An 83,943-nucleotide genomic window follows, 5' to 3' on the forward strand; every position below is an offset into this window, starting at 1 on the left:
CTTCCATAAGGCTTGGAAAACTGGTGCAGGAGCTGAGCGTCAAAGAATGACGGAGCCGAAAAACTTAGAAAGAGCCGTATCCATTCTTGCATTTATTGGTGTTCGATTACTGCAACTCAGAGAAGCAATCACCATACCGTATTACTTGCGTAAAAAAGGATTAATAGAAGCGGCTAATGAACTTGAGAATCAAAGCTGTGACACCGTATTTGAAGAAGATGAGTGGAAGCTGTTAATGAAGATGAAAAAGCCAAGGGGCTGGAATGGCAAAGATACTCCAAGCCTAAAGTATGCTTATCAATCGTTGGCTAAATTAGGTGGTTTTACAGACACTAAACGCACAGGTATAGCAGGTTGGGAAACGATTTGGGAAGGTTGGGATACCCTTCAATCTTATGTCGTTGGATATAGGATGGCGAAAGAAATGCTAGCTGACGGAGAAATGCACTAAGATCTGATCAAGAGACAGGTGTTATACCCTGGTAGTTTTATTGATATAGCAGAACAATCTGGGTTGATAGTACCAATAGGTGGATGGATTCTAGAGGCTGCGTGTCGCCAGTTAAATTTATGGCAACACTATAATCGAGAATTAACGATGCATGTCAATGTGTCAGCCAGACAGTTCTTTAGCGGAAATTTATTCGAGCAGGTTTGGGGGCTATTAAATCGCTACCAAATAAAGCCTAAATCTCTGATACTCGAAATCACCGAAACAGAATTAATGGAAGACATTCGTTTTGCTACGAATTTGTGCCATGAGTTATCTGAATTGGGTGTGGGCTTAGCGATTGATGACTTTGGTACTGGCTATAGCTCCATGCGTTATTTAAAACAGTTTCCAATTTCAAAATTGAAAATTGATCGATCATTTATATCAGATCTTAGCGTCAGTAAAGAAAGCCGAGAGATTGTAAGTGCAATTATAGCAATGGCGAAAGCATTAAATTTATCATTGACTGCTGAAGGTGTAGAAACGAAAGAGCAAGAACTCTTTTTAAGTGAACAAGAATGCCATCAGGCTCAAGGTTTCTTATACAGTCCCGCACTTCGTGAAGCTGAATTTAATAAATTTTTAGAAGATTCGGTGGTTCAAAAATTGGAAGATGCTTTAGAAGAGACCCTGCATTTAAGCATGTAATGACAAGGTCTTTTTAAAGTACTTTCCACAAATTTTGGCTACCTAGTTGTATAGCCACCATCAATGACTTGCAGGCTGCCTGTAATGAACTTGGCTTTATCTGAGGCTAGAAATAGCGCATATTCTGCAACTTCCTCAGGTTGACCAAGGCGATTAATAGGTTGCAAAGCTGCTTCTTCTTTATGAATTTCACCTTTGTTTGCTTTTGATTCATTACAGTATCGATCAATCGCTGAATGGTAGAGTGGGGTCTCTATTGTGCCAGGACAAATGGCGTTGGCACGAATACCAAATTGGGCATAATCCAATGCTGTGGTTTTTGCAATCGATGCGAGCGCAGTTTTAGTTAGGTTGTATGCAAAAGAATTGTTTTTGGCTACTAAAGCTTGTTCTGACGATATCAAAAGAATATTGCCATAATTTTTAGCTTTCATATTGGGCAATACGGCCTTAATGGTAGCAATTGCACCTTTTACATTTAGGGAGAACAATGCATCAAAATCAGCTTCAGAAGTACTCTCAATAGTGGCAGACATATGCTTGCCAGCATTCAAAATAACGGTATTGATATCGTATTTATTTGTTAACTGTTCAACACATTGAGTAACTTCATCAAATTTAGACATATCACAATAGTGGTAGTCGCCAAACTCACCTGGTTTTATGTCTAAGTTCAAAACTAAATAATTATTTTCTTGGAAAAGCTTACAAATGGCTTCTCCGATACCAGAGCTACCACCTGTTACTAGGCACACTTTATTCTTCGTATTCATATTTTAAGCCCCACAACATTTCTTAAATTTCTTTCCGCTATTGCATATGCATGAATCATTGCGCTTAGGGGAGGGTACTTTTAAATGCTCACCATCAGTGTAATACCATAGTCCGTCTATTTTTTGAAAATTAGACTGTTCATGAATCGCATCGAGCTGTCCATCAGCTTTGTACCAAGCGATAAACGTTACTGTACCCGTGTTTTGAGATTCTGATGAGTTAATGACATTTAAACCAATCCACTCAGGGTGAGGAGGTTTAGAAAGTTCTTCTACGCTTCTGGCTTGCCAAAAATCTTCAGCATGAGTATCCATTAGATACTGAAATTCTTTTAAGACGAAAGCGGTGTAACGGGAACGCATTAGCTGTTCAGGTGTTTGGGCTACAGCTTTCTTTAAATGAAGAGGCTGGCAGCAGTTCTGATATTTATTTGCAGAACCGCATGGGCAAAGTGTTGGCTTTGTCATTTCTTGATCAGTTTTAAAGGTTTTGTATCAGTATAAAATAACCCAGGTTTAGAATCTGCACCAAAATAAAATGTAGGTTTGGCCTTATTATTCATTTCAGTGACCCACTGCCAGTCGCCATTTTTCGTCGGTTTACTGATAACTAAAAATTTACCAGAGAACTCTGAGATCGGTTGTTCAGTATGGTCAGCTGGGATAAACCGTATTAAATAGTACCCAATATCGGTAGCTCTATCGGAAGAAATATCACGACTAATGATTCTAAAACCAACGCTCACTTTTGCATTTTTATGCTTAATGCGATTAAAGAAACGTTGATAAATTAAGTCGATATCTTCTGAGCCTATAATTAAGTCATCACTTTTTTGCTCTGGGATGTAAATCGCATTTTTGTTATATACAGGCTGAATCAAGTCTGCATTAAGCTGTTTGAATGCATTAATAAAATGGCTGTAAGTGGCATTGATCTTTTCATTTATTTCACTTTTGTCGTGAGCATAACCAATGGTTGGTATGATAAAAAGACTAATAAAAATAAGAAAAAAACGCATAGATAATCTTTGAAAATCGAAATTAGAATCACTATAAGCCAAACTGCCGCTTTGCAATAGAAATTAATATTTACAAAGTGTGTCAGACTAAAAACCCCATAAGCCCACGGAGGTGGGCTTATGGGTTTACATTACTGCCTTATTACCATCCGCATTGGTTATTTTGAGCTTTGTTTTGCTCGTCTAACCAAACTTTCAATGGTGCAAAGTAATCAAGAACGGCTTTTGCGTCCATATCTTTAGTGCCTGTTACGACTTCAAGAGCTTCTGGCCAAGGTTTACTTGAGCCCATTTCTAGCATCGTATTCAGTTTCTCACCAGCTTCTTTGCTACCGTAGATAGAACAACGGTGAACGGCACCTTCATCACCAGCAATTTCACATAATGCTTTATGGAACTGGAATTGTAAGATGTGTGCTAAGAAATAACGGGTATATGGTACGTTGCCTGGGACATGGTACTTCGCACCTGGATCGAAATCAGCTTCACTACGTGCAACAGGTGCTTGAACACCTTGATATTTTTGACGTAATTCCCACCAAGCTTTGTTGTATTCAGATGGCTTAATTTCGCCATTAAATACTTTCCAACGCCATTGGTCAATCATCAAGCCAAAAGGCATAAATGCAACTTTATCAAGAGCTTGACGAAGCAAAAGACCAATATCTTTTGACTCATCAGGCACTTCGTTTAGTAGTCCAATTTGCTTCAAATATTTAGGCGTAATTGATAATGCAATAGTGTCACCAATCGCTTCATGAAAACCATCGTTTGCACTGCCTTTGAAGATATGCGGTTGATTTTTATAGGCACGCTGATAGAAATTATGACCTAGTTCATGATGGATAACAGTGAACTCTTCAGCTGTCTTTTGGATACACATCTTGATTCGAATATCATCAAGGTTATCTAAGTCCCATGCTGAAGCGTGGCAAACTACATCACGATCTTGTGGCTGAGTGAATAAAGAACGAGTCCAAAATGTTTCTGGTAATGGTTCAAAGCCAAGAGAGGTGAAGAAACCTTCTGCCTGTTTAACCATTTTCTTTTCATCATAGGCATTATCAGCAAGAAGCTTTGTTACGTCATAACCAGGATCACCATTTTTTGGAGAAACTTCATTGTAAATATTACCCCAGCTTTGTGCCCACATATTACCAAGAAGGTGAGCAGGTATTGGCCCTGTTTTGTCTACAACATTATCGCCATATTTTTCGTTTAGCTCGCCACGAACATAACAGTGCAATAAATCGTATAAAGGTTTGACTTGTCCCCATAAGCGATCTAACTCATCAGAGAATGCTTGTGGTTCCATGTCGTATTGGCTACGCCATAATTCTGAAAGGTCTTTAAAGCCTAAATCTTGTGCACCTTCATTAGCCAGTTTGATTTCATTTTCAAACAATGGACGCATAGGTTTTGAGATTTCACGCCAACCTTTCCATACCTCAAGAAGTTTAGCTGGGTCACGTGATTCAGCCATAATTGCTGATAATTCAGGTAACGTCATGCAGTTACCATCTTGGAAGCAGTACTTACCTTTGCCGTACATACCATTCAGTTCAGCACTGATTTGAGCAAGCTCAGCATTCTTTTTGGGATCTAGAGGTGCGGGTAGTACGAGGCTTGTTCTTAACGCATTTAATTTACGCTCATCTACAGCGCCAAATGGTAGGCCTGCATATTTTGCTGATTCAGTTGCGAACTTAACCGAATTTGCTGTGTATTTTTCACCTACTGCAGCGGCTAGGGCAGCAGTATCTTCAGTAATAAAGTTACTGTAAATCCATTCAGCACGGCTCGCTTCTACAGAAAGATCGGCTAATTGTTGCTCTGCATCGTTAATAAAGGCTTTACCATCAGCTACTGTTGGCTTTGCATCTACTTTTTTAGTGTCAGCTTGGGCTGTTTGCTCATTACCACACGCACTTAAACCAAGTGCTAATGCAATAACAAGAGACAACTTTGCTGGTCTCTGGTTATAGAATTTCATCAGTTATGACTTCCTGTTTAAATTTACCATAGTAGTTTACCTAAAATTAACCAAATTTGCATCGTAGTAGCATGAGTTTAAATTTGAGCAACAAGTCACTGAGATTGATTTTATTATTGTGATCTTGATTGACTTTGGGCGATTTAAGCAGTAATTTTAAACGAGTGTTTAAAATAAAGAATGGGTCATGGAATGGCAACAAGACAAGACACAAAAATCAAAATTCTCAATGCGGCTGAAAAGCTGTTTGCAGAGCGTGGTTTTTCTGAAACTTCCTTAAGACTTATCACCAGCAAAGCAGAAGTTAACTTGGCTTCAGTCAATTATCACTTCGGTTCAAAGAAAGAGCTAATACGTGCTGTTTTAGCACGATATTTAGACTTGTTTATGCCAGCAGCTTCACGAGCAATTGGAAGCTTAGATAAACAAAACTCTACTCTTGATGATGTTTTTTCGTGCTTAGTTCAGCCTCTGCTTGATATGAATCAGTTGCATGAACAAGGTACCAGTAATTTTCTTCAGCTTTTAGGTAGAGGTTACTTTGAAAGCCAAGGACATTTACGCTGGTTCATCACGACACATTATCAAGAGCCTTTAATGAAATTTGTTCATGCTGTCCAAGCTTGTGCACCTCATATTCCTGCCGCTGAGATGTTTTGGAGACTACACTTTACGTTAGGAACTGTCGTTTTCACTATGGCATCATCGAATGCACTAGTCGAGATTGCAGAATCAGACTTTAATGAAAAGAATGACATTGAAGCCTTGATAAGAAAAATGATTCCCTACATGGCTGCTGGTGTATCAGTTCCAGTGGCTAAAACAAACTAACTGGCAAAAGGTTTTGCTATGACTATTGTAGTACTGCTAATTGTAATCATCGCCGTTATCTTCGGCGTTAGAAATTTGCGGATGAAGTTGGTCACACGACCAGCTTTCAGTTTCTTTAAGAAAGTGCTTCCACCTTTATCTGACACAGAAAAAGAAGCAATGGAAGCGGGCGATGTATGGTGGGAAGGTGAACTCTTTAGAGGTAAGCCTGATTGGAACACGTTACATAACTATGGACGCCCACAACTAAATTCAGAAGAAAAAGAATTTATAGATAATCAGGTAAAGACGGCCATTAGCATGATGGACGATTACGATATTGTTCAAAAACGTCGTGATTTGCCGCCAGAACTATGGAATTACTTCAAAAAAGAAGGCTTTTTCGCTCTCATTATACCTAAAAAATATGGGGGTAAAGAGTTTTCGGCCTATGCTAACTCCACAATCGTATCTATGTTAGCAACAAGAAGTGTAAGTGCTGCAGTTACCGTTATGGTACCTAACTCGCTTGGTCCAGGGGAGTTATTAACTCACTATGGTACTAACGAGCAACGTAACCATTGGTTACCACGCTTAGCTGAAGGGCTCGAAATTCCATGTTTTGCTCTCACAGGTCCTGAAGCTGGAAGTGACGCAGGAAGTATTCCTGATGTTGGTATCGTTTGTCGCCGTGAGTTTGAGGGCGAAGAAGTCCTCGGTTTATCTTTAACTTGGAATAAACGCTATATCACGCTCGCACCCGTCGCCACAGTTCTAGGTTTAGCTTTCCAAATGCGTGACCCTGATAATTTACTGGGTGACAAAAAAGAGTTGGGTATTACTTGTGCATTAATTCCGACAAGCCATGAGGGTGTTCAGATTGGTGATCGTCATGATCCAATGGGTCTGGCATTTATGAATGGTACGACGCATGGTAAGGATGTATTCATTCCACTGGATTGGATAATTGGTGGACCACAATACGCTGGTCGTGGTTGGAGAATGTTGGTTGAATGTTTGTCAGCAGGCCGCGGTATTTCGTTGCCAGCACTTGCAACAGCTTCAGGTCACTTAACGACTAAAACATCAACAGCCTACTGTTATGTGCGTAAGCAGTTTGGTCTAGCTATTGGCCGCTTTGAAGGGGTGCAAGAAGCGTTAGCTAAAATCATCGCAAACACTTACCAACTCGAAGCAGCAAGACGGTTAACGACTACGGGTATTGATCTAAAGGTTAAACCATCGGTGGTAACGGCGATTGCTAAGTATCATATGACTGAACTTGGCCGTAAAGTTGTAAATGATGCTATGGACATTCAATCAGGTAAGAGTATTCAGCTTGGACCCAAAAACTATCTGGGTCATGGATATATGGGGCTGCCTATCTCCATTACGGTCGAAGGCGCAAACATTCTTACTCGTTCGTTGATGATTTTTGGTCAAGGTGCAACGCGTTGTCATCCATATGTCATTCCAGAAATGGAAACGGCGATTATGGAAGATAAGTCTGCTGCATTAGATCGTTTCGATAAATTATTGATGGGTCATATTGGCTACGCACTTCGAAATGCGGGCTCCTCCTTTGGTCATGCGTTGACTGGGAGTCGATTAGCTTCCAGCCCTGTAGCGGGTGAAACACAGCAGTATTATAAGGATATGACGCGTATGTCAGCGGCTTTAGCTTTTGTTACTGACGTTGCGATGCTGATTCTGGGTGGAGATTTAAAGCGCAAGGAAATGCTGTCTGCACGTCTTGGTGATGTGTTAAGTCAATTATATTTAGGCTCTGCCACGCTTAAAATGTTCGAAGATAATGGTCATCAACAAGATGATTTACCGATTGTGCATTATGTGATGCAAGAACGATTGCACTTGGCTGCTAAAGCGATGCAAGATGCGATTCGTAATTTCCCTAATAAGCCAATTTCTTGGGCATTAAGAGCGGTGATTTTCCCGTTCGGAAATCGCTTTAAAATGCCATCTGATAACTTAGCGTCAAGTTTGGCAGATGCAATGCAACAGCCGAGCCCTGCTAGAGAGCGAATCACGTTCTTAAGTACAAGTTATGAGGGCGATAATGGCGGTGTAGCTGAAGTCGAAAATGCATTTTTAGCACAGTATGAATGTCGCCATCTATTTAAGAAAATTACTGAGGCTCAAAAAGAAGGTAAAGTTAAGCGTAAACTGAAAGGCATGATGTTGTTTGATATGGCTCTCGAAAATGAGATCATCAATCAAGATGAATATGAGCAACTTAAACAGGCTGATGAATTGCATTTAGCTGCGATAAATGTCAATGATTTTAAGAAACTATAAAGCATAATTAAAATTTAGAGACATAAAAAATCCGATATTTAATATCGGATTTTTTATGTGCGGTAAAGTATGATAATTGCGTTGGTTATAGATTATAGGAAGGGATCAATAGGCCAACCAATCAATCCAATCATACCTTGTTTATGCTCCATTCGCTCAAGCTTTTCTGGTGTTGCATCCTTAATCATTTCTTCTCGGTACTTCTGAGCAAATTTGATGGTTTTCACAATTGAACTGGCAAAATGGCGATTCAAGTCTGTACGAATAGTTTCTTGAAGTTGTTCTGGTAAGGTTTCAAGGTTTCTTTCAATCAATTCTTTAATAAAATCTTCTTTTAACCAAACCGATTCAAATTCAATTTCAGGTAATCTTTTCTTAAGACCTTTTTTGACTTTTGCTTGCCCACCGCAAAGCACTCGATAAACAATTGCTTCAGCAAACATTTCTTCAATACTTAGACATTCTATAGGGTCATAAACTGGGTTAAAGAAAAATAAACTTTTAACCGCTTCAGCAGCTTGCTCTTTATGATGTTCTTTCAAAGCATCTTGATAAATGTCCCAGCCTGTCCATTCATCATGATCTGCCGGGCAAGAAATGGTTTCAAGTAAGCGTTGTTCAACTTCACCATAGACTGACTTGATATTGATTAACTTATACTTGCTCACAGTTGCAAGCATCGTCCACCCTCTCTGAAATGACTTAACGAGTCCATCAGGTTTTTTGAGCAATAAAATTGCTTTTACTTGGTCTTGATTGGCTAGTGCCATCAGTCCTAGGCTCGCAACGCCTATAACATCTTGAGCAGCTTGCTCTAACAAGTGCATTTTGTACTTGTTATAGAACTTATCTGCCAACTTCAAACTCATCAAAATGGCTTTCTTCTTGATATCTGCGAGTTCGGTTTCAGATAAAATTTCCTCTTCAGCAGCAAATTTCAGTGTTTTAAGAAGAAAAGGGCCCTGATTCGGATCACGTAATACAATTTGCATTTATGACCTCTTAGTCAAGAAAACTGAACATGTCATCAACTTCTGAGAATTCGTCTTGCTCTTCATTCTTCTCTTTGGCTTGAGTAACCACCTCTGAAACGAACTTACCAATGACGACTTGCCAGTTTGAAGATTGATTGCGTAATAGGCTTTTGATGGCTTTTTCAACGTCTGGAGCTAGTTCTTTAATCAATGCAAGTAAGCTTTTCGGATCATCAATTTCTAGGCTGAGTGCTTCTTCGCTCTCTGTTCTATCTGTGTATCCAACAGTGGTTCCATCATCTTCATCATCAAATACATCTGCGATGTTGTTTGATAGATCGCCTTCTTGAGGGGTTAGAATCAGCTCAATAAAGGGAATCGACAAATAAAATAAAGCTGCAGGCTCTTCAGCTAAACATTCTAAAATAGCGGTTTGCTTTTCAGTACTGGGTTGCACACGAATCAAATAGGTTAAGAAATCAAAGGTTTGTGTTGCTAGTTCGTCAGCATTAGCTTTGATCTTTTCTTCCCAATACAGTGGTTGTTGACAAACTATGTCTCTGATTTGTTCCGGAGACATTAATTCAGACATAATTGAAGGGCAAGAAATATCATGTTCACCGTTTATTTGAGTCAGTGTCACAATATCCATTTGTTCAATGACTTCAACAAGCTGTTCGTCATTCATGGTATTTGCGACCAACTCAAACTTTTTACTGGCTTCTTTTGGCTCTACGTCAGCGAGTTGTTTAATTTCTTCAGCTGTTAGTTCTATCAGGCTGTTCATTAATAATCCTCGTTTGTATCGTATTGGTCAGAATAATCGTCAGACTCATTCTCATATTCATCAAAATCAGACTCATCTGTTTGAGAAACGCTATCATCGATCATTAGCATAAATAACACAGCACAACTTTGAATAAGTAGTGTCAGTGACTGCTCTTTAGCAGCTTTAACTAAAGGGATATCTTCGTTGTTAAAAGCAATACTTACCTTAAACTCATCCCATGTTGGTAATGTGTTGTCGGCAAGCCATGATTTCCATTTTTGATGAACTTGCTCTGGGAATCGAACATTACCGAATAACGCAACCGGTAAATATTCAGGTAATGAAGCAAGCATACTTGGATCTGCTAACAATGCTTTTTTCATTTGGTTGGTATAACTGCTAAGAGCATCTGGTGTTTCTGGGTCTTGATAAGACTCGATGTTTTCCCAAGTGTCTTGTTTTAATTGCTTTACGTAAGCTAAGTCTAATTTGTTACTCATTGATAAACTCGATAATTAGTTTAAAAGTAGCTATCCCAAAGCTCAGTCATGGCTTCATTCGGGTTTTTGACAACTACATTTTTGAAATCATTGATGAATGCTTTTCTTGATTTTGGATCAGACAAAACGTCATATGCAGCTTGAATTTGATGTAATAAAGCCGCTGCTTCTTTTTTTTCGTCATCTGAAGCATTGATAAGTTTATCTGGGTGATATTTATTAGAAAGGCGTTTGTATGCCTTCTTTATTTCATCATCTTTAGCATTTGGCTTAATGCCGAGAACGCTGAAATGGTTAATCATTAAATGACCTTAAGGTTAGTTAGCTCAGAAAGTGGAAGCTTTACAAAAGAAAATGCCGAAAAAAGAGAATTATACCTCTGTATGAGGAAGATGCAATTTTCTGTTTTAAATATTCACAGCTATCCTCAGATTTCTTATTAAGAAACATTAACTGTTTAATTAACACCTGTCGGCTATAATTTTATCATCGAATAACAAGTTTAGAGGTAGGTTATGGGAGACTTCAGCACATCAATTTCAAGTACACAAAGTCAGATACCTGCTTTTTCTAAAGATGTTTTACGACATGTTAAATCTTCTCAAGGAGTTGGAGTTTCTGGCACTCAATCACCAGACGCCTCAGATGAAGACTTGCAACGAGAGCGAGAAAGAATTGAAGCAAGGAATCAAGTTACTTTTTTGAGTGCTGGGCGAGATCAAGATTTTCAAGCAGCTATTAAAAAAGGGGAAATAACTAACAAAGAATTAAGAGATTTCAGAGATTTCTCATCTGATGTGCGTGGAGCATACAAGTACAGCGAGTCTGACCAATTTACACCGGAATTCAGCGAACGTTTTCTAACTCTCTGTGAGCTACTGAATGATAAAGATATTGAATTGGATGCTAAGGTCCTTGCAATAAAGTTGTTCCATTATCACAACCCGCGACTCATAGGGGGAGAATCAAGTCAAAATAAAGAGTTTACAAGGTTAAACTTCCCTTTAATGGCTTTGATTTCTGCTAAAAATAATAAACTTGATGAATTTAAAAAAGAGTTATTAGCTCAGGCAAACTTGAGCTGTGCGGCGTTAAAGACTTCTAGTCTGTGTTTACGTGCGCCACAAGAGTCTAGAGATGAACAGTTAAAGCTAAAGTTGCAGCAGCACTTGCAAGAAAGGCTAGGCATAGGGAATCAAGAAGCTAAGCAACCTCTTCCTCAATTATCTCAGCACGATGAACGTGCAATCATGAGTAGAGTAAACCAAACCGCTTCCGAAGGAAAAATGTTTAATTGGTTTACTGCTAATGTAATGAGTATCGATGGCATCGCAGAAGAATACCCTTCGGTTTTACAGGCAAACTTGCTTCACTCTGAGTGCCAATTATCTGGAGCGGGACAACGCTGTATTCTTCGTTCAAGGACTGGATTTGATGCTTTTGTTTATGATGGAAGCGAGCGTACAGTAACTTCAGAAGATTTAGTTAATTTTGATATCAGTTCTTTACCTGTTCAACTTCAGCAAGCTATTGGCACACAATTGATCACTTCTATGAGAACAAAAGAGGACTTTTTAAATTTCTACTCTTCATTTTATTCTAAGCTAAAAGATTCTGAATTAAAGGCTGAGTTTTCGACAACGACGAAGATTCAACTTCAATCATTTGAGCCGTTTGATGATGAACTTGCATGGGATGTTGAAGCAAGTGATTTTAGCGTCGATACGTTAGCATATCATTTAATGACAGAAGCAGCTTTTGAGACAAAAGCTATAGATTGGGGTTCAAGTTCCCTTCAAGAGCAACTAAAATTCCTTGCAACTTTTGTTTTCTCGCCCAAATTGTCAGAAGAAAGGCAAACAAATAGAGCCGAATATTTGAAATTGGATTGGAATAAATTTCAAACACAGCATAGTCTTCAATCTATTGAAATATTAGATGAAATTAAAAAACTGGATATTACTGAACAAGAAAAAGACGCTTTACAACTTGCCTATGGTAATTACTGCACAGAAAGCCTAAAAACAAAGCTAACTGAAGAAAATGTGGCACAGATTGCGTCAAAGGTTTCGATTGAGCATGTTGAGAAATACTTTGGACCAGAGGCTAGGGTGCAAAATTACCAGGTTGCTTCAGCGGCATATCAAAACTATGTAAAAGAAGGTGTAATAAGTGAAGCGCAAATTCTTGAGCAGATCGAAGATGCAAAAACACCACAAGAATTGGATTTTTTCGAGCAAAACTGTTGCGATAACTTCAAGGTTATTGCTACTGCAAGACGTGCAAAAGTCGAGAAGTTTGGCTTAAATCAAGACTCTCTATCATTGATTAGCAATCTTAAATTTTTACAAGCTATTCCGAACGAAGATCTACAAGTTATTTTTACTCCAAGCTTTGCATCTAAATACATGCTTAAATCAGCCGGTAAGCTTTCAATTGATCATGCGAAAAAGTTATTAGAGTTGGGGGCAAACGTAAATGTTAAAGAAATTTTCACAGGTTATAGTGTTTTAACTAAAGCATGCCGAGAAGATAATACTGAACTTGTTAAATATTTGAAAAGTCGACCGGAGTTAGCAGAAGCATTTTCAGAAGTAGATTCTCAAGGAAACACACTAATTCATCATTGTTCTATAACCGGTGCAAAAGAAACATTGCAGGTGTTGCTATCAGGTAATTCTGAAAAAGCATCAATCAGAAATGCTGATGGGTTAACACCTGCTCAACTTGCAATTAATCATGGAAACTTTCCTAAACTAGTATCAGTTTTTCCTAAGTTGGTTCTACAAGACGCTACTGAAAGTGGAGTTTGCTGGGTTAAATGTTCTCATGCATCGGTGTACCGAGATTCATTCAAAATGTTAATGTCAATGAGTTTGCCTTTTTTAAATCAGCTCTTAGAGAGAGAGAAGTTGAATCTATCACCAGAGTTACAACAAGAGTTGAGAGAACTGATAGCCTACAAATTAAAACAAGATGCACCACAACGGCCTGTTGCAAATGCTCATTTTGATGGCGCTAAAGTTTCTGAAAGTGCAAAAACCGATTTATCGGAGGGTGCTGATGGAATACAAATGAAAACGCTCAGACAGAGCGGAAGTATAAAAGATGAACTAGATGCTTTGGAAAGTAGTGATGATTCCCCGAGTTTTGAAGATAGATTAGATATAACTGATCCTACAGTAGTTAATGCTGAAGGAGCAAAGGAAACTAAGGAGCAAAGGGAACAAAGAGAATTAAAACAAGTTCGAATGTTTTTAAGAGCAATGCCAGAGCATATAGAAGGGTATGATGAGTATGTAACTGAGCATGAGTCGTCATTCCCTGTTTCAAAAGAAAAGTTGGATTTTCTTAATAAATTACAGAAGTTGGGGTTAGTTGACTCTGTTCAACACTCTAGCCTAGATGGTAACTTGCTCCATTTTGCTGTGATGCGACAAGATATTCAAACAATTAGATTACTCACTCAACCGCCATACAGTTGGAGCTTAGATACGAAAAATACTGAGGGAGAAACAGCAGTGCATCTAGCAGCAAAATCAGGAAACTTGAAGTTTATTGAAGCGTTGATGCAATTGACTCCGGAACCAAACTTGGATGAAAAAAATGCTTCAGGCAAAACAGCACGAGAGTATTTAGGCGAAGTCTTGGTGAATTGTATGGTAAATAGAGAGTATGACAGTGTTAAAATGCTACTAAGCTCTCCATTTAATGTAAATGTTGATGCTAAATCCGAGTCTACAGGCAGATCTTTACTTCATTCGGCAATCGCAACTAGAGATCAAAGACTCATAGATTTAGTGATGTTGTTTGGTCCAAAAACGGACTTATTGGCAGTTAAAGATAATGAAGGAAATACGCCACTTTCAACACTGGTGGCACATGAAGGTACGTTTAAATTTGTTTTAGAAAAATACCCGAATCAATTTGGACTCCAGTTAAACGCTAAGGGCCAATTAAGTAAACGAAACTTGTTGTTAAAACAGCATGACAACATGGGAAATGACTTATTAATGGTTGCAGTAGATAATGCGAATCACGCAGCGATTAATTTCTTCATTGAACAAGGCCTTGTTCAGCCTGCTAAGTTATGCAACATCGTAAAGGGAACAGTTCTTGATTTTGCTGTAATAAGAGGATTTGACGAAGCAGCTCGTAAATTGATTCCTATATATAAAAACTATGAAATGTCAGCCCAAATTAGCGATGGTGAACGTTCCGCTAAGCTTTTATCTCAAGCTTGTAGTACTGCCCTTGATAAAGGAAAAGTTGCGCTTGCTGAAGAACTAAAACAAGCTAGAGAAGAAGTAAAAGCTCATCGTAAGAACGAAGCAGAAAAAAAAGTTAAAACTGATTTAAAACAAGGTTTTAAATCTGATAATGACGGTGAAGATCTTCTAGGAGACGGTAGAGCTACTCAGAGAATCAACAGCCTATTAGAAAGAACTGATCAAGCTCCTTCCAAAATTAAAATCAGTTCAGATACTTCTGCTCCCACTACTAGGTTTAAATGGCTTTCAAAAGTTAGAAACTGGTTTTCAAGTTCGAGTAAAATAATTGTACAAGGAGAAGGTGACATTCGTACAAAGAAAAGAGAGCGTTCAGTTGAGGATCTCAAGACGCAATTAAGTCTTGCTAGCTCAAAAGAAGATAAGCAAAAAATACTAAAAGAAGTGAAGTTTTGGCAGTCACCTGTAAAATGGATCAGGATAAGGCTTTAAGAGAAAGAGTGTGATTGTGATTTCTTTTAATCAGCCCTTTCATTTGTGGACATATAACACATACTGATTAGTATAATTAATGAAATATTGTAAGCGGACTGTTGACTGGTCATTTTATTTGCCCACATTGCAAACCACTCCGAAGCGATAACAGCCATTCCTAAATACCAAACCGCAATCCCTACTGTAGCGCCAATAATAAATAACGCTTTTCCATTTTTAAACTTTTCATTCTTTATATGTTTTAGCATGATTACTGAAGCAATTAGGCATATAATTCCTGCAGTAAGTTCGAACATAATGATTACCCAGTAAAAGAATATGTGTGCGCTTTCGCCAGTTATCGCTCTCCACTCTATTGCCTTGCCATCAAACCAAGGTTGAAACGTGTCCATTGAAAGGACATGTATGACAAACTGATAGTTGGTATTGAAATCTAAGATATTATCAAGACCAACGATAAAGCAAAACAAGCCGATAGATAATGCAATAAAGGTTTTTGATAAGCGGACAGTGAGTTGATAATTCATCATTCTAATTAAATTATTAAGCGATAAATTTAGTATAGAAGTCAGAAATAAAAAAGCTCAACAAGATTGTTGAGCTTTAATAAGAATGTATAGTTCTAGATTAAACTGTTTGAGCGACAATATTGTTCATATTCAGTGCAGCCACCAACATGATTACCGTCAACGAGTACTTGAGGTACTGTACGCACTGGCACGTTTAATTTTTCGCTCAACGCTTCTTTAGAAATACCTTCAGTAATCATATCAATGTATTCAAAGCTAAAATCTTGTTTCGCTTTTGTTAAATGCTCTGAAATTTGAATTGCGCGTGTGCAGTAAGGGCAGCCTGAACGGCCATATATTGTTACTTTCATTATTTGTCCTTTCACTTTTAGTAGCCGTTTTATAACACAGCTGCTGTCATGGTTACATATCTTTTTCTACCTGATAACGACCGGAATAGTCGAAATAACTTTCCATCCATTGCCAAAATTTTTTATTCTTTTTAAGCAAAATTAAATCTGGTTTTCTGAACTTACTTGAATCTTCAACAACTTGCTCAGGCTTTTGGTACTGAGTATGTAATATCCCCGGTGTTTTTGTGTGCGGGAATACAAACAGAGCATAAAATGCTTTTATCTGGCCTTTAGTTTCCATCTTAAATTTACGAATATAGTCATTAGCTTCAATATCAATATATTGAACTTTTAGAGTTGAGCCCTCAGCGTGCAGTAACATATCTTGAACTTTGAATAAGTGATGATGTTGATTAGCCAGTACTTGCTTTAAGCGTTTATCTGGGTCAATTAAGGTTGAATTACAAGTTTGGCAAATTCTTGCTGCAATATCGTTTTCGCTGCCACAATCCGGGCATGATTTTGAGCGAAAGCGAAATTCGCACTGAATTTCTGTATCGTTAATTTCAACTAAACCCTGACAACGTCTCCCAAAGTGCTCAACTAAATCGCCATCATTATCTGTTATCCCCCAAAAAGTATTGGCAAACTTACAAACAGGGCAGTGGACTTGAACGGGAACTGATTTAGAATTTGGCTTAGCTTGCCCTACTTCAGGAAAGTAGAGATCATATCCGTTAGCCGCATAATCAATAACAAGGCAATCATCTTTATTGTCGGCTAAACGAAGACCTCGCCCAACCATTTGCTGAAATAAGCTTACTGAAGCAGTAGGTCGAAGTATTGCAATAAAATCGACATGTGGCGCATCAAAGCCCGTCGTTAATACCGATACATTAACAAGAAACTTGAACTGTTTGGTTTTAAATTGCCTGATATATGTATCGCGTTCTTCAGTCGATGTATCGGCGGTGATCAGTACCGCTTGGTCTTCGTTTAAATACGATAAAACTTCTTGGGCATGCCGCACGGTCGCAGCAAAAATGATGACGCCTTCTCGACTTTTGCTTAGCTCGAAAATTTGTTGAGTGATTTGTTTCGTTGCTCTACCTGAACTTGATAAGATGGCGTTAACTTTCGCCTCACTGTATTCACCGTTTTCATTGGGTGAAATAATGCTAAAGTCGTATTGAGCCGAAACACCATCCAACACCTTTGGTGGGGTTAAATATTTTTGCTTAATCAATGGTCTCAACGGCAGCTCGAAAATACATTTTTCAAAAGTTGGATTTTCAGTATTTCCCACTTTTCCGTGGTAATGATTTCGATAAATCCAACCAATGCCGAGGCGGTAGGGGGTTGCAGTGAGGCCGAGCAAGCGAATATTTGGGTTCGTTTCTCTCAAATGAGTCAATAGCATTTGATACTGGCTTTTCTCATTCAAACTCACTCGATGGCATTCATCAATGATGACTAATGAAAATGGTTCTGAAAATTTTTGCGGCGCACGGGCAGCTGATTGAACGCTGGCAACAACCGTTTTTGCTGAGGACTGTTTTTGTTTTAGACCTGCAGAATAGATGGCGGCATCTTCAGTCAGTAAACCTACTTTTTCAGCGTTTTGTTCAACCAACTCTTTGACGTGGGTCAGTATTAAAACACGACCTTTGGCTATTCGAGCAAGCTCAGCAATGACAATACTTTTACCTGCACCAGTGGGTAGAACAATAACGGCAGATTCTATCGATTGCCTAAAATGAACTAAGGCAGCATCAACAGAATCTTGTTGGTAATCTCTGAGTTTCAAGCGAAATATTTTTATAAATTAAAGTGATCAAACTCTATCACAAAGCTAGATTTATTTTTTTATTTTTACCCAAAATATTCCTCTAAAATCATTTAGCTGAAATCCTGTTGCTTGATCTTCTGGATAGACTTGAGTCAGTTTTTCAGATATAGGCTTTGCTATTTCAGTACCGTGGCAAGTCAGGCATGGTGCTTGGATTTTTATCGGCTCAATAAAACCTTGATGCTCGTCATCTATTTTGAGCAGTTGCGGCTGAGATTGCTTACCTGAAGCGAAGAGTTTGATTGGTTCAACCAACCATTTTTCAGGTGCATTTTCTGGATTACGAAGTTTGTGGCTGCTTCTGCCTAGAATTATTTGCTTGCTAGAATTAGCGAGTGCTATTTTGGCCGCTTGATCATTACAAGCATCAATACCTTTTATTGGACCACCAGATTTAATTGCTGACATCAATGTAGACTTATACCCATGATCCTAAAAAACTCAGTTGAACGCTAAATGACTTTTTAAGCCCATGAAAGTAAATTAATAACCTGATTGAATATTATCACCTGTTGGGTGAATCGCTCTACGCTCACAAGCTGGTTAAAATTGCCGTTATCTGCGTTAGAACATTTGCAAGTAGATTAACTACTTGCTGCACGCTCTGCCTTGCTACCGATAATTTTTTCTGCGCTTGAAAACGTACCCAACTGAGTTTTCTAGGATGATACTTGAAGATGCATGTTTCAGGACTTTTTCAGCGCCCATTCTTTGAGGCGCATTAGCGAAGGAATATCGGGATTCTTTCGAGCTAATGTAACAAAGAAGAATTGGCGCTGAAAAGTCCACGCAGTGCGAGTTGCACAGCTTGTTACTCTTCGTTGCCAGTGCTAACAATAGCTCACTATTGCCGCACACCGTCGCCTTGATTAACAAGTTGTGCATTCTCGCTGAAATCGAGCATCTTCAGGTATCATGGGTATAAGTTGCTTTTTAAATGGCATCAAGCTTTGTTTTGCTTGTTGCATGATGCCATGCTCTGTAGCAACCGCAGAGGTGGAGGTGTAAAGTAACCCGAAAAGAATAATAGCAACGTGCTTGTTCATAGATGCGTCCTTAACAAAGCTAAAAAACATAATATCAGCAAGAGCTAATATTATGTTTTCCTGCTTGCTAAATCTACATAAACTTTGTGTTCTAGAACAAAATTTAAGTTATAGGCGATGTTTGTTTTTTATCAATTCCTCTATTACGGATGTATCGGCCAACGTTGTCGTGTCGCCCAAACTTTCAAGTTCATTAGCGGCAATCTTTCTTAAAAATCGACGCATAATTTTGCCACTTCGGGTTTTAGGTAAATTTGGTGCCCACTGAATAATATCGGGTACCGCAATCGGACTCAGGTGCTTACTGACGTATTTTTTGAGTTCACGCATTAAATCTTCGGTCGGTTCACTGCTATGAGTTAACGTGACATAAGCGTAAATGCCTTGTCCTTTTATATCATGTGGATAGCCAACAATAGCAGATTCAGCGACATTAGGATGAGCCACCAGTGCGCTTTCAATTTCAGCCGTGCCTAAGCGGTGGCCTGACACATTGAGCACGTCGTCTACACGCCCCGTAATCCAATAGTAACCGTCATCGTCTCTTCTTGCTCCATCGCCAGTAAAAAATTTACCTTTAAAAGTAGAAAAGTAGGTTTGACCAAATCGTTTATGGTCGCCATAAACTGTGCGCATTTGACCAGGCCAAGAATCCGAGATCACAAGATTCCCCTCAGCTTTACCGACAAGTAGATTGCCTTCGTTATCGACTAACTCAGGCTTGATACCAAAGAACGGTAAGGTTGCTGAACCTGGTATAGTCGTTGTTGCGTAGGGCAGAGGTGTGATCATGGCACCGCCAGTTTCAGTCTGCCACCAAGTATCGACAACTGGACAACCTTCCTTACCGATATTTGAGTGGTACCAACGCCAAGCTTCTGGGTTGATGGGCTCGCCAACACTTCCAATCACTTTTAAACTTGAACCATTATAAGCATCGAAATGATGTTCACCTTTTGCCATTAATGCTCTGATCAGCGTTGGTGATGTATAGAGAATATTGACTTGGTGGCGATCAATAATTTCACCTAAACGAGCAGGAGAAGGATAGTTAGGTACACCTTCATGTAGGATAATGGTTGCCGCATTTGCTAAAGGCCCATATACCATATATGTGTGGCCTGTAATCCAACCAACATCTGCTGCACACCAATAAATATCATCTGGCTGATAATTGAAAACGTATTCATGCGTCATTGATGCGTAAACGAGATAACCTCCAGTCGTGTGTAAAACGCCCTTTGGCTGGCCAGTTGAACCTGATGTATAGAGTAAAAATAAAGGTGCCTCAGCATCCATGATTTCAACAGGGCAGTCTGATGATTGATTTGAAATGGCATTATGCCACCACACATCTCTGTCAGTATTCCACTCTACATTTGCTCCCGTTCTTTGATAGACAATTACAGTTTTAACTTGTTCTGAGTTATCAAGGAGTGAGATCGCTTCGTCAACATTGTCTTTTAATGGAATATGTTGGCCAGCACGAACGCTTTCATCAGCAGTGATGATGAGCTTAGAATTTCCATCAGTAACTCTGGCAGCAATAGCATCTGGTGAGAAACCCGCAAAAATCACTGAGTGTGGAGCTCCAATTCGAGCGCAAGCCAGCATGGCCACAACCGCTTCTGGAATCATTGGCATGTAAATGGTGACCACATCACCTTTGTTTACGCCTTGGCTTTTCAATGTGTTGGCAAATTGGCTAACTTGTTGATGCAGTTGTTTGTAGGTAATTCTTTGTTGTTGATTTGCATCGTCGCCTTCCCAAATGATGGCTACCTTGTCGGCATATTCATCTAAATGTCTATCTAGGCAATTGTCACAGGCATTCAGCTGTCCATCATAAAACCACTCAATGGAGAGAGACTCTAAATCGTAGCTTGTCGATTTTACTTTGGTATAGGGCTTCGTCCATTTCAATCTTTTGCCGTTTTCCCCCCAAAAAGCCTCAGGGTTTAAAATGGATTCTTGATAAAGTTGTTGGTATCTTGCGGAATCCATATTTGCTGTTTCAGCCAGAGCTTGATTTGGAGGGAAAACTTGTAGGTTATTCATTGGCTTTCCTTTAGCTTGTTTAACTGAAGTTTTATGTGCTCATTGATTTAACATCGCCTGTTTTTAAAACAGTTGCAAGTCGAAATTGTGAAGACCTATTGTAAAATCTGGTGGAACAGCTGATTAAAGCGTATACTTCCGCCCATAAAATTATGGCACTTCGCCAGTTCAAACTTACATATCTGGAAATTAAGCGTGATCACAACAGCTAATATCACAATGCAATTTGGCTCTAAGCCATTGTTTGAAAATATCTCTGTTAAATTTGGCGGTGGAAATCGCTATGGTTTAATTGGAGCGAATGGATGTGGTAAATCAACATTCATGAAAATCCTTACGGGTGAATTAGAACCAACATCAGGTAATGTATCCATTGATGTTAATGAACGTATGGGTAAATTAAGCCAAAATCAGTTTGGGTATGAAGAATATTCACTGATTGATACTGTTGTGATGGGACATGCTGAACTTTGGGAAGTCAAAAAAGAGCGTGACCGCATTTACTCACTTCCAGAAATGTCGGAAGAAGATGGCATCAAAGTCGCTGATTTAGAAATGCAGTTTGCAGAAATGGATGGTTATTCGTGCGAATCTCGTGCGGGTGAACTTCTTTTAGGTGTAGGTATTGAAGTTGATACTCATTTTGGTCTGATGTCTGAAATTGCACCGGGTTTAAAGTTACGTGTTCTACTAGCCCAAGCACTGTTTTCTGATCCTGATTTGCTACTTCTCGACGAACCGACCAACAACTTGGATATCGATACCATTCGATGGTTGCAGGAAGTTCTAAATCAACGTAACAGCACAATGATCATCATCTCGCATGATAGATATTTCTTAAATTCAGTTTGTACACACATGGCTGATTTAGATTATGGTGAGTTGAAGATATTCCCAGGCAATTATGATGAATACATGATGGCAGCGACACAAGCTCGCGAGCAAATGATGTCTGATAATGCCAAGAAAAAAGCACAGATTGCTGAGCTTCAAGGTTTCGTGGCACGTTTCTCTGCTAACGCTTCGAAAGCGAAGCAAGCTACTTCTCGTGCTAAACAAATCGATAAAATCAAACTTGATGAGATTAAACCGTCAAGTCGTGTCAATCCGTTTATTCGTTTTGAACAAGAAAAGAAATTGTTCAGAAACGCATTGGTATTAGAGCAACTGTCTAACGGTTTTGATGAGTTGCTATTCAATAAATTAGATTTAATTGTTGAAGTGGGTGAAAAAGTAGCCATTCTTGGTGAAAACGGTATCGGTAAAACAACTTTACTTAGAACGTTAGTTCATGATTTACCACAGAAAGACGGTTTAATCCAATGGTCTGAAAACGTTAATATTGGCTACTATGCACAGGATCACGAAGCTGAGTTTGCTAATGACATGTCATTGTTTGACTGGATGAGTCAATGGCGTCAACCAGAAGATGACGACCAATCAGTACGTGGCTATTTAGGCAGAATGTTATTTGGTTCTGATGATATTAAAAAATCAGTAAAAGTGCTCTCTGGTGGTGAAAAAGGTCGAATGATGTTTGGTAAGCTGATCATGCAAAAGCCAAACGTCTTAATTATGGACGAACCAACGAACCACATGGATATGGAATCCATTGAATCGTTAAACAATGCGCTTGAGATGTACGAAGGGACATTAATGTTCGTAAGTCACGATCGCGCATTTGTGTCATCCATCGCTAACCGTATTTTAGAGATCACTCCAAAAGGCGTGACAGACTTCAAGGGTAGCTATGATGAGTTCCTTGCCAGTAAAGGGATTGAAGGTTAATTAGCTTTCTCTAAATTAAATGCGCTTAGCAAACGTTGAGCGCATTTTTTTTTGATTTTTCTCAGTTCATCCAAAAATTTTTTTCTGTTTCTTGACCCAAAATTAATCTTTTTCTGGTTGCAATTTATTGCATAATATTTCATCGTTTTGGCTCTGTTATATTGGAAAGTGTGTACCCAGCTGTGTACCCACGAATCAAAAATTGGAGCAAGCCATGGCACTATCAGATATGTGGTTAAGATCTGTTCTTGGTAAATCTCAAACTCAAAGAGTTGAAAAAGCAGATAGAGATGGGTTAAGTGTAAGGGTTACACCTACAGGTAAAGTTAATTTTCAATTGAGATTCAGAATAAACAAACAGGAGTCTCGAATTTATCTAGGAGAATACCCAGCAACCACTTTAAAACAAGCCAGAGAAGAAACCTTACGCTTAAAGGCCGAACTGGAAAAAGGCAATGATCCCCGCATTGTTAAAAAGCTCGAAAAGAAAGCCAATATTGAAGTTATTACGGTAAACGGTTTATTCGATATGTGGTTTGACGCATACTGCCTTCGTCACTACAAACATCCATACGAAACTAAACGCAATTTTGATAAACATGTTGCACCAGCTTTGGGTGAATTGCCATTTGATAAAATTAGTATTCATCAGTGGTACGCTCATTTCGAAAAACTTGCCAAGAAATACTCCACAACAACCAAAAGCTGTTTAACGATTTGCAAATCGATGGCGCAATGGGGCGTAAAGCGTAAACTGATTGAATCAAATACGTTATTAGAAATCCGTGCAGCATCAGATCTAAAAGTCAAAAATAACAAAGTGGAACGAGTGCTTGATGACGACGAAATACGCTTACTGTATCGCTACCTTGAAGAATCAGAAATGAGGGAGTCCAACAAAGTCTTATTGCAGTTATTACTCCATTTTGGCTGTCGGGGAGGGGAGCTTAGGCACGCTAAGTCCAAGGATTTCAATTTTAGAAGTAAGAAGTGGACAGTACCAGTAGAGAACCATAAAGCAGGTAAATATACGGGTAAACCTTTGGTGCGCCCAATCATCGATGAAGTCGCAATACTATTAAAGCCATTGGTCAAAAAGTGTAAAACTGAATATCTGTTCCCAGCAACTGACGGTGGACTAATGACCAGAGAGTCGATGGTCAGTATGCCCAAATTGATCTTGAAGTGGTATGCACGTCGAGATATCGAATTTGAAAAATGGACGGTGCATGATCTCAGAAGAACCATGCGCACTCGAATGTCAAAACTCGCCTCACCGGGAGTAGCGGAAATCATGCTTGGGCACACGCTTTCAGAAATGAGAGGGATTTATGATCGCTATGATTATTACGATGAGCAATACGCAGGTTACACAGCTTGGTGGCATCGGCTGAATGGAATTCTAAATCCAGATGAACCAGATAATGTGGTGCCGTTTAAGGCAGCAGATAAGACATAACAAACCTGTATCAAGTACCTTATAAGGTGTAAGTTGACAGATTAATTAAACTGTTTAACACTGTTAAACATACTTAAACAAATTCAAAGGCCAAACGATGTTAGGCGTTAGATTAGATTCGGAACTAGAAAGTAGGTTAGCAGCACTCGCTGAGCGCACACACCGTTCTAAAAGCTATCATGCTAAAGAAGCATTAGCTCGTTATATCGAGCAAGAAGAAGCAAAAGAGCAGGCTGATAGAGAATCATTAGAAAGATGGGAAGCTTATAAAGAAAATGGTGAATCCGTAAGTAACCAATCAGTAATGGATTGGTTAGATAGCTGGGGAACCGATCAGGAAAAGCCATGTCCAGAGAAGTAATTTGGTTGCCTGATGCGATAGCAGATTTAGTGCGGCTGCGAGAGTTTATTCAAGATAAAAATCCAAGTGCTGCTAAAAGGTCTGCAACTAAAATTAAAGAAGGAGCACTCACTTTAACTAATAACCCTGAATCGGGGAGACCAGTTAGGGGGTTGAGCCCCTTTCGGGAGATTTTAATTCCTTTTGGTGCAGGAAATTACGTTTTAAGATATAGAGAAGATAACCTCACTATCGTTGTAGTTCGTGTTTGGCATAGTAAGGAAGAACGAAACTAGATATAGGCTCAGGTAGATAATCTCTTCACATTTGGCAATGTGTAGGTAATGCTGCTGTGGCGAAATTAGGTGGTTTTGGTAGCTCAGCTGAAGATTACGGATACCACGTTACAATGAAGGGGCTTATTACCCTGAGAAGATACAATTTCAGTTTGATCTACATTTGAGTATTGCACCGAGCTTCGCTACAGTTGTCATACTATGTATAACAAATGGTGGCATTATGAAGACTGAAATGCTCAGCACTCGTATCGATAAAGATACCAAATTGGCCTTCACTCACATCTGTGATGAGGTAGGATTAAGCCCATCGCAAGCACTCAAACTGTTTGCTAAAGCGGTGATCAATTATGGCGGTATTCCGTTTGAACTACGCTCAAGAACGCCGAATGCTAAGACATCGGAAGCCATTCAAGAACTAGAAAATGGTAAAGGCAACAAAGCTGATGACGTAAAAGCGTTGTTTAAAGAGCTTGGGGTGAATGAGGCATAAAATGTATCAACTCGAATACTCAAGCCAATTTAAGAAGGATTTTAAAAAGGTTGCAAAACTCGCCAGAAATGGCTCACAAAGCGAATTGTTTCGTTAAACCTAATATTTCAAAATCGTACTCATGTTCTTTTTTAGTTGCTAAGAAAAATTCTCAGAGTATCCTAAGTTAATGATAAATGGTGAAAATAAATTAGCTTATTTACTTATGAGCTTTGCTATGTGGTTGTACTTTGTTATTCAGCTCTAGGAAACTTTTGCTTTTGGTGTAAAACTCTAAGAATCCGAATATCATCATTTTGAATATCATAAGAGACAATCATCGACACTTCAGGAATAATAAGTAATCGACCTCGTATACCGTCACGCTGAACGCCCATAAGCGGTTGCTCTATAAGGTTCTCAACTTTCTTCTCGATGATCTCATCGGTCTTCTCTGCGGCAAGCGGGTTTACTTCATACAGAAACTCAAAAATCGCTTCACGATCATTTAGCGACTCTTCTTCCCAATAAATCATGATTTATTCCGAATCTTGGCTTTACGCATAGCCATACTACTCTTTGCTTTGTCATGGGAAACAAAAACAGCTTGACCTGAATCCATTTTCTCAAAGGCTTCATTCACTTGATCCGTTAACCAGTCATCATGAGACATCGCTTTTCTTTGCTGCTCAGCGAGCTGTTCAGTTAATTCACGGCAAGCATCACTTAATGTACGGCCTTGGCTTTCAGCCATTAACTGGGCTAAGCGCTTTGTTTCTTCATCAACACGAAATTGAATTCTTGTATCCATAATAAATTACTGAGTAAGAGCTTGTGAGTACAAATGTTAGCACTGATACTTCAGGTTAACAACTGAGTTAAATCCCGCTGTTGATTACATGGCAATGAAGTATGTTCAACATACGTCCAAGTCGTAGTAATGATAAGGTCGGTAAGATTATAAAAAATGCCTTTAAAACTTTTGGGTACGTCGGAAAATGGTGATTTTGGTAACCTAAAAAAAATAATCAACAAAAGCAATCAATTAAGTTTTTTGAGATGGTAACCAAAATAGTAATTTTATGGTAACTAGATTACCTTTTTTAAAGGTGATTTCTCACTATTGCTGTATCTTTATAAATCAATGAGTTAAAAAAATGATTACCATTATGTCACCATAAATGACCGTCTAATGGTAACCATAGGTTTGCAGCTATATATAGGCTTCCAGCCTCATTTTTGTGCAAATGACCAAAATCACCATTTTCCGATGGGCTTAGGAATTTTCATTGTTTTGCTTTGAGTGAATATCAGCACTGAAACTTTTTATAATATTGCATTATCTTGCAGTGTGTTTAATTGGAGAAAATATTTTAAATCAGCTATTTACCTTTGTTTTTTTACATGTAACTGTCATTGCATTATCTGATGCTTTGAACGGATTTTAAGTGTCTTTCATTCAGCTCATATTTTGGAGTTAACAATGAAAGTAGGCGCAGTTACTGACAGCTCAATTTTTCCTAACCTCGCTCTTAGGGCGCTTAGCGCCCAATTTTTTCTCTTGCTATTTTTATGGCTTTTCCCTGAATTGGTTTTTGCTAATCCAATAACTGAAGGCGTGGATTGGGTGATGGATTTGCTCACCAATGGTATTGCTCGCAGTGCTGCAGTGATTGGTATTGCCATTCTTGGTTATTTGGCTTGGTTTGGTCGAATAACTGGCGAGACTTGCGGTAAATACATTGCCGGAATCGTGTTGGTGTTTGGAGGCACTACCATTGTCGACTTAATCATTTCAGCAGTGAAATAGGGGAGTTGATGATGCAATCTCAAGATCCTCTTATCGTGGCGATGACTCGTCCTGCAATGAAATGGGGCGTGACACTAGATGGTTTAATTGTCGGCGCAGGTATTGTTGCAGTGTTGATGATAGCCACTAAAAGCCCATTTACTTTACTGCTTTATCTTCCCATTCATGCATTGATGTATGGCTTATGTTTACGTGATCCCCGTATATTTCGTTTGTTGTATTTATGGCTAAACACTAAAGCAAAGTCCGTTTGTTGGCGTTATTTCAATACCGCCAGCGCTAGCCCTTATTTGAATACTCGCAGTCCGCAATATGTTATCGGTCAATGGAGGCTCGGATGAATATCGCTCACGTTTTGCCTGCAAATTGGCACAAAGAAAACCCTGTGGCTGAGTTTGTTCCATATCAAACGTTATGCGATTACCACACAGTAAAAACTCGCAATAGTGAATATTTACAAGTGATTAAATTGCAAGGTATTGCACACGAAACCCAAGATGCAGAGCAAGTTCAGATCTGGAAAGAGCAGCTTAACCTAATGCTGCGTAATATTGCTAGCCCCAATATTTCCTTATGGTCGCACGTCATCCGCAGGGAGCATCAGGTGTTTCCTGAAGGGAAGTTCGACAACGAGTTTGACCGTCAATTAAACCAAAAATATGCCGCAAAAGTATGTCAGAGCCAATTGTTTATCAATGAACTTTATCTGACAGTCATTTATCAGGACGGTGCAAAGCACTCACTTAATCTTTTCAAACGTTCGCAAACGCAAGAACAATGTATCGCAAGACAGCTAAAAGCTATCCATCAGCTCGATGAAGTGGTGAATACGGTGTTGTCATCGTTATCTGAATATCAACCCAAACGCTTATCCACCTTCTATAAAGATGACCACTTTTACTCTGAGGTTTTGACTTTTCTTGATTATCTCGTCAATGGTGACTGGCAGCAACGAACCTTGCCTAAAATGGATATTGCTTGTGCTTTGCCCAGAGTTAGGCCGTTATTTGGCAATAATGCTTTTGCGCTAAAAGGGTTAACCGATACTCATTTTGGTGCGTGCCTCAGCATTATTGAATATCCTGAACACACTGAAGCTGGATTACTTAACTCGCTGCTATCTGCACCATTTAGCTTTATCTTGGCTCAAAGCTTTCAGTTTTTATCAAAACCATTAGCGACTGAATTACTCACTCGTCAACAAAACCGCCTACAGGCCACAGGTGATTTAGCACAGTCACAAATCGATGCAGTAAGCTTCGGCTTAGATGAATTAACTTCAAACCGCGTGGTATATGGTCAGCATCATCTCAACATTACTTTATTTGCTAAGGGCATTGATGAGCTTGAACTGCATATTGCAGCAGTAAAATCGGAATTAGCTGATAGAGCAATTATTGCAGTGCGTGAAGATATCGGCTTAAAAGCTGCTTACTGGTCGCAATTACCTGCAAACAGTAAATACCGACCTCGACCAGCGCCGATTTCATCTCGTAATTTTTCAGGCTTTTGCGGTTTTCATAATTATCCATCAGGGCAGTTACATGGCAATCAATGGGGCAGCGCCATAACCTTGTTTAAAACCGCATCTGGCGCCCCTTATTATTTTAACTTTCATGAAGTAAACAGGCATGACAGCCGAAATGAGCACCAACATCAAAGTAGTACGTCCCAACAACTACCCAAACTCACACACACTAGCACCAAGGAGGACAAACACTTTGATGACAATAAGGAAACCATTCTCAAGGAAGAGCATCATGCTCTAGGTAACACTCTTATCATTGGCGTTTCAGGCTCAGGCAAAACGGTATTACAAGGCTTTTTAACTTCACAAAGTAAAAAGCATCAACCAACACAAATCATCTTCGATAAAGACCAAGGTTTAGAAGTTTATGTCAGAGCATGTGGTGGTTTGTATCTACCACTAAAAATGGGAAAGCCAACCGGGTTTAATCCATTCCAGTTAGAAAACACGCCAGCAAATCGGCTTTTCCTTACGGCCTTGTTAAGTAAATTATTAGGCAGTGAAATTGATCATACACAACAACTGGAATTATGCGACGCCGTTGAAGGTGTGATGGCTCTGGATAAACCACTGCGCCGCTTAAGCCGTTGTTTAGAATTTCTCGATCCCACGATGGAAAATGGCTGTTATTTGAGGTTATTGAAGTGGTGTGAACAAGGCGAATACGCCTGGGTTTTAGATAATGCTAGCGATGAGCTTGATGTCAGCAAAAATACATTGTTGGCCTTTGATGTCACTGAGTTTTTAGACACTCAAGACGTGCGTACACCCATCATAATGTACTTATTTCATCGCATCGAGCAGTTGATTGATGGTAGGCGTTTACAAATTTTTGTGGATGAATTTTGGAAGCTGCTCGGTGATAAATATTTTGAAGATTTCGCTAATAACAAACAAAAGGTGATCCGCAAACAAAATGGCCTGATGGTATACGCCACTCAGTCAGCGAAAGACATTTTAGCATCACCCATTGCCCACAGTCTCATTGAACAATGTGCCACTTTCATATTTATGCCAAACCCTAAAGCCAGACGAGAAGATTACATTGAAGGCTTTAACCTAACCGAACGTGAATTCGAGCTGATCCACAACGAGCTTGCACCCAACTCAAGGCAGTTTCTAATCAAACAAGGTCACGACAGTGTGGTGGTTACATTAGATCTCAACGGGTTTGAACAAGAACTAGCTGTGATCTCCGGCACCACTAATAAAGTGAATTTGTTACAGGGATTGATTGAACAGGTTGGTGATAAGCCTGCAACGTGGCTACCGCTCTACTTTCAGGCTTTATCAGAAAAGAGAGGTGAAGCATGAAAAGTTTAGTCGTTAGAACTTACACGTATGGTGGAAAAATAAAGCTCGTCATTCCCGCATGTTGTAAGCGGGAATATTCGCTTCGCCCGCCATACAAAACTGGCGTTCAACGCCCTAGCGGGCTTTTGTCTTGCGCCTTTTTCTTTTCATTTTTAATACTCTTTTTCGCCGTACCAGCCCATGCCTTCCCGGTTATTGATGTAGCCAATCTCCATCAAAACATCATTCAGGTGAAACATCTGCTTGAGGAAATCAACACCCTTAAACAGCAATTGAGTACCGCAAAAGATCAGTTAAAAAGCATTAATGGCGTTCGAGGCATGGGCAACGCCATTGACTCTGTGTATGACATCAGCGTCAAAGTTGATCCCAATCTCACACTTAAACAGCAAGGTTTACACAACAGTCAAGAACTGCAACTCGGCAGTGATGTAGCTGGACTGTATGACGATATCAATCGTTATCGTGGTCGTTGGTTTGGACAAACACAATTATCACTGCAGCAAACTCAAGCTCGCTATCAACAACTGATGCGACTTATTCAGAAGATCAATCAAGCACCACAACAAAAAGACATTGAGGACTTACAAGCTCGCATTGATGCTGAGGGCGTCATGCTGCAAAACGAGCAAGCTAAATTGCAACTGCTTAATGCACAAGCGCAAGCCAGTGAAGCCCTGACACAACAAAAAATCACCCAAATGGCCATTGAGTCTGGTGGAGAGTTACATCTGATCCATTGGAACTATTAACAGTATTCACCAAGGACGGGTACAACACAGAGAGCAGTACCCATGAAAAAAGCATCTTTATTGTTCATCATTATCGGCTCAATTTTCTTAAGCGCTTGTTTTGATGGTAAGCATCAATCGTCTATTAATTCAGAGCCTACTCACACAGTTAGTTGGTTCTTAACCCACAACTCACAACTGGACGATACCTTAAGGCGCTGTAGTGATAATCCAGCTGAGTTTCAAAAACAGCCGAATTGTATTAATGCCCAGCAAGCAGCCAATCAACGCAGCGGTGGCGAACTGCACCCTATCCATATCGCCCCAAACAATATGCCTAACGGCAAAGGCTGGAATTAAGCGAGGGTAGAGCAATGGCAGCACAAAGCGACCTATATCAAAATATCTTCAACATGGTAGATAGCGCCTTAAATCATTATGTGCAACAAGGCTCTGCCAGATTGATAGATTTTTTGCTACCCATATTCAGCAGCCTAATGATTATCTGGATTGCGATTTGGGGTTATAGCCTGATGACGGGGAAAAGTGATGCACCACTGCAGCAAGGCTTTTTTCGTATACTGCGTGTTGGTTTTATCTTAACCCTTGGTCTGACGGCAGGGCGTTACAATCAAACTGTGGTCAGCTTTTTAAGTGAAACACCACAATTACTCGCTTCGATAGTATCCAATTCTCATAGTCAAAATGCGGCTAGCTTATTGGATCAGCTTTTCAGCCAAATCTTTGCCCTTGCTGATAACTCATGGAAACAAGGCGGGGTAATGAATGGCAATTTCGGCATGTACTTTCTCGCCATAGCGGTTTTATTGATTGGCAGCAGCTTAACCTTAATCGTGGCGTTCTTTATCTTACTCAGCAAAGTGATGGTTAGTGTGTTGCTGGCTATCGGCCCTGCTTTTTTTGTCTTACTGCTGTTTCAAGCGACACAACGATTTTTTGAAAGCTGGCTTGGCATGGTGATTAACTTCGGTTTTATTTTGTTACTTGGCGTGGCATCAGGCCAGTTAATGACTTCAGTAGCAGCCAGTTATCTGCATCAAATTGCCAGTAATCATTCCACCGTTTCAACCTTGAGTGACACATCAATGCTGTGCATTGTGCTCGGTCTGTGCATCTTGGTGATGAAACAAATCCCTGCAATGTCGGCAGCATTAGGTGGTGGCGTTGCCATTGCCGCTAATGGTGCTATTGCGCACAGCCTTCATGCTTTAAGACCCACAACCCTGCGCCACCAATACCGTAACTTACGCCGTGATATCAACTATGCAGGACATGCACTGCGTCAACCGCTAAAGCCCGTAGGCATTGGTTATCACGCCTATCAACAACGCTTTGGTGGTAATTCAATTTCTGGGAGGACGACACCATGAATCGCTCTGTCATCAACCACCTAATCAGTATCAGTCTGGTTCTATGTTTAACGCATTGTGCCAGTGCTCCTAAACTGATGCACTGCAAAGATGATGGTAAAGGCTTAAAGCCAATTAATACACAAGCAGTAAAGCTGGACTCGACAAAAAAGAATAATAAGGAAAATCATGACTGAAATGCTGCCTGATAGCTTAAACCGTCCTGTTTCCGATAAGCAATTTACCAAGATGTACTTTGCAGAGGTCAATCAGTGGGATGTTGAATTGAGCAGTCGCATTAAACAATCTGAACTTAGAGCATGGCGTTGCTGTGCTTTACTGACCTTTATTGCGGTGCTTCAGGGCGTAGCTTTGTTATGTTTATTGCCGCTTAAATCCATTGAGCCGTTTGTTATCCGAGTTGATAACAATACCGGCCTAGTGGATGTGGTTTCCACTTTAACAGGCAGCGGCAAAGTAAAACCGCAGGCGCAAGAGGTGATGGATAAGTATTGGCTGACGCAATACGTAAATCATCGTGAAAGCTATCAATGGGAAACCAGAGCTTATGACCGCAATCTGATTGGCGTGATGTCCAGTGAAACGGTGCAACAAGATTATGCGGCGTATACCGATCCAACAACTAACCGAAATGCGCCAATCAATCGTTATCAGCAACAAGCTCAAGTAAGAGTTTATATTCAGGCGATTAGCTTTATCGGTAATGAAATCGTAAAAGGTGAGCCCCGAAAAACCGCATTGATCCGCTACAGCAAACAAGTAAAACGCCTTGGTGAATCTCACTCTCCAACTCACTGGATCGCCACCGTCACCTTTGCCTACCGCAATTCACCCATGAAGTTAGAAGATCGCCGTATCAATCCGCTAGGTTTTCAGGTGCTCAGCTATCGTAATGATCAGGCAACAGGAGGCGATTAGATGCCAGTATGTAACTTGCCAATCCCGTCACTCCTGCGAAAGCAGGAGTCTAGTGCCTTTTTTCTGGTTAAAAGTGTTAAAAGCCGCTGGATATCTGTGTTCTCAGGTATGACGTTCATATTTGTATCAACTTTCTGTTTTGCCCTAGAAACCCCGCACTACGGCAAACTCGACAAACGAGTGCGCCATATCAATTATCAAGCTGAGCAAGTAGTGAAACTGGTTGGGCATTATGGCTTTGCAACCGATATTGCCTTTGCTCAAGGGGAAACCATTAAACAAATTGCGGTAGGAGACAGCGAGGCTTGGTCAGTCACGCCAGTAGCCAACCATATCTTTATCAAACCCAAAGCAGAAAAAGCCATTACTAATATGACGGTGTTGACCAGCCAACGAATTTACAACTTTGAGCTATCAGCCCATTGGTCACAACACGGCGCTCATCCGCATCCTAACGATATGATGTTTGCTATTGATTTCCGCTACCCAGCATTAGCTCAACAGCATAAGCAGCAAGCTAAACTGAAACATCAGCTTAATAGCGAGTCAGTGCCGCAAGTCGTTAATCAAAACTACTTCTACAAAGGCAATCGAAATATTGTGCCAATTCAAGCCTTTGATGATGGCCGTTTTAGCTACTTAACCTTTAATCGCAAACAAGATTTACCTGCCATCTACATTATCAATGCTGATAACAGCGAAAGCTTAGTAAATACCCATGTTGATCCTAATTATCCAGATACCGTGATTGTTGAACGAGTAGTGCGGCAAATAGTGCTTCGCCAAGGCAATACTCTTGCTTGTGTTTTCAACCAAAGTTTTCAGCAACAAGAGCCAGCTCAATATCAAACCAGCAATATTCCTCATGTGAACAGAAAAATAAAAGGAGGGATGCATGAGTGATCAGCCATCTTTCAATGAAGCCGAGTTCGTGAACCCAGAAGCCGCACCAGAATTAAATGCTGGGCAAGTTCGACAAACCTTGTCTAAGCCATTAATGGCCACGTTGAGTATCATTATCATTGTATTACTGGTGTGGATTAATGGTGGTTTTAGTTCCTCAAAAGCATCAGCAGAACAGCAAAGTAGTAATAAAAGCATTGGCAACCATTTAGGTAATCCACCTGATTTACCTAAAAAAGGTGAGCATAAAAACGGTCACACCAAACCAGATAATTCAAAGCCGGAAATATTACACACAGGATTAGCAGGCTTAGTCTCTACTCCAGTAACACCAGTAACGCCAACAACTCCCACTTATGCTTCCGCATCTCAGCGCCAACATTGGACGCCCAAACAACGTAAACAGTTCGATAAGATTTTAGTGGTAAATCAGGCTGAGCAGGGCATTACTCAACAGCAAGAAATTGATACCGCAAATACTGATAATACCCCTCAACCATTACAAGCCAAGCTGCAAGTGACCAAGCTTAACGGCACAGTAGCCAGCCGTGTTATTGATCCCAACTTATTCATCACCAAAGGCGCATTTTTAGATTGTGTGCTTGAAACCGCCATTAGTTCTGATGTGCCGGGAATGACCCGTTGCCAACTCAGTCGAGACATTTATTCCGCCAATGGCAAGGTGCTATTACTGGAAAAAGGCAGTCATATAGTTGGTCAATATCAAGGTGGATTACAGCAAGGTGGATTACAGCAAGGCATCGCTCGGATTTTCGTGGTGTGGCAGCGCATTGAAACGCCAAACGGCGTGCTTATCGACCTCGATTCACCGGGAACCGACACGTTAGGTCGTAGCGGTCATAGTGGCTTTATTGATGGTCATTTTAAACAACGCTTTGGCAGTGCCATATTACTGAGTTTAATTGGTGATGCTGGCAGTTATGCCGCCAACAAAGCGAACAGTGGAACCAATAATCAAATTCAATTCGGCAACACAATTGGTAGCAGTAAAGACTTAGCCGCCATTGCTCTGCAAGACTCGATTCGTATTAAACCCACCTTACTAAAAAATCAGGGTGAACACATTAACGTGTTTGTTGCTCGTGATTTAGATTTTAGGAGTGTCTATGAATTGCAGCTTAGCCATTAATCAACCACAGCAATCTGGGCATGAAGTCAGCCGTTCAATTGCACTGCTGGCACACTTGAAACTATTGCAATCATATTTGTTGAAAGATGATGTAACCGAAGTCGTGGTTAATCAACCTTATGAAATACAAACTGAGTCTAAACATGGCTGGAGCTGCTTTCAAGAGCGCAAACTTGATTTTAGTTATTGCCAACGACTCGCTAAATTGATCGCCACTTATTCAGGGCAAAAGCTCGATACTTCGCATCCGATTTTATCGGCAACACTACCAACAGGAGAACGGGTACAAATTGCGATACCACCAGTGACCTTAACCAATCGAGTCAGTATTACCATTCGTAAGCCATCAGTAGTGAACTTCAGTTTGAATGATTATGAGCGGCAAGGATATTTTCAGCCTTGCTCTGCAGCGCCAAAAAATAACGATGAGAATCGACTACAGCAACTCAAAACCCAAGGGAAGATCAATGAATTTCTAACCTTAGCGGTACAAATGAGAAAAAACATCATCATTTCAGGTTCAACAGGCTCAGGCAAAACCACGTTCTTTCGCTCATTACTGCAATTAGTACCAAACCAAGAGCGATTGCTCTCGATTGAAAATGTCGATGAGCTGCAACTGTATCGCACTCATTCCAATACCGTCAGTTTGTTTTATTCCGCAGGCAATCAGGGCATATCAGCGGTAACGCAAAAACAGCTATTAGAAGCAAGCTTGCGGATGAAGCCTGATCGTGTGTTTGTCGCAGAACTTATTCGTGGTGACGAAGCCTTCTATTACCTACGCAATATCAATTCAGGGCATCCGGGGAGCATGACCACGATGCACGCTGGCAGCCCAAAATTGGCCTTAGAGCAGTTAGTGTTACTGCTCAAAGAATCCAACGCAGGTTCGTCATTATCTCGAACCGACATCAAACAGCTGTTGAATTTGTGTGTTGATGTGATTGTGCAATTGCAAAACAAGGATGGCAGACGATTCGTGAGTGAGGTGTATTACCGTGGCTGATATCTATCTTTTCGTCATTCCCGCATGTTGTAAGCGGGAATCCAGCGCCTTTGATTGATTCGAGAAAAGTCACTGGACACCAGCCTACGCTGGTGCGACGAACAAATGCCGTCATGCCAGCATGTTTTAGGCTGGCATCCAGCGCCTTAGATTTTTTGGCAAAAGTCGCTGGGCACCCACCTTCGTGAGTGCTACGAGAAAACATAAAGAGGTAAGCAATGACCAAACCACTGAGCATTAAACTGTACCTAATTATTACCAGCTTAAGCATGATCATTAGCCTATGGCTTAGTGGTGCAATTTATCTTTATTTCGCACATTTAAATTATCGAAGTGCAACGCCGCTAACGGTTATTCAATACGGCTATTTTTATGGCCACGATAAACGCACTCAGTTTTGGCTAACCTTATCACTCATTCTTGGCTTTATGCCGTTTGGTTTACCGATTGCACTTAAGTTCAGACCAAAAAAGCCAGCACTTTATGGTGAATCAAGATTTGCCAATCAAAAAGAAATGAAGCAAGCAGGGCTGTTAAGTCCAAACGGTATTGTGGTTGGCAAACAAAGCAATCTATTAAATCAGCGTTATCTTCAATTTGCAGGTCAGCAGCATGTGTTGATGTCCGCACCTACTCGCAGCGGTAAAGGTGTAGGCGTGGTAATTCCTAATCTACTCAGCTGGCAAGACTCAGTGGTAGTGCTAGATATCAAACAAGAAAACTGGAACATCACCGCTAACTTTAGGCAGACTTATGGTCAGCAATGTTTCCTTCTAAACCTTGCACCACGAGATTACTGCAGCCATCGTTGGAATCCGCTGTATTACATATCAGTCGATCCAAACTTTCGCATCAACGATATTCAGAAAATCGGTCAGATGTTATTTCCCAACATCGATAACGAATCTCCAATTTGGCAAGCTTCAGCTCGCTCATTATGGTTGGGGTTAGTCTTATATTTGCTAGAAACACCACCTTTACCCGTAACCATGGGCGAAGTGCTGCGCCAACTCAATAATGGCGATAGCTATTTGATTGAGCTCATCAACCAGCGGATGCAAACCAGTCAGCCATTATCAAACCAATGCCATACCGCATTAAAAGAATATCTTGAAACGCCAGAGCGCACTCGTGGCTCAATTCGTAAAAGTTTTAGTTCAGCATTAGAGTTGTTTTATAACCCTGTTATCGATGCGGTAACTGCGTACAATGACTTTGACTTACGCCAGCTACGCAGCAAAAAAATCTCCATTTACGTTGGAGTAACGCCAGATGATCTGCAGCGGTTATCACCACTGATCAACTTGTTTTTTCAGCAGCTGATTGATCTTAATACTCGTGAATTGCCTGAGCAAAATCCACTGCTCAAACATCAAGTTTTATTGTTGATGGATGAATTTGCTGCCATTGGTAAGTTGGGCATTTTAAGTCGTGGGATCAGCTACATTGCAGGTTATGGTTTACGACTGCTGACCATCATTCAATCTCCTTCACAGCTCAGAGAAACCTATGGCCATGATGCTGCAGAAACCTTAATTGAAAACCATGCGCTACAAATTATCTTTGCGCCTAAAAACTCCAAAGTGGCGAGAGAACTGTCTGAAACCTTGGGCATCAATACCATCAAGCAACGCAGCCGCAGTCGTCAATTAACGGGCAAAGGTGGTCGCAGTGAAAACATCAGCGATCACAGCCGAGCTTTAATGCTGCCACAAGAAATAATGCGCTTAGGTGCAAATAATGCCATTTTGTTGCTTGAAAACTGCCCACCCGTTAAGTGCCAAAAGATCCGCTGGTATCAAGATAAAGCGTTTATTCCAAGGGGTAACACGCAAGCTAACCGCAGCCCAAATGTGCCAAAAGTCACTGTTAAAGCAACCAAAGCCTCGGTTACACCCATTGCTGTATCTAAACCCTCTGTGGACGCTGCAACTACAGAACAACAAACCGCTTCAGCAATGCAAGAGAGAACGACAACCAAGCAAGAGATCCCAACCATCAAAACCGAAGTCGAAGAAAGCCAAATCAACGCCATGGTGGATGACTACATCGAACTTTATCAATCAGATAAAAGCAATTGAAATATTTTTCGTCACTCCAGCGAAGGCTGGAGTCCAGTGCCTTTTGAAGATAAACAAAGGAGACAGCTAAATGAAACCTGAAACCTTGCTAGAACAAAATACCTATTTAGCCATTCCTTATGACAAACGCATTGAGGCGATGAAGTTTATCGGCAAACTTGCCAATGGCGAAAATGTGCTGGGGTTCGATAAAGATCAGAACTTATGGTTTGCCAAAGCCGGAACGCCACTGACCAAAGTTGAACCTTGGCTACCAAGACCTGAGCTGTTTGGTGCTCCAACACATCAAGATCCAATTACTGAATTTTCACAAGTATTGGCCAGCTCTGGTTTTGTGTTACATGAGCCACCAATATTTGATGGACAAAAGCACAGAGTTGCTACTCAAGATGACAAACGAGGCCAAAAAAGCGGTGTGTATTGTGGATATGGTGATGCTCACCCTGCAGGTTGGTATCAAGATCACCGCAATCATAGTGAACCACAAAAATGGCGAGCCAGTTTTACCCACAGTGATCCGCTCGCCAAACTGCATATCAAAGCTCAACAAGCCAATAACCGAACCCTCAGAGAAATCACTGAGTCCAAACGCTATCAACATCATGCGAACCGTTGTTATCAAGCATTTCAGTTGATGCCGCAGGCTAAAGTTGAACACCCGTATTTAGTCAAAAAAGATGTGCAAGCTTTCCCAGATGTAATGCAAGACAAAAAAGGGCGCTTAGTGATCCCGCTTATGGATGAAAACCATAAAATTCATTCGCTGCAGCGTATTAGCCCTAACGGTTTTAAATGTCTAAAAAAAGGCGCACAAAAAGCAGGGCACTTCTTTGTGGTGGGTTACAAACCGCTTAAAAATGGTGAGCCAATTTTATATGCCGAAGGTTATGCCACAGCCGCAAGTATTGCTGAAGCTACAGGTCGCAGTGTTGTGATGACGGTCGATGCAGGCAATATGCCTAAAGTGGCACAGACATTACATGCTCACTATCCCAACAGTCAGCATTTGTTTCTGGCCGATGATGATCGCAATAACAAAAGCAATAAAGGCTTAGAAATGGCGCAAAAAGCGGCCAATATCACTTGTGGGCGTTGGCTAGCACCATACTTCATACAAGATCAAATAGAAGTCGGAATGACCGACTTTAACGATTTACATATCAGCAGCGGCTTAGCTGTGGTGAAAACACAAATCGAAGGTTTCATCGAGCGCAGCTGGCCGCATCTGCACAAACTCAAATCTCAAGGGGCAAGCAGTATTGAGATTATCGAACAAGCCGCACTCCAAGCTGAAAAGCTTAAACCAGCCAATAAAACCTTAAGCGAAAAATTAACTCCTTTAACGGACATAACCAAACCACTCATTAAAAACGATAGCAGCAATACGGGAGGTGAAACGCATCAAAACCAAAAAGCCAAGTTCCCAGATTCCATCGCAAAACATTACATTGCACTTGAAAATAAATACTACTTTCAAAATCGCCCAAAGTGTCTCGCTTTTATCGATAAAGGCAGCAAGCTGCAAACCAAACTGGCCAATGCTCAACTGGTTAATGATTTGATTGATATCGCCAAACAACGGCAATGGCAAGACATCAAAATCTCAGGCAGCAAAGCCTTTAAAAGCCAAGCGTGGCTACAAGCATCACTTCATGGAATTCGAGTGCGTGGTTATCGGCCAGATAAAACGGAAGTTCAGCAACTAATGACCATGCAAGCTAAAGCAGCGAAACAAAAAACTATCCAACCAAATGCAAATATTCAGGAGGTGCAATCACCTGTAAATACCATCGAAGCGACTCACTTAGATTCAAGCAACACAACGCTTCAGAAGGCACAAACGTTTTGTAAAGACTTGCCGCCTGAAGCACAACAGCAGTTTTTAGATAAGGTCAAACAACGACTAGACAGCCTGTTTCAAAAGCCGCAGATGAATATTCCTAACTCATCACCTTCAAATCACAGAGAAATAAAGGAGCCAGAGCATGAACAAGCCCTTGAACACTGACTTAACCGCAAAAGCTGAACAGATCTGGGAAGACCGATTATTCAAACTCAACATTCCCGGTGTCATTTGTGAATTTACCGAAGCCGAAGCTGAAGAACTTGGCGCATTTGAAGAAGATGCACTAACAGAAACTGATGCATTGGATGCCTCAGAAGAAGTCATTAACCATTCAAATGATGAGGATTAAACTATGCCAGCAAAGAAAACCAATAAAGTGCCTTATCACGAACAAATCGCCAATAAACTGATTGAGCAACTAAAAGCTGGAACAGCACCGTGGCAAAAGCCATGGCAAGCAGGAATACCACAACTGCCGCATAATCCAATTAGCGGTACACGCTATCGAGGTTCAAACGCAATCTGGCTAGCTATGCAGTGTAGAGATGATCCAAGATGGATGACTTACAAACAAGCTAGTTCCATTGGTGCTCAAGTTCAGCGAGGACAACATGGCACCATAGTTCAATACTGGAAGTTGTACGATAAAATTGATAAAACCGATAGCAACGGCAACAAAATACTCGACGCTAAAGGTAAGCCGTTAAAAGTGACAGTAAAACTCGACCGCCCAAGAGTCTTCACTGCCGCAGTATTCAATGCTGAGCAAATCGACGGTTTACCAGAACCTGAAGTCAAACAACTACCAGAATGGCAGCGCCATGAACGAGCAGAGAAAATCATGCAAAACTCAGGCGTAACCATACAGCATGAACAATATGATAACGCTTACTATTGCCCAGCAACAGACAGCATTCACTTACCCGCAAAATCTCAATTCAACTCCAGAGACTCCTATTTTTCAACAGTGCTCCACGAAATTTGCCATTCGAGTGGCGCACCAAATCGCCTTAACCGAGATATGACAGGCAGATTCGGCGATGAATCCTACGCCAAAGAAGAATTACGGGCAGAAATTGGCTCACTTATGCTTGGTGACGAACTCCAAGTTGGTCATGAGTTTGGCCAACATGCCGCCTACGTCGACCATTGGGTCAAAGTGCTGCAAGATAATCCCAAAGAAATTTTACGGGCTTCAAGGGATGCGGAGAAAATACAGGAATATGTGTTGGGGTTGGAGAATGAAAAAGCTCAAATTACAACGAACAATCAAACTATGAAGTATCATAACGTGATCGAACAAGTAACTAAACAGAAAGAAGAAGAGCTGGATTGATTTTCTATAGTGTAGTGATTTAAATAAGTGGAAAAGCAGCTTATTTTGTCTGTTATTATACGAGCTCTTTGTAGCATAATACGTTCAAAATTATTTACTTTTGAATTAATATGAAATTTCTTTCAGATCCACTTCTAAAACCTTTTAAAGATTTTGATTTTAATACTTTTCCAAAAGAAGCGATTGAGTCACTAATTGAAAATCAACAACAAAGTCAGACACTTTTATTAGACGCATATACAGACTTCATTACCACGCCAGATGACTATTCGGCTCATTCTGGTAATTATTTGCATGTGATTTCTTTTGTGATGTTGGCTTATTTTAAAGAAAAGAACGCATGGTTTGGTTGCCGCAAAGTAATAGAGGCGCTAAGTATTGGTAGAGAATACGATAACGGTTTTGTGGATATTTTTGATTGTATCAGAGTAACACAATTTGGAAGAATGATAGGCGTTCTTGGAAAGGAGCATACAGAAGAACTTATTGAGTTACTTTTAAATGAAGATATAGAACCATTTGTGCGTGCTTCGGTTAGCTTTGCACTTCAATCGTGTTATTTAGAAGGAGATTTAGAACAGAACAAGTACATTCAGGTATTAGATAAATTGTTTGATTCATATGCAAATTCGAATATAGAAGATGATGAACAAGAGTTTGTTTGGAGTAGCTTACTGCAGGTTTGTAGTACAGCTAACAATATGGATTTAATGGAAAAACATTATCATCAAGTGCCTACAAATTTAAAGCAATACGATAAATTAGGTGAAATAATCGAGTCAGTACCTGAAGATTATGAGTTCTTACCTTTAAATCAACAAGAAAGAGAGTTTTTGTGCGAAGAGTTTGGATATTTCAATGACCCTCTTCAAGATTTTAAAGAGTGGCAATTACCTTTCGAACCCTATACTGAAGAAGAATTATTTGAGGCGATGAAGTCAGCTTTTGCTAGCATGCAAGAAGCATCAAATACTCCGATAACGGATATGCCAAACTTTCCTTCTTCTCCTATTATTAGAGAGTCACCTAAGGTTGGGCGTAATGACCCTTGCCCTTGTGGTAGTGGAAAAAAATTTAAAAAATGTTGTGGTAAAAACTAACTTTCACCTAAAGATTAAAATGAAGTTGTTTAATGCGTTTGTGAGTATCTCAATAGCGCATTAAGCAAGGTTTATGCTTTTTACATTGGAGTTAGCTAGAGCATACAGGTTTGTAATCAATTACAGCCATTAATTCACAAAATCTAGTCAGGCTTTTGTAACCTAATTGACTCAACACAGAAAATTCTAAACCCCATTAAACATTAAATCTCCATCATGTGATCAAATTCAAATTTTTGATGGCGACACACAATTTAGAATGCAAAGAAATGCAGCCTTATGCTAACTGCCTATTTTTAAATCACTTCTACTCACTTTAAACCGAACGGTATGTTCAGTTATAAAGATAACTGTGTAAAATGATTTAGATATTTTTTGGATTACGCAAATGCTAAACAATAAAAATGCAAATACAGTTGTGGTACTTGATTTCGAAACCACAGGGTTATCGCCAAATATGGGTGACCGTGGTATCGAAATTGGTGCTGTATTGGTTGAAAACGGCAAAATAACTGATCGTTTTCAAAAGTTGATGAATCCAAATTTTCGTATCAATTCATTTATTGAGGATTATACAGGTATCACCAATGCAATGGTGAAAGGTGCACAGTCTTGTTCAAAGGTGATGAAGGAGTTTGCAGAGTGAAATATGCTGGTACTTTTGCTTGTACTATGCTGCTCGCTCGCAGGCTTTATCCACTTTCTTATAATCATAAGCTTGGCACTTTGGTTGAGTATAAAAGTCTGCCGACTGATGGTGTTTTTCACCGAGCATTGGCCGATGCTGAAATGACTGCATATTTATGGCTAGCGATGCTGGATGATTTACAAAATCAATATGAGTTGGAAAATGTACCATTTTCATTTATGAAATCATTGTCTAAAAGAAAGGCTGATGACGTGCCTGCCTATCTAGAAAAACAAAAGAAAAAATATAGCAATAAGGAAACCGCTTAATGGTTGAATACTACAACCGAAATGCTCAGGAATTTTTTGACGGTACTATTAGCGTTAATATGTTGCCATTATATGAAAAGTTTACTCCATTGCTTCCTGAAGCTGGCTCAATTATTGACGCTGGTTGTGGCTCAGGTCGGGATAGTAAATTTTTTGCTGAGCAAGGATTCCATGTGACCGCTTTTGATGCGAGTGCAAGTTTAGTTGAGCTTGCCAAGGTGCATACCAAGCTACCTGTTATTCACTCTACATTCCTTAATTTTGAAGCGAAGGAAAAAAGTGTTGATGGTATTTGGGCTTGCGCATCTTTGCTGCATGTACCACAAGCTGAGCTAAATCAGACTTTCATTCATCTTGCTAAATTTTTAAAAGAAGGCGGCTTATTCTATTGCTCATTTAAGTATGGTGACAACGAAATTGAACGTGATGGGAGATGTTTTACCAATGTTGATGAAGTCTCACTACCTCGTTATCTTGAAATTTCGAATTTAGATATAAAAGAACATTGGATCACATCTGATCTTCGCCCCGGTCGTGAAAATGAAAAATGGCTGAATGCAATCTTAGTCAAAAGTGCATAGCAGATGTTCTCAAGGTAATAATAAGCAGTAAAGGATTTTAGGTGTGCCTGAACAAACTTTAGTAAAAACGGAACTTGAAAATGTATTAACGGTTGGTGGAAATAATGACCATCTTTTAGAGAAGATACGTTACGCCATTAACCACGCTACTGAGATTGATATTGCGGTATCTTTTATAAAACAATCTGGTTTAAAGTTAATTTTACCCGCCATTCAAGAAGCCATTGAGCGCCAGCAAACATCAAAATCACCTTTAAAGCTTCGTATCATAACTTCAGATTATCTTGATATTACTTGCCCAATCGCTTTGCGAGAGTTAATAGCACTAGAAGGCACTGGTGTAGAACTTAAAATATATACCGAAAAGAACCGCAGTTTTCATATGAAATCCTACATCTTTGTACGGACAAATGAAGCTGGCAGTTTTTATCATGGCGCTGCATTTATTGGTTCTAACAATATCAGTGAAAGTGCTCTTACTTTTGGACATGAATGGTGTTTACGTTATGATTATAAATCCCCTGATGACTCCTTTGAAGCACTGCAATTCAAGCGTATTCGTAAAGAGTTTGATAATATTTTTGATCATCAGCACTCAACAACGCTAACAGATGGATGGATTAATCAATACATAAAGCGTCGTAAGAAACCGAGCTTGCAAATGGTCGGTGCTGATTGGATTGATGATGAAGAATATCTACCTAACTCAGCACAAGAAGAAGCGCTTCAAGCTTTGTCCGAAACTCGTTTATTAGATTATGTTTCTGGTTTGGTAGTTCTTGCAACAGGAATGGGTAAAACTTGGCTAGCCGCATTTGACGCTAAACAAATGCAAGCGAAACGGGTGCTATTTGTTGCACACAGAGAAGAAATTTTATCGCAAGCATTGAATACCTTCGCCAAGCTTTGGCCTGAAAAAACGTCTGGTTTTTACAATTCGCAAAATAAAAATATCGATAAAGGTATGCTGTTTGCGTCAGTTCAGACGTTAGGCAAACAATCTCATTTGAAGAAATTCAAACAAGATCATTTTGATTACATCGTGGTGGACGAATTTCATCATGCTAGTGCCAAAACCTATCGCAATATCATTAGTCATTTTGCGCCTAAATTCCTATTAGGCTTAACAGCAACTCCAGAGCGAACCGATCAAGCTGATATTCTATCGTTGTGTTCTGACAATCTAGTGTTTGAACGAACACTTATTGATGGCATTAACTCAAAATTGTTAGTGCCATTTCATTATTACGGGATTTGGGATGAGTGTGTCGATTACCAAGCTATCCCGTGGCGCAATGGTAAGTTTGATCCTAAAGCTTTAGATGCTGAGTTTGCGACCAAGAAACGTGCAAATCATATTTTTAAACACTGGCACCAAAAGCAACAAAGCAGAACTTTAGCATTTTGCGTGTCGAAGAATCATGCCGATTACATGGCCGATGAATTTAACTCACACTTTAATTCTCAGGATTACAAGGCTGTGTCCGTTCATAGCGAATCGAAAGTCAAACGTAACGAAGCATTAACCATGCTCGATAAGGGTGAGCTAAATGTGATCTTTTCGGTCGATTTGTTTAATGAAGGAACTGATTTACCATCCATCGACACAGTAATGATGTTAAGACCAACAGAGTCGAATATCATTTTCTTGCAGCAATTAGGGCGCGGTCTAAGATTATTTGAATCGAAAAAGCAGTTAGTTGTTTTGGATTTCATTGGTAACCATCAGTCTTTTGGCAAAGATATCGAAAAACTGGTTTCAGGTTCATCAAAAGATGATGGTGATAGGGGTGGACGACCAACTTTGCCTGATGGCTGTCATATTAATTACGACCCTGAGTTAGTCGATTTTTGGAGTTCGTTAGAACGAACGTTTACTAAATCTAATGATGAGTTTTTAGAGTTGATGACAAAGCTTAGCCATCGACCAACGGCTGCTGAGTTTTATCGAGCAGGTTATGATTTAAACAAGACAGTAAAACAGCATGGCAGTTGGTTTAATTTGGTGGCGAAGCAAACGAAAGATGCCAAGTTAGCAGACTTATTGATAAAACATAATGATTTTCTGCTTCATGCCGTTCAGCAAACCAGAATGACTAAATCATTTAAGGGTATTTTGCTAAAAGCATTTATACAGTTAGATGGCTTTAGAACTCCACCATCATTAGAAAATTTAGCTATCAAGAGTCATCAAGTATTATCTTCATACCCAGAAATAAAAGCACTAGATCTTTCTGAAAAAGAAGCAAAGTTATTCGGGAGTGATAAGAAATGGTTGGCTTATTGGAATAAGAACCCAGTTAATTTTTCTTGTAAAGCTGATAAGAAAACAAACATATCTTGGTTCAGAATCGATAATGATAAGTTGATAGCTAATTTTGATGTTAGCGCAGAAGATGTTGAACTATTGTCCGACTGCGTATATGAACTAGTTGAGTTTCAGCTATCTCGTTATGTTGATACAAAGAACAAAGCCAAAGTAAATCCTACAGTCCAACAGGGTCAAACAAGTATAGATAAACAAGCAATTACGAATGAAGCTGTTTCAGATAATGTGATTGAACTACCTTACTATCCCGATTTAAAAATTGCCTGCGGTCACTTTAAAACTGGAACCGATGAGAATGAAGAATTTAAGGCAGTTGATTTATACAATGTCGACCCGCAAAAGCATTTTTTAGCTCGGGCTTCAGGTAACTCTATGAATGGCGGCAAAAATCCTATTGAGGATGATGATTTATTATTGTTAGAAAAAATCACTCCGGTAAATGCTGGATCGATCACTGGTGTTACTGTAGCCATTGAGCGACAAAGTTATGCTGGCGATAATGAATATTTACTCCGAGTGGTTGAAAAACGCAATGGTCAGTATTGGTTAAGAGCAAATAATCCTGACTATAAAACCATACCCGCAACGGATGATATGGTAACTTTTGCACGTTTTAAGCAAGTGCTGTAATAAAAATTCATATTCTTAAATTGCTTTTTATTTGTTCAGTTGTCTGGCGGCTATCTAGTAAACATATTGAGGTTTGATAAGATAAATTTCAACGTGTTATGGATAGCACCAAGTACAAATGGAGTGTATTTTGAAGTTTATTTTTGTTGATGCTGAAAATGTAGGGTTAAACGCTGTTGCTGAGGTTAAAGCTTCGCTTTCGGACAAGGTTTATGTGTTTTCAAAGAACACGCAAATCATCGAGCTTTGTGAGCGTAAGCTATTTCAAGTGTTTTCTAGTTATCCAACAGGGGCTAATCAAGCCGACTTTTACATTATTGGGAATCTTGTTGGCGTACTGGCATCGTTAAATGATGAGCAAAAGAAACAATGTCAGTTTGTTTTATTTAGCCAAGATAATTCATTAATTATGGCGTTTAAGTTTCAATGTCACTTACATAGAGTTGCTTGTGCCATACCTTTATCTTCAAAAAGCCAAGCATTGGTGGAAACTAAATCAGAACTTTCAGTTCATCAGCGGATTTTGCAGCAGCTTCAGCATCCAAAATCAACCGAAGATGTTAGAAAGAAACTGAGCATGCCCAAACCAGATTTTACTTGTGCATTGAATGAGCTTATTAAAGATAAAAAGATCAAGCGGGTACCTGATAACCAGAAGAAGTGGATGAAGGTAGGATAATCCATTAAATTCAGCTAAAGGTAGAGAGCATTAGATATCTTATCGATCTATTTGGTTGTCTATCGTCATACCAGCGTAGGCTGGTATCCAGTGTCTTTTTTGTTCGAGGTAAAGGCGCTAGACTACCGACATACAAAACTGTCGTTACTTCGTTTCCAGTCTACGCTGGAGTGACGGCAAAGTTAGCTGAACGTTGTTAATAATTAGAATCCATTTTTAGCTTCTTGGTTAACATAGCCATTTTATTTTCATAGAATCTGGTTTTTGAAGAAGTTCTCGATAGGTAAGAAGATGTCAAAAAATCGTGATTTGTACCGTCGTATCATGGCGATGGAAAGTCGACATTTTAATATGTGCTTCTACTGCGGCTGTATAGCTACCGAGTATGATTTCGTTCCTCCCTTCAAGTTGACAGATTTTTATATTAGAACAGGCGAGGAGGCAGATTTTTATGAAGTGCCTGCTTGCAATGAATGTCATACGATTCTAAAAGAAGATAAGTCTGGTTTGTTAGGTCAACGAGTCGATTTTGTAAAATCAAAATTGGCTAAGAAATACGAAAAGGCACTTCGAGTTTATCACTTGTGGCATCACGATGAACTTGAAAGTTTTGATCATAACTTTCAAAAAAGCCTAAATGCTGGCATTGAGCTTGGCACTGAGACCTACGAACGTATAAAGTTTAGAGGATTCGAATTTGAAGTTGACGGCCAAAAACGCCATTCAAATTTTGTCGAAGAAGTGAAGTTAACTGTATTTGGTGAGCCTTTTGATCATTTCCGTGATGCCCTCGACTATGCAAGTAAGTCTTACCGTGTACCAAAAGCAAAACTCAAAGACTTATTCGCCAAACATCAGAATAGCTTTGATAAGGCAATAACAGCTTTTCAAAAAGAGTTTGAAGAAAAACAGCTTGAAAAGAAATGTCGTGAATTTGCCAAAGCGCACAAGCAAAATCCAAATTTTGTTATTCGTACTGTAAAACTATTTTTAAAGATGGAAGAGAGTTTTACAGTCGAAAAAGCACTTGAGAAGATTTATAACACTTATATCGCTCCTGAAGCGCAAATTCAGCAAACTTTGACAAAAGGGAACTCAATGACCGTCAAATATTCAGATTTAGAAAGTGCATTCGATTTTGTTTCATTTGGTTCTTACTCTGACAATGAGGCTTATCTCAGCATCAAAACGGGTAAGATTTATTGGGTTTCAGATAATATTGATGAGGAAGATGAGCCACTCCCTGATGATTTGTATCAGTCCGATGAGTATATTCAAATACCTAATAAGCATGATTTAGATCTCGGTAAAAAATTGGTTTTCGATTTTGTTCATCAATTTTTAGCGAGTGATTTTGAAACAGTATCACAGTACTTCAGAAAGCAGGGCGCCTACGGTCGTTTTAAGTTGCTGTTAGAGCGTAGAGAAAAACTTGATGAATGGTACAAATTCGAAGAGCAAGAGAATAAGAAAACTTTGCTAGAGTGGGCTAAAGAAAGTGGAGTTACAGTAACTGAGTAGTTTTATATTCCGTACGGTTAAGGCATAATCCGCATCTCGATGTTCAGTCGCAATGACTGAGTTGTAACTATATGGATGTAAAATGAAAAAACGTATTCTTGCCTTATCGGTATTGGCCTCTATCACTTCTTTTGTTTCTCAAGCTCAGGACTCAAGTTCAGCATTTAGCTACGATACCGTTAGCTTAGGTTATAAGACTTTAAAGATTGATGATATGGATGGCAATTTTAAGGGCTTATCGCTTAAAGCCAGTAAGTCATTTGGTGGTTCAGGTGTGTTCGCTTTAGGCGAATATTTTACTGTTGAACATTCGGATTCAGTGACTCTAGATGATGGAAAGGTTGAATTAGAAAGTGATGTTAAACAGTATGAGCTTGGCTTAGGCTATAAATATTCAATGACCGATAAATCAGATTTATTTGTTGAGTTAGCCTTTGGTAATTCTGAAATAAAGGGCGAAGAAAGATTCACAGATAATTTAGATCATAACTTTAACTTTGTATCTGAGTTGAAAGCTGATGATGATTTTTATCGTTTGGGCGTTGGCGGTCGTTCTCAAATTTATGATCAGTTTGAAGTGTTTGCTAAAGTCGATGCAATCAAATATTCAGACGGTAATTCTACCGAAATTGGCTGGACTGTTGGCGGTCGTTACAACATTACTAAGCAATTTGATGCTGAAGTCTCAGTGTTCAATTATGAAGATCTAACAAGCTGGTTTGTTGCTGGCGTGTATCGTTTTTAAACGAGGCATAAACTAACGTTCAATGCTTGTGTCATTAGCATCGCTTTCATGAGCGAGTGTTGAGACTTGTTTATCTCTAAATTTTATCTTTTTAAAACTAGGCGTAGCCTCTGCTGCTATTCCTAAACTTTCTAGTTCATTTGCAAATTGTTCTCGCCATATTTGTGGCAAGCCTTTTCTTACGTGCAGTCGTTTACCGTCAAATCCTAAATTCTTAACTGTTAAATGAACGTGTGGGCTGTCGGTGTCAGTGTGTAGAGCAAACACATATTGATGGTTTTCGGCAAAAGTCTTTTTAGCAAATGAGCGAACAGCCTGTTTTACAGTTTTAGGCTCAGTTCCGAACGGCATGGATAGGACAAGGTGGGTGTTGTGGCGAGTTTTGAATCTTTGCTGAATGTCTGTGTTGCTCCAATCTTTAGCGAGTTGATGGATGTTAGGTTGGTTTTGGTAAATCAAACCTGTTTCATCTTCTAGTTCAAGTTTTCCATTACGGCTGATGTAGTCGAAATGATTCATGGTATGGGCGCTGTTGTAGCCAAAACCGCTAACTTTAACCATAACTTCTGGTGGCTTTTTTGTATAACTACTGCTTCCTCGAATACGGTTGGACTTGGTTTTGACATCATTGTTGAGTAGATCAGAGATGGAGTCGTTAACTATTTTGCTCATAATCCAGCTCCCATCTTTTACAGTTTTTATGGATCAAGTCATTAACCAGTGTTTGGTGTGCGGTAAATTTGTTATCCAGCATTTCAATCATTTCACGAGTGACTTTATCACTGTGGCGATAGTCGATGTTTAACACTCTGGCGATTTGATTCAGGTTACGGCCAATAGCGGCTAAGTGACGGTTGGATTCTCTGAGTACTTTTATCTCGTCATCTGTTAATACGGGCTGACGATTTAGGTTTGCCATAATGGAAGCTCGAACCCAAGTGCTTTGGTTTAGGTAGCCTTCGGCAATTGCTTGCTGTGTGAGTTTATCCAACGTGTAACGGGTTAGGCGAACAGAGACTCGTTCAGTTTTAACTTCGTTAAAGTGATTGTCATTGCCAGTAGCTGGTGTGACTTTGTTAAGCATCATTCGCAATGCATCAGATTGACTTAAACCACAGTCATTACAAAGCTGTTTTAGGTTAGATTTTTCAATGTCTGTGAGACGTATTTCAACTCTGGCCATATAAAGCCCCTTGCTAAAAAATATCTACTACTCACAGCACAAGGTTGATTTTTGCACAATGGCGAACAGGATAAAAGCGGATTTTAGTGAGTTCGGGATTTGTCACCGCATATTCTGGTAAATGTCACCGATGTTTACGGAAAACGTCACCAGTTTGCGAATCCTGCATTAGTCAATTAAAGCTGTTTCTGAGATTTAAGGTGCCTGATATTAACAAAAGTTTAGAAAAGCGGTTTTCACCAGATTTAGTAAACTAAGTACCTATCGAGAAGGGCTTTGAAGTTTAAGTTCAGGTACTTAGACTGCAGTAAACTTAACCATTACATCGGAAAATCAAGCTCGCTATCGGTTGATTCGACTATGCTTCTCTTTGCTTCATTCAAAATTGCAGTTAGAGTTGAGAGCATGTAGGTTTTGAACTTATCTGTAGCTAAGGTTGCTTCAAAAATATCTAGTGGTAAAAAACGCTTCATTTCATCTGATAAAGGAGCACCAAAAACAATCTGTTCAAGAGAAGCAATTCGATTATCGAGCATATCGATAAAACCGTCGAGCTTATAGTCTTCAATTTTTTTACTTACTAAGTTTTTATCTACTTTTGCTCCCTTACGATGAAGAAAGACGAGATCCCACACATCTCTATGCCTCACATACTTCTGTGTTGCAGGTAAAGAGATGATTTTATCTGCCATTACTTCATTTAGACTTTCGGTGAAAATAAGTGTCGATGAGTAGCCGTCAGGCAAAAAATCGTAGTTGCTATTTAGAGGTAACGGCTCCTTTGTGTATGCGGGAATGTTTGCAACTTCAAGTTTCACCCTCTGTTTTGGAAGGTGTTTCTGTGTTGGCGATGTTACAACAGAAATTTGCCATTTATCGATATTTAGCTCAGCGTATTTAGGATCTTGTTTTAATGAACTAGGCTCTTTAACGCTCACCTCTAACCCATACCGATTGCCGATATATTTTTCGATAACGTGTTTGATGTCAGCAAGCATCTTGCTATTGAAGTTTTTACCTCCAGCAAAGTTTAAGTCCTCACTATATCTATTGGAGTCTCTACATAAGCGCAGGGATGTACCTCCTTGAAATACTAATTTATCGAGTAGCTTGGCTTCGTCTAATGCAAATAAGATATCGTAATGAAGGAGCTCCTTTTCAACGACAGGGCGCATATTTTTGATTTTGCCTTGTGACATTGCTAACTCTACCAGCGCATCAAAATCTTCTTTGGATTTAGTCATCAGCCATTGCCTCCATATCTACTAAGTGGATGTTTCGACCTACACGTTTTAAATCTCTGAGTGCAGCCATCTTTGAGGCAACTCGAAGAGGGCTGTCAGTTGCGATTACTTGGTTCAAAATATTTTTGATCGTTCTTTTGGTGTGAGTGAACTCAATTACACCATAATTTGTTTTGTAAATACCTTTGACGCCGGTTGTCATTAGAGTAAGCCTGTCTACTGGGATTTGAGAGATTACACCATATGATGATAATGCAGACTCTAGACTAATGTAGTTATAGGCTCCTCTTCTAAGTGCAGTGGCAATATATTCAATGGTCTTCGAGGAATGCTTATTTCTTGAAAAACCATATACGTAGACCCCCCTAGCAACACGCTCTAATAACCCTGTTTTAGCAAAACGTGCGAGGCTATCGTTCAGCGAGCGAATAGAGTCTTCGTGGAATATCTTTGCTAAGTCCCGATGTAAAAATACATAGTGACCTTTCGAGTCGAGGTCGTTAAGTCGACTGATTGCTAATTCTTGCCTCATAGATTAAGTCATTACTTATTACGGTTATTGGCAGTATAAGTCATAACTTAAATAATACAATAAGTAGTGTCCAATTACAGTTAAAGGTTGTATAAGTGGTTACTTAAGTTGAGAGTTGAGTTCCAATTAGAGTTAACCTTTTAAATCTATTGCACCAATATTATTCAGATTTAAACTTGGACTTAACCCAACTTATAATTCGGTTTTTAGAACAAACTTTACGCTTACTGCTCTGCTGAATTTGCTGCTGAATTGAATCTTTAGTAAGAGTAATAATCGTATTTGCGGATTCACGTTTTGCGGAAATACTGGTTTCGGATGGGTTCGGCTTGCAAGTGCATGTTGGGTGTTTACAACTGCTGGTTCCATCATCATTGGCCATGTTTAGTCGTACAGTTTGACCGCCGCAAACTTCACAGTGGATTTTTATCAAAGGTTCCGTTTTATTCATCCCAACATCCTGTTGTTTTTATGGCTTTGTATGAGAGTTTGATCATAAAGCACATTTAACCGTACAACAATCAAGTTTATACTGAGTGGTGTTCTATTGAGCTGGTATGGGGGGAAAGTAGTTTTTAGCTAAGTAAAATCCAAAAGTTCCCTCAACCATTCAAAAATTAATCTTTCGCTACTCCTCCCGTATTTCCTAGGTTTGTTAGGCAATTCATTGTTTTTAAATTGAATATAGCCTGAACGAATAGTTGATTAGTTTGACGCTTAAAAAAACAGCTGCGATGTTATTTACAAATAATTACCAGTAGTTGAACCAGAAAGAATGACTTTTGGAGAGCGTTTAGATTACACATTGCGGACACTGCATATTAATCAGTCTGAACTCAGTAGGCGCTCAGGTGTAGCGCAGCAGACCATTAATTACATCATTCAAAGAAAACTTCATAAGTCTAAGTTCGCTTATCAACTTGCTGATGCTTTAAACGTAAACCCTACATGGCTAGTACATGGTTTTGGCCGATTTGAATCCAGTTTTTCGAGAGACACACCCATCATCAGAAGTTACGTCGACCTACAAACATTTCTCAGGCAAGGGCAGTTACCCAACCACAATAAATATCTCATTGTTGAACAAGATCTTGGCGAGTCATGTTTTGCATTTCAGACCGACTTAACCGAAGTCATTATTTGCACTAATCAAGACACTTTTGGCGCTAAAGAATTTTTAAAAATAGAACCCTTACAAATCGAAATAGTAATAAACCCAGGCAGTAACACTTACCCAATTTATGAGATAAGGAGGCGGTGTAATGAGTTTTAAACATTTTAAGGAATCTATTGATTATGCGCTAAGCAGCTTGAGTGCTCAGTCTACCTATATTTTCATTGAACAGCTGGTATTTATGGATGGTAAATTTTGGTTGAAGTTTCGGCTTGGTAGTAGCTTAAAAGTTCATGCTGAGCCGATTGAAGTGCTCGACAAGCTATATGATTCATCGTCATTCAACGCCATTCAATATGCTAAATTTCAGCGATACAAAGGCATTAACCAAGTCTATCACGAATTCATTAAGCGCCAATGTCCTGAAGCTAAATCAAGCTACATTTCTTATGTGTTAAGAGAGGTGCAAAATGACGCCTAGTTCTGATGTAAAACTCATACTTAAACGCTCTTATATAAACTACTTACTGATTGGTTTATTGATCACATCATCCATTGCATCACATTTGATGGCGAATCGTTTGCTGGATATCTTTGGCTTTCCGGTGATACCCGCTACCTTCACTTATATGTTGGTATTTTCATTATCCGATATGTTGGCTGCTTTGAATCCTCGTCGATTTGTGGTGTGTGTGCTGGTGGGTGAAGCTCTGGCAAACTTATATTGGGTGGGATTTGCAACGGGTGTCAATGCATCGCCTGCGCCAGAGTTTTTTCAGCTAAGCCAGTCTTATCAAGATGTGTTTGGCAGTGTGCCACAATTGTTTTTAGCGAATCTTGGCGGTGGTTTGATCATCAGCATCTTAGATATTTTCTTGTTTTCACACTGGTATCGAGTGAAAAAGCATTCCTTTTTTAGAGCCTCTTTATTTTCAACGGTTGTGAGCATCAGTGCTTACACCTATTTCACTGACTACTTTGGGTTCAAAGGCAGTTATCCGCACCATGTGCTTACATTGGCGCATGTGAATACCATTACCAATATGATGTTTGTTTTGGTGTATTCCATTATTAGCGCCTACTTAATGAAACACATCATTAAGTACATCAAAAGCAGCAATATTGGAGAATATCAGCATGATTCAGTTTGAAGGTTTTAGCCACATTAATATCGTTGTCGATGATATGGACGCAGCACTAGCCTTTTATCAAAACCTATTCGGTGCCGTTCCACAGCAAGCTTTTCCACATTTTAAGAATGTAGGCTTTGCAAAATCAGCTGGATTTATGGAGCAGCCTGAAGATGTTGATGTTTCTATCACATTCTTAGAGATCCCAAATACTGGCGTGTTTTTGGAATTAATGGAATATCACAACCCACAAGGCATGGAAAATCTCGATGAAAAATACAGTAATGATTTAGGAAATGTCGGTCACATTGCATTGAAGGTAAAAAATATTGAGCAGGCTTTTGAGTTTGTAAAAGCGCAAAAAAGTGTGCAATTGATCTCTGATGATGAAGGTTATCAGCCGTTTAAAATCGATAATATTAATAAGGATGAGTTTTACTTCTTTGATAAAAGCAAAGAACAAGATGACGCTGAAAAACAAGCCGTGTGTGATGTGGTTTCAAATATTCGGTATTTCTATTTCGTGGATCAATATGGCGTGCAGTGGGAACTTGAGCAAGGGCATAGTGATATAGGCTCGTAATCACTGTTTTGATTATCAATAATTAATTTGACTAATAATACAAAAACGCTTGTATTTAAGGGGAATAAAAATCCCTCAGAGACAAGTTAATGGAAACCACATTAGGCGAACGACTAGAGCGTGCACTGATTGAAGTGCAAATGACCCAAAGCCAGCTTGCACAAAAGGCTGGTGTAACTCAACAAGCCATCAGTTACATCATAAAACATAAGGTTGATGAGACTAAGATGGCACCAAAACTCGCAGAGGCGCTCGGTGTTAACCCAAGTTGGTTGATACTAGGAATAGGGCGGTTATACAAAGATTTTGGTACAGAGCTGCCAATTATTAGTAGCTTTGTATTGCTACAAAAATTTTTGAGAGATGGTGTTACACCGCCGGGAACACCAACGGTTTTGACTGAAGCTGATTTAAGTCCATCAGCATTCGCATATCAAACCGAATTACATAAGGTAGCGCTTTGTGATTTAAGTGATGACTTTAATGCAACGGAGTTTTTGCATGTTCAAGGGGCGCAATTGGAAGTGGTCACTGAGCCGATGACAAACGCTTATCCGATTTATGAGTGGAGAGTACGTAGTGTCGAGTTTTAGTCCGTTAAGGCAAGTTAAAGATTGGTTTCTCTTTCACAAAGGTAATGGCGGTGTGAGTAAGCTGCATATTGAGTTTTTGCGATTGCAGTATTTCGACGATCAATTCTGGGTGGAGTATAAATTCAATACTTCATCTAAAACCTACAACGAACCGCTAGGCATTGTTGCTGAAATGATGAAGTCCTATCAAGTTACTAAAAAACAGTATGAAACGTTTCAACATTACCTCTCACTCAATAGCCTATACTGCGGCGTGTTTCAGTTCTTGCCTAATCGTTTAAAACAGAAGTATGTGGATTATGCTCTGAGCGATTGAGTGAGTTGTTGAGTTGGAAGTTGGCAATTAGCAGTTACTTTCTTTTTGGCCGTTGCGTAGTGAATGGTTAATGCTTTGATGGGTAATTATTCTAGCCATTCTTCCATAATCACCTTAGCTTCGTCATGCATAGATATATTGTTATCACCAATTTCCCGCTCACCTCGTGCTATTCCTTCTAAGATAGCAAGACGATTTTGCATAAATTCAAAATGATCAACATCGACTAAGTAAGCTGATGGTTTTCCATGTTCAGAGATTAAGACTAGCTCTTTCGTCATTCGAAGTTCAGCTAATATTTTTTCAGCTTGCCTGTTCAAAGTGGTAGCTAATACAGTTTTCATTGGGCTCTATGATTTAATTGATACCGATAATTTACTGCCACTGTAATCAGGAGGAAGAGCAAGTCAACTTTGATAGAAACTTGAAAAACTTTGTTGTACTTGCTTTAAGAAAAGCCTGTTATCTCTAAACATCTCACCTTGTTAGCAATAAATCCAATCAATCATTAAACAAGTTTAATCAATATTAATTTGATTGATTTGTTATTTGTCGGCATAAACAGAAATAAATACAACATATTTTGTATATTTGTATTTGTTTGCATCGTTTTACATTTTTAATCGGCGTAAACACAGAGCTGTCATGGACATAATTACAGGGACGAACTCTTATGGTTTTTAAAGTTGGAGTGCGTTATGAAAACTGGAACTAAGCTTGAACAAACTTGGTATACCCAACGTGAACTTTCTGAATACTTAGGAATTTGTGAATCCACCCTGTGGCGTTGGCGTAAAGATAAGCGTTTTCCTCAGCCTCATATGAGAGTTAGACGCAACGGTAAATTGCGTGGTGGGCGTTATCATATCAAAATGGTTGAGGCTTTTATGCGCCACAAACTGTAGGGCTTGCATTATGCGCTCCCAACTACAGCAAGAAATTCTTAGGCGTTTGTTATCAGACTTTGATTTCAAAAAACAAAATTCTGATTTTTTACAACAAGGTATTTGCCCTAATTGTTCAGAGCGTGAACTCTATACCAGCAAACAAAACCCTTGGATTATCCGTTGTGGACGCTTAAATAAGTGCGCCTATGAAGCTCATATCAAAGAACTCTATACTGATTTGTTTTCTTGTTGGAGTGATAGATTCAAAACTGAGATCGTTCAAACAACTGGACAGGTGATTAACCCAAACGCTGCTGCAGAAGCATATATGGAGTTAGCCAGAGGGTTTGATAATTCGAAACTAAAATCTTGGTATCAACAAGGTGCTTATTATTGCAATGACAAAAAAATTGGTACAGCTACAGTTAAGTTTGTTTTGAGTAATGGCAGCACATGGGAGCGGTTCATTGATAAACCTGAACGCTTTGGCAACATGAAAGCTTATTTTTCAGGTAAATACCAAGGCCATTGGTGGCAACCTCCTGATTTTAGTGTGGATAAATCACATGGTGAGTTGTGGCTTACAGAAGGCATTTTTGATGCGATAGCATTACTCCAAGTCGGAATAAACGCAGTCAGTGTGATGAGTTGCAACAATTTTCCATACAAAGAATTATCTATGTTAGTTGAGCGTGCTAAGTCTAAGCCTGCACTTATTTTTGCGTTCGATAGAGGTAAAGCAGGTGAGTCATTTGCCAAAAAGTTCGTTAATAAAGCTCGTGCCCTTGGTTGGAAGGCTAGTGCTGCACTGCCTCCTGAACAAAGTCTTAAACTTGACTGGAATGATTTACTCCAGAGGAACCGTTTAACCAGAGAGCACATAAAAGAATACCGTTATTATGGTCAACTATTGCTTGCTAAGACTGCAATAGAAAAAGGGGCGCTTGTTTATCAAAAAACGGCTCAGTTGTCTTTCCCGTTTGAATTTGAGCAGGTTATATATTGGTTTGCTCTTGATATAAAGAAGTTAGAAAAAGAGATTGGTGCTGACGTTGGTGGTGGAAATGATCACCTGCAGCAGGTGAGAACAATTGCTGAGGCAAGCAATGTTCAAGAGTTGATGAAGTGTCATCCTCAACCGTTATACTTCCAAGAAAATAAGCTGACCAATGAAAGCTGGTACTACTTAAAAATAGACTTTCCTCACAACAATTCAGCGGTTAAAAATACCTTTACAGGTAAACAATTAGGCTCAGCTTCTGAGTTCAAAAATCGTTTGCTTTCTGTTGCACCGGGCGCAATTTTTGAAGGTAAAACCTATCAGCTCAATCGATTTCTTGCGCCTAAAATTTTCAACATTAAACGTGTTAATACCATTGACTATGTAGGGTATGTCAAGGAGCAGCAATGTTATGTATTCAATAAAGTAGCGGTAACAAATGGCAGCATATATCACTTAAATGATGAAGATTTTTTCGATATTGAAAAACTCAGTATTAAGACTATTCAAAGGTTGGAGTTAACAATGGAAATTGATGAAAAACAATATGACCAGCAGTGGCTGGAATATCTTTGGCAAGCTTTTGGTGAAAAAGGCATTGTGGCACTAGCGTTCTGGTTTGGTAGTTTATTTGTACAGCAAATACGTGATAAACAAAAAAGTTACCCGTTTTTAGAAATTGTTGGTGAACCGGGAACGGGTAAGTCTACGTTACTAGAGTTTTTGTGGAAGCTATTTGGACGGCGAGATTATGAAGGCTTTGATCCCAGCAAATCGACATTAAGCGGTCGAACTCGAAATTTTGCTCAGTTGAGCAATTTACCTGTGGTATTAATTGAGGGAGATCGGGGCGATGGCAAAGATGCTAAACAGAAACGGTTTGATTGGGATGAATTAAAAACGGCTTACAATGGCAGAAGTATTAGAACGAAAGGGCTAAAAAATGCGGGTAACGATACCTGTGAACCACCGTTTCGCGGCAGCATTGTGATAGCTCAAAATGCTGATGTACAAGCTTCAGATGCAATTTTACAGCGGATTGTTCACCTCAAAACGGATAGAAAGCACCACAATGCGCAATCAAAGTCAGCAGCGGATTGGCTTGGCAAAGTGCCTACTGAACAAGTCAGTGGCTTTATGGTGAAATCGTTATTAAAAGAGCAATGTATTGTAGAAACTATTCTTAATCGAACTAAAGTTTATGAGCAACAACTTGCCGATGAGGCTGATGTTTGTCATATCCGTGTGATATTAAATCACGCCCAAATTTGTTCTTTAGTGGATGCTTTGTCAATTGTCGCATCTTTATCAGATGAACAAAGAACATTAACTAAGCAGCACATTTTTTCGATGGCTAAAGAACGTCAGCAAGCCATCAATTCTGATCATCCTTATGTTCAAGAATTTTGGGACGTTTACGATTTTATCGAAAGTGAAGGAATACATACCTTAAATCATGCGAGAGATTCAAATTTAATCGCCATTAATTTTAATCATTTTATCGAACTGGCAACTGAACGTAAGCAAAGAGTGCCACCACTTCTTGAATTAAAACGATTATTAAAGGCTGGTGTTACGCATAAGTTCTTAGGACAAAAATCAGTAAATAGTGCGGTAAATGCTGAATACAACAAAAATTCGATGACAAATCATAAGCCTTTGTCAGTTAAGTGTTGGGTGTTTGCTAAATAACTTTTTATTATGCTAGCTGTATGTATAGAGCGGTAGAGCAGAATAACTAAATTCATTGATTAATCCATTGGAGTCAGTAAAGTACTGTCATCAACTCCACACTGCAATTTCCAAATGAAGTTAATTGACTCATTGATCATGGCTAATGCTGATAGCCTTAAAGTTCGTTATAAAAAATATTTCTCAAAAAGTCCTTCTATGACCCGTAAAGCTGATATTGCTGTAGAGCTAGAAAAAGGGTTAATGGCACCAATGGTTTTAAAAAACTATTGGGAGAATATGCCAGAGCTTGAAAAGATCCTTATACAGGAAGTCATATACAACTTTCAGGGCATGATTGATGCAATACGTTTTAAGGCAAAATATGGCGCATTTCCCGGTAAGCCTCCAAGCAAGTCATTATACGGTTATGAAAAAGAAATTAATGCCTATCAGGTGTTTTTCTACCCACAAGAGCGATATGGGCAGAGCTTAATTCACCAAACTTTGATTGAACAATTAAAGCAGTTTGTTCCTGCACCCAAAGCAGAAAAAATAGCGACTGTCGATTTTTCAGAGCCATTAGAAGAACATTATACAATGCATAATCGAGAGCAGAGTGCTTTCTCTGATCTCAATACGATGCTGACATCACTGAATAATAAAGAGCTTAAAGTCAGTGACAAGACTGGAGTACCTACCGCTGGTGCTTTAAAAAAACTGTCTGCTAAATTGTCAGAATACTACTCTGCTTCGGATCTGGATGAAGTAAAAGGAGAGGAACATATTCTTGCATATGGCTGGATAAGATTACTTGCTAATAGTCGCTTTGCCAAAGCTCAAGCCTCGTTAATTCCTTCAAAACAACAAGCGAAATCCACAGCGGAAACGATAAAATCAATTTGGGATGATTGGTGTTATAAAAGTAAAGATGAAGAATTTAATCGAATTGATGTAATCAAAGGTCAAAAAGGCAAAGCGAAAAGATATTTTTCTGATGCTGTAGATCGTCGACTCAACGTGATTGAAGCTTTACTTGAATGTGAAGTAAATCAGTGGGTTTCATTTGATGAATTTTCCAGATTTATTTTGGCGACTGGCAGAGATATTCAAGTTACCGATGCGCCAGAGCATTTATATATTTACGATGCGCATTATGGCGGTTTGTATAATGGTGGCTGGGATATTATCGAAGAAAGTTACTTAAAGTGTTTACTTGTCGAATATATGGCAACACTGGGGGTAATCGATGTAGTCATGTACGATTTATCTCAAATATCAGACAGCAATGATGATTATTGGGGAACGGTTGATTTGGACTGCTTGCATCGTTATCAAGGTCTAAGGTATTTCAAACTGACAGAGCTTGGTGCTTATGTACTTGGTAAAATGCCATCTTATGACGGCAGTAATATTCCACAGAGTAAAACTTCATTAACCGTTAAAAGAAGGGGAAAGATCACTTGTAATAGTGCACTTGAGCCTTGGGAAGTTCAATTTTTATCTCTTTATGCCAAGCAAATTGATGATGATGTTTGGCAGCTAGAGCGGAAAAATATCGTGCAAGCATTGCAAGCTGGTAGTGATATAAAAGAGCTGACAGAGTTTTTGCTAGAACGAGAGTCACAACCTTTTTTACCTGAAGATTGTGAACAATTATTTCAACAGCTCGCAAAAAACATCGATGGTGTAAAACTTCAGTCAGAAGCCATTATTTTTAAGTGTAAAAATAAAGAGATCTTTGAATTGATAACTAAAGACAAAGCGCTTTCGAAGTTATGTCAGCCATTTGAAGCTTTACAGCTCATTATTCCTAAAAACAAAGAGTCGACCTTTAAATCAAAATTGAATGAGATTGGAGTAGGGTATTTGTGATCTAATCACTTGATTGACTTGGCTGTTGCGAGTAATGCTGAGTTTATCATAACTCAAAATACCAAAGCTCCTCTCTCTGGGGATTTGAAGTTCAATTTTAAGGTGAGAACACCTGAAGAATTTTTGAAAGAGGTTGTTTAAATATGGCAACAATTACATACCGTACGACAGATGAGAAACGTGACAAGCTCTCAGCCCTAGCATCAGAGCAAAACTTAAGTGTTAATAAAGTAATCGATGAACTTGTGACGATAGCCTTGGCAGAAAGAGATGCATTTTTACGCTTCAGCCTAAGAGCTCAAAAAGGCGATGCTGAGCAAGCTCTAAATATTTTAAGATCTAAAGCGATAGATTAGGTTCTGCTGTATTAAAATTTCATGAATCAAATATTTTTCAGTTGTCCTTATGTATTAAAGTGCTAAAATAAGGTCTAAATTTAGCCCTCATTTTGGTGCGTATATGAGACAAGTATTAGCTGACTGTTCCGCAAGTATTTCTGAATTGAAAAAAAATCCAACTGCTTTATTAAATGAAGCAGATGGTTCAGCAATTGCTATTTTGAATCACAATAAACCTGCAGCTTACTTAGTTCCAGCAGAGACGTATGAGTTTTTGATGGATATGTTAGATGATTACGAGTTATCAAAGCTCGTTGATGAACGTAGAGTTGATCTTTCTGACGCTGTGGAAGTCAATATTGATGACTTATAAATTAAAGTTTTTACCTGCAGCACAAAAAGAATGGAATAAACTTGCGGTACCCATTCAAAGCCAGTTTAAGAAAAAACTTAAAGAGCGCCTAGAAAACCCACATGTGCCATCTTCTAAATTAAAAGGTTACGAATCAGTTTATAAAATTAAACTGAGAACTGCAGGGTACAGGCTTGCTTACGAAGTCATTGATGAAGATATCATCGTTTACGTGTTAGCAGTTGGAAAGCGTGACAAAGAAGCTGTATATAAAAAATTGGCATCACGATTGGTTTGATCATTTTCTCTAAAATAAGCCTGATTATTTGCTAGACATTTTCGACTTGTGTACCTATATGTGTACCTAATATTTTAAAAAATTAAACTCAACAACATAAGTTGTTGAGTTTAAATGATAATTTTAAAATGGGTTTCATATCACATGGATATGGAGTCGATTGAATCACTGAACAATGCGCTTGAGATGTATGAAGGTACATTGCTGTTTGTGTGTCATGACCGTGCATTCGTTTCATCACTCGCCAACCGAGTTTTGGAAATGACGTCAAAAGGTGTAACTGACTTTAAAGGTTCTTATGATGAGTTCCTTACCAGTAAAGGTATTGAAGGCTAATTAGTTGTTCTTTGAGTGTGTTCTCCAATCGGACACACTCTTCTTTTAATTTCTTATTTCATTCTTTCCACCAACAATTATCCCATATCACTCCCAGCAATTTTTCAAAGGCTGCACTGTTAAACGTTTTGATATGTCGTTCTACTAAGTCTTTCAGATTGAATTACTAACTCTCTTTTTTTAAATTAACATCCATTTGTGGGAATGGAATACTGATTTCTGCTTTATCAAATTCTAGCTTTATCGTTTCAAGTAATTCATAGCGAACATTCCAGTAATCGTCTGCATTAACCCAAGGTCTGACAACAAAATTTATACTTGAATCAGCAAGTTCTGATACTGCCACTTTGAATTCAGGCTCCTGTAAAATTCTATTATCAGCATTGATGATTTGAATGAGTAAGTCTTTAGCTTCAAGTAAGTCACTGTCATAGCTAATCCCAATCACTAAATCAACTCTTCGAGTGACTTCTTTTGAGTAGTTCACGATAGGAGAGCCCCAAATTTGTGAGTTGGGGATAAGCACAATCTTATTATCAGGAGTATTGAGCTCTGTATAAAACAATTCAATTTTTCTGATGGTGCCAGCTTTACCTGCAGCCTCAATGTAGTGACCAGCTTTAAAAGGGCGTAATACCGAGATTAAAACGCCAGAAGCTAAATTTGATAAAGAGCTTTTAAGTGCTAACGCAATGGCTAAACCAGAGGCACCGATTACTGTAATAAAAGTCGATGTTTGCACGCCCAAGTTAGACAGAGCGCTAATAAAACTTAAAACGATGATACCTGCGAAAACAATGTCAGCTAAAAAAATACTGATAGCGGCATCTATTTTCTTTTTTTCATTGTATTTAATGACTTTTTTCTTAAGATATTTAGCCAGTTTGTATCCTACAAATAAAATAATAAAAGCAATAAGAATTTTTGCGGATAAATCCCAAAGGGTCTCTGAATTGGCATCTAGCCATGTTAGTAGCGTTTCCATGTTTACCTCAGTAAGTTGTTTCTTTGTCGAAACTATCAATGACCATTATTACAAGACAATTAAATTTATGAGATCTCGTAATCATGAACTTCTTCTTTTACACCGCATAAGTCTAGGATTCTTTTCTGTGTATTTTGAGTCACTATCACACCTTCATCTATCGCTTCTTGTGCGTGGCCGAAGTCTAACATACCAATGTCGTTGACTCTGGGCGATAGCAAAATATCAGGTGGATCGTCAGCCATGCGGCTATGCGTGATTCGGTCCTGCATGATATTAATTGAAGCGGTAATGACATCCAGTAACCCAGGATGCTCATCTTTGTTTTTAGTTAAACTGGGTGTCAGCCAATTTTTTACAATTTCAATTTTTCCGAGGTCGCGCTTTTCATCTTTATCAGCCGTTTTTTGTTCTGGAGTTTCAAAGAGTGCATGGCGCCCTACAAGTTGTGTATTTAAATCGACAGCAATGACGACATCGGCACCAAAAGCTCGGCAGAGCGATACAGGTGCAGGGTTCACGAGACCTCCATCTAGCAACCATCGGCCTTCATGAAGTACAGGATTAAATAAGCTAGGGAATGTACACGAAGCTCTTATTGCTTCCAAAACTGAGCCCTTTTTAAGTCACACTACTTGCCCTGTGCCAAACTCTGTCGCCACGGCACCATAATGACAAGGTAAATCTTCAATGGCAGAGCAAATGCCAGCTTTCATTATTTTTCCGTGGTTACAGCAAACATAACCCTAAGGTATCACAACAACCTCACTATTTTAAGGTAAGGTGATAACAGTGATTTTTGAAAATGAGTACTTTACATTTCTTTATATTTTATTAAGTTAAAGCATCATTTGGATATAAAGTGTAAGTAAATGGAATTCAAACATACTCATACTGCACTCTGCCATTGTGGCGAAGTTAACTTGTCGCTTTACTTACCCAATGGTTTAGAAGAGCTTCGCCGATGCAACTGTTCTATGTGCAGCAGAAGAGGGGCGATTGTTGCTTCTGTTCCACTGGCTAATTTAAAAATCACAGCAGGCGATGAGTACTTCACCTTGTATCATTTCAATACTCATACAGCTCAGCTCTTTTTTGCTCTATCTAAATGTGGTTTTTATACGCACCATCAACGCCGACCTAATCCTCATTTGTTTGGTATTAATGTAGCTTGCATTAAGGGCGTTAATCCATATGAGTTAGGTGAAATACCTATTGTCGACGGTATCAATCACCCTAGAGATACAACTTCATAAACTTTATTGGGCGGGTGAAAACAGGTTGAATCCGCCATGGCTAGTAGAGCATAAGTATTAGGGAGCGATAATGATAAGTAATGTTTTACTGGGTACCGATGATTTAGCCAAAGCAGAGCGTTTCTATAATGAATTATTGACCCACTTTGAGGCGCAATTGTGCCAAAGGACAGACCGAGCAATACTTTGGAAAGCCAAGGAATTTCCTGTAGGTATTGCGGTTTGCATTCCTCATAATGGAAAAGCCGCTTCGAGTGGTAACGGCAATATGATTGGATTAAAAGCTGACTCTCGAAGCATGGTCGATGAGATTTATGCAACTGCGTTAGCGTTAGGAGGCACTTGTGATGGAAAACCCAGCGAAAGAAAGCAAGGTGTGTATGCAGCGTATTTTCGTGATTTGGATAAGCACAAGTTTGGGGTTTTTTATTTAGGATAGATTTTAAATTTTTTGAACTCAAGCTGATAAAGTGCCTTATAACTCTAAGCAAAGTTTATCTATTTCAATAAAATAAAAGCTCATTACCTTTAGTGAGTCATTATGAAAACGCCTCAATCACAAAGCGAAGTTAATTATCAACAAAGAAGAGCAAAAGATTCTTTAATTGCAAAAGTCTCCATAAGCTTCATATGCTTATGTTGTGCATTGGCGGCATCATTTCTATTTTTCGATTTTGAACCCTTGTTTATCTCAAACAGAATTGCATTTTTCTCTAGTGGTCTTTTATTGTTTCCTTTCGTCTTTGCCTTGAACAACCTAGCTTACAGTATCTTTGGTAAACGATTCGGTGTAAGCGTCCTTATTAGATGTGGCATTTTGATTTTTTTAGGGCTCACAGTAAGTGGGTTTAGTTTTATCAACTCTTATGACGACCATAAATACATCGATAGGGAGTTGGTTTGGGGATTGATTATTATTACTCTAATAGTTGTGTCCATTGCCGTATTTATCAATTTTAAATTGTTCGCTCTTATGAAGGGAAAGGTCGCTGGTTTTTGCAGTTATTTTCTTTCTTGTTTTGTGGCCGAATGTTTCGTCAGCTTTGTTTGTATCCCATTGATGATGTACATAATAAAATTGAATTCCAGTGAATTACTTTCTATTGCGGTCATTATGTTTTACAAAGTTTTTGCTAGCATTGTCATTTGTTTTGTCGTAAATAAAATCTCTACTTCAATTCGGGAAAAAACTTCAAGTATTTACATTTTCTATGACTTTATTTAGCTTGTATTTCAAATGAAAAAACCGTTGCGATACAAGAATGAATTTAGCTCTATTTGATTTCGATGGCACCATAACCACAGCTGATACGTTTACTGAGTTTATTAAACAAACTACCCCTAAAAGGCGAAAAATTATTGGGAAGTTAGCTTTGGCTCCCATAATAGTAGGGTATAAACTCGGTCTCATCCCTGCACATAAAGCTCGACCAAAAGTCGCTCATTTTGTATTTAAAGGTCGAAACGAAACAGAGGTGTTTGAAGAAGGAAAAAGGTTTGCTGATCATTATATTTCGACAGTACTTCGCCAAGAAGCTATAGAGCGAATCCAATGGCACAAAGACAACGCTGATAGGATAGTTGTCGTTTCAGCGTCCATTAACCCCTACCTAACTCACTGGTGTGAGCAACACGATTTAGAATTATTATGTTCAAAACTTGAAGTAAAAAACGGAATCTTAACAGGTAATTACTTCGGTGCGGATTGCAGTCGTCATGAAAAGGTCAATAGAATTAATGCGCTGCTCAATGTAAGCGACTTCAATACGATATACGCTTATGGTGATACAGACGAAGACAATGAGATGTTGGCTATTGCTGATGAAAAATTTTTTCAATGGCGCAAAATTAACTGAAAATTTTAGACATTCTTGATCAGGTACATCATTGATATTGTTAAGTGATTTCCAATTTATATGCTATACATATAATGTATGGCTGCTCTCAGATTGCGCTACCAAACCCTTGAGTTTAATAACACAGATATTCATCTGTGTACTTTACGTGATAGAAATCAATTTCATGATCCAGATGGAGAAGCTGATAAACTCGGCATTTCTTCAGCTTCATGGCCTCTTTTTGGCATTGTTTGGCCTTCAAGTATCGTATTGGCTGATTTTATGCAAGATTACGAAATAAAAAATAAACGGATTTTGGAAATAGGTTGTGGAATAGGGCTTACCAGCCTTTTATTAAATAAGCGTAAAGCAGATATAACCGCTTCAGATTATCATCCAGCCGTTTCGGAGTTTTTAGATCGTAATATCAAACTTAATGGCTTGAATACTCTCAAGTATTATCGAGCAGACTGGACGGACAATCATCATGAATTCGGTAAGTTCGACGTGATCATTGGCAGTGATGTACTCTACGATGAATTTTCAATTGAAGCATTAGCTCAATTTATTAATAAGCATACTGAAGCCAACAGTGAAGTTATTCTTGTTGATCCGAGAAGAGGGCACAAAGGTAAGTTAATCAAGCATATGCATAATCATGGTTTTGATTGTACTTCAGAGGATTTTCATTCTGATGATGCTTCTTTTGAGTCCGTTAGAGGTCACTTGTTAAAGTTTAAACGTTAATATAACTCTAAATATGGGTATATATCATCAACCACTCTCGATATACTTCATTAACCTATTTAATTCATTTTCATCACCTGTGCTCTTAAAGCAACCTAAAAGGCCAACATGATTATTGCAGAATCAAAAAGACTGGAGTTGAGAGAGTTTTCAAAAAATGATGTTAATGGCTTCTTTGAATTAAATAATGATCCTATTGTTCTGAAATACACTGGTGATAGCCCGTTTAGCGACAAGTTCGAAGTAATGCGATTTATTGATAATTACCAACACTATGATGAAAATGGGTTTGGTCGCTGGTCTGTATATTTAAAAGAAAACGATCAATATATCGGTTTTTGTGGTCTTAGGAAGTGTCACATAACAGAAGACGTGGATATCGGCTTTAGGATTAAACGAGCATTCTGGGGGCAGGGTTATGCGTCAGAAGCTGCAGATTTGTGTTTACGATTAGGGTTTAAGAGGTTTGCTTTAAACGATATCGTTGCAAGAGCTATGGAAGATAATCAAGCATCCCATGCTTTAATAAAAAAACTTGGGATGACTTTTGAATCTTGTTACCAAGAAAGCGGAAACAAGTGGCTTAAATACAGTATTAATCAACAACACTATCTAAAAAAGTGTAAGTAGCCTTCAATGACAAAAAGATTAATAAGATCGTTAAAAAAAGCACCTGCAATAGGAATAACTAAGAATGCTTTTTTTGATATGCCATGATGAGAAACGACAGAGTTCATAATGGTTACCGCGGTAGGTGTAGAGCCTAAACCAAAGCCGCACTGTCCGCCTAAAATAACAGCGGCATCGTAATCTGACCCCATGACTTTAAATGTTATCCAGTAAGCAAAAATGGCCATTATTACTGTTTGGACTGCTAAAATAATCAACAGTGGCAGAGCAAGATTAAAAACTTTCCACAGTTGAAGGTTAACTAAAGCCATTGACAGAAATAGAGATAAACTGATTTCTGCGACGAAATCCATTGAGTGTTCAGAGAATCGATATTTGGGTTTCAGTTCCAAAAGGCTGGTAATGATTATGCCGCTAAATAAAGCAAAAACAAACTTAGGTAAATTCAACCAGTCAATATCTAATGCTTCAACAGCATCTTTTAAGTAAGTTGCGCTGATAACACACAAGAAGAGTAAGAATACTGAATAAAGTGTACTTGTTGGGCTTACTTCGTTTTTGGATGTTTCAATATCATCTTCTAGCTCCAAATCTTTGGGTTGGAGATTAAAGCTGGATATTCTTTTATGAGCAAGAGGACCACCAATGAGTCCTCCTGCAACTAAACCAAAAGTAGCCGCAGCTAACCCCAATTCTAACGTATCGATACCATATCGATCTTGAAATACATCAGCCCAAGCTACTGCTGTACCATGACCACCAGATAGCGTGATTGAACCTGCCACCAAACCGTATATTGGATCGAGGTTAAGTAATTTGGCTAAACCTACTCCCACACCATCTTGCAAAATAAGAAATACAGTCGTTAAGAGCAGAAATAGACCGATACTTTTTCCGCCAGATAATATTTTGTGAAAATTAGCATTAAGTCCTACAGAAGCAAAAAACATCAACATAAATGTCTCTTGTAATGGAACATCCATACTGATATTGAAATTAAAAAAATGAAGAATAGTGATGATACTTGCAGCGACAATACCACCTGTAATTGCCGAGGGAATATTGTATTTATCTAAAAATGAGACTTTGGAGTTTAATGTTTGACCGACAATCAAGCAAAGTAAAACGACAGCAAAAGAGTAAATTGGATTTACGACAAAATTATGTGGCATAAAGTCCCCATTATTGATCCTCGCTAAAATTGTATTACTTTAGCGGGAGCCTGTAATTTGTTTGAAGGCTCTATCAATGGTTGGGTAGTTAAACTCAAACCCAGTATCAATGAGCCTTTGTGGTATTACAAATTGTCCTTCAGTGAGTAACTTGCTCATCTCTCCCATAGCAAGGTTTAACACAAGGCTCGGCATCGGTAAGATTGCCGGTCGTTTTAGGTGTTTCGCTAGCGCCTTGCTGAAAGCAAGATTGCTGACAGGGTTTGGGGCTGTAGCATTAAAACATCCCTTAAACGTTGACTCTGAGATTAAGTACTGAATAACCCTGATTAAATCACGAAGGTGTATCCAACTCATACCTTGTTTGCCACTAGCAATTGGTCCCCCCAAGCCGAGCTTAAACGGAGGTAGCATTTTTGATAGGGCCCCCCCGTTTGCATCCAATACAATTCCAATTCGAATGATACAAACTCGGGTTGATTCAGACTGTGATAAAAGGGCTAACCTTTCCCACTCTTGGCATAACTGATGAGTGAATTCATTATTAGGCCGAGCAGATTCGTCTACCGGAGACGAAGATTGAGTGCCGTAATATCCTATTGCAGAAGCGCTAATAAAACAAGCTGGTGGCTTTTCACTTTTGGAAATCAATTGACTTAGCTTTGATGTTATCTCCCATCTGCTTTGACAAAGTTGTTGTTTTTGTTGCTCCGTCCAACGTTTGCCTAAGATCGGTTCTCCAGCAAGATTAATGACTACGTCGAAGTGATCGAGATGATTAAATTCATCGAGTGTGTTAATGATTCTTGGTATTTCGCCCAAAACGTCAATCGCTTTTTTAGTATCTCTACTCAAAACTGTAATTTTATGCTGAGTACTTAACAGAGGGACGAGTTGTCGTCCTATAAAGCCAGTGCCACCGGTGATGAGTATTTTCATTGCTTTAATCCTACAATAATTTAAAGCCAAAAGTAAATTCCTTATTTTTTAAGCAAATTATAGTTGGCTTTTTATTTTGCATACTGAAAAAGAGCAAGATAAGATCATCAAGCAAATTAATTCAGGGAAGTGTCTATGCCACGGTTTGATCAAAATACTACTGCAGTTAAGAGTTTTATCATTCTTGCATGTTTAGTTATTGTGCTTGCAGGAATAAAAGCTGCAAGTTCGATTGTTGTACCTTTTGTGTTATCAATTTTTATTGCAGTTATCTGTAATCCTGCAATTAAATTGATGTCAAGATATCGGGTTCCAAAATGGCTCTCTGTTATCGTGCTGGTTGTGTTTATTGTCATGATGGGAATGTGGCTTACAAGCATTGTCGGAAGTTCAGTTAATGAATTTTCAGATCAATTACCTCAATACCGAGAGCAGCTTGTTCAGCAATTTACCTGGGTAATAGATAGACTTCAAAGTTTTAATATTCAAATATCCAAGCAACAAGTACTTAACTACTTTGATCCTGGAGTAGCATTGTCGATGACAACAAATATGCTCTCAGGTGTTGGGAATGTTATGGCGAATGTGTTTTTAATCATATTGACTGTCGTCTTTATGCTATTTGAAGCTGATTCATTCCCCACAAAGTTGCACTTTGCTCTTGATGATCCTGAAATGCGCATCAAACAGATTGATCGCTTTTTACAGTCAGTGAATCAATATATGGTGATTAAGACCTTAGTGAGTTTGGCAACGGGTCTGGTCGTGGGTATCGGCCTTTCAATCATTGGCGTGGATTACGCATTATTGTGGGGTGTAGTTGCATTTCTATTTAATTATATACCTAACATTGGGTCTATTATCGCCGCCATTCCTGCGGTTTCGTTGGCATTAATTCAACTTGGCCCAACAGCGGCTGGTGGTACTGCAGCGCTTTATTTGGCGACCAATATGGTCATGGGTAACATCATCGAACCTAGATTTATGGGGAAAGGACTTGGTTTATCGACTTTAGTCGTCTTCTTATCTTTAATTTTTTGGGGTTGGTTGTTGGGCTCTGTTGGTATGTTGTTATCGGTTCCTTTGACAATGATCGTCAAAATAGGCCTTGAATCGAGCGAAAGCGGTAATTGGCTTGCTTATTTATTGGCTGATGATGTTGATGATAAAGTGACAACTGAAGTAGTAGAAGATAAATCGGAATAACAAAATGTTTTGCCGATGACTGGAGTTGGGCATTGCTTCAATAGTCGAGCATTGCGCAAAGCGTAACATAATGCTCTTTAGCGGCTAGATGTACTTGTTTTTTGAGCACAATAGAGTAATGAGCATGAGTAACAAAAAACGTTAGAATATTTACTGGCAGCTACCTATAATGCCTGCATTTTTTCGCAATTAGACTTTTCCTAAAATGCAGGCTTTTCTCAATGTTGTTTCTGGTATGGGGTTAACCCAAGATGCCATTAGACTTTTCCATGGTCGTGGCGGCGCTTATCCACAATGTGAACATTTATGTTTGGACTGGTTTTCTCCTGTCCTACTTCTTACGAGTTTTAAAACGCTAACAGATGAAGATTTAAATATTGCTGTTTCTGCAATAAAAGATAGGTGGCAAACACTCAGTAATGAACCATTAAATCTTGTATTTCAATATCGCTCCGGTTTGGGAACAAAGACTGAAGTTATTGAAGGTGAAGTTCCAGAAAAGCATATGGTTACTGAGCATGGCGCTCAATATCTTATTCATCTGCTTAAAGGGCAGAACCACGGTTTATTCCTTGATATGTCGAACGGTAGAAACTGGGTAAAACAAAATGCCCAAGGCAAGAAAGTATTAAATCTGTTTGCTTATACCTGTGGTTTTTCCGTGGTCGCATTATTGGGTCACGCTGAAAAAGTGGTCAACATTGACATGAGCAAAGGAGCATTATCAATCGGTAAGCAAAACCACCATTTAAATGGTCTAGAGGGGAATGCAAGCTTCCTTGGACACGATATTTTTAAATCGTGGGGTAAACTGAAAAAGAATGGACCTTACGATATGATCATTGCTGATCCTCCAAGTAATCAAAAAGGCTCATTTATCGCAACAAAAGATTATTCTCGATTATTGAAGAGATTACCGGAATTGATGACAAATAATTGTGAGTTACTGTTATGTTTGAACGCTCCTGAATTAGATGAAAGTTACTTAAAAGAGCAAGTAAATGAAATGGTCCCTCAGCTCGAATTTATCGCTCGTTTAGACAATCCAGATGCATTCATTGATGTCGATAGCGATAGAGCTTTGAAAGTACTTCATTACAAAAATTCTGAAAGACTTTCTGTTTGAGTTACATCTTTAAGGCTGAAACCTTTGTTTGCTTGATTGGTTTGAAATTCAAAACAAACATTTCTGAAAGTTTTATGTAACTATCGAGGGCTTTTTTGGTAACATGCATCCCGCACGATACGGTGCAATAAGGTTATGTTTCTATCAAGACAATTCATTTTGAAGAAGACATACCTCTGTTACCCTACAAAACTGTTACCAAAAAAGTTGGAGTTAGTTATGGACCTACATGATTATGAAAGTGCTTATTATCAAGTTAAAGATGACGTAATTGACTCTCTACCAATTGAAGTTGATGATGAAGTAGCTTTTGACTAGCCTTTTTAGCGATATGTTTGAAAAATAAAAAGAACAATCGAAAAAACATAAAAAAAACCACCGACTTTCTTCGGTGGTTTTTTTATGTCTATTGTTTTTGTGGGTAGGGATGATAAACATGAGTATAGAGTATTTGTTCAATCGCTTTTAAAGTTCATAGAATTTATTTTCTATATAAATTATCAATATAAATATATAAAAAAGTTATCTCATTTTGATTAATTATTCTAAATTTAATAAGTTTAGTTAATTCAATGTGATGCGTATAATATTTCTTTGACCTCTGATTAATGGAGTTTTTGCTTTATTTATATATCTTTCTGGTCTAATTTCTTTTACGTTTAAAACTATTATTGTGCATGTATAAATGTGAGCTTAGTCAGAAGGTTGAGAGGGAAAGTGTGTTATTTATAATAGGCTTTAACTAAATTTATTTTATATCAGCTTCGAGGTTAATATATTTATATTTTATAAATCTAGAGAAAAATGAATTAAAAGTGCCAATAAATCGGTCGTTATAAATAAATAAAAGTTCCTTATCAAGGATTCTAGTAAAGTTGAGTTTATGACAAGGTTAAATTGTGATTAGTTATTGAATAATCATCCAATAAATTAGATTTTTGTTGAAATATTGATTTATTAAAATAATTCGCATTGTAGTGTTGTTTCGATTGATGAGGTATCAATATCAATCGCATGGGGAGTAAGCGCATGAAAAGAGTCAAAATTAGTAAAAGAAAAATCAGACATTTTGCCGATAAAGTATTTGGCAAAACGAGTAATACGGCGATTGGTATTCAGCAGCAAGAAATTGAAGATGCCCGTCTTGGGGTAGTTTATTTTTTAGGCAATTTGGAGGTCGAGAAAGCCGCATCCTTCAATACTGATTTATTTGGAACCTTTGTCAGTGGCGTTACTCCCTTAAGTGATATTAAAGATGGCTGTCAGTACCTTCTTAACTTTACCCAAGCAGGAAGAAAGCTTAAAAGTGGGATCGGCGCTAAAGCCGAATTATTTAAAGAATCTAAGGTCGGCAAAGCAGTCTCATCAGGCCTTGGAAAGGTAAGCGAGCAAATTGATAAGTTTAAACAAATGATTGCCGAGTTTTTTCAGAAGATGCTTGATAAAATTCGACTTACCTACGGAGACGCACTGCACGGACTTGAGTGGGTTACTGAAATGGGGACTTGGCTAGTTTCAGAATTTGCAGGGTCATTGGCGGATGTTGTTCCTGGTCTCGGCTATGTGAATAATTTTGTCGATCTTTATGACGGTCTTCGTGGTGGTATTCTGAAATCAAAAGAATTTATTGAGCAATTATGGTCCGGTCATGGCGTTGAATTACTGGGTGGCCATCCTTCTGTTATTGCTAAAGCGCTTTCTAGACATTCAGGCATTGGTGCAGCAAAAGCGGTGGGTGGCTTAGCAATTACCACCACTACAATTGGTTTGAAAGCGGTGGGAGATGCGACTTCTGGAACTGGGACAATTATCGGGCTTGTTACAGGTATTTTGACTCGAATTGCCAGTATGATTGATTACATTATTCAGCGTTCGAGATTAGGCAAAGTACTGAAGAAAGCTAAAGAGGCATGGTTGAACCGAACCAGCCCAGGCAGTTTAGTGCAAGATCATAAACAATTTTCAGAATGGTTTCAGACATCAGTGATCACAACGCCGATTATCGCATCATTAGCTGTTGGTTCTGGTTTTGTTGCTCATCCATATCGTTTTGCTAAATTATTGGTTGCTGAAGATCAGGCTATCAGTGATTCGGAATTCACCAAGTGTATGAAGCACATTAAAGTGTTGCAGAAAGTCGCTGCCAATCACATCTCAGAATACAAAGATAGCTACGGTGTTGAGTTTAAAAGTGATCAGCCTGTAATAACTGGGCGTCTAGCACAACTTGATGCAGGAGCAAGTCGAGGGTTTATTGAACATGAAGAGATTCATACGACAATGAGCTATGACGAACATAAGCAACTCATTGCAGATAATCCAACTGCAACTCATGATGCAGCTGATCAATTTATACACGAACAAGAAAACTTACAGGATATTTATGTACAAAGTGTTCAGCATTTGTACACAGTCTAAAAAGCTAGCCTAAAACAATAGAGGTACGAACTGAACATCGTATCTTTATTGATTATAAATGACCTCAGAAATATTTTTTATGTGGCGTTTTGAGTATAAGCTTAAGACAGGTAAGTTAAATAAAGCTCCGGTTAGCACAATAACTGCAATTAATTCGATGAGAGTGAAACCGTTTTTATTCATCGTTGATTACTAATCTTAAATTCAGGCATAGAAAAAGTGCAGGTATTGAATACCCACACCTTTTATAAAGGGATGGCTACTAAGCTACAACAAGTACTTTACAAGTATTCGTGCCGCCTACTGTTTCCATTGCATCACCTTTAGTCATAAGCACCATATCACCTGAGTTTAGGTAACCTGTTGCTTTAAGCTCTTCGACAGCATTTTTAGCTAGTTGATCAGCTGCATATTTGGTTGAGTCGAACTCAATTGGCATTACGCCACGGTAAAGTGCCATTTTTGCAAGAGATGGTTGATGACGAGATAAACCGAAAATAGGCAGTGCAGAACTAATGCGAGACATAAGCTTAGCTGTTTCACCTGACTCAGTTAGTGCAATAATCGCTTTTATGCCCTTCAAATGGTTCGCAGCGTACATTGTAGAAAGTGCTATTGTTTCTTCAATGGTTGTGAACTCTTGATCTAAACGGTGTTTAGAAGCACGAATGCTAGGATGTTCTTCAGCACCTACACAGACATTACCCATTGCAATAACAGTTTCTTCAGGGAAGTCTCCAGCAGCAGTTTCTGCAGAAAGCATTACAGCGTCAGTGCCATCTAAAACAGCGTTTGCAACGTCCATAACTTCAGCACGAGTAGGCATTGGGCTTGTGATCATCGTTTCCATCATTTGAGTTGCAGTAATAACTACTTTATTCAATTGACGAGAACGAAGGATAAGTTTCTTTTGAACCGCTACAAGTGCAGCATCACCAATTTCAACACCTAAGTCACCACGAGCAACCATAACAACATCAGATGCTTTAATGACATCATCCATTGCTTCATCTGTAGCAACAGCTTCAGCGCGTTCAACTTTTGCCACGATCATTGGTTCGTGACCAGCTTCTTTCGCTAAGCTACGAGCATAATCAAGATCAGCACCAGTACGCGGGAAAGAAACGGCTAAGTAATCAACTTTGATTGCAGCTGCGGTAATAATGTCAGCTTTATCTTTATCAGTAAGTGCAGCAGCAGAAAGACCACCACCTTGTTTGTTAATGCCTTTGTTGTTTGAAAGAGGACCAGCAACTGTCACTGTAGTGTGAACTTTACGGCCTTCAACTTTTTCAACACGCAGCTGAACACGACCATCATCAAGCATTAAAATATCGCCGATGCTTACATCTTCAGGAAGTTGCTTGTAGTCGATACCAACTTGGTTTTCGTCGCCAAGACCTTTTTCAAGTTCAGCATCTAAGATAAATGATTTACCTAAGTCTAATTGAACCTTCTTATTGTCTTTAAATGTAGATACACGGATTTTTGGGCCTTGTAAATCACCTAATATAGCAACTTGCTTACCTAATTCTTTCGCGATACTTCTTACTTGGTTAGCACGTTCTAAGTGATCTTCTGGCGAGCCGTGAGAAAAGTTTAAACGGACAACATTAGCGCCTTTGTTAATGATTTTGCGAAGGTTATCATCGCGATCAGTCGCTGGGCCAAGAGTAGTAACGATCTTAGTTCTGCGGAACATGGGATACTCCGATTTGTATTTATTTATGAATTCTTAAACTAAAGCTAGTTTACCAAAGAAAAAAACAATATGTAGGAAAGTTACACCAAAATGAGATGTAAGAAACAGTAATTTTTGTGATGAACAGCTAATTTTTGAGAGGAAGTTGGCGAGATGCCTAAAATGATCTCGCCGATGACAAATAGATAACCAGTTACAAAATGGTATCTTTTGTAGTTCTTGATTCTTTTAAAACTTCTTTTACACGTTGTAAATTCTCACGGAAACGAGGACCACGTCGCAACATAAAACCAGTGGCAAGCACATCGATAATAACTAATTGAGCTAAGCGAGAAGCCATTGGCAAGAAAACATCAGTATCCTCAGGTACTTCCATCGTTACAGCTAAAGTACATTCTTCAGAAAGTGGAGAATTTCGAGCTGTGATACCAATAACTGCAGCGCCATTTTCACGGGCTAGTTTAGCTATTTCAATTAGAGACTTTGTTCGGCCTGTGTGGGAGATCAAAACCACAACATCGCCTTCATTACAGTTAATACAACTCATGCGTTGCATTAACACATCATCAAAACACATAACCGGTACATTAAAACGGAAGAACTTGTTTTGTGCATCGTGTGCTACGGACGACGAAGCTCCTAAGCCAAAAAAAGATATTGTTTTAGCTTGAGTCAGCATATCAACAGCTTTATTTACGGCACCAATATCAAGGCTTTGACGAGCAGTATCTAAGGAAGCCATTGAAGATTCAAAGATTTTTGTTGTGTAAGAATCTGGTGAGTCATCTTCTTCAACATGACGGCTCACATAAGGTGTACCATTTGCAAGACTTTGGGCAAGATGTAATTTAAAATCTGGGAAGCCCTTGGTATCCAACCTACGGCAGAAGCGATTGACGGTTGGTTCGCTAACGTCAGCCATCTTGGCAAGGGTGGCAATACTTGAATGAATTGCAGTCTGTGGAGAGGCAAGAATGACTTCAGCTACTTTTCGCTCAGATTTACTGAAGTGTGCGAGGCTTTTTTGAACCTTTTCTAGAGTGTTCATAGGCGTGTGTCCGCTCTAATTAATGATTGTAATTTTATTTTTGGTTTTGTACCCGATTGATCACATGTCGTATTGATTCAAATCAGGATGCAGGGTGTCACTTTTTACGTCAATTTTGAAAAGTTTACTCAATCTACAGTAAGTTAACTACAAAAAGAATAGCAGATTTGTACTGTAACTGGCTACAACATAAAAATGACTAATTTGCATTTTACAGGTGCATTTAACAAATTCTGTTGTTATATTACAACAAAATCTTATGATCTTAATCGGATAATCAACGAAAGGTCACAGATAAGACATATTAATTAGTTATATTAATAAGTCTGAACCCTACAATAGGAGCGTCATTCGCAATGGGCAAAAAAGCATCAGAAGCTAAAGCATGTGATTTTGTTTTATTCGGTACTAAGGGTGATTTGGCAAGACGAAAACTACTGCCATCTTTATATCAGCTAGATAAAGCCGAATTGCTTTCCTCTGAAACTCGCATTATTGGTGTTGCTAAAGATAATTTTACTCAGCAACAATTCCACGAGCTGGTAACCACAGCGTTAAATACCTTTGTTAAAGAAGAATTGTGTGATGAAACGTTAAAACGTTTTGTTGAACGTTGCCATTACATCGGCACCAATTTCACAGACGTTAAAGGCTATGCTCAATTCCATGACATTCTAGAACCAGAAAAACGAGTCATGGTGAATTATTTTGCAACGCCGACAGCTATCTTTGGTGACATTTGTCGTTGTCTTAAAGAGCAGAACTTAATAACCCCCACAATGCGAGTCGTGCTAGAAAAGCCAATTGGTCATGATTTAGAATCCTCGCAAGTCATCAATAACCAAGTTTCTGCTTACTTCGATGAATCTCAGGTTTATCGTATTGACCATTACCTAGGTAAAGAAACTGTTCAGAACCTTATTGCGCTCCGTTTCGCTAACTCATTATTCGCTTCCAAATGGGATAACCGTACGATTGATCATGTGCAAATCACCGTTGCGGAAGAAGTTGGAATTGAAGGGCGCTGGGGCTATTTTGATAAAGCGGGTCAAATGCGAGATATGATCCAGAATCACTTGCTACAAGTTTTGACTTTAGTTGCAATGGATCCTCCCGTTAACCTTGATGCTGATAGTATTCGTGATGAAAAAGTAAAAGTACTTAAATCACTGCGTCGAATTAACGAGAATAACGTTTTTGAAAATACCGTTCGAGGCCAGTACAGCAATGGTTTCTTAAATGGTAAGGCTGTTCCTGGTTACCTTGAAGAAGAGGGGGCTAATACAGCTTCTAATACTGAAACCTTTGTAGCACTGCGAGTTGATATTGATAACTGGCGTTGGGCAGGTGTACCTTTCTATCTAAGAAGTGGTAAACGCATGCCATTTAAGAGCTCAGAGATCGTTGTATATTTCAAAAACCCACCACATAACTTGTATCGCTCAAGCTACCGTAACTTACCACCGAATAAACTGACGATTCGTCTGCAACCACATGAAGGTGTTGAGATTCAGATGATGAATAAGGTGCCAGGGCTTGAGCAAAAGCAACGTTTGCAAACAACAAAATTAGATTTAAGTTTTTCAGATACTTTTAAAAACGATCGTATCGCTGATGCTTATGAACGTCTGCTACTTGAAGCCATGTTAGGAAATCAGGCTTTATTCGTACGCCGTGATGAGGTGGAACAAGCATGGAGCTGGGTAGACGGAATTATTGATGCTTGGGAAGACAGTGGTGAAAAACCAAAGCCATATCCAGCAGGTTCGTGGGGCCCGGTAGCATCGGTAGCCTTGATCAGCAAAGACGGTCGTTCATGGGACGAGTAGAGCGTATACAATGAAAGAAGCAGTGTTTAAATCATTTGATGATGCTGGCCAGCTAGCAGAAAAGTTGGCAGATAAAGTTGCAACATTATTACAAGAAGCTATTGATTCACGTGGTAAGGCAAGTTTGGTTGTTTCTGGCGGTTCAACGCCAGTGCAATTATTCAAACTGTTAAATAGAAAAAACATCGATTGGTCTGACGTTTATATCACCCTTGCTGATGAACGTTGGGTTGATGTGGATTCGGATGCATCAAATGAAGCTTTAGTAAAAGCGCATTTATTACAAAATAAAGCCGCATCCGCTAAATTCACAGGATTGAAAAACATGTTTTCAACAGCTGCGGAAGGTGTGCAAATGGCCAACGATAGGCTTCAGCATTTCCCTGATCGGTTCGATGTAGTTATTTTAGGTATGGGCAATGATGGCCATACTTGTTCGTGGTTCCCATGTGCAGAAAAAGCCGAATTAGAACACGCATTAACGACGTCTGACGACATCGCTGCTGTGACACCAACTTCCGCACCACATGAGCGTATTACGTTTACACAATCAAGAATTTTATCCAGCCGACAAATCTTTTTGCACTTGGTTGGTGAGTCAAAGCTGACGGTTTACCGCCAAGCATTAGAGAATAATGACATTTACACAATGCCGATACGTGCGGTTTTAAGTCAACACAAAACCCCTGTAGACGTGTATTGGAGTGCCTAAGGAGGCAAAATGCATTCAGTAGTTCAGTCTGTTACCGATAGGATTATCGAGCGAAGCAAAGCAACACGTGCTCAATACCTTGCGGCGTTGAAGGATGCAAAAACACAAGGTGTGCATCGCAGTTCATTAAGCTGTGGCAATCTTGCTCATGGTTTTGCTGCCTGTAATCCGGATGATAAAAGTGCCTTAAGGCACTTTAATAAAGCAAATATCGGTATTGTAACGGCGTTTAACGACATGTTATCCGCACATCAACCATACGAACATTACCCTGAAATGTTAAAAAAGGCATGTCAGGAAATTGGGAGTGTGGCGCAAGTTGCAGGTGGTGTACCTGCTATGTGTGATGGTGTGACTCAAGGTCAGCCAGGTATGGAACTCAGTTTGTTGAGCCGCGAGATCATCGCAATGGCTTCTGCTGTCGGCTTATCTCATAACATGTTCGATGGTGCTTTATTACTTGGGATTTGTGACAAAATTGTTCCTGGTTTATTGATTGGTGCATTGAGCTTTGGTCACTTGCCAATGTTATTTGTACCTGCAGGGCCAATGAAGTCAGGCATACCAAATAAAGAAAAAGCGCGAGTTAGACAAAAGTTTGCGCAAGGGCTTATTGGTCGAGAAGAGCTACTGGAAGCTGAGTCCGCCTCTTATCATAGTGCAGGTACTTGTACTTTTTATGGTACTGCAAACTCAAACCAATTGATGCTCGAAGTTATGGGGCTGCAATTACCTGGTTCTTCATTTGTGAATCCTGATGATCCTTTACGTGAAGCACTAAATAAAAAAGCGGCGCAACAGGTTTGTCGTTTAACTGAAAACAGTGGGCAATACACACCGATTGGTGAAGTGGTCAATGAGAAGTCAATTGTAAACGGTATTGTTGCCTTGCTGGCAACTGGTGGGTCAACGAACTTAACCATGCATATTGTAGCGGCGGCTCGTGCTGCGGGCATCATCGTTAACTGGGATGATTTCTCAGAGCTTTCTGACGTAGTGCCTTTGCTTGCTCGTGTGTACCCAAATGGTCACGCAGATATTAATCATTTTCATGCTGCAGGTGGTATGGCGTATTTAGTTCGTGAACTACTTGATAATGGCTTATTGCATGAAGATGTTGCAACCATTGCTGGTAATGGTTTACGCACTTACACCAAAGAACCAAGAATCATCGATGGTGAATTAACTTGGGTTGACGGACCTGCTGAAAGCCTAGACAAAGAAGTATTAACTTCAGTTGCTGATGCTTTCCAAGCCAATGGCGGCTTAAAATTGATGAAGGGCAACTTAGGTCGTGCCGTAATCAAAGTGTCAGCCGTTCCTGAGAAAAACCGAACTGTCGAAGCCCCTGCGGTTGTGATTGACGATCAAAATAAGCTTCAAAAAATATTCGATGAAGGCGGTTTGGATCGTGATTGCGTAGTCGTTGTTAAAGGGCAAGGACCTAAAGCTAACGGTATGCCTGAACTTCACAAGTTGACGCCTCTCTTAGGTTCTTTACAAGATAAAGGCTTTAAAGTTGCATTAGTCACTGATGGCCGTATGTCTGGCGCTTCAGGCAAAGTCCCTGCTGCAATCCACTTAACACCAGAAGCTATTGATGGTGGCCTAATTGGTAAAATTGAAGACGGTGATTTAGTTCGTGTTGATGCGATTACTGGTGAGCTAAGCCTGTTGGTTGATGAAACAATTTTGACCAATCGTGAAGCAGAAAAAATTGACCTACAACGTTCACGCTATGGAATGGGGCGTGAGCTATTTGGTGCCTTGAGAGCAAATTTAAGTAGCCCAGAAACAGGTGCTCGCTCTACACAGGCTATTGATGAACATTACTAAGGAATCGAGAATGATTAAACAAAATAATTGGTCAATTCAACCTGCAGAAGTATTTGCCTGCAGCCCAGTTGTTCCTGTTATGGTTATCAATAAAATTGAGCACGCTGTCCCTTTGGCCAAAGCGCTTGTAGCTGGAGGAATCAAAGTCCTTGAAGTAACGCTTCGTACAGAGTGTGCCTTAGCTGCAATTGCAAAAATTAAAGCTGAAGTACCTGATGCAATGGTTGGTGCCGGAACGGTATTAAATGAAGAGCAGTTAGCGCATGCGGTCAATGCGGGTTCTGAATTTATCATTACTCCTGGTGCAACAACTCATTTATTAGAAGTAGCGATGAAAGGCAATGTTCCATTAATTCCTGGTGTTGCTAGCATTTCTGAAGTGATGAAGGGAATGGATTTAGGGTACACGCACTTTAAATTTTTCCCAGCTGAAGCATCGGGTGGCGTAAAAGCACTTAAAGCATTTTCTGGTCCGCTTTCTAATATTCGCTTTTGTCCAACTGGCGGAATTACACCTGATTCGTATAAAGACTATTTAGCATTACCCAATGTTGAATGTATTGGTGGTAGCTGGATTGCCCCAACAGATGCAATGGAATCAGGTGATTGGGAACGTATCACCCAGCTATGTAAAGAAGCACTTGCCGATTTATAAAAGTTACTGATATTACCAAATAAGAAGCCACTGATACCACAGTGGCTTTATTGTTTTAATAGGCATCGAGAAGTTTAAAAATTTGCCTGCGCTGTTCTGGTGGGAAAGCGTAATAGCTAAATGATGTTTCACCATAGATTTTGTTCTTAATTTCGACTCTGTGCGGTAGGAAGCGAGTAATTCGATAACCTTGATAGTCGGCTTGGTTAATGTGTGTTTCATATTGATCGTCTTTGAATATTATTTTTTCATCAGTGATTTCTAATGAATGCGATCCAGCATTAAACTTAAAATAGATATAAGTAAATGTAAAAATTGTGATGAGAGCTGAAACGATGAGGCCTTGTATAAGGCCAATATCGAATGAAAATACCTTTTTTAAAAAGAATGCAAAAGCTAAGAAATAAATTATGTAAATAGTCGGTTCTGAAAAAATCCATTTCAAGAGTTTAAATGTACGGCATCTGATTTACGCAAAATTCAGAGCCGTACCCCAAAAGCAAGATTTCTTAGATTTTGCATCAATTTCACTACAAAACAGCCAAAACTCACCATCTTTTTCGAGCAAAAAGAAAATGGCTAACCACTTTCTCAAGTTCCAGGCACACGCAGCCATTAGAAGGTTTATTGAGTCGCCAATACTG

Annotated in this window: 84 protein-coding genes and 3 pseudogenes; 58 read left to right on the forward strand and 29 right to left on the reverse strand. The window is 39.2% G+C overall.

The window, feature by feature from the left end; all coding sequences use genetic code 11:
- Together JQC92_RS01395 and JQC92_RS01400 are read left to right on the forward strand one after the other, a co-directional pair.
- Nucleotides 1-451, forward strand: a 451-nt coding sequence (locus JQC92_RS01395) for an IS4 family transposase (protein ID WP_276315769.1), incomplete at its 5' end; no start/stop codon positions are given.
- Between the two features lie 9 nt (nt 452-460).
- Nucleotides 461-1,141 (forward strand): annotated as a pseudogene (locus JQC92_RS01400) (EAL domain-containing protein); the annotation flags it as partial.
- A gap of 38 nt (nt 1,142-1,179) precedes the next feature.
- Here JQC92_RS01400 and JQC92_RS01405 read toward each other — a convergent pair.
- From JQC92_RS01405 to JQC92_RS01420, 4 genes are all read right to left on the reverse strand, one after another.
- Nucleotides 1,180-1,914, reverse strand: a complete 735-nt coding sequence (locus tag JQC92_RS01405; RefSeq protein ID WP_204997964.1) for an SDR family NAD(P)-dependent oxidoreductase — start codon at nt 1,912-1,914, stop codon at nt 1,180-1,182.
- A 3-nt stretch (nt 1,915-1,917) separates the two neighbouring features.
- Complete coding sequence (locus JQC92_RS01410) at nt 1,918-2,382, reverse strand: YchJ family protein (RefSeq protein WP_204997965.1); 465 nt, start codon at nt 2,380-2,382, stop codon at nt 1,918-1,920.
- Nucleotides 2,379-2,933, reverse strand: a complete 555-nt coding sequence (locus JQC92_RS01415; protein ID WP_204997966.1) for a DUF4440 domain-containing protein — start codon at nt 2,931-2,933, stop codon at nt 2,379-2,381. Before JQC92_RS01415 ends, JQC92_RS01410 begins: the two co-directional genes overlap by 4 nt.
- Nucleotides 2,934-3,075: 142 nt before the next feature.
- Nucleotides 3,076-4,926 carry a M2 family metallopeptidase gene (locus JQC92_RS01420; protein ID WP_204997967.1) on the reverse strand — a complete coding sequence of 617 codons (1,851 nt, stop codon included), beginning with the start codon at nt 4,924-4,926 and terminating at the stop codon, nt 3,076-3,078.
- A gap of 192 nt (nt 4,927-5,118) precedes the next feature.
- Here JQC92_RS01420 and psrA point away from each other — a divergent pair, with 192 nt between their 5' ends.
- Nucleotides 5,119-5,757 carry a TetR family transcriptional repressor PsrA gene (gene psrA / locus JQC92_RS01425; RefSeq protein ID WP_204997968.1) on the forward strand — a complete coding sequence of 213 codons (639 nt, stop codon included), beginning with the start codon at nt 5,119-5,121 and terminating at the stop codon, nt 5,755-5,757.
- Between the two features lie 18 nt (nt 5,758-5,775).
- Complete coding sequence (locus JQC92_RS01430) at nt 5,776-8,052, forward strand: acyl-CoA dehydrogenase (RefSeq protein WP_204997969.1); 2,277 nt, start codon at nt 5,776-5,778, stop codon at nt 8,050-8,052.
- 92 nt (nt 8,053-8,144) lie between these two features.
- On the opposite strand, the gene atcC is transcribed toward JQC92_RS01430, so the two are convergent.
- From atcC to atcJ, 4 genes are read right to left on the reverse strand one after another with little or no spacing between them, the layout of a single operon-like run.
- The gene (gene atcC, locus JQC92_RS01435; RefSeq protein WP_204997970.1) at nt 8,145-9,044 is read right to left on the reverse strand and encodes a cold adaptation protein AtcC; all 900 of its coding nucleotides are present in this window, start codon (nt 9,042-9,044) and stop codon (nt 8,145-8,147) included.
- 10 nt (nt 9,045-9,054) lie between these two features.
- Nucleotides 9,055-9,813 (reverse strand): cold adaptation protein AtcB, encoded by a 759-nt coding sequence (atcB, locus tag JQC92_RS01440; RefSeq protein WP_204997971.1) that lies wholly within the window; start codon nt 9,811-9,813, stop codon nt 9,055-9,057.
- Complete coding sequence (gene atcA / locus JQC92_RS01445) at nt 9,813-10,295, reverse strand: cold adaptation protein AtcA (RefSeq protein WP_204997972.1); 483 nt, start codon at nt 10,293-10,295, stop codon at nt 9,813-9,815. Before atcA ends, atcB begins: the two co-directional genes overlap by 1 nt.
- A 20-nt stretch (nt 10,296-10,315) precedes the next feature.
- A complete protein-coding gene (gene atcJ / locus JQC92_RS01450; RefSeq protein WP_204997973.1) occupies nt 10,316-10,597 on the reverse strand; it encodes a cold adaptation protein ActJcold adaptation protein ActJ in 282 nt (93 codons plus the stop codon).
- Between the two features lie 213 nt (nt 10,598-10,810).
- On the opposite strand from atcJ, the gene JQC92_RS01455 reads away from it, so the two are divergent.
- Nucleotides 10,811-15,016, forward strand: a complete 4,206-nt coding sequence (locus JQC92_RS01455) for an ankyrin repeat domain-containing protein (protein WP_204997974.1) — start codon at nt 10,811-10,813, stop codon at nt 15,014-15,016.
- Nucleotides 15,017-15,042: 26 nt separating this feature from the next.
- Here the strand turns inward: JQC92_RS01455 and JQC92_RS01460 are convergent, their stop codons facing one another.
- From JQC92_RS01460 to acs, 6 genes are all read right to left on the reverse strand, one after another.
- Complete coding sequence (locus JQC92_RS01460) at nt 15,043-15,549, reverse strand: DUF2165 family protein (protein WP_204997975.1); 507 nt, start codon at nt 15,547-15,549, stop codon at nt 15,043-15,045.
- A 92-nt stretch (nt 15,550-15,641) separates the two neighbouring features.
- Nucleotides 15,642-15,899 carry a GrxA family glutaredoxin gene (locus tag JQC92_RS01465; RefSeq protein ID WP_204997976.1) on the reverse strand — a complete coding sequence of 86 codons (258 nt, stop codon included), beginning with the start codon at nt 15,897-15,899 and terminating at the stop codon, nt 15,642-15,644.
- Between the two features lie 52 nt (nt 15,900-15,951).
- Entirely contained in the window at nt 15,952-17,688 is a 1,737-nt protein-coding gene (gene radD / locus JQC92_RS01470) for a DNA repair helicase RadD (protein WP_204997977.1), read from the reverse strand.
- A 51-nt stretch (nt 17,689-17,739) separates the two neighbouring features.
- Nucleotides 17,740-18,138, reverse strand: a complete 399-nt coding sequence (locus JQC92_RS01475) for a Tll0287-like domain-containing protein (RefSeq protein ID WP_204997978.1) — start codon at nt 18,136-18,138, stop codon at nt 17,740-17,742.
- 461 nt (nt 18,139-18,599) lie between these two features.
- Nucleotides 18,600-18,776 carry a hypothetical protein gene (locus JQC92_RS01480; RefSeq protein ID WP_204997979.1) on the reverse strand — a complete coding sequence of 59 codons (177 nt, stop codon included), beginning with the start codon at nt 18,774-18,776 and terminating at the stop codon, nt 18,600-18,602.
- 108 nt (nt 18,777-18,884) lie between these two features.
- Nucleotides 18,885-20,834 carry an acetate--CoA ligase gene (gene acs / locus JQC92_RS01485; protein ID WP_204997980.1) on the reverse strand — a complete coding sequence of 650 codons (1,950 nt, stop codon included), beginning with the start codon at nt 20,832-20,834 and terminating at the stop codon, nt 18,885-18,887.
- A gap of 195 nt (nt 20,835-21,029) precedes the next feature.
- On the opposite strand from acs, the gene JQC92_RS01490 reads away from it, so the two are divergent.
- The 5 genes from JQC92_RS01490 to JQC92_RS01510 all read left to right on the forward strand — a co-directional run bounded on the left by JQC92_RS01490 (nt 21,030) and on the right by JQC92_RS01510 (nt 25,210).
- Nucleotides 21,030-22,622, forward strand: coding sequence for an ABC-F family ATPase (locus JQC92_RS01490; protein WP_204997981.1), 1,593 nt, complete (start codon nt 21,030-21,032; stop codon nt 22,620-22,622).
- 214 nt (nt 22,623-22,836) lie between these two features.
- The gene (locus JQC92_RS01495) at nt 22,837-24,081 is read left to right on the forward strand and encodes a tyrosine-type recombinase/integrase (RefSeq protein WP_204997982.1); all 1,245 of its coding nucleotides are present in this window, start codon (nt 22,837-22,839) and stop codon (nt 24,079-24,081) included.
- Nucleotides 24,082-24,178: 97 nt separating this feature from the next.
- Nucleotides 24,179-24,442, forward strand: coding sequence for a CopG family ribbon-helix-helix protein (locus JQC92_RS01500; RefSeq protein WP_204997983.1), 264 nt, complete (start codon nt 24,179-24,181; stop codon nt 24,440-24,442).
- Nucleotides 24,427-24,717 carry a type II toxin-antitoxin system RelE/ParE family toxin gene (locus tag JQC92_RS01505; protein ID WP_204997984.1) on the forward strand — a complete coding sequence of 97 codons (291 nt, stop codon included), beginning with the start codon at nt 24,427-24,429 and terminating at the stop codon, nt 24,715-24,717. Before JQC92_RS01500 ends, JQC92_RS01505 begins: the two co-directional genes overlap by 16 nt.
- Nucleotides 24,718-24,940: 223 nt before the next feature.
- Nucleotides 24,941-25,210 carry a type II toxin-antitoxin system RelB/DinJ family antitoxin gene (locus JQC92_RS01510; RefSeq protein WP_204997985.1) on the forward strand — a complete coding sequence of 90 codons (270 nt, stop codon included), beginning with the start codon at nt 24,941-24,943 and terminating at the stop codon, nt 25,208-25,210.
- Nucleotides 25,211-25,443: 233 nt separating this feature from the next.
- Here the strand turns inward: JQC92_RS01510 and JQC92_RS01515 are convergent, their stop codons facing one another.
- Nucleotides 25,444-25,725: a type II toxin-antitoxin system RelE/ParE family toxin gene (locus JQC92_RS01515; RefSeq protein ID WP_204997986.1), complete on the reverse strand. Its 282-nt coding sequence runs from the start codon at nt 25,723-25,725 to the stop codon at nt 25,444-25,446.
- On the reverse strand, nt 25,722-26,000 hold the full coding sequence (locus tag JQC92_RS01520) for a type II toxin-antitoxin system TacA family antitoxin (protein WP_204997987.1): 279 nt from the start codon (nt 25,998-26,000) through the stop codon (nt 25,722-25,724). The genes JQC92_RS01515 and JQC92_RS01520 overlap by 4 nt, the downstream gene beginning before the upstream one ends.
- Nucleotides 26,001-26,672: 672 nt before the next feature.
- Here JQC92_RS01520 and JQC92_RS01525 point away from each other — a divergent pair.
- From JQC92_RS01525 to JQC92_RS01630, 22 genes and pseudogenes are all read left to right on the forward strand, one after another.
- Nucleotides 26,673-26,999, forward strand: a complete 327-nt coding sequence (locus tag JQC92_RS01525; RefSeq protein ID WP_204997988.1) for a TrbC/VirB2 family protein — start codon at nt 26,673-26,675, stop codon at nt 26,997-26,999.
- Nucleotides 27,000-27,007: 8 nt separating this feature from the next.
- Entirely contained in the window at nt 27,008-27,340 is a 333-nt protein-coding gene (locus JQC92_RS01530; RefSeq protein WP_204997989.1) for a VirB3 family type IV secretion system protein, read from the forward strand.
- A complete protein-coding gene (locus JQC92_RS01535; protein ID WP_204997990.1) occupies nt 27,337-29,841 on the forward strand; it encodes a VirB4 family type IV secretion/conjugal transfer ATPase in 2,505 nt (834 codons plus the stop codon). The genes JQC92_RS01530 and JQC92_RS01535 overlap by 4 nt, the downstream gene beginning before the upstream one ends.
- Nucleotides 29,838-30,593 (forward strand): type IV secretion system protein, encoded by a 756-nt coding sequence (locus JQC92_RS01540; RefSeq protein ID WP_204997991.1) that lies wholly within the window; start codon nt 29,838-29,840, stop codon nt 30,591-30,593. Before JQC92_RS01535 ends, JQC92_RS01540 begins: the two co-directional genes overlap by 4 nt.
- 42 nt (nt 30,594-30,635) lie before the next feature.
- Nucleotides 30,636-30,932 (forward strand): EexN family lipoprotein, encoded by a 297-nt coding sequence (locus JQC92_RS01545; protein ID WP_204997992.1) that lies wholly within the window; start codon nt 30,636-30,638, stop codon nt 30,930-30,932.
- A 14-nt stretch (nt 30,933-30,946) separates the two neighbouring features.
- The gene (locus JQC92_RS01550; RefSeq protein WP_204997993.1) at nt 30,947-31,963 is read left to right on the forward strand and encodes a TrbL/VirB6 family protein; all 1,017 of its coding nucleotides are present in this window, start codon (nt 30,947-30,949) and stop codon (nt 31,961-31,963) included.
- Entirely contained in the window at nt 31,960-32,139 is a 180-nt protein-coding gene (locus JQC92_RS01555) for a hypothetical protein (RefSeq protein ID WP_204997994.1), read from the forward strand. The genes JQC92_RS01550 and JQC92_RS01555 overlap by 4 nt, the downstream gene beginning before the upstream one ends.
- Complete coding sequence (locus tag JQC92_RS01560) at nt 32,132-32,881, forward strand: VirB8 family type IV secretion system protein (protein WP_204997995.1); 750 nt, start codon at nt 32,132-32,134, stop codon at nt 32,879-32,881. The genes JQC92_RS01555 and JQC92_RS01560 overlap by 8 nt, the downstream gene beginning before the upstream one ends.
- Nucleotides 32,882-33,784 (forward strand): P-type conjugative transfer protein VirB9, encoded by a 903-nt coding sequence (virB9, locus tag JQC92_RS01565; protein WP_204997996.1) that lies wholly within the window; start codon nt 32,882-32,884, stop codon nt 33,782-33,784.
- On the forward strand, nt 33,777-34,934 hold the full coding sequence (virB10, locus tag JQC92_RS01570; RefSeq protein WP_204997997.1) for a type IV secretion system protein VirB10: 1,158 nt from the start codon (nt 33,777-33,779) through the stop codon (nt 34,932-34,934). Before virB9 ends, virB10 begins: the two co-directional genes overlap by 8 nt.
- Nucleotides 34,912-35,943, forward strand: a complete 1,032-nt coding sequence (virB11, locus tag JQC92_RS01575) for a P-type DNA transfer ATPase VirB11 (RefSeq protein ID WP_204997998.1) — start codon at nt 34,912-34,914, stop codon at nt 35,941-35,943. The genes virB10 and virB11 overlap by 23 nt, the downstream gene beginning before the upstream one ends.
- A gap of 218 nt (nt 35,944-36,161) precedes the next feature.
- Nucleotides 36,162-38,024, forward strand: coding sequence for a type IV secretory system conjugative DNA transfer family protein (locus tag JQC92_RS01580; RefSeq protein WP_204997999.1), 1,863 nt, complete (start codon nt 36,162-36,164; stop codon nt 38,022-38,024).
- 70 nt (nt 38,025-38,094) lie between these two features.
- Nucleotides 38,095-40,032: an LPD7 domain-containing protein gene (locus JQC92_RS01585; RefSeq protein WP_204998000.1), complete on the forward strand. Its 1,938-nt coding sequence runs from the start codon at nt 38,095-38,097 to the stop codon at nt 40,030-40,032.
- The gene (locus tag JQC92_RS01590) at nt 40,010-40,219 is read left to right on the forward strand and encodes a hypothetical protein (protein ID WP_204998001.1); all 210 of its coding nucleotides are present in this window, start codon (nt 40,010-40,012) and stop codon (nt 40,217-40,219) included. Before JQC92_RS01585 ends, JQC92_RS01590 begins: the two co-directional genes overlap by 23 nt.
- Nucleotides 40,220-40,222: 3 nt before the next feature.
- Nucleotides 40,223-41,206 (forward strand): ArdC family protein, encoded by a 984-nt coding sequence (locus JQC92_RS01595; protein ID WP_204998002.1) that lies wholly within the window; start codon nt 40,223-40,225, stop codon nt 41,204-41,206.
- 110 nt (nt 41,207-41,316) lie between these two features.
- Nucleotides 41,317-42,306 (forward strand): DUF1186 domain-containing protein, encoded by a 990-nt coding sequence (locus tag JQC92_RS22495; RefSeq protein WP_239480270.1) that lies wholly within the window; start codon nt 41,317-41,319, stop codon nt 42,304-42,306.
- A gap of 388 nt (nt 42,307-42,694) precedes the next feature.
- Nucleotides 42,695-43,263 (forward strand): annotated as a pseudogene (locus JQC92_RS01605) (3'-5' exonuclease).
- Nucleotides 43,263-43,844 (forward strand): class I SAM-dependent methyltransferase, encoded by a 582-nt coding sequence (locus JQC92_RS01610; RefSeq protein ID WP_204998003.1) that lies wholly within the window; start codon nt 43,263-43,265, stop codon nt 43,842-43,844. Before JQC92_RS01605 ends, JQC92_RS01610 begins: the two are co-directional and overlap by 1 nt.
- A gap of 43 nt (nt 43,845-43,887) precedes the next feature.
- Nucleotides 43,888-46,803: a DEAD/DEAH box helicase family protein gene (locus JQC92_RS23015; RefSeq protein WP_204998004.1), complete on the forward strand. Its 2,916-nt coding sequence runs from the start codon at nt 43,888-43,890 to the stop codon at nt 46,801-46,803.
- Between the two features lie 130 nt (nt 46,804-46,933).
- Entirely contained in the window at nt 46,934-47,482 is a 549-nt protein-coding gene (locus JQC92_RS01620) for a hypothetical protein (RefSeq protein ID WP_204998005.1), read from the forward strand.
- A gap of 291 nt (nt 47,483-47,773) precedes the next feature.
- Nucleotides 47,774-49,003 carry a UPF0158 family protein gene (locus JQC92_RS01625; protein WP_204998006.1) on the forward strand — a complete coding sequence of 410 codons (1,230 nt, stop codon included), beginning with the start codon at nt 47,774-47,776 and terminating at the stop codon, nt 49,001-49,003.
- Between the two features lie 82 nt (nt 49,004-49,085).
- Nucleotides 49,086-49,748: a hypothetical protein gene (locus JQC92_RS01630; protein WP_204998007.1), complete on the forward strand. Its 663-nt coding sequence runs from the start codon at nt 49,086-49,088 to the stop codon at nt 49,746-49,748.
- Between the two features lie 12 nt (nt 49,749-49,760).
- Here JQC92_RS01630 and JQC92_RS01635 read toward each other — a convergent pair whose 3' ends face one another.
- The 5 genes from JQC92_RS01635 to JQC92_RS01655 all read right to left on the reverse strand — a co-directional run bounded on the left by JQC92_RS01635 (nt 49,761) and on the right by JQC92_RS01655 (nt 53,158).
- Nucleotides 49,761-50,420 carry a relaxase/mobilization nuclease domain-containing protein gene (locus JQC92_RS01635; RefSeq protein WP_204998008.1) on the reverse strand — a complete coding sequence of 220 codons (660 nt, stop codon included), beginning with the start codon at nt 50,418-50,420 and terminating at the stop codon, nt 49,761-49,763.
- Nucleotides 50,404-50,931, reverse strand: coding sequence for a plasmid mobilization protein (locus tag JQC92_RS01640; protein ID WP_204998009.1), 528 nt, complete (start codon nt 50,929-50,931; stop codon nt 50,404-50,406). Before JQC92_RS01640 ends, JQC92_RS01635 begins: the two co-directional genes overlap by 17 nt.
- Nucleotides 50,932-51,251: 320 nt before the next feature.
- Nucleotides 51,252-52,175 (reverse strand): nucleotidyl transferase AbiEii/AbiGii toxin family protein, encoded by a 924-nt coding sequence (locus JQC92_RS01645; protein WP_204998010.1) that lies wholly within the window; start codon nt 52,173-52,175, stop codon nt 51,252-51,254.
- Nucleotides 52,168-52,707, reverse strand: a complete 540-nt coding sequence (gene abiEi / locus JQC92_RS01650; protein WP_204998011.1) for a type IV toxin-antitoxin system AbiEi family antitoxin — start codon at nt 52,705-52,707, stop codon at nt 52,168-52,170. Before abiEi ends, JQC92_RS01645 begins: the two co-directional genes overlap by 8 nt.
- A 160-nt stretch (nt 52,708-52,867) precedes the next feature.
- Nucleotides 52,868-53,158 (reverse strand): hypothetical protein, encoded by a 291-nt coding sequence (locus JQC92_RS01655; protein WP_204998012.1) that lies wholly within the window; start codon nt 53,156-53,158, stop codon nt 52,868-52,870.
- Nucleotides 53,159-53,482: 324 nt separating this feature from the next.
- On the opposite strand from JQC92_RS01655, the gene JQC92_RS01660 reads away from it, so the two are divergent.
- The 6 genes from JQC92_RS01660 to JQC92_RS01685 all read left to right on the forward strand — a co-directional run bounded on the left by JQC92_RS01660 (nt 53,483) and on the right by JQC92_RS01685 (nt 56,443).
- Nucleotides 53,483-53,980, forward strand: coding sequence for a helix-turn-helix domain-containing protein (locus JQC92_RS01660; RefSeq protein ID WP_204998013.1), 498 nt, complete (start codon nt 53,483-53,485; stop codon nt 53,978-53,980).
- Entirely contained in the window at nt 53,970-54,302 is a 333-nt protein-coding gene (locus JQC92_RS01665; protein ID WP_204998014.1) for a hypothetical protein, read from the forward strand. Before JQC92_RS01660 ends, JQC92_RS01665 begins: the two co-directional genes overlap by 11 nt.
- The gene (locus tag JQC92_RS01670; protein WP_204998015.1) at nt 54,292-54,972 is read left to right on the forward strand and encodes a VUT family protein; all 681 of its coding nucleotides are present in this window, start codon (nt 54,292-54,294) and stop codon (nt 54,970-54,972) included. Before JQC92_RS01665 ends, JQC92_RS01670 begins: the two co-directional genes overlap by 11 nt.
- On the forward strand, nt 54,959-55,534 hold the full coding sequence (locus tag JQC92_RS01675) for a VOC family protein (RefSeq protein WP_204998016.1): 576 nt from the start codon (nt 54,959-54,961) through the stop codon (nt 55,532-55,534). The genes JQC92_RS01670 and JQC92_RS01675 overlap by 14 nt, the downstream gene beginning before the upstream one ends.
- Nucleotides 55,535-55,623: 89 nt before the next feature.
- Nucleotides 55,624-56,127, forward strand: a complete 504-nt coding sequence (locus JQC92_RS01680) for a helix-turn-helix transcriptional regulator (RefSeq protein ID WP_204998017.1) — start codon at nt 55,624-55,626, stop codon at nt 56,125-56,127.
- Nucleotides 56,114-56,443 (forward strand): hypothetical protein, encoded by a 330-nt coding sequence (locus JQC92_RS01685; RefSeq protein ID WP_204998018.1) that lies wholly within the window; start codon nt 56,114-56,116, stop codon nt 56,441-56,443. The genes JQC92_RS01680 and JQC92_RS01685 overlap by 14 nt, the downstream gene beginning before the upstream one ends.
- A gap of 86 nt (nt 56,444-56,529) precedes the next feature.
- Here JQC92_RS01685 and JQC92_RS01690 read toward each other — a convergent pair whose 3' ends face one another.
- Nucleotides 56,530-56,787, reverse strand: a complete 258-nt coding sequence (locus JQC92_RS01690; RefSeq protein WP_204998019.1) for a type II toxin-antitoxin system Phd/YefM family antitoxin — start codon at nt 56,785-56,787, stop codon at nt 56,530-56,532.
- 354 nt (nt 56,788-57,141) lie between these two features.
- On the opposite strand from JQC92_RS01690, the gene JQC92_RS01695 reads away from it, so the two are divergent.
- From JQC92_RS01695 to JQC92_RS01725, 7 genes and pseudogenes are all read left to right on the forward strand, one after another.
- The gene (locus tag JQC92_RS01695; RefSeq protein WP_204998020.1) at nt 57,142-57,348 is read left to right on the forward strand and encodes a helix-turn-helix transcriptional regulator; all 207 of its coding nucleotides are present in this window, start codon (nt 57,142-57,144) and stop codon (nt 57,346-57,348) included.
- A 10-nt stretch (nt 57,349-57,358) separates the two neighbouring features.
- Nucleotides 57,359-60,022, forward strand: a complete 2,664-nt coding sequence (locus JQC92_RS01700; protein ID WP_204998021.1) for a toprim domain-containing protein — start codon at nt 57,359-57,361, stop codon at nt 60,020-60,022.
- Nucleotides 60,023-60,136: 114 nt separating this feature from the next.
- Nucleotides 60,137-61,876: a hypothetical protein gene (locus tag JQC92_RS01705; RefSeq protein ID WP_204998022.1), complete on the forward strand. Its 1,740-nt coding sequence runs from the start codon at nt 60,137-60,139 to the stop codon at nt 61,874-61,876.
- Nucleotides 61,877-62,019: 143 nt separating this feature from the next.
- Complete coding sequence (locus JQC92_RS01710) at nt 62,020-62,232, forward strand: hypothetical protein (protein WP_204998023.1); 213 nt, start codon at nt 62,020-62,022, stop codon at nt 62,230-62,232.
- 103 nt (nt 62,233-62,335) lie between these two features.
- A complete protein-coding gene (locus JQC92_RS01715) occupies nt 62,336-62,587 on the forward strand; it encodes a type II toxin-antitoxin system Phd/YefM family antitoxin (RefSeq protein WP_204998024.1) in 252 nt (83 codons plus the stop codon).
- Nucleotides 62,577-62,864, forward strand: a complete 288-nt coding sequence (locus JQC92_RS01720; RefSeq protein WP_204998025.1) for a type II toxin-antitoxin system RelE family toxin — start codon at nt 62,577-62,579, stop codon at nt 62,862-62,864. Before JQC92_RS01715 ends, JQC92_RS01720 begins: the two co-directional genes overlap by 11 nt.
- Nucleotides 62,865-63,002: 138 nt before the next feature.
- Nucleotides 63,003-63,200: pseudogene (locus JQC92_RS01725) on the forward strand (ABC-F family ATPase); the annotation flags it as partial.
- Nucleotides 63,201-63,366: 166 nt separating this feature from the next.
- Here JQC92_RS01725 and JQC92_RS01730 read toward each other — a convergent pair.
- Together JQC92_RS01730 and JQC92_RS01735 are read right to left on the reverse strand one after the other, a co-directional pair.
- The gene (locus JQC92_RS01730; protein WP_204998026.1) at nt 63,367-64,185 is read right to left on the reverse strand and encodes a mechanosensitive ion channel domain-containing protein; all 819 of its coding nucleotides are present in this window, start codon (nt 64,183-64,185) and stop codon (nt 63,367-63,369) included.
- 65 nt (nt 64,186-64,250) lie between these two features.
- The gene (locus tag JQC92_RS01735) at nt 64,251-64,793 is read right to left on the reverse strand and encodes a patatin-like phospholipase family protein (protein ID WP_204998027.1); all 543 of its coding nucleotides are present in this window, start codon (nt 64,791-64,793) and stop codon (nt 64,251-64,253) included.
- Between the two features lie 264 nt (nt 64,794-65,057).
- On the opposite strand from JQC92_RS01735, the gene JQC92_RS01740 reads away from it, so the two are divergent.
- The 6 genes from JQC92_RS01740 to JQC92_RS01765 all read left to right on the forward strand — a co-directional run bounded on the left by JQC92_RS01740 (nt 65,058) and on the right by JQC92_RS01765 (nt 68,656).
- Nucleotides 65,058-65,441 carry a GFA family protein gene (locus JQC92_RS01740; RefSeq protein ID WP_204998028.1) on the forward strand — a complete coding sequence of 128 codons (384 nt, stop codon included), beginning with the start codon at nt 65,058-65,060 and terminating at the stop codon, nt 65,439-65,441.
- A 70-nt stretch (nt 65,442-65,511) separates the two neighbouring features.
- Nucleotides 65,512-65,880: a VOC family protein gene (locus JQC92_RS01745; protein WP_204998029.1), complete on the forward strand. Its 369-nt coding sequence runs from the start codon at nt 65,512-65,514 to the stop codon at nt 65,878-65,880.
- A 102-nt stretch (nt 65,881-65,982) separates the two neighbouring features.
- Nucleotides 65,983-66,666, forward strand: a complete 684-nt coding sequence (locus tag JQC92_RS01750; RefSeq protein WP_204998030.1) for a hypothetical protein — start codon at nt 65,983-65,985, stop codon at nt 66,664-66,666.
- A 37-nt stretch (nt 66,667-66,703) separates the two neighbouring features.
- On the forward strand, nt 66,704-67,297 hold the full coding sequence (locus JQC92_RS01755) for an HAD family hydrolase (RefSeq protein ID WP_204998031.1): 594 nt from the start codon (nt 66,704-66,706) through the stop codon (nt 67,295-67,297).
- A gap of 78 nt (nt 67,298-67,375) precedes the next feature.
- Nucleotides 67,376-68,026: a class I SAM-dependent methyltransferase gene (locus tag JQC92_RS01760; RefSeq protein ID WP_204998032.1), complete on the forward strand. Its 651-nt coding sequence runs from the start codon at nt 67,376-67,378 to the stop codon at nt 68,024-68,026.
- 108 nt (nt 68,027-68,134) lie between these two features.
- A complete protein-coding gene (locus JQC92_RS01765; protein WP_204998033.1) occupies nt 68,135-68,656 on the forward strand; it encodes a GNAT family N-acetyltransferase in 522 nt (173 codons plus the stop codon).
- Here JQC92_RS01765 and gltS read toward each other — a convergent pair.
- Nucleotides 68,635-69,828 (reverse strand): sodium/glutamate symporter, encoded by a 1,194-nt coding sequence (gene gltS / locus JQC92_RS01770; RefSeq protein WP_204998034.1) that lies wholly within the window; start codon nt 69,826-69,828, stop codon nt 68,635-68,637. The genes JQC92_RS01765 and gltS overlap by 22 nt on opposite strands.
- 39 nt (nt 69,829-69,867) lie before the next feature.
- Nucleotides 69,868-70,767, reverse strand: a complete 900-nt coding sequence (locus JQC92_RS01775) for a TIGR01777 family oxidoreductase (RefSeq protein ID WP_204998035.1) — start codon at nt 70,765-70,767, stop codon at nt 69,868-69,870.
- 135 nt (nt 70,768-70,902) lie between these two features.
- Here JQC92_RS01775 and JQC92_RS01780 point away from each other — a divergent pair, with 135 nt between their 5' ends.
- The 3 genes from JQC92_RS01780 to JQC92_RS01790 all read left to right on the forward strand — a co-directional run bounded on the left by JQC92_RS01780 (nt 70,903) and on the right by JQC92_RS01790 (nt 75,517).
- Nucleotides 70,903-71,973, forward strand: coding sequence for an AI-2E family transporter (locus JQC92_RS01780; protein WP_204998036.1), 1,071 nt, complete (start codon nt 70,903-70,905; stop codon nt 71,971-71,973).
- Nucleotides 71,974-72,178: 205 nt separating this feature from the next.
- On the forward strand, nt 72,179-73,099 hold the full coding sequence (locus JQC92_RS01785; protein ID WP_204998037.1) for a class I SAM-dependent methyltransferase: 921 nt from the start codon (nt 72,179-72,181) through the stop codon (nt 73,097-73,099).
- A 1,029-nt stretch (nt 73,100-74,128) separates the two neighbouring features.
- Complete coding sequence (locus JQC92_RS01790; RefSeq protein ID WP_204998038.1) at nt 74,129-75,517, forward strand: hypothetical protein; 1,389 nt, start codon at nt 74,129-74,131, stop codon at nt 75,515-75,517.
- A gap of 45 nt (nt 75,518-75,562) precedes the next feature.
- Here the strand turns inward: JQC92_RS01790 and JQC92_RS23115 are convergent, their stop codons facing one another.
- The 3 genes from JQC92_RS23115 to JQC92_RS01805 form a co-directional block, all read right to left on the reverse strand.
- Nucleotides 75,563-75,700: a type II secretion system protein gene (locus JQC92_RS23115; RefSeq protein WP_204998039.1), complete on the reverse strand. Its 138-nt coding sequence runs from the start codon at nt 75,698-75,700 to the stop codon at nt 75,563-75,565.
- A gap of 79 nt (nt 75,701-75,779) precedes the next feature.
- Nucleotides 75,780-77,219, reverse strand: coding sequence for a pyruvate kinase (gene pyk, locus JQC92_RS01800; RefSeq protein ID WP_204998040.1), 1,440 nt, complete (start codon nt 77,217-77,219; stop codon nt 75,780-75,782).
- A gap of 193 nt (nt 77,220-77,412) precedes the next feature.
- Nucleotides 77,413-78,267 carry a MurR/RpiR family transcriptional regulator gene (locus tag JQC92_RS01805; RefSeq protein ID WP_204998041.1) on the reverse strand — a complete coding sequence of 285 codons (855 nt, stop codon included), beginning with the start codon at nt 78,265-78,267 and terminating at the stop codon, nt 77,413-77,415.
- 356 nt (nt 78,268-78,623) lie between these two features.
- Between JQC92_RS01805 and zwf the strand changes: the two genes are divergently transcribed.
- The 4 genes from zwf to JQC92_RS01825 are packed head-to-tail and all read left to right on the forward strand — an operon-like array spanning nt 78,624 to nt 83,299.
- Nucleotides 78,624-80,096 (forward strand): glucose-6-phosphate dehydrogenase, encoded by a 1,473-nt coding sequence (zwf, locus tag JQC92_RS01810; RefSeq protein WP_204998042.1) that lies wholly within the window; start codon nt 78,624-78,626, stop codon nt 80,094-80,096.
- 10 nt (nt 80,097-80,106) lie between these two features.
- Nucleotides 80,107-80,808 (forward strand): 6-phosphogluconolactonase, encoded by a 702-nt coding sequence (gene pgl / locus JQC92_RS01815; protein WP_204998043.1) that lies wholly within the window; start codon nt 80,107-80,109, stop codon nt 80,806-80,808.
- 9 nt (nt 80,809-80,817) lie between these two features.
- The gene (gene edd / locus JQC92_RS01820) at nt 80,818-82,644 is read left to right on the forward strand and encodes a phosphogluconate dehydratase (RefSeq protein ID WP_204998044.1); all 1,827 of its coding nucleotides are present in this window, start codon (nt 80,818-80,820) and stop codon (nt 82,642-82,644) included.
- 13 nt (nt 82,645-82,657) lie between these two features.
- Complete coding sequence (locus tag JQC92_RS01825; protein ID WP_338049479.1) at nt 82,658-83,299, forward strand: bifunctional 4-hydroxy-2-oxoglutarate aldolase/2-dehydro-3-deoxy-phosphogluconate aldolase; 642 nt, start codon at nt 82,658-82,660, stop codon at nt 83,297-83,299.
- The last annotated feature ends 644 nt before the right edge of the window (nt 83,300-83,943 follow it).

This window comes from Parashewanella hymeniacidonis (assembly GCF_016900895.1).
GTDB classification, from domain to species: Bacteria; Pseudomonadota; Gammaproteobacteria; order Enterobacterales; family Shewanellaceae; genus Parashewanella; species Parashewanella hymeniacidonis.

What these genes read in the sequence shown, in the direction of transcription:
- JQC92_RS01405 (WP_204997964.1), bottom strand. Translation starts at nt 1,914, where the DNA reads ATGAATACGAAGAATAAAGTGTGCCTAGTAACAGGTGGTAGCTCTGGT.
- JQC92_RS01410 (WP_204997965.1), bottom strand. Translation starts at nt 2,382, where the DNA reads ATGACAAAGCCAACACTTTGCCCATGCGGTTCTGCAAATAAATATCAG.
- JQC92_RS01415 (WP_204997966.1), bottom strand. Translation starts at nt 2,933, where the DNA reads ATGCGTTTTTTTCTTATTTTTATTAGTCTTTTTATCATACCAACCATT.
- JQC92_RS01420 (WP_204997967.1), bottom strand. Translation starts at nt 4,926, where the DNA reads ATGAAATTCTATAACCAGAGACCAGCAAAGTTGTCTCTTGTTATTGCA.
- psrA (WP_204997968.1), top strand. Translation starts at nt 5,119, where the DNA reads ATGGCAACAAGACAAGACACAAAAATCAAAATTCTCAATGCGGCTGAA.
- JQC92_RS01430 (WP_204997969.1), top strand. Translation starts at nt 5,776, where the DNA reads ATGACTATTGTAGTACTGCTAATTGTAATCATCGCCGTTATCTTCGGC.
- atcC (WP_204997970.1), bottom strand. Translation starts at nt 9,044, where the DNA reads ATGCAAATTGTATTACGTGATCCGAATCAGGGCCCTTTTCTTCTTAAA.
- atcB (WP_204997971.1), bottom strand. Translation starts at nt 9,813, where the DNA reads ATGAACAGCCTGATAGAACTAACAGCTGAAGAAATTAAACAACTCGCT.
- atcA (WP_204997972.1), bottom strand. Translation starts at nt 10,295, where the DNA reads ATGAGTAACAAATTAGACTTAGCTTACGTAAAGCAATTAAAACAAGAC.
- atcJ (WP_204997973.1), bottom strand. Translation starts at nt 10,597, where the DNA reads ATGATTAACCATTTCAGCGTTCTCGGCATTAAGCCAAATGCTAAAGAT.
- JQC92_RS01455 (WP_204997974.1), top strand. Translation starts at nt 10,811, where the DNA reads ATGGGAGACTTCAGCACATCAATTTCAAGTACACAAAGTCAGATACCT.
- JQC92_RS01460 (WP_204997975.1), bottom strand. Translation starts at nt 15,549, where the DNA reads ATGATGAATTATCAACTCACTGTCCGCTTATCAAAAACCTTTATTGCA.
- JQC92_RS01465 (WP_204997976.1), bottom strand. Translation starts at nt 15,899, where the DNA reads ATGAAAGTAACAATATATGGCCGTTCAGGCTGCCCTTACTGCACACGC.
- JQC92_RS01475 (WP_204997978.1), bottom strand. Translation starts at nt 18,138, where the DNA reads ATGTCAGCAATTAAATCTGGTGGTCCAATAAAAGGTATTGATGCTTGT.
- JQC92_RS01480 (WP_204997979.1), bottom strand. Translation starts at nt 18,776, where the DNA reads ATGAACAAGCACGTTGCTATTATTCTTTTCGGGTTACTTTACACCTCC.
- acs (WP_204997980.1), bottom strand. Translation starts at nt 20,834, where the DNA reads ATGAATAACCTACAAGTTTTCCCTCCAAATCAAGCTCTGGCTGAAACA.
- JQC92_RS01495 (WP_204997982.1), top strand. Translation starts at nt 22,837, where the DNA reads ATGGCACTATCAGATATGTGGTTAAGATCTGTTCTTGGTAAATCTCAA.
- JQC92_RS01500 (WP_204997983.1), top strand. Translation starts at nt 24,179, where the DNA reads ATGTTAGGCGTTAGATTAGATTCGGAACTAGAAAGTAGGTTAGCAGCA.
- JQC92_RS01505 (WP_204997984.1), top strand. Translation starts at nt 24,427, where the DNA reads ATGTCCAGAGAAGTAATTTGGTTGCCTGATGCGATAGCAGATTTAGTG.
- JQC92_RS01510 (WP_204997985.1), top strand. Translation starts at nt 24,941, where the DNA reads ATGAAGACTGAAATGCTCAGCACTCGTATCGATAAAGATACCAAATTG.
- JQC92_RS01515 (WP_204997986.1), bottom strand. Translation starts at nt 25,725, where the DNA reads ATGATTTATTGGGAAGAAGAGTCGCTAAATGATCGTGAAGCGATTTTT.
- JQC92_RS01520 (WP_204997987.1), bottom strand. Translation starts at nt 26,000, where the DNA reads ATGGATACAAGAATTCAATTTCGTGTTGATGAAGAAACAAAGCGCTTA.
- JQC92_RS01525 (WP_204997988.1), top strand. Translation starts at nt 26,673, where the DNA reads ATGAAAGTAGGCGCAGTTACTGACAGCTCAATTTTTCCTAACCTCGCT.
- JQC92_RS01530 (WP_204997989.1), top strand. Translation starts at nt 27,008, where the DNA reads ATGATGCAATCTCAAGATCCTCTTATCGTGGCGATGACTCGTCCTGCA.
- JQC92_RS01535 (WP_204997990.1), top strand. Translation starts at nt 27,337, where the DNA reads ATGAATATCGCTCACGTTTTGCCTGCAAATTGGCACAAAGAAAACCCT.
- JQC92_RS01540 (WP_204997991.1), top strand. Translation starts at nt 29,838, where the DNA reads ATGAAAAGTTTAGTCGTTAGAACTTACACGTATGGTGGAAAAATAAAG.
- JQC92_RS01545 (WP_204997992.1), top strand. Translation starts at nt 30,636, where the DNA reads ATGAAAAAAGCATCTTTATTGTTCATCATTATCGGCTCAATTTTCTTA.
- JQC92_RS01550 (WP_204997993.1), top strand. Translation starts at nt 30,947, where the DNA reads ATGGCAGCACAAAGCGACCTATATCAAAATATCTTCAACATGGTAGAT.
- JQC92_RS01555 (WP_204997994.1), top strand. Translation starts at nt 31,960, where the DNA reads ATGAATCGCTCTGTCATCAACCACCTAATCAGTATCAGTCTGGTTCTA.
- JQC92_RS01560 (WP_204997995.1), top strand. Translation starts at nt 32,132, where the DNA reads ATGACTGAAATGCTGCCTGATAGCTTAAACCGTCCTGTTTCCGATAAG.
- virB9 (WP_204997996.1), top strand. Translation starts at nt 32,882, where the DNA reads ATGCCAGTATGTAACTTGCCAATCCCGTCACTCCTGCGAAAGCAGGAG.
- virB10 (WP_204997997.1), top strand. Translation starts at nt 33,777, where the DNA reads ATGAGTGATCAGCCATCTTTCAATGAAGCCGAGTTCGTGAACCCAGAA.
- virB11 (WP_204997998.1), top strand. Translation starts at nt 34,912, where the DNA reads ATGAATTGCAGCTTAGCCATTAATCAACCACAGCAATCTGGGCATGAA.
- JQC92_RS01580 (WP_204997999.1), top strand. Translation starts at nt 36,162, where the DNA reads ATGACCAAACCACTGAGCATTAAACTGTACCTAATTATTACCAGCTTA.
- JQC92_RS01585 (WP_204998000.1), top strand. Translation starts at nt 38,095, where the DNA reads ATGAAACCTGAAACCTTGCTAGAACAAAATACCTATTTAGCCATTCCT.
- JQC92_RS01590 (WP_204998001.1), top strand. Translation starts at nt 40,010, where the DNA reads ATGAACAAGCCCTTGAACACTGACTTAACCGCAAAAGCTGAACAGATC.
- JQC92_RS01595 (WP_204998002.1), top strand. Translation starts at nt 40,223, where the DNA reads ATGCCAGCAAAGAAAACCAATAAAGTGCCTTATCACGAACAAATCGCC.
- JQC92_RS22495 (WP_239480270.1), top strand. Translation starts at nt 41,317, where the DNA reads ATGAAATTTCTTTCAGATCCACTTCTAAAACCTTTTAAAGATTTTGAT.
- JQC92_RS01610 (WP_204998003.1), top strand. Translation starts at nt 43,263, where the DNA reads ATGGTTGAATACTACAACCGAAATGCTCAGGAATTTTTTGACGGTACT.
- JQC92_RS01625 (WP_204998006.1), top strand. Translation starts at nt 47,774, where the DNA reads ATGTCAAAAAATCGTGATTTGTACCGTCGTATCATGGCGATGGAAAGT.
- JQC92_RS01630 (WP_204998007.1), top strand. Translation starts at nt 49,086, where the DNA reads ATGAAAAAACGTATTCTTGCCTTATCGGTATTGGCCTCTATCACTTCT.
- JQC92_RS01635 (WP_204998008.1), bottom strand. Translation starts at nt 50,420, where the DNA reads ATGAGCAAAATAGTTAACGACTCCATCTCTGATCTACTCAACAATGAT.
- JQC92_RS01640 (WP_204998009.1), bottom strand. Translation starts at nt 50,931, where the DNA reads ATGGCCAGAGTTGAAATACGTCTCACAGACATTGAAAAATCTAACCTA.
- JQC92_RS01645 (WP_204998010.1), bottom strand. Translation starts at nt 52,175, where the DNA reads ATGACTAAATCCAAAGAAGATTTTGATGCGCTGGTAGAGTTAGCAATG.
- abiEi (WP_204998011.1), bottom strand. Translation starts at nt 52,707, where the DNA reads ATGAGGCAAGAATTAGCAATCAGTCGACTTAACGACCTCGACTCGAAA.
- JQC92_RS01655 (WP_204998012.1), bottom strand. Translation starts at nt 53,158, where the DNA reads ATGAATAAAACGGAACCTTTGATAAAAATCCACTGTGAAGTTTGCGGC.
- JQC92_RS01660 (WP_204998013.1), top strand. Translation starts at nt 53,483, where the DNA reads ATGACTTTTGGAGAGCGTTTAGATTACACATTGCGGACACTGCATATT.
- JQC92_RS01665 (WP_204998014.1), top strand. Translation starts at nt 53,970, where the DNA reads ATGAGTTTTAAACATTTTAAGGAATCTATTGATTATGCGCTAAGCAGC.
- JQC92_RS01670 (WP_204998015.1), top strand. Translation starts at nt 54,292, where the DNA reads ATGACGCCTAGTTCTGATGTAAAACTCATACTTAAACGCTCTTATATA.
- JQC92_RS01675 (WP_204998016.1), top strand. Translation starts at nt 54,959, where the DNA reads ATGATTCAGTTTGAAGGTTTTAGCCACATTAATATCGTTGTCGATGAT.
- JQC92_RS01680 (WP_204998017.1), top strand. Translation starts at nt 55,624, where the DNA reads ATGGAAACCACATTAGGCGAACGACTAGAGCGTGCACTGATTGAAGTG.
- JQC92_RS01690 (WP_204998019.1), bottom strand. Translation starts at nt 56,787, where the DNA reads ATGAAAACTGTATTAGCTACCACTTTGAACAGGCAAGCTGAAAAAATA.
- JQC92_RS01695 (WP_204998020.1), top strand. Translation starts at nt 57,142, where the DNA reads ATGAAAACTGGAACTAAGCTTGAACAAACTTGGTATACCCAACGTGAA.
- JQC92_RS01700 (WP_204998021.1), top strand. Translation starts at nt 57,359, where the DNA reads ATGCGCTCCCAACTACAGCAAGAAATTCTTAGGCGTTTGTTATCAGAC.
- JQC92_RS01705 (WP_204998022.1), top strand. Translation starts at nt 60,137, where the DNA reads ATGAAGTTAATTGACTCATTGATCATGGCTAATGCTGATAGCCTTAAA.
- JQC92_RS01710 (WP_204998023.1), top strand. Translation starts at nt 62,020, where the DNA reads ATGGCAACAATTACATACCGTACGACAGATGAGAAACGTGACAAGCTC.
- JQC92_RS01715 (WP_204998024.1), top strand. Translation starts at nt 62,336, where the DNA reads ATGAGACAAGTATTAGCTGACTGTTCCGCAAGTATTTCTGAATTGAAA.
- JQC92_RS01720 (WP_204998025.1), top strand. Translation starts at nt 62,577, where the DNA reads ATGACTTATAAATTAAAGTTTTTACCTGCAGCACAAAAAGAATGGAAT.
- JQC92_RS01730 (WP_204998026.1), bottom strand. Translation starts at nt 64,185, where the DNA reads ATGGAAACGCTACTAACATGGCTAGATGCCAATTCAGAGACCCTTTGG.
- JQC92_RS01740 (WP_204998028.1), top strand. Translation starts at nt 65,058, where the DNA reads ATGGAATTCAAACATACTCATACTGCACTCTGCCATTGTGGCGAAGTT.
- JQC92_RS01745 (WP_204998029.1), top strand. Translation starts at nt 65,512, where the DNA reads ATGATAAGTAATGTTTTACTGGGTACCGATGATTTAGCCAAAGCAGAG.
- JQC92_RS01750 (WP_204998030.1), top strand. Translation starts at nt 65,983, where the DNA reads ATGAAAACGCCTCAATCACAAAGCGAAGTTAATTATCAACAAAGAAGA.
- JQC92_RS01755 (WP_204998031.1), top strand. Translation starts at nt 66,704, where the DNA reads ATGAATTTAGCTCTATTTGATTTCGATGGCACCATAACCACAGCTGAT.
- JQC92_RS01760 (WP_204998032.1), top strand. Translation starts at nt 67,376, where the DNA reads ATGGCTGCTCTCAGATTGCGCTACCAAACCCTTGAGTTTAATAACACA.
- JQC92_RS01765 (WP_204998033.1), top strand. Translation starts at nt 68,135, where the DNA reads ATGATTATTGCAGAATCAAAAAGACTGGAGTTGAGAGAGTTTTCAAAA.
- gltS (WP_204998034.1), bottom strand. Translation starts at nt 69,828, where the DNA reads ATGCCACATAATTTTGTCGTAAATCCAATTTACTCTTTTGCTGTCGTT.
- JQC92_RS01775 (WP_204998035.1), bottom strand. Translation starts at nt 70,767, where the DNA reads ATGAAAATACTCATCACCGGTGGCACTGGCTTTATAGGACGACAACTC.
- JQC92_RS01780 (WP_204998036.1), top strand. Translation starts at nt 70,903, where the DNA reads ATGCCACGGTTTGATCAAAATACTACTGCAGTTAAGAGTTTTATCATT.
- JQC92_RS01785 (WP_204998037.1), top strand. Translation starts at nt 72,179, where the DNA reads ATGCAGGCTTTTCTCAATGTTGTTTCTGGTATGGGGTTAACCCAAGAT.
- JQC92_RS01790 (WP_204998038.1), top strand. Translation starts at nt 74,129, where the DNA reads ATGAAAAGAGTCAAAATTAGTAAAAGAAAAATCAGACATTTTGCCGAT.
- JQC92_RS23115 (WP_204998039.1), bottom strand. Translation starts at nt 75,700, where the DNA reads ATGAATAAAAACGGTTTCACTCTCATCGAATTAATTGCAGTTATTGTG.
- pyk (WP_204998040.1), bottom strand. Translation starts at nt 77,219, where the DNA reads ATGTTCCGCAGAACTAAGATCGTTACTACTCTTGGCCCAGCGACTGAT.
- JQC92_RS01805 (WP_204998041.1), bottom strand. Translation starts at nt 78,267, where the DNA reads ATGAACACTCTAGAAAAGGTTCAAAAAAGCCTCGCACACTTCAGTAAA.
- zwf (WP_204998042.1), top strand. Translation starts at nt 78,624, where the DNA reads ATGGGCAAAAAAGCATCAGAAGCTAAAGCATGTGATTTTGTTTTATTC.
- pgl (WP_204998043.1), top strand. Translation starts at nt 80,107, where the DNA reads ATGAAAGAAGCAGTGTTTAAATCATTTGATGATGCTGGCCAGCTAGCA.
- edd (WP_204998044.1), top strand. Translation starts at nt 80,818, where the DNA reads ATGCATTCAGTAGTTCAGTCTGTTACCGATAGGATTATCGAGCGAAGC.